At 70.2% G+C, this 115,343-nt stretch carries 93 protein-coding genes and 1 pseudogene (2 of these 94 cut by a window edge); 48 read left to right on the forward strand and 46 right to left on the reverse strand.

Annotation, left to right across the window (positions count from 1 at the left end; all coding sequences use genetic code 11):
• The 5 genes in view from bchL to bchF are tightly spaced (at most 18 nt apart) and all read right to left on the reverse strand, a layout consistent with a single transcriptional unit that may run on beyond the window.
• On the reverse strand, window positions 1-291 hold the 5' portion of the coding sequence (gene bchL, locus ASF44_RS27860; RefSeq protein ID WP_056902525.1) for a ferredoxin:protochlorophyllide reductase (ATP-dependent) iron-sulfur ATP-binding protein. It extends 618 nt beyond the left edge of the window; 291 of the gene's 909 nt are visible here — the first part of the coding sequence; it begins with the start codon at window positions 289-291; the stop codon falls past the left edge of the window.
• A complete protein-coding gene (locus ASF44_RS27865; RefSeq protein ID WP_056902526.1) occupies window positions 288-4,136 on the reverse strand; it encodes a magnesium chelatase subunit H in 3,849 nt (1,282 codons plus the stop codon). Before ASF44_RS27865 ends, bchL begins: the two co-directional genes overlap by 4 nt.
• Window positions 4,111-5,742 carry a ferredoxin:protochlorophyllide reductase (ATP-dependent) subunit B gene (gene bchB, locus ASF44_RS27870; RefSeq protein WP_056902527.1) on the reverse strand — a complete coding sequence of 544 codons (1,632 nt, stop codon included), beginning with the start codon at window positions 5,740-5,742 and terminating at the stop codon, window positions 4,111-4,113. The genes ASF44_RS27865 and bchB overlap by 26 nt, the downstream gene beginning before the upstream one ends.
• 18 nt (window positions 5,743-5,760) lie before the next feature.
• Window positions 5,761-7,041 carry a ferredoxin:protochlorophyllide reductase (ATP-dependent) subunit N gene (locus ASF44_RS27875; RefSeq protein WP_056902528.1) on the reverse strand — a complete coding sequence of 427 codons (1,281 nt, stop codon included), beginning with the start codon at window positions 7,039-7,041 and terminating at the stop codon, window positions 5,761-5,763.
• Window positions 7,038-7,520 (reverse strand): 2-vinyl bacteriochlorophyllide hydratase, encoded by a 483-nt coding sequence (bchF, locus tag ASF44_RS27880; RefSeq protein WP_056902529.1) that lies wholly within the window; start codon window positions 7,518-7,520, stop codon window positions 7,038-7,040. Before bchF ends, ASF44_RS27875 begins: the two co-directional genes overlap by 4 nt.
• Before the next feature lie 485 nt (window positions 7,521-8,005).
• Here bchF and ASF44_RS27885 point away from each other — a divergent pair, with 485 nt between their 5' ends.
• From ASF44_RS27885 to ASF44_RS27935, 11 genes are all read left to right on the forward strand, one after another.
• Window positions 8,006-8,803: a B12-binding domain-containing protein gene (locus tag ASF44_RS27885; RefSeq protein ID WP_056902530.1), complete on the forward strand. Its 798-nt coding sequence runs from the start codon at window positions 8,006-8,008 to the stop codon at window positions 8,801-8,803.
• An 87-nt stretch (window positions 8,804-8,890) separates the two neighbouring features.
• Window positions 8,891-10,318 carry a transcriptional regulator PpsR gene (ppsR, locus tag ASF44_RS27890; protein ID WP_082525092.1) on the forward strand — a complete coding sequence of 476 codons (1,428 nt, stop codon included), beginning with the start codon at window positions 8,891-8,893 and terminating at the stop codon, window positions 10,316-10,318.
• Window positions 10,319-10,391: 73 nt separating this feature from the next.
• Window positions 10,392-11,267, forward strand: coding sequence for a chlorophyll synthase ChlG (chlG, locus tag ASF44_RS27895; RefSeq protein ID WP_056902532.1), 876 nt, complete (start codon window positions 10,392-10,394; stop codon window positions 11,265-11,267).
• Window positions 11,267-12,610: a BCD family MFS transporter gene (locus tag ASF44_RS27900; protein ID WP_056902533.1), complete on the forward strand. Its 1,344-nt coding sequence runs from the start codon at window positions 11,267-11,269 to the stop codon at window positions 12,608-12,610. The genes chlG and ASF44_RS27900 overlap by 1 nt, the downstream gene beginning before the upstream one ends.
• The gene (locus ASF44_RS27905; protein WP_056902534.1) at window positions 12,607-13,797 is read left to right on the forward strand and encodes a geranylgeranyl diphosphate reductase; all 1,191 of its coding nucleotides are present in this window, start codon (window positions 12,607-12,609) and stop codon (window positions 13,795-13,797) included. The genes ASF44_RS27900 and ASF44_RS27905 overlap by 4 nt, the downstream gene beginning before the upstream one ends.
• A gap of 60 nt (window positions 13,798-13,857) precedes the next feature.
• Window positions 13,858-14,349 (forward strand): TspO/MBR family protein, encoded by a 492-nt coding sequence (locus tag ASF44_RS27910; protein ID WP_235579375.1) that lies wholly within the window; start codon window positions 13,858-13,860, stop codon window positions 14,347-14,349.
• Window positions 14,342-14,638 carry a hypothetical protein gene (locus ASF44_RS27915; RefSeq protein WP_056902536.1) on the forward strand — a complete coding sequence of 99 codons (297 nt, stop codon included), beginning with the start codon at window positions 14,342-14,344 and terminating at the stop codon, window positions 14,636-14,638. The genes ASF44_RS27910 and ASF44_RS27915 overlap by 8 nt, the downstream gene beginning before the upstream one ends.
• The gene (locus tag ASF44_RS27920; protein ID WP_056902537.1) at window positions 14,631-14,936 is read left to right on the forward strand and encodes a high-potential iron-sulfur protein; all 306 of its coding nucleotides are present in this window, start codon (window positions 14,631-14,633) and stop codon (window positions 14,934-14,936) included. The genes ASF44_RS27915 and ASF44_RS27920 overlap by 8 nt, the downstream gene beginning before the upstream one ends.
• A gap of 134 nt (window positions 14,937-15,070) precedes the next feature.
• Window positions 15,071-16,375, forward strand: coding sequence for a DUF3422 family protein (locus tag ASF44_RS27925; RefSeq protein WP_235579376.1), 1,305 nt, complete (start codon window positions 15,071-15,073; stop codon window positions 16,373-16,375).
• Window positions 16,375-17,373: a magnesium chelatase ATPase subunit I gene (bchI, locus tag ASF44_RS27930; protein WP_056902538.1), complete on the forward strand. Its 999-nt coding sequence runs from the start codon at window positions 16,375-16,377 to the stop codon at window positions 17,371-17,373. The genes ASF44_RS27925 and bchI overlap by 1 nt, the downstream gene beginning before the upstream one ends.
• 192 nt (window positions 17,374-17,565) lie before the next feature.
• On the forward strand, window positions 17,566-19,338 hold the full coding sequence (locus ASF44_RS27935) for a magnesium chelatase subunit D (protein WP_200930671.1): 1,773 nt from the start codon (window positions 17,566-17,568) through the stop codon (window positions 19,336-19,338).
• A gap of 25 nt (window positions 19,339-19,363) precedes the next feature.
• Here the strand turns inward: ASF44_RS27935 and bchO are convergent, their stop codons facing one another.
• Window positions 19,364-20,227, reverse strand: a complete 864-nt coding sequence (gene bchO / locus ASF44_RS27940; protein WP_056902540.1) for an alpha/beta fold hydrolase BchO — start codon at window positions 20,225-20,227, stop codon at window positions 19,364-19,366.
• Window positions 20,228-20,275: 48 nt separating this feature from the next.
• Here bchO and ASF44_RS27945 point away from each other — a divergent pair, with 48 nt between their 5' ends.
• From ASF44_RS27945 to ASF44_RS27960, 5 genes are all read left to right on the forward strand, one after another.
• A complete protein-coding gene (locus tag ASF44_RS27945; protein WP_235579377.1) occupies window positions 20,276-21,841 on the forward strand; it encodes a phytoene desaturase in 1,566 nt (521 codons plus the stop codon).
• Entirely contained in the window at window positions 21,813-22,889 is a 1,077-nt protein-coding gene (locus tag ASF44_RS27950; RefSeq protein WP_056902541.1) for a phytoene/squalene synthase family protein, read from the forward strand. The genes ASF44_RS27945 and ASF44_RS27950 overlap by 29 nt, the downstream gene beginning before the upstream one ends.
• A gap of 73 nt (window positions 22,890-22,962) precedes the next feature.
• A complete protein-coding gene (hemA, locus tag ASF44_RS27955) occupies window positions 22,963-24,264 on the forward strand; it encodes a glutamyl-tRNA reductase (RefSeq protein WP_056902542.1) in 1,302 nt (433 codons plus the stop codon).
• Between the two features lie 9 nt (window positions 24,265-24,273).
• Window positions 24,274-24,402, forward strand: coding sequence for a hypothetical protein (locus ASF44_RS33135; RefSeq protein WP_255358234.1), 129 nt, complete (start codon window positions 24,274-24,276; stop codon window positions 24,400-24,402).
• Window positions 24,399-25,445, forward strand: coding sequence for an NAD(P)H-binding protein (locus ASF44_RS27960; RefSeq protein ID WP_156374738.1), 1,047 nt, complete (start codon window positions 24,399-24,401; stop codon window positions 25,443-25,445). Before ASF44_RS33135 ends, ASF44_RS27960 begins: the two co-directional genes overlap by 4 nt.
• Window positions 25,446-25,449: 4 nt before the next feature.
• Here ASF44_RS27960 and ASF44_RS27965 read toward each other — a convergent pair whose 3' ends face one another.
• The gene (locus ASF44_RS27965) at window positions 25,450-26,397 is read right to left on the reverse strand and encodes a hypothetical protein (RefSeq protein WP_056902543.1); all 948 of its coding nucleotides are present in this window, start codon (window positions 26,395-26,397) and stop codon (window positions 25,450-25,452) included.
• Window positions 26,355-27,968, reverse strand: coding sequence for a 1-hydroxycarotenoid 3,4-desaturase CrtD (crtD, locus tag ASF44_RS27970; RefSeq protein ID WP_056902544.1), 1,614 nt, complete (start codon window positions 27,966-27,968; stop codon window positions 26,355-26,357). The genes ASF44_RS27965 and crtD overlap by 43 nt, the downstream gene beginning before the upstream one ends.
• Window positions 27,969-28,079: 111 nt before the next feature.
• Here crtD and ASF44_RS27975 point away from each other — a divergent pair, with 111 nt between their 5' ends.
• The 12 genes from ASF44_RS27975 (at window position 28,080) to pufC (ending at window position 39,128) form a co-directional block, all read left to right on the forward strand.
• Window positions 28,080-28,964: a polyprenyl synthetase family protein gene (locus tag ASF44_RS27975; RefSeq protein WP_056902545.1), complete on the forward strand. Its 885-nt coding sequence runs from the start codon at window positions 28,080-28,082 to the stop codon at window positions 28,962-28,964.
• Between the two features lie 103 nt (window positions 28,965-29,067).
• Window positions 29,068-30,255 carry a methyltransferase gene (locus ASF44_RS27980; RefSeq protein ID WP_056902546.1) on the forward strand — a complete coding sequence of 396 codons (1,188 nt, stop codon included), beginning with the start codon at window positions 29,068-29,070 and terminating at the stop codon, window positions 30,253-30,255.
• Between the two features lie 74 nt (window positions 30,256-30,329).
• The gene (bchC, locus tag ASF44_RS27985) at window positions 30,330-31,283 is read left to right on the forward strand and encodes a chlorophyll synthesis pathway protein BchC (protein WP_056902547.1); all 954 of its coding nucleotides are present in this window, start codon (window positions 30,330-30,332) and stop codon (window positions 31,281-31,283) included.
• Window positions 31,284-31,341: 58 nt separating this feature from the next.
• Window positions 31,342-32,370 carry a chlorophyllide a reductase iron protein subunit X gene (locus tag ASF44_RS27990; protein WP_056902548.1) on the forward strand — a complete coding sequence of 343 codons (1,029 nt, stop codon included), beginning with the start codon at window positions 31,342-31,344 and terminating at the stop codon, window positions 32,368-32,370.
• Window positions 32,371-32,384: 14 nt separating this feature from the next.
• A complete protein-coding gene (gene bchY / locus ASF44_RS27995; protein ID WP_082525094.1) occupies window positions 32,385-33,875 on the forward strand; it encodes a chlorophyllide a reductase subunit Y in 1,491 nt (496 codons plus the stop codon).
• Window positions 33,872-35,356, forward strand: coding sequence for a chlorophyllide a reductase subunit Z (bchZ, locus tag ASF44_RS28000; protein WP_056902550.1), 1,485 nt, complete (start codon window positions 33,872-33,874; stop codon window positions 35,354-35,356). The genes bchY and bchZ overlap by 4 nt, the downstream gene beginning before the upstream one ends.
• 120 nt (window positions 35,357-35,476) lie before the next feature.
• On the forward strand, window positions 35,477-35,626 hold the full coding sequence (gene pufB / locus ASF44_RS28005) for a light-harvesting antenna LH1, beta subunit (protein WP_056902551.1): 150 nt from the start codon (window positions 35,477-35,479) through the stop codon (window positions 35,624-35,626).
• A gap of 32 nt (window positions 35,627-35,658) precedes the next feature.
• Window positions 35,659-35,880 carry a hypothetical protein gene (locus ASF44_RS28010; RefSeq protein WP_056902552.1) on the forward strand — a complete coding sequence of 74 codons (222 nt, stop codon included), beginning with the start codon at window positions 35,659-35,661 and terminating at the stop codon, window positions 35,878-35,880.
• Window positions 35,881-35,891: 11 nt separating this feature from the next.
• On the forward strand, window positions 35,892-36,092 hold the full coding sequence (pufA, locus tag ASF44_RS28015) for a light-harvesting antenna LH1, alpha subunit (RefSeq protein ID WP_056902553.1): 201 nt from the start codon (window positions 35,892-35,894) through the stop codon (window positions 36,090-36,092).
• A 109-nt stretch (window positions 36,093-36,201) separates the two neighbouring features.
• Window positions 36,202-37,026: a photosynthetic reaction center subunit L gene (gene pufL / locus ASF44_RS28020; RefSeq protein ID WP_056902554.1), complete on the forward strand. Its 825-nt coding sequence runs from the start codon at window positions 36,202-36,204 to the stop codon at window positions 37,024-37,026.
• Between the two features lie 12 nt (window positions 37,027-37,038).
• On the forward strand, window positions 37,039-38,010 hold the full coding sequence (pufM, locus tag ASF44_RS28025; protein WP_056902555.1) for a photosynthetic reaction center subunit M: 972 nt from the start codon (window positions 37,039-37,041) through the stop codon (window positions 38,008-38,010).
• The gene (gene pufC / locus ASF44_RS28030; RefSeq protein ID WP_082525095.1) at window positions 38,007-39,128 is read left to right on the forward strand and encodes a photosynthetic reaction center cytochrome PufC; all 1,122 of its coding nucleotides are present in this window, start codon (window positions 38,007-38,009) and stop codon (window positions 39,126-39,128) included. Before pufM ends, pufC begins: the two co-directional genes overlap by 4 nt.
• 33 nt (window positions 39,129-39,161) lie before the next feature.
• Here pufC and ASF44_RS28035 read toward each other — a convergent pair whose 3' ends face one another.
• From ASF44_RS28035 to ASF44_RS28055, 5 genes are all read right to left on the reverse strand, one after another.
• Window positions 39,162-39,797 (reverse strand): PEP-CTERM sorting domain-containing protein, encoded by a 636-nt coding sequence (locus ASF44_RS28035; protein WP_056902556.1) that lies wholly within the window; start codon window positions 39,795-39,797, stop codon window positions 39,162-39,164.
• A 20-nt stretch (window positions 39,798-39,817) separates the two neighbouring features.
• Window positions 39,818-42,652 (reverse strand): ExeM/NucH family extracellular endonuclease, encoded by a 2,835-nt coding sequence (locus ASF44_RS28040; RefSeq protein WP_082525097.1) that lies wholly within the window; start codon window positions 42,650-42,652, stop codon window positions 39,818-39,820.
• 176 nt (window positions 42,653-42,828) lie between these two features.
• The gene (locus ASF44_RS28045) at window positions 42,829-45,153 is read right to left on the reverse strand and encodes a response regulator (protein WP_082525098.1); all 2,325 of its coding nucleotides are present in this window, start codon (window positions 45,151-45,153) and stop codon (window positions 42,829-42,831) included.
• Window positions 45,154-45,582: 429 nt separating this feature from the next.
• Complete coding sequence (locus ASF44_RS28050) at window positions 45,583-46,143, reverse strand: lipocalin family protein (protein ID WP_056902558.1); 561 nt, start codon at window positions 46,141-46,143, stop codon at window positions 45,583-45,585.
• Window positions 46,144-46,485: 342 nt separating this feature from the next.
• On the reverse strand, window positions 46,486-47,394 hold the full coding sequence (locus ASF44_RS28055) for a LysR substrate-binding domain-containing protein (protein ID WP_056902559.1): 909 nt from the start codon (window positions 47,392-47,394) through the stop codon (window positions 46,486-46,488).
• A 98-nt stretch (window positions 47,395-47,492) separates the two neighbouring features.
• Here ASF44_RS28055 and ASF44_RS28060 point away from each other — a divergent pair, with 98 nt between their 5' ends.
• Window positions 47,493-48,572, forward strand: a complete 1,080-nt coding sequence (locus ASF44_RS28060) for a tartrate dehydrogenase (protein ID WP_056902560.1) — start codon at window positions 47,493-47,495, stop codon at window positions 48,570-48,572.
• 48 nt (window positions 48,573-48,620) lie between these two features.
• On the opposite strand, the gene ASF44_RS28065 is transcribed toward ASF44_RS28060, so the two are convergent.
• Together ASF44_RS28065 and ASF44_RS33020 are read right to left on the reverse strand one after the other, a co-directional pair.
• The coding region (locus tag ASF44_RS28065; protein ID WP_235579378.1) for a transposase at window positions 48,621-49,100 on the reverse strand (480 nt) is incomplete at its 5' end.
• 1 nt (window position 49,101) lies between these two features.
• Window positions 49,102-49,337 (reverse strand): annotated as a pseudogene (locus ASF44_RS33020) (transposase); the annotation flags it as partial.
• Window positions 49,338-49,565: 228 nt separating this feature from the next.
• Here ASF44_RS33020 and ASF44_RS28070 point away from each other — a divergent pair.
• From ASF44_RS28070 to ASF44_RS28105, 8 genes are all read left to right on the forward strand, one after another.
• Window positions 49,566-50,810: an MBL fold metallo-hydrolase gene (locus ASF44_RS28070; protein ID WP_056902562.1), complete on the forward strand. Its 1,245-nt coding sequence runs from the start codon at window positions 49,566-49,568 to the stop codon at window positions 50,808-50,810.
• An 89-nt stretch (window positions 50,811-50,899) separates the two neighbouring features.
• Window positions 50,900-52,078 carry a hypothetical protein gene (locus tag ASF44_RS28075; RefSeq protein WP_056902563.1) on the forward strand — a complete coding sequence of 393 codons (1,179 nt, stop codon included), beginning with the start codon at window positions 50,900-50,902 and terminating at the stop codon, window positions 52,076-52,078.
• A 22-nt stretch (window positions 52,079-52,100) separates the two neighbouring features.
• Window positions 52,101-53,084: a tripartite tricarboxylate transporter substrate-binding protein gene (locus ASF44_RS28080; RefSeq protein WP_056902564.1), complete on the forward strand. Its 984-nt coding sequence runs from the start codon at window positions 52,101-52,103 to the stop codon at window positions 53,082-53,084.
• 12 nt (window positions 53,085-53,096) lie between these two features.
• The gene (locus ASF44_RS28085) at window positions 53,097-53,579 is read left to right on the forward strand and encodes a hypothetical protein (RefSeq protein ID WP_156374739.1); all 483 of its coding nucleotides are present in this window, start codon (window positions 53,097-53,099) and stop codon (window positions 53,577-53,579) included.
• 597 nt (window positions 53,580-54,176) lie between these two features.
• The gene (locus tag ASF44_RS32230; RefSeq protein ID WP_156374740.1) at window positions 54,177-55,256 is read left to right on the forward strand and encodes a hypothetical protein; all 1,080 of its coding nucleotides are present in this window, start codon (window positions 54,177-54,179) and stop codon (window positions 55,254-55,256) included.
• A 59-nt stretch (window positions 55,257-55,315) separates the two neighbouring features.
• Window positions 55,316-56,554 carry a cyanophycinase gene (locus tag ASF44_RS28095; protein ID WP_082525099.1) on the forward strand — a complete coding sequence of 413 codons (1,239 nt, stop codon included), beginning with the start codon at window positions 55,316-55,318 and terminating at the stop codon, window positions 56,552-56,554.
• Window positions 56,555-56,864: 310 nt separating this feature from the next.
• On the forward strand, window positions 56,865-57,746 hold the full coding sequence (locus tag ASF44_RS28100; protein ID WP_200930672.1) for a DUF421 domain-containing protein: 882 nt from the start codon (window positions 56,865-56,867) through the stop codon (window positions 57,744-57,746).
• 140 nt (window positions 57,747-57,886) lie between these two features.
• Window positions 57,887-60,388, forward strand: coding sequence for an AI-2E family transporter (locus ASF44_RS28105; protein ID WP_156374741.1), 2,502 nt, complete (start codon window positions 57,887-57,889; stop codon window positions 60,386-60,388).
• Window positions 60,389-60,418: 30 nt separating this feature from the next.
• Here the strand turns inward: ASF44_RS28105 and ASF44_RS28110 are convergent, their stop codons facing one another.
• The gene (locus ASF44_RS28110; RefSeq protein WP_056902569.1) at window positions 60,419-61,714 is read right to left on the reverse strand and encodes a sodium:proton antiporter; all 1,296 of its coding nucleotides are present in this window, start codon (window positions 61,712-61,714) and stop codon (window positions 60,419-60,421) included.
• 270 nt (window positions 61,715-61,984) lie between these two features.
• Between ASF44_RS28110 and ASF44_RS28115 the strand changes: the two genes are divergently transcribed.
• Window positions 61,985-62,518, forward strand: coding sequence for an ankyrin repeat domain-containing protein (locus ASF44_RS28115; protein ID WP_056902570.1), 534 nt, complete (start codon window positions 61,985-61,987; stop codon window positions 62,516-62,518).
• 158 nt (window positions 62,519-62,676) lie between these two features.
• On the opposite strand, the gene ASF44_RS32235 is transcribed toward ASF44_RS28115, so the two are convergent.
• Entirely contained in the window at window positions 62,677-62,988 is a 312-nt protein-coding gene (locus tag ASF44_RS32235; protein WP_156374742.1) for a hypothetical protein, read from the reverse strand.
• Between the two features lie 591 nt (window positions 62,989-63,579).
• On the opposite strand from ASF44_RS32235, the gene ASF44_RS28120 reads away from it, so the two are divergent.
• The 3 genes from ASF44_RS28120 to ASF44_RS28130 all read left to right on the forward strand — a co-directional run bounded on the left by ASF44_RS28120 (window position 63,580) and on the right by ASF44_RS28130 (window position 64,942).
• Window positions 63,580-63,948, forward strand: coding sequence for a DOPA 4,5-dioxygenase family protein (locus tag ASF44_RS28120; RefSeq protein WP_056902571.1), 369 nt, complete (start codon window positions 63,580-63,582; stop codon window positions 63,946-63,948).
• 10 nt (window positions 63,949-63,958) lie between these two features.
• Window positions 63,959-64,654, forward strand: a complete 696-nt coding sequence (locus ASF44_RS28125; protein ID WP_056902572.1) for an alpha/beta family hydrolase — start codon at window positions 63,959-63,961, stop codon at window positions 64,652-64,654.
• A 93-nt stretch (window positions 64,655-64,747) separates the two neighbouring features.
• Entirely contained in the window at window positions 64,748-64,942 is a 195-nt protein-coding gene (locus tag ASF44_RS28130; protein ID WP_056902573.1) for a hypothetical protein, read from the forward strand.
• 54 nt (window positions 64,943-64,996) lie between these two features.
• On the opposite strand, the gene ASF44_RS28135 is transcribed toward ASF44_RS28130, so the two are convergent.
• On the reverse strand, window positions 64,997-66,691 hold the full coding sequence (locus ASF44_RS28135) for an ABC transporter ATP-binding protein/permease (protein ID WP_082525153.1): 1,695 nt from the start codon (window positions 66,689-66,691) through the stop codon (window positions 64,997-64,999).
• Window positions 66,692-66,962: 271 nt separating this feature from the next.
• Between ASF44_RS28135 and ASF44_RS28140 the strand changes: the two genes are divergently transcribed.
• A complete protein-coding gene (locus tag ASF44_RS28140; RefSeq protein ID WP_056902575.1) occupies window positions 66,963-68,180 on the forward strand; it encodes a nucleotide disphospho-sugar-binding domain-containing protein in 1,218 nt (405 codons plus the stop codon).
• A 40-nt stretch (window positions 68,181-68,220) separates the two neighbouring features.
• On the opposite strand, the gene ASF44_RS28145 is transcribed toward ASF44_RS28140, so the two are convergent.
• From ASF44_RS28145 to ASF44_RS28155, 3 genes are read right to left on the reverse strand one after another with little or no spacing between them, the layout of a single operon-like run.
• Complete coding sequence (locus ASF44_RS28145; protein ID WP_056902576.1) at window positions 68,221-69,675, reverse strand: serine/threonine-protein kinase; 1,455 nt, start codon at window positions 69,673-69,675, stop codon at window positions 68,221-68,223.
• 7 nt (window positions 69,676-69,682) lie between these two features.
• The gene (locus ASF44_RS28150) at window positions 69,683-70,552 is read right to left on the reverse strand and encodes a DUF3365 domain-containing protein (RefSeq protein ID WP_056902577.1); all 870 of its coding nucleotides are present in this window, start codon (window positions 70,550-70,552) and stop codon (window positions 69,683-69,685) included.
• Between the two features lie 22 nt (window positions 70,553-70,574).
• Complete coding sequence (locus ASF44_RS28155) at window positions 70,575-71,435, reverse strand: hypothetical protein (protein WP_156374743.1); 861 nt, start codon at window positions 71,433-71,435, stop codon at window positions 70,575-70,577.
• A 365-nt stretch (window positions 71,436-71,800) separates the two neighbouring features.
• Between ASF44_RS28155 and ASF44_RS28160 the strand changes: the two genes are divergently transcribed.
• Together ASF44_RS28160 and ASF44_RS28165 are read left to right on the forward strand one after the other, a co-directional pair.
• Window positions 71,801-73,432, forward strand: coding sequence for a hypothetical protein (locus ASF44_RS28160; protein WP_056902579.1), 1,632 nt, complete (start codon window positions 71,801-71,803; stop codon window positions 73,430-73,432).
• 14 nt (window positions 73,433-73,446) lie between these two features.
• A complete protein-coding gene (locus ASF44_RS28165; RefSeq protein ID WP_056902580.1) occupies window positions 73,447-75,528 on the forward strand; it encodes a hypothetical protein in 2,082 nt (693 codons plus the stop codon).
• Between the two features lie 30 nt (window positions 75,529-75,558).
• On the opposite strand, the gene ASF44_RS28170 is transcribed toward ASF44_RS28165, so the two are convergent.
• Complete coding sequence (locus ASF44_RS28170) at window positions 75,559-77,505, reverse strand: serine/threonine-protein kinase (protein WP_056902581.1); 1,947 nt, start codon at window positions 77,503-77,505, stop codon at window positions 75,559-75,561.
• A gap of 152 nt (window positions 77,506-77,657) precedes the next feature.
• On the opposite strand from ASF44_RS28170, the gene ASF44_RS28175 reads away from it, so the two are divergent.
• On the forward strand, window positions 77,658-78,632 hold the full coding sequence (locus ASF44_RS28175; protein WP_156374744.1) for a hypothetical protein: 975 nt from the start codon (window positions 77,658-77,660) through the stop codon (window positions 78,630-78,632).
• 65 nt (window positions 78,633-78,697) lie between these two features.
• On the opposite strand, the gene ASF44_RS28180 is transcribed toward ASF44_RS28175, so the two are convergent.
• Together ASF44_RS28180 and tagF are read right to left on the reverse strand one after the other, a co-directional pair.
• Window positions 78,698-80,581 (reverse strand): type VI secretion system contractile sheath domain-containing protein, encoded by a 1,884-nt coding sequence (locus tag ASF44_RS28180; protein ID WP_056902583.1) that lies wholly within the window; start codon window positions 80,579-80,581, stop codon window positions 78,698-78,700.
• 103 nt (window positions 80,582-80,684) lie between these two features.
• Window positions 80,685-81,356 (reverse strand): type VI secretion system-associated protein TagF, encoded by a 672-nt coding sequence (tagF, locus tag ASF44_RS32240; protein ID WP_156374745.1) that lies wholly within the window; start codon window positions 81,354-81,356, stop codon window positions 80,685-80,687.
• A gap of 29 nt (window positions 81,357-81,385) precedes the next feature.
• Here tagF and ASF44_RS28190 point away from each other — a divergent pair, with 29 nt between their 5' ends.
• Window positions 81,386-82,408, forward strand: a complete 1,023-nt coding sequence (locus ASF44_RS28190; RefSeq protein ID WP_056902585.1) for a hypothetical protein — start codon at window positions 81,386-81,388, stop codon at window positions 82,406-82,408.
• A gap of 100 nt (window positions 82,409-82,508) precedes the next feature.
• On the opposite strand, the gene tssM is transcribed toward ASF44_RS28190, so the two are convergent.
• The 22 genes from tssM to tssA all read right to left on the reverse strand — a co-directional run bounded on the left by tssM (window position 82,509) and on the right by tssA (window position 110,087).
• Window positions 82,509-86,087 carry a type VI secretion system membrane subunit TssM gene (gene tssM / locus ASF44_RS28195; RefSeq protein ID WP_082525102.1) on the reverse strand — a complete coding sequence of 1,193 codons (3,579 nt, stop codon included), beginning with the start codon at window positions 86,085-86,087 and terminating at the stop codon, window positions 82,509-82,511.
• Between the two features lie 10 nt (window positions 86,088-86,097).
• Complete coding sequence (locus ASF44_RS28200) at window positions 86,098-87,471, reverse strand: DotU family type VI secretion system protein (RefSeq protein WP_056902587.1); 1,374 nt, start codon at window positions 87,469-87,471, stop codon at window positions 86,098-86,100.
• Between the two features lie 4 nt (window positions 87,472-87,475).
• A complete protein-coding gene (tssK, locus tag ASF44_RS28205) occupies window positions 87,476-88,813 on the reverse strand; it encodes a type VI secretion system baseplate subunit TssK (protein WP_056902588.1) in 1,338 nt (445 codons plus the stop codon).
• A gap of 22 nt (window positions 88,814-88,835) precedes the next feature.
• Complete coding sequence (locus ASF44_RS28210) at window positions 88,836-89,222, reverse strand: DUF4280 domain-containing protein (protein WP_056902589.1); 387 nt, start codon at window positions 89,220-89,222, stop codon at window positions 88,836-88,838.
• A gap of 119 nt (window positions 89,223-89,341) precedes the next feature.
• Complete coding sequence (locus ASF44_RS28215; protein ID WP_082525103.1) at window positions 89,342-90,163, reverse strand: PP2C family serine/threonine-protein phosphatase; 822 nt, start codon at window positions 90,161-90,163, stop codon at window positions 89,342-89,344.
• Window positions 90,160-91,968 (reverse strand): type VI secretion system-associated FHA domain protein TagH, encoded by a 1,809-nt coding sequence (gene tagH / locus ASF44_RS28220; RefSeq protein WP_056902590.1) that lies wholly within the window; start codon window positions 91,966-91,968, stop codon window positions 90,160-90,162. The genes ASF44_RS28215 and tagH overlap by 4 nt, the downstream gene beginning before the upstream one ends.
• 38 nt (window positions 91,969-92,006) lie before the next feature.
• A complete protein-coding gene (locus ASF44_RS32450) occupies window positions 92,007-92,822 on the reverse strand; it encodes a hypothetical protein (RefSeq protein WP_056902591.1) in 816 nt (271 codons plus the stop codon).
• Window positions 92,822-94,561, reverse strand: coding sequence for a hypothetical protein (locus tag ASF44_RS28230; RefSeq protein ID WP_056902592.1), 1,740 nt, complete (start codon window positions 94,559-94,561; stop codon window positions 92,822-92,824). Before ASF44_RS28230 ends, ASF44_RS32450 begins: the two co-directional genes overlap by 1 nt.
• Window positions 94,562-94,615: 54 nt before the next feature.
• A complete protein-coding gene (locus tag ASF44_RS28235; RefSeq protein ID WP_056902593.1) occupies window positions 94,616-95,194 on the reverse strand; it encodes a DUF4123 domain-containing protein in 579 nt (192 codons plus the stop codon).
• Entirely contained in the window at window positions 95,194-97,341 is a 2,148-nt protein-coding gene (locus ASF44_RS28240) for a type VI secretion system Vgr family protein (protein ID WP_056902594.1), read from the reverse strand. Before ASF44_RS28240 ends, ASF44_RS28235 begins: the two co-directional genes overlap by 1 nt.
• 38 nt (window positions 97,342-97,379) lie before the next feature.
• Window positions 97,380-100,040: a type VI secretion system ATPase TssH gene (gene tssH, locus ASF44_RS28245; RefSeq protein ID WP_056902595.1), complete on the reverse strand. Its 2,661-nt coding sequence runs from the start codon at window positions 100,038-100,040 to the stop codon at window positions 97,380-97,382.
• Window positions 100,037-101,098: a type VI secretion system baseplate subunit TssG gene (tssG, locus tag ASF44_RS28250; RefSeq protein WP_056902596.1), complete on the reverse strand. Its 1,062-nt coding sequence runs from the start codon at window positions 101,096-101,098 to the stop codon at window positions 100,037-100,039. The genes tssH and tssG overlap by 4 nt, the downstream gene beginning before the upstream one ends.
• Window positions 101,095-102,957, reverse strand: a complete 1,863-nt coding sequence (gene tssF, locus ASF44_RS28255; protein WP_056902597.1) for a type VI secretion system baseplate subunit TssF — start codon at window positions 102,955-102,957, stop codon at window positions 101,095-101,097. Before tssF ends, tssG begins: the two co-directional genes overlap by 4 nt.
• A 23-nt stretch (window positions 102,958-102,980) precedes the next feature.
• Complete coding sequence (tssE, locus tag ASF44_RS28260; RefSeq protein WP_056902598.1) at window positions 102,981-103,508, reverse strand: type VI secretion system baseplate subunit TssE; 528 nt, start codon at window positions 103,506-103,508, stop codon at window positions 102,981-102,983.
• On the reverse strand, window positions 103,501-104,346 hold the full coding sequence (locus tag ASF44_RS28265; RefSeq protein ID WP_056902599.1) for a type VI secretion system accessory protein TagJ: 846 nt from the start codon (window positions 104,344-104,346) through the stop codon (window positions 103,501-103,503). Before ASF44_RS28265 ends, tssE begins: the two co-directional genes overlap by 8 nt.
• A 45-nt stretch (window positions 104,347-104,391) precedes the next feature.
• Window positions 104,392-104,973 carry a zinc ribbon domain-containing protein gene (locus ASF44_RS28270; protein WP_056902600.1) on the reverse strand — a complete coding sequence of 194 codons (582 nt, stop codon included), beginning with the start codon at window positions 104,971-104,973 and terminating at the stop codon, window positions 104,392-104,394.
• A gap of 37 nt (window positions 104,974-105,010) precedes the next feature.
• Complete coding sequence (locus tag ASF44_RS28275) at window positions 105,011-105,619, reverse strand: type VI secretion system tube protein Hcp (RefSeq protein WP_056902601.1); 609 nt, start codon at window positions 105,617-105,619, stop codon at window positions 105,011-105,013.
• A 61-nt stretch (window positions 105,620-105,680) separates the two neighbouring features.
• The gene (locus tag ASF44_RS28280) at window positions 105,681-106,253 is read right to left on the reverse strand and encodes a type VI secretion system tube protein Hcp (RefSeq protein WP_056902602.1); all 573 of its coding nucleotides are present in this window, start codon (window positions 106,251-106,253) and stop codon (window positions 105,681-105,683) included.
• Between the two features lie 67 nt (window positions 106,254-106,320).
• Window positions 106,321-106,860, reverse strand: coding sequence for a type VI secretion system tube protein Hcp (locus ASF44_RS28285; RefSeq protein WP_056902603.1), 540 nt, complete (start codon window positions 106,858-106,860; stop codon window positions 106,321-106,323).
• A gap of 98 nt (window positions 106,861-106,958) precedes the next feature.
• Complete coding sequence (gene tssC, locus ASF44_RS28290; RefSeq protein WP_056902604.1) at window positions 106,959-108,449, reverse strand: type VI secretion system contractile sheath large subunit; 1,491 nt, start codon at window positions 108,447-108,449, stop codon at window positions 106,959-106,961.
• A 32-nt stretch (window positions 108,450-108,481) separates the two neighbouring features.
• On the reverse strand, window positions 108,482-108,979 hold the full coding sequence (gene tssB, locus ASF44_RS28295; RefSeq protein ID WP_056902605.1) for a type VI secretion system contractile sheath small subunit: 498 nt from the start codon (window positions 108,977-108,979) through the stop codon (window positions 108,482-108,484).
• An 82-nt stretch (window positions 108,980-109,061) separates the two neighbouring features.
• Complete coding sequence (gene tssA / locus ASF44_RS28300) at window positions 109,062-110,087, reverse strand: type VI secretion system protein TssA (RefSeq protein ID WP_082525105.1); 1,026 nt, start codon at window positions 110,085-110,087, stop codon at window positions 109,062-109,064.
• Between the two features lie 277 nt (window positions 110,088-110,364).
• Between tssA and ASF44_RS28305 the strand changes: the two genes are divergently transcribed.
• Both ASF44_RS28305 and ASF44_RS28310 read left to right on the forward strand, forming a co-directional pair.
• The gene (locus ASF44_RS28305; RefSeq protein ID WP_162243881.1) at window positions 110,365-111,993 is read left to right on the forward strand and encodes a ShlB/FhaC/HecB family hemolysin secretion/activation protein; all 1,629 of its coding nucleotides are present in this window, start codon (window positions 110,365-110,367) and stop codon (window positions 111,991-111,993) included.
• A gap of 41 nt (window positions 111,994-112,034) precedes the next feature.
• Window positions 112,035-115,343, forward strand: the 5' portion of a protein-coding gene (locus tag ASF44_RS28310; protein WP_056902608.1) for a YDG domain-containing protein. Its footprint extends 2,544 nt past the window's final position; the window shows 3,309 of its 5,853 coding nt (coding positions 1-3,309); the start codon lies at window positions 112,035-112,037; its stop codon lies off the right edge, out of view.

Genomic DNA, 115,343 nt, shown 5'->3' on the forward strand with positions numbered 1-115,343 from the left:
CACCGTCTCCAGCACGTCGATCACGGTGGGCAGCATCTTCTTGGTCAGCGTGAAGGTGCTGTCGTGCTTGGGGTCGCAGCCGATCTGCAGCACGCGCTTGCCCAGCCGCGAGAACGCGGCCGAGAGGTTCGACGAGGTGGTGCTCTTGCCGATGCCCCCCTTGCCGTAGATCGCGAACACCTTGGCGGTGCCGATGCTCACGTTCGGGTCCAACTGCACCTGCAGGCTGCCCTCGCCATCGAGCCTGCGCTTGCTGATGGTGCGGATCGGGAATTCTTCGACTGCGTTCATGCCGCGGCCCTTTCGACGAAGACACCTTCGAGGCGGTCTTCCAGTTCATCGCCGGCCTGGCGCAGGGCTTCGAGCGTGTCGGCGTCCGGCTGCCAGTACTGCCTGTCGCAGGCCTCCAGCAGACGGTTCGCCAGCCGCGCCGATGCGGTGGGATTGAGTTGGGCCAGGCGCTCGCGCATGGCCGGGTCGAGCACGAAGGTCTCGCTCAGGCGCTGGTAGACCCAAGGCTGCACCTGGCCGGTGGTGGCCGACCAGCCCAGCGTGTTGGTCAGGTGCACCTCGATCTGGCGCACGCCCTCGTAGCCGTGCTCCAGCATGCCTTCGTACCACTTGGGGTTGAGCATGCGCGTGTGCGTCTCCAGCGAGACCTGCTCGGAGAGGGTGCGCACCACGCCGGCGTCGCCCACGGTCTGGTCGCCGATGTAGACGGGCAGCAGGGCGGCAGCCTCGCCGCCGGGTGCTCGCTTGGCGCGCTGCACCGCGCGGCTGATGCCGCCCAGCGTGTCGAAGTAGGTGTCCACCGTGGTCACGCCGAGCTCCACCGAATCGAGGTTCTGGTAGGCCAGCTCCACGTTCTTGAGCACGCTGGCCAGCAGCGCGGCCTTCTGCACCGGCCGGCCGCTGCGGCCGTAGGCGAAGCCCTTGCGGCGCGTGTAGGTCTCGGCCAGTTCGTCTTCTTCCTGCCAGGCGCCGTTGTCGATCAGGCTGCCGACGTTGGCACCGTAGGCGCCCTCGGCGTTGCCGAACACGCGCAGCGCGGCGGTCTCCAGGTCGCAGCCCTGCTCGCGCTGGTAGGCCAGCGCATGCTTGCGCACGAAGTTCAGGTGCTCGGGCTCGTCGGCCGATGCGGCGAGGAACGCGGCCTCGGCCAGCAGCTTGATCTGCGCGGGCAGCAGGTCGCGGAAGATGCCCGACAGCGTGACCATCACGTCCACGCGCGGGCGGCCGAGTTGGTCCAGCGGCACCAGCTCGGCACCGGCGAGCCGCCCGTAGCTGTCGAAGCGCGGCGTGGCGCCGATCAGGGCCAGTGCCTGGCCGATGGGCGCGCCTTCGCTCTTGAGGTTGTCCGTGCCCCACAGCACCAGCGCGATGGATTCGGGGAAGCCGTGGCCGTCCTGCGCGTGGCGTTCCAGCAGGCGCGTGGCCTGCTGCGCGCCATCGAGCACGGCGAAGCGGCTGGGGATGCGCGTGGGGTCGAAGCCGTGCAGGTTGCGGCCCGTGGGCAGGATGTCGGGGTTGCGCAGCAGGTCGCCGCCGGGCGCGGGGCGCAGGTAGCCGCCGTCCAGCGCGTGGACCACGGCCGCGAGTTCGCTGTCGGTGGCCAGCAGGCGCGCGGTGTTGGCCAGCGACTCCATGTGCAGGCGCCGTTCGGCGTCGGCGCTGCGGCCTTCTTCGAGCAGCAGCTCGGCGGCGCTGGCGCCGGCGACCAGGCGTTCGACCTGGGCCACCGTCGGCGCCTGGCCGGTGGGGAAGCTGGCCTCGGCGCAGGCCAGCAGCATGCCGACGCGTTCGCTGGGCTTGGGCACTTCGCCCAGCACATGCAGGCCGTGCGGGATCAGCGTCTGCTCCAGCTCCTGCAGGGCTTCGGCGAGCCGGTGGACCTGCGCCTCGGCCGTGGCGTCCCATGCGGCGGCGCCGGCCGGCAGCAGGTGCATCGCCTGGCCTTGCGACTGCAGCAGCGGCGCCAGCGCGGCACGTTCGGCCACCGCGTCGGGTGGCAGCGTGCGCCAGCGTTGCAGCGACGCCTGCAGGTCGACCAGGCCGTTGTACAGCCCGGCCTGTGCCACCGGCGGCGTCAGGTAGCTGATCAGCGTGGCGGCGCTGCGGCGCTTGGCCAGCATGCCTTCGGAGGGGTTGTTGGCCGCGTAGAGGTACAGGTTGGGCAGATCGCCGATCAGCCGGTCGGGCCAGCAGTCGCCCGACAGGCCGGCCTGCTTGCCGGGCATGAATTCCAGCGCGCCGTGCGTGCCGAAGTGCAGCACCGCGTGCGCGCCGAAATCCTCGCGCAGCCAGCGGTAGAAGGCCGAGAACGCGTGCGTGGGCGCGAAGCCGCGCTCGAACAGCAGCCGCATCGGGTCGCCCTCGTGGCCGAAGGCGGGCTGGATGCCGACGAACACATTGCCGAAGCGCTCGCCCAGCACCTGGATGCTGTTGCCGTCGCTCTGCTGGCGGCCGGGGGCGGGGCCCCAGGTGCGCTCGATCTCGGCCAGCCAGCGCTCGCGGCGCACATGCTCGTTGGCGGGGATGCGCGCGTGCACGTTGGCCAGCGCCCCATGGCGCGCGGCGTTGCCGACCAGCAGGCGTTCGCGCAGGTCATCGACGCTGGCGGGCATCTCCACCGTGTAGCCCTCGCGCTGCAGCGCCTGCAGCGTGTTGTAGAGCGACGCGAACACGCCCAGGTAGGCGGCGGTGCCGGTGTTGCCCGCGTTGGGCGGGAAGTTGAACAGCACGGCAGCGATGCGGCGCTCGGCCCGTTCGCTGCGCTTGAGGCCCACCAGCCGTGCCACGCGCGCGGCGAGCATCTCGGCGCGGTCGGGGCAGGTGTGCATGTCGTTGTGGCCTTCGCTCTTGTCGAAGGTGCAGTGCCGGCTGCAGCCGGTGCAGGCGGCGCCGGCGGCGTCGCTGCGGCCGCCGTAGACCATGGGGCCGGTCGAGCCGTCCAGCTCGGGGATGGCGACCATCATGGTGCTCTCCAGCGGCAGCAGGCCGCGCTCGGAGCCGCCCCAGGCCTCCAGCGTCTGGAACTCCACCGGCATCACGGAGAGGTAGGGCACGTCGAGCTGTGCGAGCAGCGTCTCGGCCGCCTTGGCATCGTTGTAGGCGGGGCCGCCGACCAGCGAGAAGCCCGTCAACGACACCATCGCATCGACGGTGACGCGGCCGTTGTCGATGAAGAACTTCTCGACCGCGGGCCGCGCGTCCAGCCCGGTGGCGAAGGCCGGCAGCACCTGCAGGCCCTTGGCCTCCAGCGCGGCGATCACGCCGTCGTAGTGGGCGGTGTTGCCGGCCAGCAGGTAGGAGCGCAGCATGAGCAGGCCCACCGTGCCGCCGGGCTGCGTGCCGGCCAGTGCGATGGGGCGCGGCAGGTCGCGCGCGTGTTCGCTGATGCGCTGCGCCATGCGCGGGTGGTAGACGCCCAGCTCGGGGTATTCGGTCGGCTCGGCCGGCCGGGCGCGGCCGCGCAGCGCGGCGCGCGGGCCGGCGGCGTAGCGGTCCACCAGCAGGTGGACCAGCGCGGCGATGTTCTCCTGCGAGCCGGCCAGCCAGTACTGCAGCACCAGGAAGTACACGCGCACGTCCTGCGCGGTGCCGGGGATGAAGCGCAGGATCTTGGGCAGGCGGCGCAGCATCTTCATCTGCTGCGCGCCGGCACTGGCCTTGGCCTTGTCGTCGCCGCTGGTGGCCGACTTGCCGCGCAGGCGCTTGAGCAGCGCCATCGGCGCGCTGACCTTGCCGTCCATCGAGAACTTGCCCATGCGCGTGAGCTTCATCACCTCGCCGGCGGACATGGCGCAGACCATCGCGTCGCAGGCCTCGCGGCGCGCGCGCAGCGCCTCGAGGATGGGCAGGAAGTGGTCTTCCATGAACAGCATGGTGACCAGGATGATGTCGCCGCGGCCGATGTCGGCGATGCAGTGGCGCAGGGCTTCTTCGTCGGTGGCCCAGTCGGCGGCCGCGTGCACCGACAGGCCCACGCCTGGCAGCGCGCGCGCCAGCACGCCGTGCGCGCGCTCGGCCGCGCTGCGCAGGTGGCTGTCCATGGTGATCAGCACCACACGCATCGGCACCGCGGGCGGCGCGCGACCCGCAGCCCGTGTCTCAACGACTGAAATGGGCTTTGGCATCGTAGAGGGTCTCGATGGTGATGGTGGCCACGCCCTGGTCGAGGGCGTAGCGCTCGGTGTTGCGCCGGGCCTTGCCGCGCACGAAGAACGGGATCTTGCCCAGCTCGCGCTCGGCGTCCGGCGCCCAACGCGCGACGACGATGGGCTCGGCGCCCGGCGCGGGCATGGGGGCGGCGGCACTCGCCACGGGGGCGGTGTTCGCCACGGGGTCGGCGAACGGCACGGGGTCGGCACTCGCCGCGGGCGCGGGCGCCGGGTTGTTGCGCGTGAGGTGCGAGGGCGCGGCATCCTCGTGGAACTCGAAGTCGCCCTTGAACATGCCGAGCAGGTGCTCTTCCAGCCCCATCATCAGCGGCTGCACCCAGGTGTCGAAGATCACGTTGGCGCCTTCGAAACCCATCTGCGGTGCGTAGCGCGCCGGGAAGTCCTGCACATGCACGGGCGCGGAGATCACGGCGCAGGGCAGGCCCAGGCGCTTGGCGATGTGGCGTTCCATCTGCGTGCCCAGCACCAGCTCGGGCGCGGCGGTGGCGATGGCGGCTTCGACATCCAGATAGTCGTCGCAGATCAGGGGTTCGACGCCGTAGAGCGCGGCGGCCTCGCGCAGGTCGCGGGCGAACTCGCGGCTGTAGGTGCCCAGGCCCACGACCTGCAGGCCCAGCTCCTGGCTGGCGACGCGGGCGGCGGCAATGGCATGCGTGGCGTCGCCGAACACGAAGACGCGCTTGCCGGTGAGGTAGTTGGCGTCGACCGAGCCCGCGTACCACGGGCTGTGCGAGGCCGTGGCGTCGACGCGGGCCGCTGCCTCTTGCGGGTCGATGCCGGCCAGCCCCGCCACCTCGGCGATGAACGCGCGCGTGGCCTGCACGCCGATGGGCACGGTGCGGGTGTGCGGCTGGCCCAGGGTGCGCTGCAGCCAGCCGGCGGCCAGCTGGCCGGTCTCGGGGTACAGCACCACGTTGAAGTCGGCCTCGCCCAGCCGGGTCAGGTCGTGCGGGCTCGCACCCAGCGGGGCGACCACGTTGACCTCGACGCCGATCTGCGCCAGCAGGCCGCGGATCTCCTTCAGGTCGTCGCGGTGGCGGAAACCCAGGGCCGTGGGGCCGAGGATGTTGCAGCGGGGGGCGGCGCCACCCGCAACACGTTCTTCGCGCGCCACGCGCGTCTTGGGCACCAGGTTGCGGACCAGCTGGTAGAAGGTTTCCGAAGCGCCCCAGTTCTCCTTCTTCTGGTAGGAGGGCAGTTCCAGCGCCACCACGGGGATCGGCAGCGCCAGTGCCTGCGCCAGGCCGCCGGGGTCGTCCTGGATCAGCTCGGCGGTGCACGATGCGCCCACCAGCATGGCCTGCGGCTGGAAGCGCTCGAAGGCGTTGCGCACGGCGTCCTTGAACAGCTGCGCGGTGTCGCTGCCCAGGTCGCGCGCCTGGAAACTGGTGTAGCTGACGGGCGGGCGCGTGCTCTTGCGCTCGATCATCGTGAACAGCAGGTCGGCGTAGGTGTCGCCCTGCGGCGCGTGCAGCACGTAGTGCAGATCGCGCATGCCCGTGGCCACGCGCATGGCCCCCACGTGCGGGGGGCCTTCGTAGGTCCAGAGGGTGAGCTGCATGGCGCGGTGCGGGTCGGTCTATGCGGCCAGCAGCTGGCGGCGGTGCAGCGGGCGGCTGAAGAGCCCGGCCAGGTCGGCCGCCTGCTCGAAGCCCTGGATCGGGCTGAACACCAGCTCGATGGACCACTTGGTGGTGTAGCCCTCGGCCTCCAGCGGGTTGGCCAGGCCTAGGCCGCAGACGATGAGGTCGGGGTCGGCGGCGCGGCAGCGGTCCAGCTGGCGTTCCACGTCCTGGCCTTCGCTGAGCACGGTGCCGGCCGGCAGCCAGGCCAGCTCCTGCGCCAGGTGCTGGCGGTGCAGGTAGGGCGTGCCGACCTCGGTCAGCTGCATGCCCATCTCGCGCGCCAGGAAGCGGGCCAGCGGCAGCTCCAGCTGCGAATCGGGAAAGAAGAAGATGCGCTTGCCGGCGAGCTGGCGGCGGTGCACGGCCAGCGCGGCTTCGGCGCGCTGGCGGGCGGGCGCCATGGCCTGCAGCGCCAGCGCCTGGGGCACGCCCATCGCGTCCGCGGCGGCCAGCAGCCAGGCGGCGCTGCCTTCCACGCCGAGCGGGAAGGGGGCGGCGACACGTTGCGCGCCGCGCGCTTCCAGCAGGCGTGCGGTTTCGGCCAGGAAGGGCTGGGCCAGCAGCATGCGGGTGTGCGGGCCCACGGCCGGCATGCTGCCCGCGCGGCGGGCCGGCAGGAAATCCACGCGCGTGATGCCCATGGCGCCGAGCAGGCGGCGGAACTGGTCCTCCACCACATCGGCCAGCGCGCCGACGATGAGCAGCGAAGGCGTGTCGTCCGTCGCCTCGGCCAGCTGCGGCACGAGCGCGGCGAGGCAGGCGTCCTCGCCCTGCGTGAAGGTGGTCTCGATGCCGCTGCCGGAGTAGTTCAGCACCCGCACGGCGCCGTGCTGCTGCGACAGCCGCTGCGCGGCGCGCGACAGGTCGAGCTTGATGACTTCGGACGGGCAGGAGCCGACCAGGAACAGGAGCTTGATGTCGGGCCGGCGCTGCAGCAGGCGCGAGACGACCTTGTCCAATTCTTCGTTCGCGTCGGCCAGGCCGGCCAGGTCACGCTCGTCGATGATGGCGGTGGCGAAGCGCGGCTCGGCAAAGATCATCACGCCGGCGGCCGACTGGATCAGGTGCGCGCAGGTGCGCGAGCCGACCACGAGGAAGAACGCGTCCTGGATCTTGCGGTGCAGCCAGATGATGCCGGTGAGGCCGCAGAAGACTTCGCGCTGGCCGCGCTCGCGCAGCACTTCGGTGTCGGTGCAGCCGGTCTCCAGCTGGATCGGGATGACCGCCGCGTTCATGCCGCCACCCCTGCCGCCATGTCCAGCCGCGCGGCGCGCAGCTTCAGCACGAATTGCGTGGCGTTGATCGCATAGGCCGCGTAGGCCGCCAGCGCCAGCACCATCTGCCCGGTGGCCGTGCCCCAGCCGTTCCACCACGCCAGCAGGTAGCCCGTGTGCAGCGCCAGCACCAGCATGCTGAACACGTCTTCCCAGTAGAAGGCCGGCGCGAAGAGCCAGCGGTCGAACACCACCTTCTCCCAGATGCAGCCCGTGACCATGATCAGGTAGAGCAGCGCGGTCTTGGCCAGCACGCTCCAGGCGGCCCACTGTTCGCCCTGGCCGGTCGCCAGGAAGCGCAGCACCAGCACCACGCTCACCAGGAACACCAGGAACTGCACCGGGGCCAGCAGGCCCTGCACCAGGGTCCAGCGGGTGGCATCGCGGCGGGCGCGCTCGGTGGGGGTGTAGAGCGGCGCGCGCCCAGTCGGGGGCCTCAATGGCGCTTCGGACAACGAGGCAATCGGGGGCATGGGCCGAATCTAGGCGGCCAGCATCCAGGTGTCAACATTAATTGACGTTAAGCGAAATAGACACTTCCTAGGGTTTGCCCGTGGATGGCGTGTTTCGCCTTGACTATCCCCAATCGGCCCACGATATTGCTGCCCGGGCGACCTAAACCGCAGGATCGGGCGGCACCCAAGCATCCGTTGTCAACCGATGTTGACGCTGCGGGCGCTGTTCGAAAAATGATTGGCAGTGGCACTGTCCTGTGTACCGAACACGGGGCGCCGGTTCCCACGAACGAGGGCGCATCCTGGCAGTGCTGCTGTGAGTCCACCCGAGGAGACACGCGGTGGGTGCAACGAATCCTGATCGGTCCGAGCGTCGCGGCGCCACGTCGCCGGGTTTCAACCGTACCGACACGGAGCCAGATCCCGGTCGGCTGCCGGGCGGCACAGGCGCACGCGCAGGCCCCCAGCTGGTGTCCGACAACTCAGGCCACGCGCAGCAGTTGTCCCGGATCGTCGAGCTGGAGATCATTCCCCGCCTGCTGTTGATGCATTCGCACGCGGCGGCCACCTCCAGACGCAGCGGTGTGAAGATCACATCGGACCATGTGTCCACCTTGGCGGAGCTGGCGGTCGACGACGATCCCTTGAGCGTGCCCCGTTTCGTGCAGGCGCTGACCCAGGCCGGCGCCACGCCGAACCAGGTGCTGCTGGAACTGCTGGCGCCGTGCGCGGCGCTGATGGGCAGTTGGTGGTGCAGCGACGTGTTCAATTTCGCCGACGTGACGATCGGCATCTGCCGTTTGCAGCAGGCGCTGCACGAGCATGTGTTCCTGGCGCGCCCGGTCCTGCGCGGTGGCGCGCCGCGCATCCTGGTGGCGGCGCCGCCCGAGTCCCAGCACACGTTCGGTGCCGCCATCGCGGCCGAATGCTTCGCCCATGCGGGTTGGGATGCGCAGTACGCGCCCGGCCTCGGCTGGGACGCGCTCGGCGAGACGCTGAATGGCGAGCGGTTCGACGTGATGGCCTTGTCGTTGACATGCGATGCGCAGGTGCCAGGTGTCAGTTCTGGTATCGTCAAACTGCGTCAACTTTCCTGTAACCCTGCGATGGGGGTGCTGGTCGGCGGACCCCTGGCACTCTCTGGGGGGGATCTGGATGTCCGATGCGGCGCCGACGGCATGGTGCTCAGCATCGGCGCGGCGGTCGAATGGGCCCAGCGCTGGGTGGCTGGCTCCAGCCGAGAGGGCGATGCGGCGGGCACCGGCTGAGCTGGCGTCCATTTCTAATCTGTGCAGCAAACGTGTTGCTGTTGTTACGAGCACCGAAAACGTTTGATGCACAACCGGAGTCTTGACATGGCGACCCGTCCCGCTTCGCAGGCTCTTCTCCTGACGGATGCGGATGCCGGAATGATGACGGCGGTGGTCTCGGCGGCCTCGGACATCGCCTTGGTCATCGATGCGCAGGGCGTGATCCGGGAAGTGTCGCTGGGCGAAGAGGCTGCGCAGGACCTGGCCGAGACCCACCTGTGGGTCGGCCGGCGCTGGTCCGAGACGGTGACGGTGGAAAGCCGGCCCAAGGTGCTGGCCCTGATCGCCGGCACGCAGGGCGAGGAATCCGAATTCACGGGCCCCGGCGTCACGCGGCAGGTCAACCATCCCATCGGCGGCGGGCTCGACCTGCCCGTGGCCTACCGTGTCGTGCCGCTTCGCAGCGGCGGGCGCATCCTGGCGCTGGGGCGCAACCTGCGCACCTTGGCCGTCGTGCAGCAGCGCCTGGTCGACGCGCAGCAATCGATGGAGCGCGACTACCTGCGGCTGCGCCATGCCGAGGCGCGCTACCGGCTGCTGTTCGAGGCCGTGGAAGAGGCCCTGGTGGTGGTCGATGTCGCGACGCTGAACGTGGTGGAGCACAACGCCGCCGCTGCGCGCATGGTCGGCGACACGGCCCGGCGCATGGTGTCGCGGCCAGCGCCTGACCTGTTCGAACTCGAGTCGCAGCCCGTCGTGCAGGCCTTGTTCTCGCAGACCCGCAACGCGGGCCGCGGCGAGGCGCACGGCCTGCGGCTGGCCGGCGGTGCCGAGGTGCGGCTGGTGGGCTCTCTGTTCAAGCAGGACGGTGTCACGCTGCTGCTGCTGCGCCTGGTGCCGGCCAACGCCGCGCAGGCGCGCGGCCAGGGCGGGCCTTCGCTGCTCGACGTGGTCAACGCCATGCCGGACGCGTTCGTGCTGTCCGACATGCTCGGCCGCGTGTTGAGCGCCAACCAGGCCTTCGTCGACATGCTCCAGCTGCCCGCTGGTGAGCCCGTCATCGGCCAGATGCTGGACCGCTGGCTGGGCCGCTCGACGGTGGACCTGAACGTGCTGATCGGCAACCTGCGCCAGCACGGCGTGCTGCGCCTGTTCCCCACCACGCTGCGCGCGGGCGATGGACAGACCACCGCGGTCGAGATCTCGGCCGTCGCCGTGGTCGATGGCCCGCAGCCCTGCCTGGGCTTCACGATCCGCGACGTGGCCCGGCGTTTGCCCGCGGAAGGCCGCAGCCAGCGGCTCATGCCGCGCTCCACCGAGCAGCTGACCGGCCTGGTGGGGCGGCTGCCGTTGCGCGACATCGTGGGCGAGACGACCGACCTGATCGAGCGCCTGTGCATCGAGGCGGCGCTCGAACTCACGCGCGACAACCGCGCGTCGGCGGCCGAAATGCTGGGCCTGTCGCGGCAGAGCCTGTACGTCAAGCTGCGCCGCTTCGGCATCCACGATCCCTCTGGCGGCGCCGCCGAGTGAGGGGTCTCGGCCGCAGCGCGGACCGAGTGTAAATATTAGTTGACATCGACGGGTGTCAGTCCAGAATGGGCTGATGGCCTTGCCCCGCGCGTCCGCCGTTGCCGAGCTGCTCAAACCCATCACCTGGTTTCCGCCGATGTGGGCCTTCGGCTGCGGTGTGGTGGCATCGGGCATGCCGACCGAAGGGCGCTGGGCGCTGATCGTGGCCGGCGTGCTGCTGGCCGGTCCCTTCGTGTGTGCCAGCAGCCAGGCCGTCAACGACTGGTTCGACCGGCATGTCGACGCGATCAACGAGCCACAGCGGCCGATTCCCTCGGGCCGGCTGCCGGGCCGCTGGGGCCTGTACATCGCCATCATCTGGACCGTGTTGTCGCTGCTGCTGGGCAGCCTGCTGGGGCCGGTGGCCTTGCTGGCGGCCGGCGTCGGCCTGTTGCTCGCCTGGGCCTACAGCGCGCCTCCGCTGCGGCTCAAGCGCAACGGCTGGTGGGGCAACAGCGCCTGCGCGCTGTGCTACGAGGGGCTGGCCTGGATCACGGGCGCGGCGGTGATGGCGGCCGGTGCACTGCCCGATGGCCGGTCGCTGGCGCTGGCCTTGCTCTACAGCCTGGGGGCGCACGGCATCATGACGCTGAACGACTTCAAGTCCATCGAAGGCGACCGGCAGATGGGCATCGCCTCGCTGCCGGTGCAGCTCGGCGTGCAGGGCGCGGCGCGTGCCGCCTGCCTGGCGATGGCGCTGCCGCAGCTGGTCGTCGTGGTGCTGCTGTGGCTGTGGGAAGCCCCCGCGCACGCAACCGGCGTGGCCGCACTTCTGGGCGTGCAGTTGCTGCTGATGCGCCGCTTCCTGGCCGCGCCGCTCGCGCGTGCCACCTGGTACAGCGCGCTGGGCATCAATTTCTTCGTCATCGGCATGCTGGTCAGCGCCTTCGCGCTGCGAGGGGGCCACTGATGCAGGCGGCCCCGTTCGGCTGGAGCGGCATCCTGCGCCTGGGCCTGGTACAGATGGCCCTGGGCGCCGTGGTCGTGCTGACGACCTCCACGCTGAACCGCGTGATGGTGGTCGAACTGGCGCTGCCGGCGCTGTTGCCCGGCGTGTTGCTGGCGCTGCATTACGTGGTCCAGGTCAGCCGGCCGCGCATGGGCCATGGTTCCGACCGGACCCGGCGCCGCACGCCGTGGATCCTGGGCGGCATGGTGGCGCTGTCCGCGGGCGGGTTTGCCGCGGCACTGGCCACGGTCTGGATGGCTTCGGCGCCCGTGGCCGGCATGGTGCTGGCGGCCTGCGCGTTCGTGCTGATCGGCCTGGGCGTGGCGGCGGCCGGCACCGCGCTGCTGGCGCTGCTGGCCAGCCGCGTGCCACCGCAGCGCCGCGCCGCAGCGGCCACCACGGTGTGGACCATGATGATCGCCGGCTTCGCGGTCACGGCCGGCACGGCCGGGGCCTTCCTGGACCCGTACACGCCGCAGCGCCTGGTGGCGGTGGCCGGCGTGGTGGCGCTGCTGGCGCTGGCCTCGACGGTGGCCGCACTGTGGGGCCTGGAGGGGCGCGCAGGCGCACAGCTCGAGCAGGCGCAGGCCGCCGCGGGAGGCTTCCGGCTGGCGCTGCGCGAGGTCTGGCGCGAGGCGGACGCGCGGCGCTTCACCATCTTCGTGTTCGTCGCGATGCTGGCCTTCAGCGCGCAGGACCTGATCGTCGAGCCCTTTGCCGGCACGGTGTTCGGCTACTCGCCAGGCGCCTCGACGCAGCTGTCCGGCGTGCAGCACGGCGGCACGCTGCTGGGCATGGTGCTGGCGACGGTGGCCGGCCGGCGCGGCTTCGGCTCGCTGCGCGGCTGGGTGCTGGGCGGCTGCGTCGCGTCGGCGCTGGCGTTGCTGGGCCTGGCTGCCGGCGGGGTGGCAGGTGCCGGCTGGCCGCTCAAGGCCAACATCTTCCTGCTGGGCGCTGCGACCGGCACGTTCTCGATCGCGGCCATCGGTTCGATGATGCGCCTGGCCGGGCAGGGCAGGGCCGGCACCGAAGGCCTGCGCATGGGCCTGTGGGGCGCTGCGCAGGCGCTGGCGTTCGCGCTCGGTGGCCTGCTGGGCACCGGCGCCAGCGACGTGGCAAGGATGCTGCTGGCCGATGCCGGCCAGGCCTACGCCACCGTGTTCGGCCTGGAGGCGTTGCTGTTCCTCGCCGCAGCGCAACTGGCGGCCAGCGTGGAGCCGCGCGCACGCCCTGCGGCCACGGCGATCGACGAGCTCGGGCTGCGCAACCTGGTGCGGCCTGCCGCGAGAAGGGTGCTTCCATGAACGACATCCAGGATGGCGACGTGGTGGTCGTCGTCGGCGGCGGTCCGGCCGGCGCCACGGCGGCCGACGACCTGGCGCGCGCCGGCCACCGCGTGGTGCTGCTGGACCGCGCCGGCCGCATCAAGCCCTGCGGCGGCGCCATCCCGCCGCGCCTGCTGGCGGACTTCGCGATTCCGCCGTCGCTGCTGGTGGCCCGCGCCGACGCGGCGCGCATGGTCTCGCCGCGTGCGCAGCAGGTCGACATCCCCATCGAAGGCGGCTGCGTCGGCATGGTGGACCGCGAGCACTTCGACGCATGGTTGCGCCAGCGGGCGGTCATGCACGGCGCCGAGCTGGTGGAAGGCCGCTTCGAGCGCATCGAGCGCGACGGCGATGGCAGCGCGGTCGTGGTGTACCTGGATGCCGGCGGTGCAGTGCAGCGCCTGCGCGCGCGTGCCGTGGTGGGCGCCGATGGCGCGCGCTCGCGCGTGGCGCAGCAGGCCGTGCGCGGTGCCGACCAGGGCCGCTGCGTGTTCGCGTACCACGAGATCGTGGCCACGCCCGCCGTCGCGCCGCCGGACTTCCGGCCGAGCCGCTGCGAGGTGCACTACAACGGCGCGCTGTCGCCCGACTTCTACGGCTGGGTCTTCCCGCACGGCGACACCATCAGCATCGGCACCGGCAGCGCCGACAAGGGCTTCTCGCTGCGCCAGGGCGTGCAGGCGCTGCGTGCGCAGGTGGGCCTGCAGCACGCGCGCACGATCCGCCGCGAGGGCGCGCCCATCCCCATGAAGCCGCTGCCGCGTTGGGACAACGGGCGCGACGTGGTGCTGGCCGGCGATGCGGCCGGCGTGGTGGCGCCGGCCTCGGGCGAAGGCATCTACTACGCCATGGTCGGTGGCCGGCTGGCCGCCGAAGCCTGCGCCGAGTTGCTGCGCACCGGCCGGGCCGGCGCACTGGCGCAGGCGCGCAAGCGCTTCATGCGCGAGCACGGCCGCGTGTTCTGGGTGCTGGGCATGATGCAGCGCTTCTGGTACGTGAACGATCGCCGCCGCGAGCGCTTCGTCAGCATCTGCCGCGACCGCGATGTGCAGCAGCTGACCTTCGACGCCTACATGCACAAGCGCCTGGTGCGTGCCCGGCCGATGGCGCATGTGCGCATCTTCTTCAAGGACCTCGCGCACCTGCTGGGGCTGGTTCGTGCATGAGCACCGCCAGGCCGCCCCAAGGTGCTCGGCACCGCAGCGCGCAGCGCGAAGGGACGCTCCGTGAGCCTTGCGGCGCACCGTCCTGCAGGCCGCGCGCGGGCGGTGGCCTGGGCGGCGGGCGCGGCGATCGCCACCGCGCTGCTGGGCGGCCTGGCCACCGACCTGTCGCCCTGGTATTACGCGCTGCGCCAGCCGCCGTGGAAGCCGCCGGACTGGCTGTTCGGCCCGGCCTGGACGCTGATCTACACGCTGGCGGCGACAGCCGCCGTGCTCGCCTGGGAGGCCAGCCCGCCCGGGCCGCAGCGGCGCCGGTTGCTCGTCGCGTTCGCGCTGAACGCGCTGCTCAACATCGGCTGGAGCTGGCTGTTCTTCACGCTGCGCCGCCCCGACTGGGCGCGCATCGAGGCGCTGCTGCTGGTGGCATCGGTGGCGCTGCTGGTCGTGCTGGTCGGCCGGCCGCGGCCACTGGCCGGCTGGCTGCTGTTGCCCTACCTGCTGTGGACCGGGTTCGCCGGCTGGCTCAACCACGCCGTGGTGCTGCTCAATGCCTGAACTGAGCCTGGAACTGCTGGTCGACCTGGTGCTGGCGGTGGGCGCGCTGGAGCTGCTCGTGCTGCTGGTGCTGCGGCGCACCGCGCTGTGGTTCACGCTGCTGGCCGGACTGGCGTTGATGGTGGCGCTTCGTCTGACAGTCGCCGCCATTTCGCCTGCCTATATTTGTCTGGCGCTGGCGGCCAGCGGCCTGCTGCATGTCATCGACCTGCAGCGCCGATGGTCGGCTTCGGCCGGTCGCCGTGCGCTGTTGTCCGTTTCCCTCCCCACGAAAGAAAACCATGAATAACCGTCGTCAATTCATCCGCATCGTGCCGGTGGCCGGTGCCGCCGTGTTCCTCTCACGCACCGCCTGGTCGCAGGCCATGGTGGACGAGAAAGACGCCCAGGCCGCGGCCTTGGGCTACGTCTCGGACGCCGCCAAGGTCGACAAGGCCAAGTACAAGAACTTCGTCGCCGGCAGCCACTGCGGCAACTGCGCGCTGTTCCAGGGCAAGCCTGACGGTGCCAGCGGCCCGTGCCCGCTGTTCCCCGGCAAGCAGGTGTCCACCAAGGGCTGGTGCAGCGCCTACGCCAAGAAGGCCTGAACCTGCCCGTCCATGAGCGCCGCGCCGGGCCGCCCCAGGCCAGCTCGCACCGCAAGCGAAGCTGCAGGTACTTCCATGCGCCTCGCCCGGCCGCCGCTCACGGCTCGCTCCGCAGCCGCTGGCGAAGGAGCCCGGTGAGCCTGCCACGCCTGCTGCCGCCCGACCTGGCCGAGCGCGCGACGTTGGCGGCGGAAGTGCATGCGCGGCCGTCCGAGCCGCTGACGGCGCCTGCGCGGGCCAGCCACGTGGCGGTGCTGGTCGACGCTGACGAGCGCGCCCAGGAACTGGCGCACCTGCGCAAGCTGTGCCGGCACTACCAGATCGCGCAGCCGGCCGAGGGCGACCAGCAGTGGAGCGGCAGCCTGGGCCACCTGCGCCTGACCTGGGAGCGGCATGGCGAGTTCTCTGCCTACACCCTGCTGGTGGCCGGCCGCGCCGCACCCCCCTTTTCCCAGACCGCCGTGGCCCTGTTGCCTGATGGTTGGCTGGCCGACGTGCCCGGGTTCACCGTGCAGGCCTGCCACGCCGAGATCCTGCACGCCGAGGAGGAATTCGACCTGCCCGCGCTGCAGCAGGCCGCGTTCGCAGGCCACGCCGTGATCGGCTCGGCACTCGGCGACGGCGTCGCGCTGGCCTGCTCCGACTTCCGCCTGCATGCCGACGGGTTCGGCCGCTTCCTGTTGGCCGACCGCGGCATGGACCCGCTGCTGGCCGGACGCATGCTGCAGCGGCTGTTCGAGATCGAGAGCTACCGCATGATGGCCTTGCTGGCGTTTCCGGTGGCGCGCCGGCTGGCGCCGCGCATCCAGGCGATCGAGAAGTCGCTGGCCGGCCTGACCGACGACATCGCCCGCGCCGGCAGCGACAGCCGCAGCGACGAGGCTTTGCTGCAGCCGCTCACGCGCCTGGCGGCCGAGGTCGAGAGCGGCCTGTCGGCCAGCCAGTTCCGCTTCGGCGCCTGCCGTGCCTACGCCGAGCTGGTGCGCACGCGCATCGACGAGCTGCGCGAGCAGCGCCTGGCCGGCCTGCAGACCATCGGCGAATTCATGTCCCGGCGCTTCACGCCCGCCGTGGCCACGGCCGCCACCGTGTCCCAACGGCTGCACGACCTTTCGGAGCGGGTGTCGCAGGCCAGCCATCTGCTGAGCACGCGCGTGGACATCGCCCGCGAGCAGCAGAACCACGCGCTGCTGGCCAGCATGGACCGCCGCGCCCGCCAGCAGCTGCGGCTGCAGCAGACCGTCGAAGGCCTGTCGGTCGCCGCCATCGTCTACTACCTGGCCGGTGTCGTCGGCTATGTGGTCAAGGGCGGCGAGGCGATGGGCCTGCCGCTCAACACCCCGCTGTTCGTGGGCGCCAGCGTGCCCGTGCTGGCGCTGTTCGCCCTGTTGGCGGTGCGGCGCGCGCGCCGGCATGCCGAAGAGCCTGGACCCGACTGATGCCCCTGCCTTTCCCCTTCTCCGCCATCGTCGGCCAGGACGAGATGAAGCTCGCGGTGCTGGTCGCCGCGGTCGAGCCGGCCATCGGCGGCGTGCTGGTGCTGGGCGACCGTGGCACCGGCAAGAGCACCGCCGTGCGCGCGCTGGCGGCGCTGCTGCCGCCGATGCGCGCGGTCGAGGGCTGCGCCTACCACTGCGATCCGGCGCATCGCTGCGGCCACTGCGCGCCGGGCGCGAAGTCCACGCTGCTGCCCGTGCCGGTGGTCGACCTGCCGCTGGGCGCGAGCGAGGACCGCATCGTCGGCGCGCTCGACCTGGAGCGCGCCCTGTCCAGCGGCCAGAAGGTGTTCGAGCCCGGCCTGCTGGCACGCGCGCACCGCGGCTTCCTGTACATCGACGAGGTCAACCTGCTGGAGGACCACCTGGTCGACCTGCTGATCGACGTGGCCGCCTCGGGCGAGAACGTGGTCGAGCGCGAGGGCCTGTCGGTGCGGCACCCGGCGCGCTTCGTGCTGATCGGCAGCGGCAACCCGGAAGAGGGCGAACTGCGCCCGCAGCTGCTGGACCGCTTCGGCCTGTCGGTCGAGGTGCGCACGCCCACCGACCTGCTGCAGCGCGTGGAGGTGGTCAAGCGGCGCGATGCCTACGAGCGCGACCCCGAGGCCTTCCACGCGCAGTGGGCCAAGGCCGATGCCAAGGTGCGCAAGCAGCTCGGCCGGGCGCGCGAGCGGCTGCCGGATGTCGTGGTGGATGACACGATGCTGCTGCGCTGCGCCGAGCTGTGCCAGCACCTGGGCAGCGACGGTCTGCGCGGCGAGCTGACGATGGTGCGCGCGGCGCGCGCGCTGGCCGCGTTGCACGGCGACGATGGGGTGCAGCTGTCGCACCTGCGCGAGGTCGCGGCGCCCGCGCTGCGCCACCGCCTGCGCCGCAACCCGCTGGACGACACCGGATCGGCCGAGCGCATCGCGCGCGCCGTGGGCGAGCTCTGGAACTGAGATGAATCCACCCCGTCTGGATGGCTCACGTCACGTAGACATCCCGTACCCCTCCAGTGGCGCCGCCAGCGGCCTGGCAGAGCCAGTTCCGCGGCGTCCGCCGGCATGGCTTGCTCCGCAGCCGTTCGCGCAACGCCGTACGGGCGGATTGCTTGCTCCAACGGTGGCGCGCCAGCGCCATGGATGACTGACATGTCTGCAAGCGCCTGGGCCGCCTGCCTGCTGGCGCTCGACCCGGCGGGCCTGGGTGGCGTCGTGCTGCGCGGTGGCCCCGGCCCGGCGCGCGATGCGCTGGTGGCGCAATGGCAGTCCCTGCGCGCGCCGGGCACGCCCTGGCGGCGCTGTCCGCTGCAGATCGACGATGCGCGGCTGCTCGGAGGCCTGGACCTGGGCTTGAGCGTGGCCGCCGGCCGGCCGGTGGCGCAGGCCGGCCTGCTGGCCGAGGTGCGCGGCGGGGTGCTGGTGCTGCCCATGGCCGAGCGCGTGCCGACCGCGCTGGCCGGCCGGCTGGCGCAGGCGCTCGATGGCGGCGGGTTCAGCGTGCTGGCGCTGGACGAGGGCGCCACGCCGGACGAGCGCGTCGCCACCTGCCTGGGCGAACGGCTGGCGCTGGTGGTGGACTCCCCCCTGGCCAGCTCCGCCGATTGGCCTGCAGCGCCGCCGCCCAGCGCGCTGGCCAAGGCGCTGCACCACCTGCGCGCGCTGCCCTTCGACGCCGAGGGGGCCGAGGCGCTGTGCGCCTGTGCGCAGGCGCTGGGCATCGTGGGCCTGCGCGCGCCCTGGCAGGCCTGGCGCGCGGCCTGTGCCGTGGCGGCTTGGCGCGGCCATGCCGAGGTCATGCAGGACGATGCCGAACTGGCCGCACGGCTGGTGCTGGCCCCGCGCGCGCGCGCGCTGCCGCCTGCGGAACAAGCCACAACAGCGCCGCCCGCTGCCGAACCTCCCGCAGCCGACCCGCCTGTTGACCCCGCCGCGCAGCCCCCCGCCAGCGCCGATGCGCCCGCCGCGCCACCGTCCGAAGCCGCGCCTGCGCACAGCGCCGCGCCAGCCCCGCCGCCGCGCGAGGAGCACGCGCAGCCGCTGCCCGACCGCCTGATCGCCGCGGCCCAGTCGGCGATTCCCCCGGACCTGCTGGCGCTGCTCGCGGCGGGTCTTGCGCCCCAGCGCGGCACGGCCGCCGGCCGCCAGGGCGTGGCCACGCGCAGCGCCAGCAGCGGCCGGCCGATGCCGCCGCGCCGTGGCGCACCCCGCGGCGCGCAGCGGCTGGACCTGCTGGCCACGCTGCGTGCGGCCCTGCCGTGGCAGGCACTGCGCCGCCAGGAACGCGCGCAGCTGGCGCTGCCGCCCACCCGGGCGCGCTGGCTGGTGCGCCGTGACGACTTCCACTGCCGGCGCCATCGCCGGCCCGCCGAGACGACCACGGTCTTCGTGGTCGATGCGTCGGGCTCCCAGGCGCTGCACCGCCTGGCCGAGGCCAAGGGCGCGGTCGAGCTGCTGCTGGCCGACTGCTACGTGCGCCGCGACCGCGTGGCGCTGATCGCGTTCCGCGGCACGGCTGCCGAGCTGCTGCTGCCGCCCACCCGTTCGCTGGTGCGCGCCAAGCGCGCGCTGACGGAACTGCCCGGCGGTGGCGGCACGCCGCTGGCGGCCGGCATCGAGGCCGGCTGGCAGTTGGCGGCCGGCCTGCAGGCGCGCGAGGGCGCGCGGGCGCAGCTGGTGTTCCTGACCGATGGCCGGGCCAATGTCGACCGCCAGGGCCGCGGTGGCCGGCCGGGTGCCATGGCCGACGCGCAGCAGATGGCGCGGCGGCTGGCGGGTGCCGGCATCGCCAGCCTGCTGATCGACACCTCGGTGCGCCCGCAGCCCGAATCGGCCGCGCTGGCCCGGCAGATGGGCGCGCGCTACCTGGCCTTGCCGCAGGGGCGGGCGGAGTTGCTGCACCGGGCGATCGGCGCGGCGTTGTGACCGGCTTTGTGAGCGGCGCGGGCCGTCAAAGCCCCAGTTCCGCCAGCAAGTCCTCCACCACCCGCGGCGACTCCTCATGCGCCAGGTGGCCCAGCCCGGGCAGCAGCCTGAACCGCGCGCCGGGCAGCTGCTGCGCCGCGCGCCGGGACTGTGCGGGCGCCACCGTGGTGTCCGCGCTGGCCGCAGCCAGCAGCAGCGCCATGGGTTGATGCGCCATGCGGTGGCGCAGGGCCGGCACCAGCGGGCCGACCTGCCAGCTGGCCATCATCTGCAGCGCGCCAGCCACATGGCGCGGCTGCTGCAGCAGGTCGCGGTAGTGCGCCACCTCCGGCGCGCCGAGCCGCGAGCCGGTCGAGGCCACCAGGTGCTGCAGCGAGCGCGGCCGTGACGCCGCCTGCGACGCCAGCCAGGGCACGACCGGCAAGGCCGCCATGGCACGCGCCAGCGGCGGGAACACGGCGCCGGCCAGGCCCGGCAGCGGCTGCAGCGCGCCGTTGAGCGACAACAGCCCGCGCGCGGCCGGCAGCGCGCCGTCGAGCCAAAGCTGCAGCATCAGCGCCGCACCGGCCGAGTGGCCGACCACGGCCACCGGCGCCGCCGCCTGCGCGCGCAGCAGGGCGGCCAGCGCCTGGGCCATGCGCGGCAGGCTGGCCACGCCGTCGGCAAAGGCGCCACTGCCGCCGTGGCCCGGCAGGTCGGGCACCAGCAGGCTGAAACGCCCGGCCAGCCGCGCCGCGCTGCCGGCCCACGAGCGGCCGGACGAGCCCGTGCCGTGCAGCAACAGCAGCAGCGGCCGGTCGCCCTGCGGCCCGGCGGAGCGCCACACGTGCCAGCGCAGGCCGCCGGCGGTCGGTCGTGTTTCTTCCAGTGGGGCAGGGTCCAGGAGCATGCCGGTCTATTGTCAACTAAACATGACACTACTACTATTGCCGATATGTTGACACATGCGCGTCCCAGCGACGCCCGTCCCCACGCGGTGGTCATCGGCAGCGGCTTCGGTGGCCTGGCCGCCGCCGTGCGCCTGGGGGCCCGCGGCTACCGGGTGACGGTGCTCGAACGGCTGGACGCCCCGGGCGGGCGCGCCTACGTCCACCGGCAGGACGGCTTCGTGTTCGACGCCGGCCCCACCGTCATCACCGCGCCCTTCCTGTTCGACGAGCTCTGGCAGCTCTGCGGCAAGCGGCTGGGCGACGACGTGGAGCTGCGGCCGGTTAGTCCGTTCTACCGCGTGCGCTTCGACGACGGCACGGTGTTCGACTACAGCGGCGACGCCGAGGCCATGCGCGCCGAGGTGGCCCGCATCGCGCCGGACGACGTGGCCGGCTACGAGCGCTTCCTCGCGGCCAGCAAGGCGATCTACGCGGTCGGCTTCGAGCAGCTGGGCGACCAGCCCTTCGACCGCTTCGCCGACATGGCCGCCGCGCTGCCGCAGCTGCTCAAGCTGCAGGGCTACCGCACGGTGCACGGCCTGGCCTGCCAGCACGTGCAGAACGAAAAGCTGCGCGTGCTGCTGACCTTCCAGTCGCTGCTGGTGGGCGGCAACCCGTTCCAGACGACATCGGTGTATTGCCTCATCGCGCACCTGGAGCGGCGCTTCGGCGTGCACTTCGCCATGGGCGGCACCGGCCGGCTCGTGCAGGGCCTGGTCGGGCTGGTCGAGGGGCAGGGCGGCCGCGTGGTCTGCAACGCCACGGTCGAGGAGATCCTGTCCGAAGACGGCGCCGCCACCGGCGTGCGGCTGGCCGGCGGCGAGCGCATCGATGCCGCCGTGGTCGTCTCCAACGCCGACGCCGCCTGGACCTACGGCAAGCTGATGCCGAACGTGGCCCGCAGGCGCTGGACCGACCGCAAGCTGCGCCGCGCGCGCTACTCGATGAGCCTGTTCGTCTGGTACTTCGGCACGCGCCGCCAGTACCCTGACGTGGCGCACCACAGCATCGTGCTGGGCCCGCGCTACAAGGGTTTGCTGGACGACATCTTCGTGCGCCAGCACCTGGCCGACGACTTCAGCCTCTACCTGCACCGGCCCACCGCCACCGACACCAGCCTGGCGCCGCCCGGCTGCGACACCTTCTACGTGCTGGCCCCGGTGCCGCACCTGGACAGCGGCGTGGACTGGCAGCAGCGCGCCGAGCCCTACCGGCAGGCCATCGCCGCGCGCCTCTCGGCCACCGTGCTGCCGGGGCTGGAGAGCCAGATCGCCAGCTCGCGCCTGCTCACGCCGCAGGACTTCCAGGACCGGCTGCTGTCCGTCAAGGGCGCGGCCTTCTCGTTCGAGCCCGTGCTGCAGCAAAGCGCGTGGTTCCGCCCGCACAACCGCAGCGAAGAGCTGCGCGGCCTGTACCTGGTGGGTGCCGGCACCCACCCGGGCGCAGGCCTGCCGGGGGTGCTGACCTCCGCCAAGGTGCTGGACCGCGTGGTCCCGCATGCCGACACCCTGCGCGGTCCGCGCGCCGCCCCCCTGGAGATGCCGCATGTCCGTCGCGCCCACCGTGCGGCTTGAGCCGCATCTGGCCCGCCACTGGGCGGCCGATGTCGCCGCCTGCCGCGCCAGCCTGCAGCACAACAGCAAGACCTTCCACGCCGCGTCGCTGCTGCTGCCGCAGCGCGTGCGCGAGCCGGCCACCGTGCTCTATGGCTTCTGCCGCCTGGCCGACGATGCCGTGGACGAGCAGGGCGGCCGCGGCGAGGCCATCGCGCGGCTGCGCGAGCGGCTCGACCGCGTCTACGCCGGCCAGCCCCTGACCGTGCCCAGCGACCGCGCACTGGCCGCGGTGGTGGTGGCCTACGCCGTGCCCCGGGCGCTGCCCGACTTCCTGGTCGAGGGCCTTGCATGGGACGTGGAAGGGCGCACGTACGAGACGCTGGAGCAGCTGCATGGCTACGCCGCGCGCGTGGCCGGTGCCGTGGGTGCCATGATGGGCCTGCTGATGGAGACGCGCAGCCCCGCCGCGCTGGCCCGTGCCTGCGACCTGGGCGTGGCCATGCAGCTGTCCAACATCGCGCGCGACGTGGGCGAGGACGCGCGCAACGGCCGCCTCTACCTGCCGCGTGCCTGGCTGCGTGAGGCGGGTGTCGATCCCGACGCATGGCTGGCCTGCCCCGTGCCGGACGCGCGCGTCGATGCCGTGGTGCTGCGCCTTTTGGCCGAGGCCGACCGCCTGTATGCGCGTGCCGCCGCGGGCGTGGGCAGCCTGCCGCTGGACTGCCGGCCCGGCATCAACGCCGCGCGGCTGCTGTATGCCGGCATCGGCCACGAGGTGCGCCGCGTGGGTGGCGACGGCGTGCGCCGCCGCGCCCGCGTGCCCGGCTGGCGCAAGGCCGGCCTGCTGGTGCGCGCCGCCGCCAGCCTGTGGCCGTCGCAAGCGGCGCTGGCCGCGCCGGCGCTGTCGGCCAACCAGCCGCTGCTCGATGCCGTGGCCACCGCGCCGCATCCGCGCCGCCAGGGCTCGGCCGAGTTCGTCGTCGACCTGTTCACGCGGCTGGCCCGCGACGAGCGCCAACCGCACCGCGCGCCAGCCGGCGTGCTGGCGAGAGGAGAGATGCGATGAGCGCCGCCCCGGCCCGCCCCAAGCCAGCGCGCTCCCCCTCGGAGAGACAGGCCGCAGGCCGAAGGAGGTCCCCATGAGCCTCATGGCCCTCGGGCTGAACCATGCCAGCGCACCGCTGGACCTGCGCGGGCGCTTCGCCTTTCCCGTGGAGCGCCTGGCGCCCAGCCTGCAGGCCCTGCGCGGCCACCTGGCGGCCGTGCAGTCGCCGGCCAGCGGGCTCACCATCCTGTCGACCTGCAACCGCACCGAGCTGTACCTGGGCCTGGCGCCCGACGCGCAGCCTTCGACCGAGCTGTTGCAACCCGTCATCCACTGGCTGGCCGAGCAGGGCGGCAGCAGCCCGCAGGCCTTGCGCGACCACAGCTACCTGCTGCAGGGCGAAGACGTGGCGCGGCATGCGTTCCGCGTGGCGTCGGGGCTGGACTCGATGGTGCTCGGCGAGCCGCAGATCCTGGGCCAGCTCAAGCAGGCTGTGCGCGAGGCGGACGACGTGGGCGTGCTCGGGCCGACGCTGCAGCAGCTCTTCCAGCGCAGCTTCTCGGTGGCCAAGGCGGTGCGCACCAGCACCGAGATCGGCGCCCATGCCGTGAGCATGGCGGCGGCGGCGCTGCGCATCGCGCAACAGCTGTACGGCGACCTGTCGGAGCGGCGCGTGCTGTTTATTGGCGCGGGCGAAATGATCGAACTGGTCGCCACGCATTTCGCGGCGCGCTCGCCGCGCCTGATGGCGGTGGCCAACCGCAGCGCCGAACGCGGCGAGGCCCTGGCCAGCCGGCTCGGTGCGCAGCTGCTGCCGCTGGTCGGGCTGGACCGGCGGCTGGCCGAGTTCGACATCGTCATCAGCTGCACCGCCAGCAGTCTGCCGCTGATCGGCCTGGGCGCCGTGCAGCGTGCGCTGGCCGCCCGCAAGCGCGAGCCCATGCTGATGATCGACCTCGCGGTGCCGCGCGACATCGAGGCCGATGTCGGCAAGCTGGAGGATGTGTTCCTCTACACCGTGGACGACCTGGCCCAACGCGTGCAGCAGGGTGGCGAGCGCCGCCAGGCGGCTGTGCAGCAGGCCGAGGCACTGGTCGATGCCGGCGTGCACCGCTTCAGCCGGTGGCTGGAGCAACGCTGCAGCGTGCCGCTGATCCTGGAGCTGCGCCAGCGCAGCGACCACTGGCGCCAGGTCGAGCTGGACCGCGCCCGGCGCGCGCTGGCCCGCGGCGAGGGCGTGGAGCAGGTGCTGGAGCAACTGGCCGGCAGCCTCAGCGCCAAGCTGTTGCACGGCACGCTGGCCGGCCTGAACGCCAGCCGCGGTGCCGAGCACAGCGACTGGGCGGCGGCGGCGCGGCGCTGTTTCCTGCACGAAGCCCCGGACGCGCGCCACTGACCCCGCGCCATGCGCGAGCACATCGGTCTGATCGAGCTGCTGCTGTTCTTCGGCCTGGTGTTCGGCTGGGCGTTCTGGCAGTGGTGGGACTGGCGCCGATGGAAAAAGCGGCAGCGCGAGCAGGAGCCGCCGCCATGAACGCCGCCCGGCCGCCCGTGGGCGCCGGCGGCACAGGCCAGGCCGAAGCGTCTCCATGGCGTGGAGGGCCGCCGAAGCGCGTGCTGCTGCTCGGCGCCAGCGGCAGCATCGGCCGCGCGACCGCCGCCGCGCTGCGCGCGCAAGGCCATGCGGTGGTGTGCGCACTGCGCCCGCGTGCCGACATCCGGCAGGCCGCGCGCCTCTTGCCCGGCGCCATGCTGCGCTTCGGCGACGTGGCCGATGCCAGCTGGCTGGCGCAACAGGTGTTTGCGCCAGGTGAACGCTTCGATGCGGTGCTCTCGTGCATGGCCTCGCGCAGCGGCGTGCCGGCCGATGCCTGGGCGGTGGACCACCGCGCGCACAGCCAGGTGCTGCAGGCCGCGCTGCGCGCCGGCGTGCCGCAGTTCGTGCTGCTGTCGGCCATCTGCGTGCAGAAGCCGCGGCTCGCGTTCCAGCAGGCCAAGCTGGCGTTCGAGCAAGAGCTGATGGCCTCGGGCCTGCGCTACGCCATCGTGCGGCCGACCGCCTTCTTCAAGTCGCTGTCGGGCCAGGTCGAGCGCGTGCGGCGCGGCAAACCCTACCTGCTGTTCGGCGACGGCCAGCTGACCGCCTGCAAGCCCATCGGCGACGCCGACCTGGCCGACTACCTGGCCGGCTGCCTGCACGATCCGGCGCGCTGGAACCGCGTGCTGCCCATCGGCGGTCCGGGCGCGGCCATCACGCCGCGCGAGCAGGGCGAGGCGCTGTTCGCGCTGCTCGGCCAGCCGCCGCGTTTTCGCAGCGTGCCGCTGGGCCTGCTGGACACCATCGTCGGCGGCCTGTCGGTGGCCGCGCGGCTGGCGCCGGCCCTGGCGGCCAAGGCCGAGCTGGCACGCATCGGCCGCTACTACGCCAGCGAATCGATGCTGGTGTGGGATGCGCAGCGCGCCCGTTACGACGCCGAGGCCACGCCCTCGACCGGGCGCGAGACGCTGCTGGCGCACTATGCGGCGCTGTTGCGCGGCGAGCGCGTGCACGCGCGTGGCGAGCACGCGGTGTTTTGAGCGATCAGCGGCTGCGCCGCGGCATGCGGAACGGCAGCATGGCGTGCACCAGCGGCCGGTCGAAGCGGCCCAGGTCCAGGCTTTCGTGCATCCAGGGCGCGCCGCCCTGCGCATCGGCCAGCAGGCTGCGGCAGTAGAAGGGCCCGGATTCCAGCGTGGCGGCCACGGTGGGCGCGGCGGCGGGCAGCGCGCGCGTCTGACGGTGCAGGCCCCAGCCACTGGCGGGCAGCGGGCAGGCCGGCGGCGCGTCGCGCACGGCGATGGCGCCGTCGGCCGCGATCTGCAGGTCCAGCGCCTGCGGGCCGCCCGTGCGCGGCTCCAGCGCATACAGCACCCGGCTGGCATCGCCCGGCAGGCGTTGGCGCGACCAGTGCCACCGGCTGAAGTCGCGCGCCAGCGGGCGCTGGCCCCAGTTGCTGTCCAGGTAGGCCTCGCCCTGCCAGCGGGCAGCGGGTGCGTCCAGCGCCACGTCGATGCGTGCCACGGGGCCGATGGGCTGCCAGTGGTGCAGTCCGCCCGGGTCGAGTGCGAACTGGCGGGCCGGGTGCGCCTGCAGTTGCACCACCAGGCTGCCACGCACGCGCTGCGGCCAGGGCGCGGCCCATTCGTCCAGGTCGATCCGCAGCCGGTCGCCGCCCTCCCACTGCAGGCGGCTCGGGCCGATGGCCAGGCTCTGCCGGTCGCGGTGCAGGTCGCGGTGGCCGCGCTCGGTCATGGTCCACCACTTGGCGTAGCGCGCGCTGCCCGGTGCGCGGCGGTACAGCGAGACGTTGACGGCCACGTGCTCCTCGGCCAGCGCCTGGTCGTCGCCGCCGCGGCGGCGCTGCCAGGCGTAGTAGGGCGAGAACACGCTGCCGATGAAGGCGATCAGCGTCAACGCCCAGGCGCTGCCGTCGGGCTGCGGCGTGCTCAGCGCGTCGAGGTACCACCAGGCATAGCCACCGGGTGCCACCGGAAGGTCGAAGCCAGGTCCGCCTGGATCAGCCGCGCTGCCAGCTGGCCCGACAGCGAGGCCATCGGCACGCCCGGCCCGGGGTGGGCGCTGCCACCGGCCAGGTACAGGCCCGGCACCGCGCTGCGCTGCTGCGGGCGCTGGAAGCTCGCCTGCCAGCCGTGGCTCGCCTGCCCGTACAGCGCACCGGCCGAGCCCGGGTATGCCGCTGCGAACTGCGCCGGCGTCGTGCGCTGCGCCGGCCACGGGCCAGGGCGCAGCACCAGGCCCATGCGGGCCAGCTGCTGTTGGGTCTGCTGTTCGCATCGTTGCAACTCCTCTTCCGTGGGCGGTCGGGTGGGGTCGTGCGCGGGCGCGTTGACGAGCAGCATCAGCCGCTCGGGCCCAGCCTTGGCTGCGGGCCGCAGCGCCGCGCTGCGGTCCTGCGCGCACAGGTAGACGGTGGGCGAGGGCGGCAGGCGGCCCTCTGCCAGCGCGTCGAATTCGCGGCGGTAGCCGTCCCGCGCCGGGTCGCAGAAGAACACGTTGTGGTGCGACAGCGCGAAGCCCTCGGGCGTGGCCACCTGGTGCCAGGTCAACGCCGACAGGGAACGCTGCGCCGGTGCCAGGGCCCGCAGGCCCAGGCCGCGCTGCACCGCGGTGCCGAGCAGCCCCTGGGCCATCGCATCGGCATCGCCGTTGAACAGCACGGCGTCGGCCTGCAGCGTCTCGCCACTGGCCAGCACCACGCCGCTGGCGCGTCCGCGCGCGAGGGTGATCTCGCGCACCGCGCTGCCATGGCGGAGCAGGGCGCCCTGGCGCTCGGCCGCACCGGCCAGCGCCAGCGCCAGCCGGTGCATGCCGCCTTTGACCTGCCAGACCGCATCGCGCTCGACATGGGCCACCAGCATCAGCGTGGCCGGCGCGCTGAACGGCGACGAGCCGCAATAGGTCGCGTAGCGGCCGAACAGCTGGCGCAGCCGCGGGTCGTGGAAGTGCCGGCCCAGCGCCTGCCACAGGCTTTGGAACGGCTGGATGTTGGCCAGCCCGCGCGCACCCGGCAGTCCCTTGCGCAGCAGGCGCGCCATCAGGCTCAGCGGGTTGTCGGGCCGGCTGGCGGTGATGAAGGACGATTCCAGCGTCTGGTAGACCGCCTGCGCCTGCTGGCAGAAGGCGCGGTAGCGCCGGGCCTCGGCCGCACTGCTGAAGGTGCCGATGGCGTCCACGCTGGCCTGCAGGTCGGCCAGCAGATCGAGCCGGTCGGCGGCCTCCGGCCCCCAGGCATGGCGCGCCAGCACGGCGCAAGGCTGCAGCTGCAGTTGCCGTGCGAACGACAGGCCCAGCGTGTCGAACAGCTGCTCGAACACCCAGCGCATGGTCAGCACCGTCGGCCCGGCATCCAGCCGGTGCGGGCCGACCTGCCGGGTGCAGGCCTTGCCGCCGGGACCATCGGCCTGCTCCAGCACGGTGACATCCAGCCCGGCATGGGCCAGCAGCGCCGCGGCACTGAGCCCGCCCACACCGGCGCCCACCACCAGCACGCGCGGTGTGCGCTGGGCGGTGGGCGGCAGGCGGTCGGGGCGGATCTGCATTGACGGCACGGGTGGATGTGTCTAATCTGCGTGACAGTCTCAAATGTATTGCAAAGATGACTAGAGGTGGGGCCCAGCCTGGCCTCTTCATGCCGCAACCAAAGGACCGCCATGCCCGACCGCATCGAAAGCGCACTGCAAGCCAGCCTCGAGGGCTGCCTTGCGCCCGGTCATCCGCCGCGGCTGGCTGCGGCCATGCAGCACGCCGTATTCCCGGGCGGCGCCCGCGTGCGGCCCAAGCTGGTGCTGGCGGTGGCCCATGCCTGCGGCGACGACGATCCGTCACTGGCCGACGCGGCGGCGGCGGCGATCGAGCTGCTGCACTGTGCCTCGCTGGTGCACGACGACCTGCCCTGCTTCGACAACGCCGCCACGCGGCGGGGCCTGCCATCGGTGCACAGCGCCTTCGGCGAGCGGCTGGCGGTGCTGGCGGGCGATGCGCTGATCGTGCTGGCCTTCCAGAGTGTGGGTGCCGCGGCCGGCGGCCATCCGTCTCGGCTGCCGGGCCTGCTGCACACCGTTTGCCAGGGCGTCGGCATGCCGCACGGCATCAGCGCCGGCCAGAGCTGGGAATGCGAACCGCAGGTGGTGCTGGGCGACTACCAGCAGGCCAAGACCGGCGCGCTGTTCGCCGCCGCCACCATGGCCGGCGCACAGGCCGCCGGGGCCGACCCCACGCCCTGGCGCGCGCTGGGCCAGCAGCTCGGCCAGGCCTACCAGGTGGCCGACGACATCCGCGACGTGCTGTGCGATGCGCAGGCGCTCGGCAAGCCGGTGGGCCAGGACCTGCTGCTGGACCGGCCCAGCGTGGCGCGCGAGCTGGGCCTGGAAGGCGCACTGGCCGAGTTCGAACGGCTGGTCACCGCCACGCAGGCGCTGGTGCCCCTGTGCCGCGGTGCCAAGGCCTTCCGCGGGCTGATCGCGCTGGAGGCCGAGCGTCTGTTGCCCGTCGGCCTGTTCGGCACGCGCAGCGGCGGCGCCACGGTCGCCGCATGAGCGCGCAGACGAGGGGCCCCGCTTGCGGGGATCGGCCCAGCGAAGGCGGCTTGGGCGCCGACGGCACACGCGTAGCGCAGGCACGAACGCACGGAGGTGCCGCATGAAGACGCAGGGCGCGGCCGTGGCTGCGCCATTGCACTGGAGCGACACCTGGCTCGCCTGGCGCGACCGGCTGCTGGCCAGCCCGCGCTTTCGGCGCTGGGCCGAAGGCTTTCCCCCCGCGCGCTGGATCGCCCGCCGACGCGCGGGCCAGCTGTTCGATCTGCTGGCCGGCTTCGTCTACAGCCAGGTGCTGCTGGCCTGCGTGCGGCTGGGCCTGTTCGAGCGGCTGGGCCGCGATGGCCCGCAGAGCCTGGCGGCGCTGTCGGCCGTGCTGCCGCTGCCCGAGCCGGCGCTGGACCGGCTGCTGCAGGCCGCCTGCGCGCTGCGCCTGCTGGAGCGCCGGCGGCAAGGCCGCTACGGCCTGGGGCCGCTGGGCGCGCCGCTGGTGGGCAATGCCGGCCTGGCGGCCATGGTCGAGCACCACGAGGCGCTGTACCGCGACCTCGTCGATCCACTGGCGCTGCTGCGCGCAGCGCCGGGGCAGGGCGCGGGCGGCGCGCTGTCGGGCTTTTGGCCCTATGCCCGTGCGGCGGACCCGGCGGCGTTGGATGCGCAGCAGGTGGCCGGCTATTCGCAACTGATGGCCTCGTCCGTGCCCTGGGTGGCCGAGCAGCTGCTGCAGGCCTATCCCGTGCACCGCCACCAGCGGCTGCTGGACGTGGGCGGCGGCGAGGGGGCGCTGGCCGCCTGCCTGGCGCGTGCCGTGCCCGGGCTGCAGGTGCAGGTGTTCGACCTGTCCGAGGTGGCGCGGCGTGCCGAGGCGCGCTTCGCGCGCGAAGGCCTGGCCGGGCGCTGCAGCGCCAGCGGCGGCAACTTTCTGCGCGATGCGCTGCCGTCCGGTTTCGATGCCATCAGCCTGGTGCGCGTGCTGCACGACCACGACGACGCGGCCGTGCTGCGCCTGCTGGCTGCCGTGCGCGTGGCGCTGCCGGCCGGCGGCCGCCTGTTGATCGCCGAGCCGCTGGCCGACGCGCCGGGCGCACCGGCCATGGGCGCGGCCTATTTCGGCCTCTACCTCTGGGCCATGGGCAGCGGCCGGGCACGGACGGTGGCGCAGCTGCGCGATCTGCTGGAGCGCAGCGGCTTCACCGATGTGCAGGCGCGGCCCACGCCCATGCCGCTGCACAGCGGCGTGCTGGTGGCCACCACCGGCGTCTTGGCGACACCAAGTGTAAATTTGAATTGACATTGTGTTGTGTCTTCATAAGATGACTCCATGAACACCGGCCATTCCACCGCGCACCGCCAAGGAGCCATCACATGAACACCCAGGCCGTCGTGCTGGAGGCGCCCGAGCAACTGTGCGTGCGGCCCCTGCACCTGCCGGCCTTGCAGGGCGACGACGTGGTCGTCGAGGTGGAATGGAGCGGCATCAGCACCGGCACCGAGCGCCTGTTGTGGCGTGGCGAGATGCCGATGTTCCCGGGCATGGGCTACCCGCTGGTGCCCGGCTACGAAGCCGTGGGCCGCGTGCTGGAAGTCGGCAAGGAAGGCAGCCGCCGCGTCGGCCAGCGCGTCTTCGTGCCCGGCGCGCGCTGCTACGGCGACGTGCGCGGCCTGTTCGGCGCGTCTGCCTCGCGGCTGGTGGTGCCGGGCGCCAAGGCGCTCCCGGTGGCCGAGCACCTGGGCCCGCAGGCCGTGCTGCTGGCGCTGGCCGCCACGGCCTACCACGCAGTGGCAGATGGCGGCCGCGGCGACCCGCACACGCCGCCGGATCTGATCGTGGGCCACGGCGTGCTGGGCCGCCTGCTGGCGCGCCTGAACATGGCGGCCGGCTACACCGACTTCCGCGTCTGGGAAACCAACCCGCAGCGCAGCCAGGGTGCCCTGGGCTACGAGGTGCTGCACCCCGAGGCCGACACCCGGCGCGACTACCGCGCCATCTACGACGTGAGCGGCGACGCCGGCCTGCTCGACACGCTGGTCGCCCGCCTGGCCCCTGGCGGCGAGGTGGTGCTGGCCGGGTTCTACGCCAAGCCGCTCTCGCTGAACTTCGCGCCGGCCTTCATGCGCGAGGCCCGCATCCGCGTGGCCGCCGAATGGAAGCCGGCCGACCTGGCCGCCGTGAACCTGCTGCTGGACGACGGGCGCCTGTCGCTCGACGGCCTGATCACCCACACCGAACCGGCTGCACTGGCGCGCGAGGCCTACGGCCAGGCGTTCGGCGATGCGGCCTGCCTGAAGATGGTCCTGGACTGGAGAGCCCACCAATGAACGACGCACGGCCGCCCGAAGGCGTTCAGCACCGCAGTGCGCAGCACGGAGGTACTCGATGAACACCGCCACGATTCCCGCCGAGGCGACGGTTCGCTTCCAGTCCCGCACGGACATCCTGCGCGCCGAGGCGGCCATCGAGCCCGACCCCGTGCCGAGTGCGGCCACCAGCCCCGCCGCCAAGACCACGCAGATCATCGCGATCTACGGCAAGGGCGGCATTGGCAAGAGCTTCACGCTGGCCAACCTGAGCTACATGATGGCCCAGCAGGGCAAGAAGGTGCTCTTGATCGGCTGCGACCCCAAGAGCGACACGACCAGCCTGCTGTTCGGCGGCAAGGCCTGCCCCACCATCATCGAGACCAGTTCGAAGAAGAAGCTGGCCGGCGAGGCGGTCGCCATCGGCGACGTCTGCTTCAAGCGCGACGGCGTCTACGCCATGGAGCTCGGCGGCCCCGAGGTCGGCCGCGGCTGCGGCGGGCGCGGCATCATCCACGGCTTCGAGACGCTGGAGAAGCTGGGCTTCCACGACTGGGGCTTCGACTTCGTGCTGCTCGACTTCCTGGGCGACGTGGTCTGCGGCGGCTTCGGCCTGCCGATCGCGCGCGACATGTGCCAGAAGGTCATCGTCGTGGCCAGCAACGACCTGCAGTCGCTCTACGTGGCCAACAACGTGTGCTCGGCAGTCGAGTACTTCCGCAAGCTCGGCGGCAATGTGGGCGTGGCCGGCATGGTGATCAACCGCGACGACGGCACCGGCGAGGCCAAGCAGTTCGCAGGCGCCGCCGGCATTCCGGTGCTGGCAACCATCCCCGCCAACGAAGACATCCGCCGCAAGAGCGCCAGCTACGAAATCATCGGCCGGCCCGGCACGCAGTGGGCGCCGCTGTTCGAAGAGTTGGCGATCAACGTGGCCGAGGCGCCGCCAGTGCGCCCCAAGCCGCAGACCCAGGACCAGCTGCTGGGCCTCTTCAGCGCCGAGGTGACGGGCCGCGACTTCAAGATGGAGCCGGCCACGCTGTTCGACATGGTCGGCAAGACCGACATCGCGAAGCCCACGCTCGAAGTCGTCTACGACGCGGCTTGATCACGAAAGCCCTCATGTCCAGTTGCCACGCGACCCCCGAGCAGGCCCAGGCCCTGGCCTCGGCCATGCCGGAGGCCACGCAGCAGACGCTGGCGACCTACGCCGCGGACTACCCCAAGGGCCCGCACGACCAGCCGCAGAGCATGTGCCCGGCCTTCGGCGCGCTGCGGGTCGGGCTGCGCATGAAGCGCACGGCCACCATCCTGAGCGGCTCGGCCTGCTGCGTGTACGGCCTGACCTTCACCTCGCATTTCTACGGCGCGCGGCGCAGCGTGGGTTACGTGCCCTTCAACAGCGAATCGCTGGTCACCGGCAAGCTGTTCGAGGACATCCGCGAAGCGGTGCACGCGCAGGCCGATCCCGACAAGCTCGACGCGCTGGTCGTCATCAACCTCTGCGTGCCCTCGGCCAGCGGCGTGCCGCTGCAGCTGCTGCCCAAGGCCATCCGCGGCGTGCGCATCATCGGTGTCGACGTGCCCGGCTTCGGCGTGCCGACGCATGCGGAAGCCAAGGACGTGCTGGCCGGCGCGATGCTGAAGTACGCCCGCGCCGAGGCCGAGACCGGCCCCGTCTCCGCCCCGCGCGGCTGGCGCGAGCAGGGCCTGGACAGCGCCAAGACCGTGAGCCTGCTGGGCGAGCTGTTCCCGGCCGATCCGATGGTGATCGGCATGCTGCTGGCGCCGCTGGGCCTGAAGGTCGGCCCCACGGTGCCCACGCGCGAATGGCGCGAGCTGTACGCGGCGCTGGACTGCACGGTGGCCGCCGCCATCCACCCCTTCTACACGGCGAGCGTGCGCGAGCTGCAGGCCGCCGGTCGGCCCGTGGTCGCATCCGCGCCCGTCGGTGCCGAAGGCACGGCCGCCTGGCTGCGCGCCGTCGGCGAAGCGGCCGAGGTGCCCACGGCGCAGGTCGAGGCGGCGATCGCCGGCATCGTGCCCGCCATCCGCGGCGCGCTGGCCAGGTCGCCGATCAACGCCAAGGTCACGGTCAGTGGCTACGAGGGTTCCGAGCTGCTGGTCGCGCGATTGCTGATCGAGAGCGGCGCCACCGTGCCCTACGTCGGCACCGCCTGCCCGCGCACGCCCTGGTCCGAGCCGGACCGCCTCTGGCTGGAAGCACGCGGCGTGGAGATCCAGTACCGCGCCTCGCTGGAGCAGGACCTGGCCGCCGTCGAGCGCCACCGCCCGAACCTGGCCATCGGCACCACGCCCCTGGTGCAGGCCTGCAAGGAACGTGCGATCCCCTCGCTGTACTTCACCAACCTGATCTCCGCCCGCCCGCTGATGGGCCCGGCCGGTGCCGGCTCGCTGGCCCAGGTGGTCAACGGCGCCATCGCCAACCAGGTGCGCTTCGACACCATGCGCGAATTCTTCGGCGAGACCGGCAAGGGCGACCGCGCCGGCATCTGGAGCGAGACGCCCATCCTGCGCCCCGAGTTCCGCGCCGAGACCAAGCGGCAAGTGATCAAGATCATGAAGCGCCGCAAGGCCGAGGAGATGGTGTGAGCTTCGTCCTCGACCACGACCGTGCCGGCGGCTACTGGGGCGCCGTCTACGTCTTCACCGCCATCAAGGGCCTGCAGGTCATCATCGACGGCCCGGTCGGTTGCGAGAACCTGCCCGTCACCTCGGTGCTGCACTACACCGACGCGCTGCCGCCGCACGAACTGCCCATCGTCGTCACGGGCCTGGCCGAAGAACAACTGGGCCGCGAAGGCACCGAGGGCGCCATGAAGCGTGCCCATGCCGTGCTGGACCCCGACCTGCCGTCGGTGGTCGTCACCGGTTCCATCGCCGAGATGATCGGCGGCGGCGTCACGCCCGAGGGCACGACGATCGCGCGCTTTTTGCCGCGCACCATCGACGAAGACCAGTGGCAGTGCGCCAACCGCGCCATCTACTGGCTGTGGAGCGAGCATGGCCTGCGCAAGGTGCCGGCGCGCAAGCCGTTCGCCGAGCGCCCGGCCGGCGAGAAGCCGCGCGTCAACCTCATCGGCCCGAGCTACGGCGTGTTCAACAGCGCCAGCGACGTGCACGAGATCCGCCGCCTGGTCGAAGGCATCGGCGCCGAGATCAACATGGTGTTCCCGCTCGGCAGCCACGTGGCCGATGTGGCGAACCTGGTGGAGGCCGACGTCAACGTCTGCCTGTACCGCGAATTCGGCCGCATGCTGTGCGAGGCGCTGGACCGGCCCTACCTGCAGGCGCCCATCGGGCTGCACAGCACCACCGCCTTCCTGCGCGAACTCGGGCGGCTGCTGCACCTGGACCCGGAACCCTTCATCGAGCGCGAGAAGCACACCACCATCAAGCCGATCTGGGACCTGTGGCGCTCGGTCACGCAGGACTTCTTCGCCACCGCCTCCTTCGGCATCGTGGCCAGCGAGACCTACAGCCGCGGCGTGCGCCACTTCCTCGAGGACGAGCTGGGCCTGCCCTGCCAGTTCGCCGTGGCCCGCAAGCCCGGCGACAAGACCGACAACGCCGCCGTGCGCGACCTGATCAAGGCCAAGGCGCCGCTGGTGATGTTCGGCAGCGTCAACGAACGCATGTACCTGGCCGAGGCCGCGACGCATGGGCCGATGCGGCCCAGCTTCATCGCCGCGAGTTTTCCCGGCGCCATCATCCGGCGCGCCACGGGCACGCCCTTCATGGGCTATGCCGGCGCCACCTGGCTGGTGCAGGAGGTGTGCAACGCGCTGTTCGATGCGCTGTTCCACATCCTGCCGCTGGGCACCGACATGGACCGTGTCGACCCGACGCCGGCCCGCGCGCTGCCCGAACTGGTCTGGAGCATTGACGCGCGCGAGCTGCTCGACGAGTTGCTGGAAGCCCAGCCCGTGCTGGTGCGCATCTCCGCGGCCAAGCGCCTGCGCGACCAGGCCGAGGCGCGCGCCCGCGAGGCCGGCAGCGCCGCGGTCCATCCCGAACACCTGGAAGGGCAGGCACGACAGATCGTCACCGCCGCGCTGGGAGCACTCGCATGACCTGCGCAGCGCGTGCTCCACGCCCCCTGATGACGCCTGCAGGCCTGCCGCCTGGGTGTGCCTTGCCGCGCGGGAGCTGCGCGGTGCTGGCCGAGAGGCCAAAGTTGAGGAGTGATCCAAATGGCTGAAGACAGGAGAGGCTCGTTGTCCGGGCTGACCGAAGGAGAGGCCAGGGAATTCCACGGCATCTTCATGGGCAGTTTCATGGGGTTCACGGCGATTGCCGTGGTGGCCCATGTGCTCGTGTGGATGTGGCGGCCCTGGCTCTGAGCTGAAGTAACCGACGCGCCAGGAGACATGCCATGCATGACAACGCCGCCATTTCAACGGCAGCCCTTGTGCTGCGGAACAAGGGCTATGGAGTCCTGTTCCTGCTCAGCATCGTGTTCCTGCTGCTGGTAGCACTCGTCGGCCAGGTCCTGTTCTTGAACTGGCGCGACTGGTTTCCCGGCGCAGAGAGCGAGACATCGTTGTTCAAGAGTGTGCGGGCGGGGGTTTACACCTTCATGTCGCACCTCAATTAGGAGAAACAAGCATGTGGAAAATCTGGTTGTTGTTCGATCCACGGCGCGCGCTGGTGGCCCTTGCGGCCTTCCTGTTCGTGCTGGCGCTGATCATCCATTTCATCTTGCTGAGCACCAACAAGTTCAACTGGCTCGACGGTCCCCGCACCGCCGTGGTCAGCCAGAACTCGGCCATGCCGGCAGCGGCGCCGGCCGCGGCACCGACGAAATAGCGCCGATGGAGGCGGGCCGGCGCTGCCGGCGCGTCTTCCCGGCGCATCCCCACCCGGGCCCCACGTCAAGCGGGCGCCCTTCTCATTCTGGTCCCCGGAGGTGGCTGCCATGGCCATGCTGAACTTCGAGCGCAAGTACCGCGTACGCGGAGGTACGCTGCTGGGAGGCGATCTGTTCGACTTCTGGGTCGGCCCCTTCTATGTCGGCTTCTTCGGCATCACCACCGCGTTCTTCTCGCTGGTGGGAACGCTGCTCATCGTCTGGGGCGCCTCGCAGGGGCCGACCTGGAACCTCTGGCAGATCAACATCGCGCCGCCCGACCTCAGCTACGGCCTGAGCCTGGCGCCGCTCATGCAGGGCGGGCTGTGGCAGATCGTCACCTTCTGCGCGGTCGGCGCCTTCGTGAGCTGGGCGCTGCGCGAGGTGGAGATCTGCAAGAAGCTGGGCATCGGCTACCACGTGCCCGTGGCCTTCGGCTTCGCCATCCTGGCCTACGTCACGCTGGTGGTGGTCCGCCCGCTGCTGATGGGCGCCTGGGGGCACGGCTTCCCGTACGGGATCATGAGCCACCTGGACTGGGTGTCCAACACCGGCTACCAGTACCTGCACTTCCACTACAACCCGGCGCACATGCTGGCGGTGAGCTTCTTCTTCGCCACCACCTTCGCGCTGTCGCTGCACGGGGCGCTGGTGCTGTCGGCCACCAACCCGGGCAAGGGCGAGGTGGTCAAGACCGCCGAGCACGAGAACACCTTCTTCCGCGATGCCATCGGCTACTCCATCGGCACGCTGGGCATCCACCGCCTGGGCCTGTTCCTGGCGCTGTCGGCCTCCTTCTGGAGCGCCATCTGCATCGTCATCAGCGGGCCGTTCTGGACCAAGGGCTGGCCCGAATGGTGGGGCTGGTGGCTGCGGTTGCCGGTGTGGAATTGAGAAGGATGCGCCATGGCTGAATACCAGAACCTCTTCACCAGCGTGCAGGTCGCCGCGCCTTCTTACCCGGGCGTCTCGCTCGGCCGCAAGGACGGTGAGCGCGTCGGCAAGCCGACCCACATGCACCTGCTGGGCCGCCTGGGCGATGCGCAGATCGGGCCCATCTACCTGGGCTACCTGGGCCTGCTGTCGCTGCTGTGCGGCTTCATCGCCATCGAGATCATCGGGCTGAACATGCTGGCCTCGGTGAACTGGGACCCGATCCAGTTCGTGCGCCAGCTGCCCTGGCTGGCGCTGGAGCCGCCGCCGCCAGGCTACGGCCTGCACCTGCCGCCGCTCAACGAAGGCGGCTGGTGGCTGATGGCGGGGCTGTTCCTCACCAGCTCCATCCTGCTGTGGTGGGTGCGCATGTACCGCCGCGCCCGCAAGCTGGGCATGGGCACGCACGTGGCCTGGGCCTTCGCCGCGGCGATCTGGCTGTACCTGGTGCTGGGCTTCATCCGCCCGCTGCTGATGGGCAGCTGGGGCGAGGCGGTGCCCTTCGGCATCTTCCCGCACCTGGACTGGACGGCCGCGTTCTCGCTGCGCTATGGCAACCTGTTCTACAACCCCTTCCACATGCTCAGCATCGCGTTCCTGTACGGCAGCACGTTGCTGTTCGCGATGCACGGCGCCACCATCCTGGCGGTGAGCCGCTTCGGCGGCGAGCGCGAGATCGAGCAGATCACCGACCGCGGCACGGCCAGCGAGCGCGCCGCGCTGTTCTGGCGCTGGACCATGGGCTTCAACGCCACGATGGAGTCCATCCACCGCTGGGCCTGGTGGTTCGCGGTGCTGTGCCCGCTGACGGGGGGCATCGGCATCCTGCTCACCGGCACGGTGGTGGACAACTGGTTCCTGTGGGCTGTCAAGCACGGCGTGGCGCCCCACTATGCGCCGGTGTTCGCACCGGTGGTCGACCCGCTGATCGGAGGTGTGCGATGAATCGCCGGCTGCCCCTGCGCCGCTGTGCGGCCGTGATCGCTGCCGCACTGGCGCTCGTCGCCTGCGAGAAGCCCCCGCCGGAAAGCGTGCAGCGCGGCCCGCGCGGCACGGGCATGGTGCAGGTCTACAACCCTGCCACGCTGGCCGCGCAGGCGCCGAACAACGTGGCGCCCGAGCCCTTGCCGCCCGCATCGCCCGACGGTCCCAAGGCCGGGCAGGTCTACCAGAACGTCAAGGTGCTGGGCCACCTGAGCGTGGCCGAGTTCGCCCGCACCATGACGGCGATGACCAACTGGGTCGCGCCCGGGCAGGGCTGCGTGGCCTGCCACAACCCGACCAACTTCGCCGACGACTCGCTCTACACCAAGGTCGTGTCGCGCCGCATGCTGCTCATGACGCAGAAGATCAACGAGCAGTGGAAGCCGCACGTGGGCAACACCGGCGTGACCTGCTTCACCTGCCACCGCGGGCAGAACGTGCCGGCCGAGGTGTGGTTCCAGCCGCTGCAGGAGCCGCGGGCCAACACCTTCGCGGGCAACAAGGCCGGGCAGAACAAGCCGGTTGAGACGGTCGGGCTCAGCTCGCTGCCTTTCGACCCGCTCACGCCGTTCCTGCTGGAGGACCACAACATCCGCGTGGCCGGCACCACGGCACTGCCCGCAGGCAACAAGCAGTCGGTCAAGCAGACCGAGTGGACCTATGGGCTGATGATGCACATGAGCAAGTCGCTCGGCGTGAACTGCACCCAGTGCCACAACACGCGCAGCTTCTCCAGCTGGGACGGCGAGGCCTCGCCCCCGCGCCTGACGGCATACCACGGCATCCGCATGACGCGTGCGCTGAACAACGAGTTCCTGGTGCCGCTGACGAAGGACTTCCCGGTCAACCGCCTGGGGCCCGGCGGCGACGTCGCCAAGGTCAACTGCGCCACCTGCCACCAGGGCGCGCACAAGCCGCTCTATGGCACAGAGATGGCCAAGCACTATCCCGAGCTGTTGACGACCACCCCCGGCCCGGCCACCCCTGGCACGGCCACGACCGGGCAGGTGACGGCAGACGAGGTGCAGCTGCTCGCGCCGATGAGGCAGGGCACCGTCGCAGCAGCCGGCGCGAAGTGAGCCGGCAGCCTGCGGGCTGCCGGCCTGTCGAGATCAGGCGCGCCGGCGGCGGGTCGCGCCGGCAAGGCCGGCGATCCCGGCCATCACCAGGGCCCAGGTGCCCGGCTCGGGAACCTCTGCGGCGGAACTGACGTTGAAGCCCGAGATGTCGAGCGTGGAGACGAGGTCGGTGGAATTCACGTCCAGGATGCCGAACGCCAGCGAGTGGTCGCCGGCCCCGAACGTGTGGCTGAACTGCCCATTGACGGCCGTGAGGGCCACGTCGGCCAGGGATTCGAACAGGCTGCCGTCGATCACGACGAAGGCGCGGTCGATGTAATCCGCGTCGAACAGGGCGGTGCTCAGCGACCAGGCGAAGCTGATGGTGGTGCTGGCCAGCGCGCTGAAGCTCAGCTGCAGCCCGGATCCTTCGATGGTGTCTGCCGGCAACACGCCGCCCGCCAGCTTCAGCGCCGGCTCCAGCTCGTAGAACAGCAGGGCGCTGGACGCACCCGAGGGTTGCTCGCCAGATTCGGCGGCGGCGGTCGTGATGCGGGCCGAGGTGCCCGAGGCCACGGTCACGTCGCCGGCCTGGGTCCACTGCGCCAGGTTGGCGGTGACGGGTGCCGCCGCTGCGTGGCCGGCCCACAGGCTGGCGGCCAGTGTGCCGAGGAGGAGATGCTTGATCATGGTGGTGTTCCGGGTCGGGTTCATTGCACGCCGAGATCGCGGCTGGGCACGATGCTGGCGGGGTTCACGTTCTGCAGCGTGGCGAGCGTACGGGCCGCGACGGGGCCGGCGCTGCCATCGGTGTCGATCTGCAGCAGGGTGTCGGCGCCGGAGGCCACGAGCTTGACCACGCCGAAGCCGAAGGCGTCGCGGCCCGCGCCGATCGACGCCAGCAGCGCGCCCAGGTCGATGCGGTCCTTGCCCGGCACGAAGTCGGTGATGACGTCGCCGAGGTCGCGCAGCGACTGGTACACGAACACGTTGCTGCCGCCACCGCCGGTGAGCTGGTCGGGGCCCGCGCCGCCGATGATCACGTCGTTGCCGGCCGTGCCGACGATCACGTCCCGGCCCGCCGTGCCCTGGATGGTCTTCGCGTAGTTCAGGCCGATGACCACCGGATCGTGGTCCGAGGAGCGGTAGGGCGAGACCTGGTAGGGGTCGGCCGGGCAGCTGGCGCCGTTGCAGGCCTGCGGTGCCTTGAACTCCAGGTTGTAGTCCGCGAGCGCCGTCTCGTCGGCATTGATGTGCCAGATCGCAGCGCGGTTCACGCGGGCCGACAGGGTGCCGCTGGCAATCGCATGGTCGAGCCGGCCCGCCGCGCCGTCGAACACATACGAGTAGCCCGAGGCGTCGAAGCGGCCGATCTGGTCGACGAAGCCGCTGCCGGTCAGCTGGACGATCGGGTCTTCCTGGGCATAGGCATTGAAGTCGCCGATCAGCAGGGCATCGTTGCTGCCCGCCGCGGCCTGGCGCTGCGCCACGAACATCCCGAGGCGCCGGGCCTGCTGCACGCGCTGCGCGTTCCAGCAGCCCTGGCCGTCGCCGGTGTCGGTGTTGCCGGCGGCGTCGGCATCGCCAGCGGCCGGGCAGCTGCTCTTGGACTTCAGGTGGTTGACGAACAGTGTGAAGCGCTCGCCGCCGGGCAGGCTGAAGGTCTGGGCCAGCGTCGGCCGGTTGTTGACGGGGTCGGCATCGCTGACCGCCGGACCGACCGCCGTCAGCCTGGCGGGCTTGTAGATCACCGCGACGCGGATGGCATCGGTGCCCGTGCCTTCGGCCGGCACGGACGTGGTGCGGTAGGTGTTGGCGCCCATCCTGGCGTTGAGCGCATCCGCCAGGTTCTGCGCGGCGACGTTGCCGTTGTTCTGGATCTCCATGAGGCCCAGCGCGTCGGCATCGATCGCGGCCATGGCCTCGACGATCTTGGCGCGCTGGCGCTGGAACTCCTCGATGTTGCCCGCACCGCGGCAGTTGGACGCGCTGACCGCGCTGCCCAGCGTGCAGCCCTGGCCGGTCTGGCCCGTGGCGGTCGCGCCGTTGGTGAACGTGGTGAAGTAGTTCAGCACGTTGAAGCTGGCCACCTTGATGGTGCCGCCCACGTCCTGCGGTGCGGCGGTGCGCGGGTTGGCGATGGCGAATGTGGGCGCAACCGTCGGATGGACCTTGTAGTCACCGAAGCCGGTGTTGCTGTTGGTCGCCAGGCCGTAGTCGATCACGCCGGTGATGGCACCCGTGAGGTCGCCTGCGCGCGGCAGGGCGTCGGCACCGAGGTAGGGCGTTGGGTTCGGGTTCTGCAGGCTGCTGCCGTCGTCCAGGATGATGCGGCGGCGCGCGTTCTCGTCGGCCAGCGCGTTGGCCTGCGGGCCCGGCCGGAAGCGGTTGGTCGGCGTCTCGATCCGGCCGCCGACGGCCAGCGTCAACTGGCCGTAGCGGCCCTGGAAGTAGTTCTGCTGTACGGTGAACGGGCCGGTCAGCGTGACCAGCATGCCCTCGTAGCGTTCCAGGTCGCCGTCCACGCTCTCGGGCAGGTTCACGACGGTCGGCGCGATGGCGAAGCCGCTGTTCAGGAAGTTCACGGCGCCCACGCCGCTCAGCTGGGTCACGGTGCGGGCCAGCGTGTCGGCGTTGCTGGCAGCGCCCGTGTTGAACTCGGCCACGTTGGCCGTCACCTCGACCAGGTTGCCGACAGCGGCCGCCGGGAAGGCGGCCTGGTTCGTGAACACGAAGATGCCGTCGGAGGTCAGCGGGTTGTTGTCGCCCGCCTGGTCCTGCATGAAGAAGCCGTTGTTCATCAGCTTGGTGACGACGCCGCGCGTGCGCACCAGCCGGCCGACCAGCGGGCTCTTGGCGCCGTTGCCCTGGATCTCGTAGATGGCCGCGGCGAGCGGCTGCGCCGGCCCGGTGTCGCCGCTGCACACGAGGGCGGCCGTGGCGCTGCTGCGCGGCGCCGGCGCGGCGATGGAGAAGTCGCTGCCGTTGTTGCCGGTGTCGGTGCAGCCGCCCGCGTTGCGCAGGGCCGCGGTGGTGTTGGAAAGGGATGGCGTGGGGCTGCCTTCGGTCGGTGTCGCGCTGCCGAAGCTCACGATGTCCACCAGCGCGCCGCCGGCCGGCGCGGTGCCCGACAGCGCGTTCGCGTTGCTGACCAGCGCGACCTTGCCGTTGGTGCCCGACATCATGATCGTGCCGCTCACGTCGCCGGGCACTTCCACCGTGCCACCGCTGCCCGCGGCCTGGTTGATGAGCAGGTAACGGCCGGGCTGCAGCGCCGTGCCGGCCGGGATCGGCGTGACTTGCCACGAGCTGCCGGCTGCCGATGTGTATTGGACCGACCAGCCGCCGATGTCGGCGGGCGCGCTGCCGTTGTTGAACACCTCGATGAAGTCGTTCTTCAGCGTGGCACCGGAGTTGCCCCCGCCGCCGTAGACCTGGCTGATCACCACCGCAGCGCCGGCAGGCGCAGCCAGCGCCAGCAGGCCGAGCGGAAGTGCAATGGAGAGCGCAGCCGGCAGCCGGCGCAGGGGCGAAGTCTTGGGCATGTCGATGTTCCCGAGGGACCGGGTTGCAGGGTGGGGCCGTCGAAGGCCGATCCGCCCGCATGCTAGGAGCGGTGCATGAACACCGGATGACATCGGCGTGCTGCGCAAACCGGGAACCCCGGCGGCCCGCCCTGCCGGCGGAGCAGATCCCGGGCGCCGTGCAGCGAGGACCCAGCCTAATGCGCGGCTGGCAGCCAGCGCGCCAGCGTCGCGGCCAAGGCCTCCAGCGTCACGGGTTTGGTCAGGTAGGCGGACATGCCCGCTTCGATGCACCGGGCCTCGTCGGCCGACCCGGCATTGGCCGTGAGCGCCACGATGGGCACGGCGCCACCGCGCTCTTGCGGCAGCTGCCGGATGGCGACGGTCGCCTGGAATCCATCCATCACCGGCATCTGGCAGTCCATCAGGATCGCATCGAACGGCTGCGCTGCGAGCATGTCGAGTGCGGCCGCGCCGTTGACGGCCAGTGCGTTCTTCACGCCGAGCATGTCGAGCATGGCCGCCACCACGCACTGGTTCACGGGGTTGTCCTCGACCACCAGCACATGGCCGCGCAAGCTGCTCACCGGCTGCTTCGCCGGCTTGCGCTCGTCGCTCGGGCGGTGCATGCCTTCGCGCGCACGCTTGACGGCACGCCGCACATCGGCCCGGCGCAAGGGTTTGGCGAACTGGCAGGCGATCTGCAGTTGGCGGTAGTGCGCGAGCTCTGCTGGCGACTGTCCGCCGCCCATCAGCACCACCTGGCACGCTCCCAGCGCGGGCCGGCTGCGGATCTCGGCAGCGAGCGCCATGCCGCCCATGCCCGGCATCCGCGCATCCACGAAGACGAGGTCGACGACACGGGCCTGTGCGGCAGCCTCGTCCAGCGCCTGCAGTGCCTGGGCGCCGCCATCGGCACCGGTCGCCACGACGTGGAGCGCCTGCAAGCGCGCGATCAGCACCTGGCGGCTGGTCGCGTTGTCGTCGACGACGAGCGCAGCGAGCCCCTGGCCTGGCCGGTCGGGCGCGCCCGGCGCGGCATCCGCAGCGCCAGCGGCAGGCACCTGCGGCAGCGCCAGATCCACAACGAACCGGGCGCCTTGTCCGGGGCTGCTCACGACGGTGAGCTGGCCCCCCATCCGCTCGGTCAGCTTGCGGCTGATCGGCAGCCCCAGGCCGGTGCCGCCGAATTGCCGCGTGGTGGAACTGTCCGCCTGCGAGAAGAGTTCGAAGATGCGGGCGTGTGCCTCGGGTGCGATGCCGATGCCCGTGTCGCTGACCGCGATCAGCACGCGCGCCGCGCGGTTGCCGGATGCGAACACGGTGGCGTGGAGTTCCACGTGGCCGGTTTCCGTGAACTTGACGGCATTGCCGATCAGGTTGACGAGGATCTGCCGCAGCCGCAGCGGGTCGCCATGCAGGCGGGTCTCTCCATCCTGCGGCGTGAACCGGCCCACCAGCTCGAGCCCCTTGGCCTGGGCAGGTTGAGCGAACATGGTCAGCGCTTCCTCCAGGACGTCGCCCAGGACGAAGTCCACTGTCTCCAGGTCCAGTTGGCCGGCCTCGATCTTGGAGACGTCCAGGACGTCGTTGATCACCCCCAGCAGGTGGCGGCCGGACATCAACGCCGTCTCGGCCCAGCTGCGCTGCTGCGGCAGCAGCTCGCTGCCCATCAACAGCTCGGTCATGCCCAGCACCCCGTTCATCGGCGTCCGGATCTCGTGGCTCATGGCGGCGAGGAACTCGCTTTTCGTCTTGGCGAGAAACTCCGCGGCCCGGCGCGCATCCTCCAGCGCCGTGCGCATGGCGAACTCCTTGCGAAGCGCGTATTCACGCCACCAGCCGATGCCCGCCGGCAGGATGAACAGCGTGGCGACGTGGTACGACCAGTACGCGAACTCGCCGGGGGAATGGCCCAGGTCCACCCCCAGCGCGCCGATGAACAGAAGCAGGATCAGGCAGCCCGACCAGAGCGCCAGGCGGAACTGCAGCCCCAGGATGACGAAGCAATAGAACTCGAGGAACGTGAAGTTGAGGATGCCCACCCAGCTCTTGAGGCCTGCGCCGCCCTGCCGGTCGATCAAGGACAGCAGCCAGAACAGCGCGACGCTCAAGGCGACGATGAAGCCCGCGATGACGGGCTGCCAATGCTTTCGGGCCACCGGCATGCACGTATATGCCAGGCCGGCCAGGACGATGGGCACGGCCACCTGCAGGCGCAGCAGGTTGGCGCTGGCGGCGGGCGCAGCAAGGTGGTCCACCGCAAAGTCGCCGATGATGAGCAAGAGCCCCAGCACCAGGCTGGCTTGCGCGTACCGGAAGTAGAACCTGACGTAGTGCTCGACGAAGCGCCGCTCGTACGCTGGCGACGAGAACGACAGCAGCAGCCGCAGCGGCATGCCCGTGTCGGCGGAGCCGGGCAGCGGATGACCCGCCGATGCCGGCTGCGCGGATGGCGGGTTCACTTCAAGGGCGGCATCCGATCCGGGCACCTGGGCCGGACCAGCTCGCAGTGGGGACATGGGGCACTTCCGCGCAGCATCACGGTCGCGGGACCGGGTGCACTGACATGAGCTGCGGGTCCGTCAGGCATGGCGCGGATTGTCGGCAGCCGCGAGGCCGCGATGGTGGAGAAACTGTGACGGCCCGCGGGCACGCCACCGCTGTCCGGACCGCGAGGCTTGGCCTGCGCACCCGGCTGGTCGCAGGTGCACCGCGTGGCGGCGCGGCTGGAGGCCGCGGGGCATCGTCGTCGACCTGGGCGACTACACCGACTACCTGATCCAGCCGGCCGGCCGGGCGGAGCGCGCGCCGATGCAGCAGTTCAGCGAGTGGTTGCTGGGGGAGTTCGGCACGCAGCCATGTGGGGCACGAAGGCGTGCAGGAAGACGTCTTCTCGCACTGACGGCTGCCTGCATCTCTGGCGCCGATTCATGGGGGCATCATGCATGTCATCGATCGGCCCCAGCAGCGCCCTGCGGCACGCGCTCGAGTCGTGCGGTGTCGTAGCCCATCGCCGCGACCTGCCGGACCATCGCATCGTAGTCGGCCTGCGGCAGCGTCGGCGTGCGCGCCATGATCCACACATGGTCGCGTTTTTCGCGCGCCACGATCACGCGGCTGTAGTCCGGCGCCAGCCATGCGATGCGGTAGTCGGCCCGGATCGGCCAGATGAACTGCACGCCCCAGGTGGCGTTGTCGCCGTTCTCGACGAACCCGCGTGAGCCCAGGGCTTGCTCGGAGCCGCCCGCGCCTCGGCGGTAGCGGAAGTCGATGTCCACGCTGCCGTCCGGACGCAGCGTGTAGTGTTCTGTTGCATCGACCACTCCGCGTTCGAGGAAGGTTGGAATGCTGCTGATCACATACCACCGGCCCATGTAGTGCGGCAGGTCGACAGCGCTGGCTTGGGGCAGGGGCGGTGCGGGCGGGCGCTGGGCCATGCTGCTGCAGGCGACCAGTGCCGCGCCGGATGCTGCGGCGCCCAGCAACAGCGCGAGGGTGCGTGGTTTCATCGGAATGCCTTCGATGCGAAAGCACCCATGCTTTCAAGGCGACCGCACCCTGTGATTCGGCGCCCATGCCGTCTGCAGGTCAGCCGGCGCGCTGCGGGTGCGCTCCTACGCCTTGCGCCAGCGTGCCCGCCCCGAGCACGCCGCCATCCTCCAGCTCCGCGATCTGCTGCGCCGAGTACCCCGGGCCGCCACCTGGGGGTGCTGCCCCACATCGGCATAGCTGGCCACCCGCGCGCACAGGATGGCTCTGCGGATCGCGATCGCCTCGGCCGCTGCCTCCCGACGCGCGCAAAGCTCCACGACTCCCGCATGCATCGGCTCTCAACCCAATCCCGACCTGGATCAAGACTTGTCCATCCTGGACTTCAGGAACTCCTCGAGAAAGCTCACGCAGACGCGCACCTTGGCGGATGTGTTCAGGCGCGAGGGATACACGGCCCAGACGTTCGCTTCCTGGGTGTACTCGGGCAGGATGTGCACGAGCTTGCCTTCCTGGATCAGCGGTCCAACATCCCATGTCGAGCGCAGCGCAACGCCGCGCCCGTCCACCGCCCACTGAACGACCATCTCCCCGTTGTTGGACGACAGGGGCCCGCGCACCTTGATGGTCTCCTCCTGCTTGCCATGCCGCAGGCGCCACACGCCGAAGGGGTGGTCTCGCTCCTTGATGATGAGGCAGTCGTGCATCGCGAGGTCCGCCAGCGTTCTGGGCGTACCGCGCCTCTTGAGGTAGGAGGGCGCTGCGCAGAGAACTCGGTGGTTCGAGGCCAGCCGTTTCGCGATGAGGTGCGGGGCGATCTCGTCGCCAACACGCACGTCGAGATCGAATCCTTCGGTCGCGACATCGACCAGCCGGTCGAACACCTCGAAGCGGACCTGCAGCAGCGGGTACTTGGCCAATAGCTCTGACAAGGCTGGTGCGACAACGCGGCGGCCGAAGCCGAAGCTGCTGCACACGCGCAGCGAGCCTCGGGGCACCTTGCGCGTCACGCCGATCTCCTCGATGAGGTGGTCGACGTCGTCGAGGATCTTCAACGCCCAGTGGTAGACCCGCTCGCCTTCTTCGGTGACGACCACGCGCCGCGTCGTGCGATGGAAGAGCTTGGTGTTGAGGATGGTCTCGAGGATGCGAACCCGCTTGGTCACATAGGCCGGCGAGACACCCAGCTCTTCCGCAGCGCCGGAGAAGCTCGACTTGCGCACCACGGCGCTGAAGACGCGCAGGTCCTCGGGGAGAGGGTCATTGTTCACGAAGTGTGCAAAACGAGTTCACATTCATGGTGATTGTAGAAGGGCATGGCACTCCTACCATGCGCGTGGTCCAAGAAGTCGCAACGAGGAGGAAAGGAATGGGATCCCCATTGAAAATTGCAGTCATCCCGGGAGATGGCATCGGCAAGGAGGTCATGCCGCAAGGCGTGCAGGTCGTGGAAGCCGCAGCCAAGCGCTTTGGCATCGACATCCATTTCAACCACATCGAGTGGGCCAGCTGCGACTACTTCGCGCAGACCGGCGCGATGATGCCCGGCGACTGGAAACAGAGGCTTGGCGGCCACGACGCGCTCTACTTCGGCGCCGTTGGGTGGCCCGACACGGTCCCCGACCATGTCTCGCTCTGGGGCTCGCTGCTCAAATTCCGACGCGAGTTCGACCAGTACGTGAACCTGCGGCCCGTGCGGCTCTTCGAGGGTGTCCCTTGCCCACTGGCAGGCCGCAAACCCGGCGACATCGACTTCTACGTCGTGCGGGAGAACACCGAAGGCGAGTACACCAACCTGGGTGGCCGGATGTTCGAAGGCACAGACCGCGAGGTCGTGATCCAGGAGTCGGTGTTCTCGCGCCACGGGACCGACCGGGTGCTTCGCTACGCCTACGAGCTTGCGCAGTCGCGCCAGCGCAAGCAGCTCACGGTGGCGACCAAGAGCAATGGCATCGCCATCAGCATGCCCTGGTGGGATGAGCGCGCCGATGCCGTCGGCAAGGACTTCCCCGAGGTCAAGGTCGACAAGCAGCACATCGACATCCTGAGCGCGCGCTTCGTGCTGCAGCCCCAGCGCTTTGATGTCGTGGTCGCGTCCAACCTGTTCGGCGACATCCTCTCCGACCTCGGCCCGGCTTGCACGGGAACCATCGGCCTGGCGCCCTCGGCGAACCTCAATCCCGACAGGAAATTTCCCTCGCTGTTCGAGCCCGTCCATGGTTCTGCGCCCGACATCTACGGCAAGGGGATCGCCAACCCCATCGCCATGATCTGGTCCGGCGCACTGATGCTCCAGTTCCTCGGCCACCACGCGGCGCACGACGCCATCGTCCGTGCCATCGAACACACCTTGAAGGAGGGCCCTCGCACAAGCGACCTGGGAGGCACTGCAAGCACTGTGGAGGTCGGCGCCGCCATCGCGCGCCATGTCCTCGATTCATCGTCGTAGTCCACGACAGATTTTCACTACATCAAGCAACCATCTTGAATGACTAAGTCAAACCGCTTCAGCGAGGTCGTTGCGCCAAGGCGACTTGGTGCGTGCGATGGCGTTCAAGATGATCAGCAGCTTGTGCATGCAGGCGACCAGCGCGACCTTCTTGGCCTTGCCTGCCGCAATCAGCTTGGCATAGAAGGCCTTGAGCACGGGATTGAATCGCGTACCGACCAATGCAGCCACGTACAGCACGCGGCGCACGTCGGCGCGCCCGCCGAAGATGTGGCGCTGCCCGCGCAAGGTGCCCGAATCGCGATTGATGGGCGCCAAGCCCACCAGCGAGGTGATTTGCTTGCGGTTGAGCTTGCCCAGCTCGGGCAACTGGGCCAGCAGCGTGCTGGCCGTAGTGGGGCCTACGCCCTTGACCGAGGTCAGCAAGGCCGCCAGATCGGCGTGGTGGGCCAGGACATGCTCCTTGAGCTGCCCGTCCACGTCGTTCAGTTGCTCGGCAATGGCGTCCATGATGCGCAGGATGCTGGGNGGATTGATCACCGACACGCGCAAGCCTGCCGCGGACAAGGCAAGCGCCAGGTCTTGCTCGTAGCCGCCCGTGGCCTCCAGCAGCACCAGACGCGGCGCCAGCGGCACCAGCAGCTGGCACAGCTCGGCATGACCGGCTTCATCGTTGCCAAGGCTCAAGGTTTGTGCCTCACCAGTGGCGGCCACCTCGAAGGTGCTCTTGGCCACGTCGATACCTACGTAAACGGGTTCACTCATAMAAGTCCTGTGGCTCCCAGCCTTATGAATACGAAATGTGTTCGGTCAACCATTCGGGATGCGGCAGAACAAAGAGACCACCACCGTGCGCCCTTGGCTTGTGTTCGAGCTCGGGCTCGCAGGAGACACAGGCTGCGCGGCGGTGAGTCAACCAGTTCAGCARTCAAGGCTGGCAACAACGCCCTGACCACTGAAGTTTGAATGATCTGAAAGATATAAGGAGACCCTATGAGCAAGAAAGAACGCTCGCAAGGCGCGCGCCTGCGCGCACGCCTTGCCAAGATCGCGGCCGCATCGACCGTCGCCCTCGCTTCGTTCGGCGCGAACGCGCAGGCAGCTGCCGGCATCCCGACAGGTGGTCCGACCTCGGCGGCGGCGACCGTCAAGGCACGGCAGCACATGTTCGGCTTCGAGAACGTCAACCCGGCGAACGGAGAGGTGCGCAGGGACCGCGTCATCTTCGCCTGGCTCACCACCACCACCTTTGCGGTGGCCGCCAACGGCAAGGTGTTCCTGCTCGACGGCTACATCGACGATGACCAGGTGGTGGCGGCGCCCGCGCGCAAGCGCACCCCGACCGGCCTGCAGGAACTCGTGGACCTGAACCCGGCCTGGATCTTCATCGGGCATGGCCACAGCGACCATACGGCTTACATCGCCAACATCGCCTACCGCACCGGCGCGACCGTCTTCGGCGCACAGGAGCATTGCGACGGCATGCAGGTCGATGCCGGCCGCCAGTTTGGCACAGGCGCCACGGTCAGTTGCAAGGCAGTGCTTGCCGCGGGTGTGCCCATCGGCACCACCAACATGAATCTGCCGGACCTCAAGCCGGCGCTGTGCCTCAACGTCATGCGCCACCTGCACGGCGCTGCGACGCCCGCAGACACCAGCATTCCGTTCAATGGCATCGGCTTTCGTGACGGCGAAGATCCGCGCGAGTTCGAACTCTGGGGAACCGGTCCGCTCGCGTACCCCCGCGTGACTGCGTCCGGCGGCGGCGGCAGCCTGTCCGTCCTGTACCAGTTCACGGTGCCCGGTCCGCGCGCGTTCTCCTTCTCTGTCTACGACAGCGTCGGGCCGTACAAGGAGCTCGCCCCCGAGCTCATTCCCGCACTCAACGCATGGCCGGCCACGGACGTCCTGGTCGGCGCCGTCAGTGGCGCCAACAACCCTACCAATGGCATGCGCGACGCGGCCATCTACATCCGAGACATCCAGCCCAAGGTGTTCATCCCGAGCCACCACGATGAATCGCAACGTCGCCGCGGCGCGGCGGGCAACTCCGGTGAATGGTGGAAGCGCAACCTGCTGACCTCGATGACCAACATCGGCATCCCGGCCGCGCAGCAGCCGGAAGTGCGCTGGCTCAACGACCCGTACGACTACATCCGCCCCTCGCTGTTGACGTTTGACCCGGCATCGCCGCGCTGGGCCAAGACGGGTGCGCGCACCAACGCCGCCTGCAGCTGAAAACACTCAAGTACGGAGACACCATGAATCAATTTTCGAAGTTCCCTCTGCGCCCGCTGCATCTGGCACTCGTTGGCGCCGGCGTGGCAATGGCCATCGTCGCCTGCGGCGGCAGTGGTGGCGACGACGCGCCTGCGGAGCCCGCCGGCCCCACGCCTCCGGCAGCACCGGCACTGGCTGAACAAATCGCAGCGCGCACGCACTACTTCGGCGCCGAGAACGTCGATGCCACGACCGGCGAAGTGCGCAAGGACCTCGTCATCATGTCCTGGGCATCGAACACCACGTACGCGGCCGCCATCAACGGCAAGGTGGTTCTGCTGGATGCGTCCTTGCTGCGCCGCGAGCAAGCGCCCGGCCGCACGCCCACGACGCTGCCGGAAATGGTCGCGCTGATGCCGTCCTACATCGTGCTTGGCAAGGCGGCACCGGGCTACGCAGACCTGGCGGCGAACATTGCCTTCCGGACCGGCGCGACCGTCGTGGGCGCGGCGGAGCATTGCGATGTCGTGGAGGCGGATGCCAGGCGCCAGCAAAGCTGGACCGGCAGCGCCAAGCTGCTCAAGTGCACCGTGGTGGTTCCCAAGGACCAGGCTGTCGGCCTCTCGGTGAACACGCTCTCGCTGCCGGACCTGCAGGCCTGCGTTCGCGCCGTGAAGCACACGGATGCGGCGGTGACCGTGGCCGACCCGACATTGCCGGCCGCTGCGTTCGACTGGAGCCTTTACAGCGACCCGCGCGATGCCGCGTGGTGGCCCGTCGGCACGGCGGCAACCGATGGCATCACGACGACCGGCGCAGCGACAGGGCCGTCTGTGCTGTACCACCTGACGCTCGGCAGCGGCCAGAGCTTCGGCATGCTGTGGAACGACCGGGTGGGCTCGCTGAAGGAGAACTCGCCGGCCGCTGCAACCCTTGTGCGTTCGCTGCCGAAGACCGATGTGCACATCGGCTCCGTCGATGTCGGGAACGCGAGCTCGAACGGTCTGCGCGATGCGGCTCTGTACATCCAGGCCGCGCAGCCCAAGATCTTCTTCCCGGCTGGACACGATGCTGCTTCGCAACGTGCCGGTGCCTTCAACACGGGCGAGCTGATGAAGCGCGCACTGGAAGAGGCCATCGACAACGTCGGCATCGTCAACCCACCGGAGCTGCGCGTCAACTTCGACCCGACCGACTACGTGAAGCCGCACTACATGACCTTCGACCCCGCTGCCGCTGGCTGGCAACAGGCGGGCGACAAGGCTTCCGCTACGGCCTGCAACTGAACTTCGCCACCGAGAGACAGCCATGAAAATAAAAGCAATCCTGACCGTGATGTGCGCAGTCGCAACCGCGGCGGTGATGCCCACGACCGCGAGCGCGCAAGCCTTCCCCACCAAGCCCGTCACGCTGGTGATTCCGTTCGCCGCTGGCGGCCCGACTGACTTGCTGGGCCGCGCCCTTGCGCAGTCCATGGCCGCGGCCCTCGGCACCTCGGTCATCGTCGAGAACCGCACGGGCGCCGGGGGCACGGTGGCCGGTGGTGTCGTGGCACGGGCCCAGGCCGATGGCCACACGCTGCTGCTGCACCACATCGGCATGTCGACGGCCCCGGGCCTGTACCGCAAGCTCGCCTTCGACCCGATGAAGGACTTCGAGCACATCGGGCAGGTTGCCGATGTGCCGATGACGGTCATCGGTCGTCCTGGACTGCCTGCCAAGACCCCGCAGGAACTCATCGCCTGGATGCAGAAGGAGAAGCAGACGGCCAATCTGGCGCATGCCGGCCTGGGCGCCGCCTCGCAGCTGTGCGGCATGTTGCTCCAACAGTCCATCGGTGCGCAAAGCACCACCGTCCCGTTCCAGGGAACGGCACCTGCGCTGACGGCGCTCCTAGGCGGCCAGGTCGACGTGATGTGCGACCAGACCACGCAGACCATCCCCCACATCAAGGGCGGCAAGGTCCAGCTGTACGCCGTCACGACGCCCGAGCGCCTCAAGCCGCTGCCCGACACGCTGACGCTGCGCGAGGCCGGGCTGAAGAACTTCGAGGTCGTGGTCTGGCATGGCCTGTATGCCCCGAAGGGCACGCCGGCCCCGGTGCTCGCGGCGCTCAACACGGCGTTGCGCAAGTCGCTAAAAGACCCTGCGCTCGTCAAGCGGCTGGACGAAGTCGGCGTGCAGGTGGTTGCAGAGAACCTGCAGACGCCTGACGGTCTTCGCAACCATCTCAAGTCGGAAATCGACCGTTGGGGCGCGCTCATCCGGCAAGCCGGCACGTACGCCGATTGAGTCCGCTACGTGATGCGTTCTCGTACCTACATGGTGCTCGCGGTGGCAACGCTGGGGCATGTGCTCTTCACCGCGCCTTTGGCAGCAACGGCGTGCGGCGTCTGGCCACCCAAGCACGGCGGGCAGATGAACTACGAAGGTGGCGAAGTCGCAGTCGAGCTGGTCGGCCATGGCCGGCAGGTGAGCCTGTACCTGGAGGACCACGGGGTGCCCATTCCAGCGGGGCAGGTGAAGGGGACGCTGGCTGTCAAGCGCGGCGCGACAGGATGGACTGCTCCCGTCAAGGCTGCCGGCGACAACCGGGTCACCGTCCAATTGCCTCGCGCTCTCGCCAAGGGCGATGAGATCGTTGCCGACCTGGCCTTCGCCAACGGGAGCATCACGCAAGGTCGCTTCGTCTACGGCGAAGAGGTGCAGATGCGGACCCAGTTTGGCGCCGGCCGAGCGAACGCCCTTCCAGGCTTCGCGCCACGACCGGCAACCATGTCCCAGTGATCCCCACCCCGTCGCGGCGCAGCCCAGTGCTGCGCCGCGCAGGCCATACTTCGGCAGAGTGACTCCACAGCTGGTCCCCGGCCGGCGTGGCGGTGGCATCACAGTCAGGCTGCTGAACGCCAAGGCTCGGCAGTGCCTCGAAATGCCCGACCTTGGCCGCCTTGGAAGGCTTGGGCAACGTACTGTTGAGGCTGACGCGCCAGTGTGCCGGACCGAGCCCCTCAGGGCGGTCCCCGCACCGCATGCACAGGACAGGACGCGCTCGGTGCGGCTGCGCATGCGGACCATGGGTTGGCCTGGTGACGTCCTGCACGTGCTGGAACCGCCAGTTGCTCCGACGGTGGCGCATTCCGGGCCTTCTCGGTCCCTTCTAGCGCTTTGACCAGGGCAGCGTCTTTGAAGCCCCTTCCGGCGGCGAGCTTCTGCCACTCCTTGGCCGTCAGGTGCTTGTCGCTCATGAGTCGCTCTCCGGAAGGTTTAACCGTTGACGCGTAATGTAATCACTCAGGCTGCGGTGGATGCGGTTTCGTCGCCTTCGCCGGCACCACCCCGGATGCTGCCATCACCGTGCCAGAGGTCGTACCGTACAAGCTACACATGCCGAACCCCGCAGCCCATGTTGTGCGGGGCGCTTGCGAGCGCGACGCGATGCGCTGGATCCGCCATCACACGCGGATGAGCGTGGGCCTGGCAAAGCAGGGTGTGGGCATCGCGGACGATTGGAGTCGCGGGCCCGGCATCGCCATGACCGGCTCGACAGGGCGCCGGCCTCTGCATACCGCCAACGCGGTATTGACGGGTGGCCGTCTGCTCAACACACTGCGCGGCGTGCAGGTCGTTGCGACGCTGGCGATTGAATTCGAGTTCTTCGACCCATCTTGGTGTCACTGTCATGCAGGTCCATCACCGGGCGGCAGGTCATGCCCTCGTCGCGTGCGAACGCGCTATTTCTCACCGGCGTGGTGGCCTTTGCGACAGCGCGCAGGTGGCCACACGCCGGAAGTCGGCGCGTCGTGCGAACGGTGCGCGCCCAATGCTGGAGACACCGATGTACCGATCCCCCATGTTCCAACCGTCTGCAGGAATGCATCCATGACGCTTTTTTCCGCTGTGACGCGCTTCTCGACGATGGCAACGGTTTGTCTCGCAGTACACGTCGGGGCTGCGCATGCCAGTCCGGTGTATGTGACAGTGGACGTTTCGGGCACGTCCGATATGGACGAGAGAGGCGCCGAAAGCAACACCGTCAGAGACCTGTCCATCGGCGCAGGCGCGACCATCGAGAGCTTGAAGTGGGCCATCAATCTCACCAGCTACGATCCCAGCTATCTGTCAGAGATGCAACTGACCTTCAGCGATTCGCTTGGCAATGGCGTCACGTTCACTCCGGGGGGCGGCGACGACTTTGAAGGCACCAACAGCTACGCCGGATTCCAGGACTTGCGCCTGCTCGGCCAGCAGTTTCAACTGGGCGACGACGGATTGCTGCGTTTGGAGTTTCACGACGCTTACAAGGACCTGGCGTTCGACGAGCCGGAGGGCATGTGGAACTTCGGATCCCTCACTTTCGGCGTTTCGACGGTGCCGGAGCCACAGGTTCTCTCATTGATGCTGGTTGCGTTGGTATCGATGCTGGGCGTTGCAAGATGGCGCTCGTCCACGGCGCAACGCGCCTGACGCGCGTCGCGGACGCCGTCATCCCCTGAGCCGCATTTCGAGTTCTTCCAGGCCCCAACATGTCGTCAAGCACCCTCTTTCATGCTTTCGCGCGTCTCTTTCACCGTGTGGCTGGGCCGGCGGCGATAGCCCTTGCCTCCTGGACCGCCGGACCCGGCGTGTTCGCGCAAGCCGTTTTTGAGGTCGCCAAGCCCATCCCGCTCTACTCTTACTACGCTGAGGGCAATGTGAACGCCGTGGTCAACGCGCCCACATCCCGCCCCACGCCTTCGTTCGTGCTGATGGGCGGGGGGCCAGACGTCGATTCCGCCTTTCGATGGCTCATTCAACGAGCGGGCATCACACGCGGCAGCGGCGGGCGGTTGGTCGTGGTTCGAGCAAGCGGAACCGGCGCCTACAACCCCTACATCCTCTACAGCGATGAAACCCTCTCGACGTCCGACAAGGTCGCAGACCAGTGGGTCGGCGGTGCCTCCTTGGGCCTGTCGTCGGTCGAGACGCTCGTGATTCCGAGCGTGAAGGCGGCCAACAGCGCGGCCGTCAACGCCATCGTCGCCAAGGCCAATGTGGTCTTCATTGCCGGTGGCGACCAAGGCCAGTACATCCGGTTCTGGAAAGGGACGGCGCTGGAGCAGACGCTCAAAGGCCTGATGCAAAGGAACGTCCCCATTGGCGGAACGAGTGCGGGCTTGGCGGTGCTCGGGCAGTTCGACTATTCCGGGCTCTACAACTCGGCCACTTCAGAGTTGGCGATGCTCGATCCGTTCTACAGAGACATCACGTTCGACCCCTCTCCCTTGAGCCTGAGCGGTGGCTTCATTGCACCACCTGCCTTGGAGAGTCTCATCTTCGATTCCCACTTCGACAGCCGCGATCGCATGGGGCGACTGGTGGTCTTCACCTCGCGGATCGTCGCGCCCGTCAGCATGTCTGGCAGCGTCTATGGATGCAGCGGTGGTGTGCTCCCTGCGTCGTCCAGCGGCAACAAGACGGCGCGCGGCATCGGCATCGGTGTCGAAACCGCCCTATTGGTGCAAGGCAATGGTGACGGCCGACCGGTCACTGCGACGCGCGTCACCAACCCGTCAACGACGACTGAAAGCGCGGTCTACTTCGTCCGTCCCTCGATCCCGCCAACCGTTTGCAAGCCGCAGACACCTCTGTCCGTGTCGACGGTGGAGGTGAGGAAGTTGGCTGATTCCGTGACCACTTTCAATTTGACCGATTGGACCGGTGCGCCGCTGTACCGGTACGTCGATGTGAACGCCGGCCAATTGTCTCCGGCGGATTGGCATTAGCCCTGCGAACGGCTGGCCACATGGCCGCGGCAGCCGAAGCAGTGATGGGTTCCCCACGCCTTTGAGGTCGACGGCTTGCTGGACCGGCGATTCGCTCTTCACACCACTCGAGATGAGCCTTGATTGCGCGCCAGTGCTTCTGATCTCTTTGAAGCACCAGAGGGGCGACCCCCGGCGATGGCGTTGTGGAGTGAGCCGTCAATGAACCGCGCCCTTGCGCGCGGCGCCAGCTCCAACCCGCGCGCAGCGCTCTACGCCGCGCCGAGCACGATGGTCCGGGGCAGCATGAGGGGCGGTGGGGCAGTTCTGCGTGGAAATCCACAAGCTTTCCCTGGAAGTGACGCACAAGGAATCGCGGCGCCACATGGAGCCGATCACCGAGTTGGGCCTGCCCGCGCTGCAGATCCACCACTTTTTCGGCCTGTACGTGCCGGCCGGAACGCCCGCTGCGGTTGAGGTCCACAATCCGCACGCCCTCCGGATGGTCTCCACGCCTATGCTGACATCGCTCGACCCTGCCCGAATTTTTCTCAAAGACCTCCCATGGACCTTCCTCGGAGAAGTCGCGCTGCGAAGCGTCTTCGCCTACTGCGCCGTCTTCGTGTTCTTGAAGCTCAGCGGGCGCCGTGGCATTCGGCAGTTGTCGCTGTTTGAGCTGGTGGTCATCCTGACGTTGGGGTCGGCCGCAGGCGACGTGTCCTTTTACGAGGACGTGCCGCTTCTGCCGGTGACGATGGTGTTTCTGACACTTCTGGCGCTGTATCGGCTGACGACGTTTGCCACCGCGCACAGCAAGAAGTTCGAGACGTGGATGGACGGCAAGCCGGTGACTGTCATCGAGGACGGTCTGTACAAGCTGGAATCGTTGGAAGGTCTGAACATGTCGTCGTCCGAGCTGTTCATGGAGCTTCGGCAACAAGGCGTGGAGCACCTCGGCCAGGTCAGGTTGGCGATCTTGGAGATCGACGGCGAGGTGAGCTTGTACTTTTTCGAGCCGGAAGACGTGCAGGCCGGCCTGTCGGTGCTGCCGCCCGAGCATCGCCAGGTGGTCACCAGTCCGCCATCGCAAGGGTTGTACTGTTGCGTGCGGTGCGGCATGCCCCGTGAACTGCGTGTGGGCACGACCGCGCGTTGTGCTCGCTGCGACAACGACACCTGGACCAAGGCACTGACAACGCGCAGACCACGGTAGACGGTCGCCTGCTGCACGCCGCGCGCGGCACCGTCTTGTCTGCATTGGAGGCAGCGGACGTTGGTGATGGGCCCTATGCTCCAGCCTTTCCGCCATGATCGGCGCGTGCCATCTGCCGGGTTCGTCAAGAAGGGGAAGCAGTGACCGACAAGTACCAGAGTCCAGAGAATGGCGAGCCCCACGAGAAGGACAGGCAAGGCCGTGCCAGTGAGATGCTGGCGCCGACGTTCGGCGCAGCGGGCGATGCGACCCAGGCCATCGCCGCCTTGCTGCCGGAGCTGAAGTTCACGATCGGCCTGGTCACAGCGGCCTGCATCATCACGGGGCTCTACTTCGGGCGCGACGTGCTCGTGCCGCTGGCACTGGCGATCTTTCTCGGGTTTGTGCTGGACCCGCTCGTCGTCAAGCTCAGGCGGCTTGGTCTGCCAAGAACACCGGCCGTGATCGTCGTGGCCATCGCAACCTTGGCCGTGATTGCCTTGAGCGCCACATTCCTGGCGACCCAGATCGCCACGCTCAGCGCCCGCCTTCCAACCTACCAGAGCAACATCGCGGACAAATTGAAGAGCCTGCGGGAGAACGTCGACCGGCCCGGCATGTTCGAAGGCGCGTTCAAGACCTTGGAAATCGTGCGCCGCGAGATCAATGTGGTCGTGGCGGCGCCGCGCCCTGCGGCAGCCGCATCCCAGGCGCCCGGCGATCTGCCGCCCCGACGGGTCCTGATCGAGGAGACGCCGCAGTCGGTCATCGAACAGGCGGCCGACTGGCTGAAGTTGGGCAGCGGCCCCTTGGCGACGACCGGCATCGTCATGGTGTTCGTCGTGCTGATCCTGCTGGACCGCCTCGACCTGCGCGACCGCATGTTGCGGCTCTGGGGCGGCAGTTTGCAGCGGTCCACGGATGCCATGGACGAAGCCGGCGCGCGGATCAGCAAGTATCTGATCATGCAGTTGGTCGTCAACGCCAGCTTCGGGCTGCCCTTCGCCTTGGGCCTTTGGCTGATCGGCGTGCCGGGTGCACTGCTGTGGGGCGTGGCGGCGGTGATCACCCGGTTCGTGCCATATGTCGGGCCGATGCTCTCGTCGGTGTTCCCACTGGTCTTGGCGTTCGCCATCGACCCTGGCTGGGGCATGGTCCTGTGGACGATCGGCCTGATCTGTGCGCTGCAGTTCATCAGCAGTTACTTCATTGCACCGTGGCTCTATGGTGCCAGCACGGGCCTGTCAGCGATTTCGCTCATGACCTCTGCCATCTTCTGGACAGCCATGTGGGGACCGGTCGGTTTGGTGATGTCGACGCCACTGACCGTGTGCCTGCTCGTGATCGGCCGCTACCTCCCGCGCCTGCAGTTCCTGGACGTGCTGCTGGGAAGCCAACCCGCTCTCGATACGCAGACGCGCATCTACCAGCGCCTGCTGGCGGGCGACGTCGAGGAAGCGACCGAGTTGGCCCACGATCAGACGGCGGGTGGAAAGGTGACCGCGTTCTACGACCAGGTGGGCATGCCGGTCTTGCGCATGGCAAGCCATGACCATGCGATTGCGTCGACGACCCAGCACCGCCACCGCGTGGTGATCGGCATGAACGCTCTCATCGACGATGTCTCCGAACAACATCCGAGCACCGCAAGCTCCGGCCAACTCATGGCAATCTGCTTGGGTGCGAAGTGGGAAGTGGACTCGCTCGCCGCGCGAATGCTCGCCCATGCGCTCTCGCTGGAAGGCATTCCGGCGGCCCACCGCCCCGCTGCGACGGTCAGCGCCGACTACGTCGGCCGCCTCGACATCAAGGGCGCCAAGGTCATTTTGCTGTCGTATTTCAGCGGTGATCCGCGCATCGCTGCGCGTCAGTTCTGTCGCCGGCTTCGCAGACGCTGGCCCGATGCACAAATCATCCTGGGCCTTTGGAACGCGCCCGCCGACCTGCTCGGTGAAGACGCTTGCAAGGATCTCGGTGCCGACGCGGTGGTCACATCGGTCAACGAAGCGGTGGTGCGGATCGTGGCGTTGACGGGCGCCCGCTTGGCGGGGGGCTACGAGCCCGCGCAGGTGCTGCCCGATGACGGCGCCCGGGTCCAGGCATTGCGTGCGAGTGGTGCGCTCGACGCCCGGGCGATTCCCTTGTTCGATGCAGCGTCCAAACGCGCTGCCGACATCTTCGACGTGCCGCTGGCGATGGTCTCGTTGATCGACCATGATCGGCAGATCATCGGCTCTGCACGAGGTCCCCTGACGAACGCCGGTCCGGGCGGGAGCGCGGCCCTGTCTGGCGATGACCTCAGCATGCCGCGGTCACTGTCGATGTGCGGTCACGTCGTGGCCAACTCGCAGACCATGGTCGTTCCGGACGTTGCCCGGGATCTCCGGTTTGCCGGAAATCCGGCCCTGGCCGCCAAGGGTGTGCGCTTCTACGCAGGTGCGCCGTTGCGTAGCGCCAGCGGTCATTTGCTGGGTTCCTTGTGTCTTTTGGACCTGCAGCCCAGGATGATGACCGATCGAGAGGTCAAGCTCCTGGAGGCGATGGCCGACGACCTCGTGGAAAGCCTGCGCCAACACAGCGCCGACTGGGGCGCGAGCGTGCCCCAGGGCGATGTTCAGCTGCCCGCGTCGGCCATCGTCGGGCAGCCCATCGCGATGGGTTGACCGAAGGCCGAGTGCCCGCGCTCGAACCGATCATTGCTTCCGATGCCGGACCGCCGCGCGGTACAACGACATCAGCGGTGTCGCCGAAATGCCATGCAAGAAGACCGACACGGACACGGCCACCAGCACCGCGTCCGCGATCCCGTCGCTGCCGCCGGAATCCGCGCCGTGGGTCACCGCGTAAGCGAGGTAGTAGACCGATCCGACGCCCCTGATGCCGAACCATGCGGCCAGCCTTCGCTGTGAAGGGGCCCATCTGCCCCAGTAGGTGGTGATGTACACCGACAGGGGCCGTGCCACCGCCAACAGCGCAGCGGCCAACAGCAAGTTGCGGCTCGTGAACATGGCGGGCCGAAGCAGACAGCCGATCACAAGCATGGCCGCCAGCTCGACAAACTTCTCGAGCTCCTTCGCAAACCCAAGAACCTCGCGCGTCATGAGGTTGGCGGTCCGCGCAGTGGCCACCAAAGAAGGGTCGGGCTGGGGCTTTTCGTCGCTCTGGCGGCGGGCCTCGGCATCGGCCTCGCGCTGCACGTACCGCATGCTCAGACCCGCGACGAACACCGCCAGGAACCCGTACACATGGGCCTGCACCGCGATCCCATAGGTCACCGCGATGAGACCCAGCGCCAGGAAACTCTCCATCCCCATTGCCTGCTGCTTCTGGCTTTGCAGGTACAGCATCAGGCGGGTCGCAGCCGCGCCGCAACTCCAACCCAGTGCCAGGCCCCCGGTGATCGCCCACACGACGTCGAGGGCGATCCATCGGATGCCGCCGGTGCCAAGGCCGTGCAGGCCCACGAGGCCGAGGGCGAGAAGCACCATCGGAAACGCGGTGCCGTCGTTCAGTCCTCCCTCCGCCGTGAGGCCGAACCGCAGCTCGTCGTTGTCCTTTTCATGCTGGACTTGGACGTCGGACGCCAGGACAGGGTCCGTAGGAGCCAGGATGGCGGCGAGCAACAGGGCACTGGCCGTCGACCATTGCAGCGCCAGTCCGACACCCATGACCACGGCGATCGTGATCACCATCGCCACTGTCGCAAGCGCAACCGGGAGCCGCCAGCTGTTCCAGGACGTGCGCACCTGCAACCGCAGGCCCACGGCAAACAAGGAGATCAGCACCGTGGCTTCGCAGATCAACTCGACCCACCGGGCGTCGGCATGGATCTGCAGTTGCCACCATCCAAGGACGCTGGGGCCGACCATGTAGCCGATCAGCAGATAGAGCGCGGCAGCGCTCATCGGAAGCGTCTTGAGCAGGCTCCCGGACATGGCCATCAGGATCAGCAATGCGCCCACAAAAATATCCCACGTCGCGGCCGTCATCGATGGAATCCTTTGGTGCAAGCGCAGCATGGTCTGAAAGCGGCCTCCCCGAACGAGGGCCGTTCACTGCGAGCGCAAGAGTACGCCCAGCGGACCACGCTGAGCTGTCAGGCAGGTAGTCGCCGATGCCGCGGCATGGTCAGCACGCGCCGCAGTCCAACGAGGAATGCATGCGCATACGCGCTCGTCCGACAGCTTTGACGCGGTTTCCCGGTCAATATCTCTCGTCCCCCCCCGAGCACTCCCTGACCTGCACCACCCGGAACGAACATGACCTCCACCACCACCAGTGCACCCGCGTCGAATGAAGAGTTCATTGCATTCGCTCAGGAAGTGTTCCAGCGCGCGCGAACGGGTGATGCACAGACACTCGCCAAGCTGCTGCAAAAGGGGTTGCCACCCGACATGAGCAACCACAAGGGCGACACGCTGTTGATGCTGGCCTCCTACCACGGGCACGTCGATGCGACGAAAGCCCTGCTGGAAGCCGGCGCGGATCCGGATCGCTACAACGACATGGGGCAGACGCCGCTGGGCGCCTCTACGTACAAGGGATACCTGCCCATCGTGGAGCTGCTGCTGTCGCATGGTGCAAATCCAGGATTCGCTGCACCGGGCGGCAAGACGCCCTTGATGTTCGCCGCCATGTTCAACCGGCTCGAGATCATGCAAGTCTTGTTGGCGCAGGAAATCGACGTCGACGCAAGAAGCACGGAGGGTTTGTCGGCGCTTGATCTGGCGCGCAGCATGGGCGCTGTGGACACGGCGACGTGCCTGGAAGCGCGGACGCGGGCGGCGGACTGAAGCTTCTTCCGATGGAGACATGGAAGGCAGTGCAGCCGACAACGGGCATTCCTGCGGAACAGACGCATTGACAACTGTTGCCTCCTCAGACCGGCGGCAAGGTTGACCCAGCTCCCCGGTCCGGGGATGCGCGCCGGTTGCCGTCGGCAGGGCGATCGTCAGGTGCGCGGGTCGCGGTCCGACTTCGCGTTCGGTGCCGAGTCTGTTTCAGGCGCTCCGCCCGCACCCGGAATGCCTTCGCTGATGTGACGCTCAGCTGGGACTTCAGCCTTGGGCGCTGTGTCTGGTTTCGACGCGGCCCGGCCGGTGGCACCGGTCTTGCCGCCCTCAACCGCCGTCGCATCCTGGCGCGGGTGGTGATCCCCGTCAGCCCGGTACTCATGCGCCTTGCCGCTGATGGGCGTTGCTTCCATCGCCTCGGTGGCCGAGGCCCGTTCACCCGTCGGGTCGAGCTTCCTGATGTTCGCCATTGCATGCCTCCTTGGATTGCCATTGCAGGCTAGGACATCTGCGCGGCCTACATGTCGGATGGCAGCTCGAACACCGATCAGTTGGCGTGCCGAAGACCGCGTTGCCGGGTCTTCGCAGACGCCGCTGGGTGGGACCGACGACCGTCCGTGCACTCAACCCCGTTGGCCGGGCGTGATGGTGCCGCGCGGGCAGCTTTGACGCATTCCGATCCATCAGAGCTTTCGGGCACTGGCCGACACCTACAAGTGCCGGTTGTCGCGACATGCCGTCGCGTTCGAAAGTTGCGCGCACCGCTGTGAATGGTCGCGACTGTGGTGGTGTTTGTGGTGGGTGATCGAGCGCACGTGCTGGTGTACGGCCGCGTCACAGGGCTGCGCTACTGTTCCCATTCGGCTTGGGAGGCACCCGCCGGTATTCATCGCGATGGACCATGAAGCGGTGGTACGACATGCGCAGGGGCAGTCGCAACCGCTTGGGTCGATGGTGAAGAGCGAACTCAGCGCGGACGAAGGCGTGGCGCTGTGGTACGAGGGATCGAAGTTCCTGTACTGCTACGCTACCGTCCTCCCTCCCGTTGCACGTTGCCGACCATGCCATCTGCACTCCGCGATTCCTCCCTGATCCGCAACTGGCATGCCCACGTCTACTTCGACACCGGCTCCCGGCAGGAAGCGCTGCAGCTACGCCAGGCGATCGAGACACAGCTCGCCGGCAAGCTGGAGATGGGCCGTTTCCACGAGAAGCCGGTCGGGCCCCACCCGATGTGGAGCTACCAGCTGGGCATCGGCACGGCGGACTTCGCGCGGGTGGTCGGCTGGCTGGCCTTGAACCACGGGACGCTGGACGTCTTCGTCCACCCCAACACGGGTGATCCGCTGCGGGACCACCGCGACGCGGCCTTGTGGATCGGCGCGTCCCACACGCTGGTCCTGTCGGTGTTCGATGGCGGCGCCAGCTGAGGGGCCGGCCATGGACGAACGCCGGTTCAGGATCGAGGTGCCGGGCAGCGGATCGGTCGGCGCCGTGGCCACGGGCGGGGGCGAGCCCGATGCGGCCTACGTGTTCGCCCATGGCGCTGGCGCGGGCATGGACCATGTGTTCATGCAGCGTGTCGCTGCCGGCCTTGCCGATCGGCGGATCGCCACGCTGCGCTTCCAGTTCCCGTATTCCGAGGCCGGCAGGCACCGGGTGGACGCACCCGCCGTGGCCCAGGCCACCGTGCGGGCGGTCGTCGGGCAGGCCAACCAGTTGTGGCCGCTCACGCCGCTGTTCGCGGGTGGCAAGTCCTTCGGCGGCCGCATGGCATCGCAGGCGCAGGCGCTGGAGCCGCTGGCCGGCGTGCTGGGCCTCGTGTTCCTCGGCTTTCCGCTGCATCCCGCGGGCAAGCCGTCGCTCGACCGCGCGCCGCACCTGTTCGACATCGGCGTTCCCATGCTGTTCGTGCAGGGCACGCGCGACGCCCTGGCCGAGGCGCCGCAGCACGCGGCCTTGCTGCAGCGGCTGGGGGCGGCGGCGACGCGTGCCGACATCGACGGCGCCGACCATTCCTTCTCGGTCCTGCGGCGCAGCGGACGCACCGACGCGCAAGCGCTCGACGAAGCGCTCGACTGGATACTGGTGTGGACCCAGGCCGTCACCTGCGCCGCGCGGGACACCGCGGCATAGGCCAGCCCGCATCGGCCATGACGGCGCCCGCCGACGCGCCGATCAGGGCAGCGCCGACGCGGCACCCGGGGCGCACTGCCGCAGCATGCCCGCATGCAACACGACCGTCTCGACACCGCCGAACCCATCCAGCAGATGGAGTCCCCGACCTGTGCCGCCAAGCGCATGGCCGCAGGCCTGCATGCGGAACTCGGCTTGGCCGCGAACGGCAAGGCCCTGCGCCACGATCGCCTGGGGCCATGGGACACCGACCGGGCCGCGCGCAGGGACGCACGCCCCATGTGGTGACCTGGGGGCGCTGACGGCCACTCGATGGGGCGCCACCGACCGTGGCGCTGCGCGCTATGTGGCGCGGCCCGGCAGGGCAGAGAACTGCCAGCGTGCCTCGCCGGTCAGTTCCAGGTGGTGCGTGTGGAACTTGCGCACGGCGTCCCGGTGGGCCACGCTGATCAGGCAGGCCCCGCTGCGCCGCAGCCGGGCGTAGATCGCCGATTCGTTCTCTGCGTCCAATGCGCTGGTGGCTTCGTCCAGCACCACCACCGCGGGGCGGTGCACCAGCACCCGCGCCAGGGCCAGGCGCTGCTGCTCGCCCATGGAGAGCAGCTTGTCCCACGGCCGATCCGCATCCAGGCCCTGCGGCGCGTGGGCGAGATGGTGCAACTGCACGTCGGCCAGTGCGCTCAGCAGCTCCGCATCGCCGACCTGCGCATCAGGGCAGGGGTAGAGCAACTGGCTGCGCAGGCTGCCCTGGCGGACGTAGGGCCGCTGGGGCAGGAAGAACAGCTGCTCGCCGGGCGGATGGCAGATGCGGCCCGAGCCTTCGCGCCACAGCCCGGCCAGCGCGCGCAGCAATGAACTCTTGCCGCACCCGCTCACGCCCGTGATCAGCAACGCGTCGCCCATCGCCAGCGCGAAGCTGAGCTGCTCGATCAGGATGCGCTGCGAGCCCGGGACCGCCACGCACAGCTGCTGCGCGCCGATGAAGTCGGCCGCGTCGTGCCGGATCCCCGGGCCTTGCGCCGCATGTTCCTGCACGGACGCAGCGCCCTCGCGCCCGCCCTCGTGCCGCGGCTTGAGCAGTTGCTGCGACAGCTCGTGCAGCCGGTCGATCCCCGCGACGAAGCGGCTCAGGCTCTCGAAGTTGTCGACGATCAGCGCGACGGCGCCCAGCACCATGGCGAACGCGCCGGCGGCCTGCACCGCATGCCCCACCTCGAGCCGGCCGGCCAGCACGTCGGCGGCAAGCAGCACCGCCGGCAGCACCAGGGTCAGCTGCGTGAACGCGCGCTGGAAAAGGTTCAGTGCGCATTGCCGGCGGATCAGGCGCGCGCAGTTGCTGAACACGGCCGCGAAGCGCGCGTCGATCTGCGAGCGCTCCTGCGCCTCCCCGCGGTGGAACGCGATCGACTCGGCGCTCTCGCGCACCTGGATCAGGTTGAAGCGCAGGTCGGCCTCCTTGCGCAACTGGGCGAAGTTCAGTGTGATCAGGGGCCGGCCGAACAGGTACATCGCCCCCACCGTTCCTGCAAGCGCGTAGACCACGAGGAAGCCGACCAGCGCCTCCGAGATCGACCACAGCACGGCGCTGAATGCCGCCAGCTGCATGACCGAGCCGATCAGGATCAGCAGGAAGTGCGTCGACCGCGCGGTGAACGTGTTGATGTCTTCGGCGATGCGCTGGTCCGGGTTGTCCAGTTCGTCATGCTGGCCCAGGGTGTAGTAGCGGCGGTCGGCCAGGTAGCCATCGAGGAACCGCCCGGTCAGCCAGCGCCGCCAGTGGTTGGCGAACGTGTCGCGCATGAAGTAGTAGACGGCGTAGCAGGGCGCGGCGAGCCCGACGAGCAGCAAGGTCATCCGCGCCGCATGCCAGAAGCGGTCCGCGTTGCGGCCCGCCAGCGCGGACATCAGCTCGCCCGCCTCGTCGTTCAGGAGCACCGCCAGCCGGGTCTCGCAGAGCATCAGCAAGACCAGGGCGGCCAGCAGGCTCCAGGCCTTGAACCGCTCGTTGCCGAGCCAGAACGGCTTGGCCAATTGCATGAAGCGTTGCCAAGTGCTGCTGCAGGGCAGCGGGAGGCGCGGGGTGCGGTCCGGATCCGGGATCGCTTGCGGCGTGGGCAGCGCCGCGGAGTTGACGTCTGGCATGGTCGGTGGCAAGTGGTTGCAGCGAGGCTAGGCCCCGTGCCTGCCCATCCTTGTGGGACAGCACCGCAGCTTGAAGGGAGCTTCGTTGCCGAGCGCTGCGTGCCGGGCCAGCCGTGGGCACCCGCGGCTTGCGGGACGGGGCAGGCGCTGCACGTATGCTCCCGGCATGTCCAGGGTGCTCATTGCGTGGGAACTGGGTGGCGCGTATGGCCACCTGTCGCGGCTGCTGCCGGTCGCGCTGGCCTTGCGGGCGCGCGGCCACGAGCCCGTGTTCGCCGTGCGCGACCTGATGGAAGTCGAATCCCTGCTGACGCCGCACGGCATCGCGGCCGTGCAGGCGCCGCTGTGGCTGGGACGGCTGCACAACCTGCCGCCGGCGATCCACTATGCCGAGCTGCTGATGCGCTTCGGCTATCTCCACCCGACGGCGCTGACGGGCATCTGCCGCGCCTGGCGGCACCTGCTGTCGCTGCTGCAGCCGGCCCTGGTCGTGATGGACCATGCTCCCACCGCGCTGCTGGCCACGCGCGGGCTGCGGCTCGGGCGGCTGAACCTGGGCGATGGCTTCTGCATTCCGCCGCCGGGACGGCCCATGCCCTCGTTCGTCTGGTGGCAGCCCGGCCAGCCCGCCCGCGTGCAGGATTCCGAGGCCCAGGTCGTGGCGGGCGCCAACGGCGTGCTGCAGGCGCTGGGTGCGCCGCAGCTCGGTGCGCTGTCCGAGCTGGCCGAATGCGATGCGCAGATGCTCTGCACGTTCGCCGAGCTGGACCACTATCCCGGCCGCGACGGGGCCGAGTTCGTCGGCCCCATCTTCTCGCTGGGCCGCGGGGTGGACATGGACTGGCCCGGCGGCGATGGGCCGCGCGTGTTCGTCTACCTGCACGCCGGCTACCCGCAGATCGAATCGGTGCTGGCGGCGCTGCAGCGCACGCCGGCGCGGGTGCTGGCCCATGTTGCCGGCGCGTCCCAGCAGACCATGCTGCGCTTCGGCTCCGCGCGCCTGCGGTTTTCCCCTGCGCCCCTGAACATGGCCGCCATGTGCGCGCAGTGCGACCTGGCCGTCGGCCATGGCGGCGCCGGCACGGTGGCGGCCATGCTGCTGGCGGGCAAGCCCCAGCTGCTGCTGCCCATGCACATGGAGCAGGCCATGGCCGCGCGGCGTGTCGCGGGCCTGCAGGCTGCGGCGGCCGTGCCGCCGGAGTCGGCCGGGCAGGTGCAGGAACTGCTGGCGGCGCTGCTGGCCGAGCCCGCGCTGGCGCAGGGTGCGCGCGCCTTCGCCGCGCGCCATGCCGGCTACGACCAGGCCACGGCCATCGACCGGGTGGCCGACTGCTGCGAGGCGCTCATCGCACAGGCCATACAGGCCTCACAGGCCACGCGCTGAGCGCACGCTAAGCCGACGCGGCCTGCCAGGCCGCGCTTACTCAGCCGCCGTCGCCCAGGTCGCGGGCGAGGGCGGCCCGGTCCGCGGGCGGCGCCGCGTCCAGCAGCGCGGCGACGAACAGCGCCTGGTCGCCCTGGCTGCGCTCGGCCGCGCGCTTGACCATCACCCGCGCGATCGGGCCCATGCGGCGCACCATGAGCTGCATGGCACGGGCCTGGAATTCCTCGCCCAGCGCCACCCTGGCGACCGGTCCCGCAGCGCTGGCCGCAGCCGTGGCGCCCGGGCCCGGCTGCGCGTGGGTGCGGCCCGCTCCGGTGCCGCTGCCCGTGGCCGCCGCCATGACCGTGCCGCCGCTGATGGCGCTGATGAACTTCTGGCGCTGCGCGGCTTCGGGAATGTGGGCCGACACGGCCTCCGCCAGGCTCGTCACGTCGCTGCAGCTGCCCGCGGCCCTGCGCACCATGATCTTGGCCAGTGGCCCGATGTGGCTGGCCAGGGCGCGTTCGACGCGGCTGAGCTGGTCCGCATCCCAGGCGCCAGGCGCGGCGGTGTGCGCCGGGCGGGACGTGCCGTCGGCCGGGCGCGGCTCGCGCACCGCCGTGGCCACCGCGCGCGCCCAGTGCTCCGGCGCGACGATGACCGTGGCATCGCTGCTGGCGGCGGCCGCGGCCGCGCTGGCCGCGTCCAGCAGGGCCTGGCGCATGTCCTTGGCGCTGCCGAAACGGTCGGCCGGCGACTTGGCCATGGCCCGCGCGACGATGCCGTCGTAGGCCGCCGGCCGCATGCCGCCGCTCGCCACGCTGGCGGGCGGCGGCTGCTCGTTGAGGATCTTGTACATGACGACTTCGGCGGAACCGCTGAACGCGGGCCGCCCCGCCAGCAGCCGGAACAGCAGCACCCCGCAGGCGAAGAGGTCGGTGCGGTGGTCGATGCCTTCGCCGATGTACTGCTCCGGCGCCATGTAGCCCGGCGTGCCGATCATCGACGCCGCCTGCGTAAGCCCGGCGTGCTCGATCCGGGCAATGCCGAAGTCGGTCAGCTTCACCTGGCCGGCGGCGGTCAGCAGCAGGTTGGCGGGCTTGATGTCCCGGTGCCAGACGCCGTTGGCGTGCGCCACGGCCAGCGCGTCGAGCAGCTGGTCCATGATGCGCAGCACCTGCGCGTCGGCCAGCATGGCGGTGCCGGCCAGCACGTGGTCCAGGTTGCGGCCTTCGACGAACTCCATGACGATGTAGGCGTCGCCCGCGTCCTCGCCGAACTCGTGGATCGCCACCACGCCCGGATGCGCGATCCGGCCGACGGCCTGCGCCTCGTTGCGAAAGCGCGCGACGACCGAGTCCTTGGCTTCGTGGTCGCGCAGCAGCGCCTGGTGGATGACCTTGATGGCCACCGGCCGGTGGATGTGCGGGTCGAAGCCCTTGTAGACCACGCCCATCGCGCCGGCGCCCAGCACTTCTGAGACGCTGTACTTGCCGATGCGTTCGGGAATGTCCATCGACGTGTCAGGCGTCCAGCATCTTCATGGCCTGGTCCAGGCTCTTGCGCATGCGGCCGAACGATTCGGACAGCACCCCGATCTCGTCCTTGGACTGCAGCTCGAACTGCGGCGCATCCTCGCCGAGCGATACCTTGTCGGCGATGGCGGACAGGCGCGACACCGGCTGGATCACGAGCTTGTACAGCATGAAGTTGAGCGCCGCGCCGATGAGGACGAACACGGCCGCCAGGACGCCGGCCACCACCATCAGCGCCTCGTCGGCGCGGCGCATGGGCACCGACATCGGGACGGACACCACCTGTGCCCCCAGCACTTCGTTGAGCTTCCAGCCGAAGCCGTTGGACGGGCCGTAGTGGTCGACCAGGGTCTTGGGCGCGGCGCTCGGCGTCGAGTGGCAGGACAGGCAGGCGGCGTTGCCGATGCGGATCGGCCTGGCCACGTACAAGGCCGTGCCGGTGGGCGTCTCGCGCTGCCCGACGAATTCCTTCAGGTCGGGCGAGCTGCGGAACTTGTTCACCACGTCCTCTTCCCATTCCACCGCCCTGTCGCGCGGGTTGGTGGGGTTGAGCATGGCGGACTTGAAGCCGTACTCCGGATACGTCTTCTGCAGCGCGGCCAGCACCTCGGCCGACGAATAGGCGGGCACGGACTGCGGCAGGAAGCTGTACTTCATCTGCGTTTCCAGCAACGGCCGGATCTGGTCCGCCGTGTAGGTGCTGACGGCGTTGGCCTTCTCGATCAACAGGCGCGCACGGTCGGCGACTTCCTCCTTCGCGGCCGTCTGCAGCATGTTGCGCGCCACCAGGCTCGCACCCGCGAGGCCGACCAGGAAGACCAGCAGGAAGATCAGGTTGAACTTGAGTAGCAGTTTCATGGTGCTCCGCGGTCGTGGTGGGTCAGTAGGGAGGGCGCCGCGGTTCCGGCGGCGACAGGATCGGGCCCCATTCGGGGTGGTTCTTGAGGCCGGACACGAGGCCGCGGCGGAACTCGGGCTGGCGCGCCAGTGGCCGCCAGCGCGCGAGATAGGCGCGGCGCAGCGCGGGCTCGGCATCGATCCACGGCTGCGCATGGGCATACGACAAGGCCCCGGCCGCCTGCGGCTCGACCGCCTGGTCCCGCCAGCGGGCCAGCCGCGAGGGCAGCTTGTCCATGAACGTGCGCGGCAGCGCGCCCAGGAAGGCGCGGCTGGGCCGGTCGGCGCGCTCGGGCGGCGCCGTGCCCCCGGCCGGAACGCTGAACAGCTCGCCGGGTTGCAGCACCACCGCCTCGCCGCCTGCGGGGCGCTGCACGGTCGCCTCGCCGGCTTCTGCGAACAGGCTGGCACCCGCCGCGTGCAGCCACAGCACCACGGTGCCGCCGGCGGTCGACACATCCAGCCAGGGCGACAGCACGCGGGCCCTGGTGCCGGCCGGTGCACTCAGCTTGAGCCAGCCCGACAGCAGGTACAGGCGCGCGCCGCCGCGGGCACCCGCCAGGCGCGGCGCCAGCAGCGCACGGGTGTCCGGGCCCAGGGCGATGTCCACGCCGTCGTTCTGCTCCAGCCGGGCCAGGCGCGCCTGCGCAGGCACATCGAACAGGTCGTCGGCCTTCAGGGCGACGCCTTCGGCCAGCGCCAGGCGTGCGCTGTCGCGCAGCAGGAAGGCCTCGCCGTCCAGCGTGGTGAGGACGCTGGTGGGCGGCGTGGCAGCGGCGGCAGGCCCGGTGCGCACGCCCATGGCCACGACGGTGCACAACGCGATACGTCGGGTTACAAACATCGGCGCATTGTCGCTCCCGGGTCTGCGGGCGGCAGGCATTCGTGTGTTTCGCAACACTTTTCCAGCGCTGCATCCGTTCAAACCGAGCAGCATTTCCTCGCTCTGGCGGGCGGCGCAGCTTGGCCGCAGCATGTTCGCGAACATCCGTGCACGGGTGTTACCGCTTGTCATTTGCTGCGAGCTATTGCACGATTTCGCGCCCCTATAGAAGGGCTGATAGGAGCGCTATGTGAGCGACATCGACCTGACCGAAGCGCTGGTGCATCCGAGATGGCAGCCCGCCTGGAGCGGCTGGACGTCGACGAGCTGGCTGCCCTGAATCTTTCACCATCACACGCCCTGGACCGGGCGCAGAGGAGCCGAGCATGAGCGACAAGAATCTGACCGAGCTGGAATGGAAGAAGTTCTCCAAGGGCCGCAACCTCAAGGACGCGGCCCTGGTCAAGGCGCTGGCCGACCTGGAGCGCGCCGCCAAGAGCGGCCCCGACGCCGAGCTGGCGGCACTGGCGGACATCGAGAAGCAGGCCGAGGTCCTGCGCAAGGCGGGCAAGGGCGACAAGGAGCTGGGGGCCTACCTGGACGGGCTGGACAAGGCCCTGGACAAGCAGCGCAAGCTCAGCACCGCCCAGGCCAAGAAGGCCGCCGCCCCGGCGCCCAGCGAAGGCGAGGACGAGGATTCGCCGGCGCTGCTGACCAGCAAGATGGTCCCGCTGATCCGCCAGGTCAAGAAGGGCGAGCAGATGCACGCGCTTCTGGCCAACACCGGCAAGGAGGTGGCGGTGATGCTGGCCAGGCGCGCCATCTCGCCGGCCCGGCGCAAGCTCATGACCGACTACCTGGACGGCGCGACCGCCAAGTTCTTCCCCGGCATCTGCATCTGGGAAGAGAACGCCTACACCTTCGTGCTGCAGACGCAGGCCGGCGGCCTGGCCAAGAAGGTCCGGGCCGCGCTGCTCAAGCAGGTCGAGCTGCGGCTGAAGGTGCGGGTGCGCGGCGAGGACCCGAGCGACGTGGACGACGACGGCGAGCCGGCCGAGCAGGAGGGCGAGGGCGCCGGGAACCAGGCCGCCAACGCTCCTTCGCCGGCGCAGGCCGGCACCATCCCCGACGCCCCGCCGCAGCCGCCCGATCCGCTGAAGGCGCAGTACGACACCCGCATGGCCACGCTGGAGCCGCGCGTGCTGGCCGCGCTGAAGGCGCAGGCTGGCGACGTGTCCAAGATCCGCGCCGTGGCCGAGTTCGTGCGTGGCAAGGCGCAGCTGAACGAATACAAGGCCGCGCTGGCCGGCATGGATTCGCTCGAGAAGCTGCTGCCCGGTGCGGCGCCGCAGCCGGCGGGCGACGAGGCCGGCGCCTTCAATGCGCGGCTGGCGGCGCTGCTGCCGCGCGTGAAGACGGCGCTGGCCGCGGGCGGGCCGGACGACATCAAGCTCAAGGTGAGCGAGGCCGGCGTGTTCGCGCGCAAGAAGGACTTCGCCCAGGCCCGTGCGCTGCTGGACGAGGCCGAGCGGCTGATGGCGGCCTCTGGCGGCGGCGGCGAGCCGGCCGCGGCGCCGGTGGCGCCTGAAGGCCAGTCCGCCAAGGCGGTGTCGCAGGTGGCATTCACGCAGTCGCGCCTGGCCTGGGACCAGGTGCGCAAGTTCGTGCAGGGCGAGCTGCGCAAGCTCGAATCGGCCATCCTGGCCGAGAGCACCGAGGAAGAGGACTACGACGCCATCCAGGCCGGCAGCAAGCAGCTGTACGAGGTGCTGGACGTGCTCGACGAGCGCCTGATCGACAAGCTCGACGAGGCCCTCAACGCCGAAGGCGACCAGCGCCGGGCGCTGCACGGCGAGGCCCGCGAGATCATCGACGAGTACCTCGACTACGTGAACAGCGAACCGTTGATGCAGGACATCGACGACAGCGGCTTCGTGGACCTGCAGATCCGTTCCACGCTCACCACCCGTTTGCAGAAGATGGCCGCCGACCTCGGTGCCAGCTTCGACCGTTACTGATCCGGAGACGACCGATGGCACTGTCCTCGAAACAACAGCAATTTCTCGACAACTACGTCCGCAAGCACTCCATCAAGGGCAAGGGCAAGACCAAGCGCGCCTCGGCGTTCTCGCTGGTGCGCCAGCAGACGGTGGAGCTGCTCAAGGCCCAGCCCTGGCTGCTGCCCGAGAACCCGGCGTTCCGCACGCGGCTGGACGACGCCGACGCGCTGGGCGAGCAACTCAAGTTCGACCGTGCATCCGTGGCCATGGGCCAACTGCTGGCCGACCTCAAGCAGGCCGTGCAGAACCGCCCGCAGGCCCCCGATCCGAAGAAGACGCAGGCGGGCGATCCGGCCCGGCGCCTGCAGCTGCGCAACCAGCGCGACGCCATCGTCAATGCGAACGACTGGACAGCGCTCTCGACCGGTGGCAGTGGCGGCGACCTCAAGATCATGCGTGCCCGCCTCACGCCGCTGCTGGACCGCGACCCCTTCACCGCGGCGCAGCTGGAAGAGGCGCGCACCGTGATCGACGAGCTGACCGTCAAGCGCGATTTCCTGCGCCAGCGCAAGGCCGAGATCGACAAGCGCATCCTGCAGCTCAACAAGTACGCGCTGCAGCTGCAGACCGCCAACCAGGCCTACCCCAACGTGGCGGTGCAGCAATTGGCCCAGAAGGCCCAGACGCTGGCCGGCAAGGCCGCCGCCACCTGGACCCGCGCCGACGAGAACGAGGCCACCTCGCTGTACCTGGACATGATGCTGGCGCTGTCCGAGCGCGACAACGTGGACCACAAGAACTTCAAGGAAGGCCAGGGCGGCGAGATCGTGCTGGCCGTGCGGCGCAAGTACAAGACCGACAACAACCAGCAGCCCCTGCCGGACGAGGCCAACTTCAAGATGGTCGTCAAGCCGATGACCGCGGAGATCCCCGTGGACGGCTTCAAGGCCGGCGGTGGCGCATCGCGCGAGATGATGGGCAGCGTCATGGGCGACAAACTGCAGGAGATGCTGGGCATCGACCTGAACGTGGCCAAGACGCGGCTGGTCAAGGTGGATGGCGCCCAGATCGGCCTGCAGGGGGGCGGCCAGACGACGGCGTCGGTGCAGGCCTTCGTCAAGGGCGGCATCTCGCCCATGGACCAGGCGGACCAGAACATCAGGGCGCGCGGCGTCACCGGGAAGATCTGGACCGCCGACGCCGCAAAAGAGGCCCTCTCCATCCTCAACACCAACGTGTCGGATGACGAGATCCAGGGCAAGGCCGTGTTCGACCTGATCGCGCTGCACGCAGACCGGCACATGGGCAACTTCCTGCTCGACGCCAACAACAAGCTCGTGCCCATCGACCACGGCAACATCCTGCCCACGCGCGAAGGCCTGCGCGGCCGCAGGTCCGAAATGGGCCCGCCCCACGCCATCCTGGCCGCCACGGACGCGGCACAGGAGAAGCTGTCACCCGAGATGGCCGACCGCGTGGAGCGGCTGAACATCGACGAACTGATGGCCGGCATGAAGACAGCGCACGAGGAGATGCGCCGTGTCACGCCCGATGCCGACGTGGGCGACCTCGACGAGGGCCTGGCCAATGCGCGCCGCTCGGCCGAGTTCATGAAGTTCGCGGCGCGCCAGCTCACCGTCGCGCAGGTCTATGCGTGCTACTCGAAAAACTTCGAGGACATCTTCTGCACCGAGGAGGACGACAAGCTGGCCGGCTTCACGCGGGCCGTGGTGTCGCAGACCGATGACACGACGGCTCGGGACACGCTCAAGCAACGCGGCAGTGATGAGGAACACCGCAAGACTGTGTGGGACCTGGGCTGGATGCGCTGGGGCAGCAACAACTACAACCCGCTGTTTGTCAGCACCATGCTGCCCAACTACCCGGAGCGTGTGCTGGAAATTCTCGACAAGCAACTGGCCGCACCGGCACTGAAGGCACCGCCCGGCATGGCGCCGTGTCCCAACGACGTCAAGGTGGACCATTGGAACTTCTACTGGGCGCTGGGCGGGGATGCCGCGGCCAAGCGCCTGGGGCTGCTGGGAGAAGACAACATCGGGAACCGCAACCAGGTGATGGCGCTGCGCCTGGCGGTCACGGGCAAGCTGCCCTGAGCCAGGCCGCCGGGCCCGGCCAGGCCCGGCCTACCGGACCACGTCGACGCGGAAGCGCGCCGCGCCGTAGGCGTCGCAGCCATCGCCGATGCAGCTCTGCGGCGCCGTGCCCACCAGCAGCGGCGTGGGGCGTTGCCACTGGGCGAGCAAGGCATCGGCGCGCGCGCCTTCAGGCAGCTTCAGGAACAGGTACTCGCGTTCGGTGCTGAGCGCGGCATAGTCGCGCGGCTGCTCGCTCACCACCACCAGGAAATGCTCGGCGCCCGCGGGCTCGACGGTCTCCAGCGGCCAGCTGGCCTGCGGCAGCCGCAGCGTCTGGCCGGGCTGGATGCGCTGCGGCTTGGCCTGGCTGTTGGGGAACAGCTGCAGCAGCGAGCCATCGGGCCCGAGCACCAGCACCTGCACATAGCCGGCGCGGGCGCTGCTGACCGAAAAGCCCAGGCTGTCCTTGCCGATGCGCAGCTGTGGCTTGGTCGGGCGCGCCTGCACGTCGAAGCCGGGCGTCTGCCCGGCCAGCACGCGTTCGAATTCCTGCTGCGCATCGAAGCGGCGCACGGTGGCGGCAGGCGCGGGCGGCGGTTGCACCGCGGCCACGGCAGGTGCAGGTGCCGGCGCGGGGGCGGGTGCAGCGGGCTGCGCCGCCACCTGCGGTGCGCTGGCCACAGGCGGTGGCGTGCGGCTGCTCAGGAAGTACGCCGCAGCACCGCCGCCGAGCAGCAGCACGGCCAGGCCGCCGATCAGCGGGGCCTTGCTCCTGGGCTTGCTTTCGGCAAGGTGGGTGGCGGGCACCTGTGGCGTGGTCTGCTGCAGCCGCGTGGGCGCGTCGCCCGGCATCGCCGTGTCGCCGAACGCCGATGCGGGCCCCTGGCGGGCCGGCACAGGTGCGTGGCTGGCTTCCCCGAAACCGAGGTCGGCGCGCAGCGCGTCGATGGTCTGCGTGCGCGCCTCGGGCTGCACGATCAGCGCCTTGTCGAGCGCCTGCAGGAAGCGCGCGCTGTAGCGCCCCTCGGCCGCCTGCACCAGCGGAACATAGTGGTCGCTCATGAGCCGGCTCACGGCCGCCGGCGGGGTGCGGCCCATGATGGCGAAGTGCACGGTGGCGGCCAACGCATAGACATCGGTCCAGCCGCCCTGCTTCATGTTGGGCGCCTCGGCGTACTGCTCCACGGGCGCGTAGCCCGGCTTGAGGATCACCGTCAGCGCCTGCGTCATGTCGCCGATCACGCGGCGCGCGGCGCCGAAGTCCAGCAGCAGCGGCTTGCCCGTGGCGGCCAGCAGGATCACGTTGTCGGGCGCGATGTCGCGGTGGAAGCAGCGCTCGGCGTGGATCACCGACAAGGCCTCGGTCAGCGGCCCCAGCATGTCCATCAGCCAGGCCTCGTCGGGCGGGCCGCCCATCTCCTTGAGCCGGTCCTTCAGCGTCGTGCCTTCGTAGAACGGCATGACCATGTAGGCCGTGCCGTTGGCCTCCCAGAAGCGGTAGACCTTGACGAGCGAGGGATGGTCGAACTGCGCCAGCAGCTTGGCCTCGTTGATGAAGCTCTTGCGACCGAGCTCGAAGGTCTCGCGGTGGCGCTCGGACTTCACGTGCACCTGGGTCTGCCCGCTGCGCGCGGCCAGCGACGACGGCATGTACTCCTTCAGCGCGACCTTGCGGTCGAGCGAGTGGTCCCAGGCGTCGTAGACGATGCCGAAGCCGCCTTCGCCCAGCACGTTGCGCAGCTCGAACTCGTTCAGGCGCGTGCCGACCTGCAGCGCGTTGCCGCTGTCGCCCGAGCTGCTGGCCACCGGGCCTGCGGGCGCACCGGATGGCGCTGGCGCGGTGACGGGCACGGGGATGGGTGCGGGGGCTGCCACGGGCCCGGGTGCGGGTGCCGGCGAGGGCGCTGGCGCAGGTGGCGGCGACGGCTGCGGCGCCGCGCGCGGGCCGATGATCTTGGTGCGGTCGTCGTCGTCTTCAGGCGTCGGATGGGTCATGGGTGCTGCGGTGACATGGCGGTCGATTCTGCTGCATGGACCCGGGCCGGACAACGCCGGCGCGGGCACGCGGATGGGGCGTGAAGATCGCGTTGCGAAGCACGGAGTGCGCTTTCATAATCGCGCACTTTCCAAGGAGCACGAACCTGATGATGAATATCTTGAAGCGTTGCGCCGCACCGCTCCTCTCGGCCCTGCTGGTGCTGGCATCGCATGCGGCGCTGGCCGAACCCGGCCAGGTGGTCGCGGGCAGCTATGTGAACAAGATCCAGGATCTCAACTTCAAGGAAAACAAGTACACGCTGGACTTCTTCCTGTGGTTCCGCTGGAAGGCCACGGGTGCGCTGGAAGACTACAAGCCGCTGGAGAGCGTCGAGCTCATCAACGGCAAGATCGAGGACAAGAGCAGCGTGGTGGAGAAGAAGATCGGCGACATCAGCTATGCGTCGGTCCGCGTGCGCGCCACCATGTCGGAGAACTGGGAGCTGGCCAACTTCCCCTTCGATGCCCACACCATGCAGGTCCACATCGAGGACAGCGGCAAGTCCCAGGACGAGCTGGTGTTCGTGCCCGACACCGCCAATTCGCGGCTGGGCGACGAGATCGACATGGCCGGCTGGACCGAGTCGAACTTCACGACCAGCGTCGTGCCCAAGGTCTACCGCACCAACTACGGCGACCCGTCCTTGCCGACCGACGCGCGGTCCGAGTTCTCGCGCTTCGTGATGTCGATGGAGATCCACCGCGAGAGCTACGGCTCGGCCATCAAGCTGCTCAGCACGGTGCTTCTGGCCACGGCCGTGGCCTTCGTGGCGTTCATGGTCAAGCCGTCGGACCTCGATGCGCGCTTCGGCATGGGCGTCGGTTCGCTGTTCGCGGTGGCGGCCAGCGCGTTCATCGCGGCCTCGTCGGTGCCCGACTCGGGCGTGATGACGGTGGCAGACCAGGTGCACATGGTGGCGCTGGCCTTCATCTTCGTGTCGCTGCTGATGTCCTCGCTGTGCCTGAAGTTCGAGGTCACGGGGCGCGAGGAACTGGCCTTCCGCATCGACCGCTGGTGCGTGGTGCTGTTCCCGATCGCGTTCTACGGCTGGGCCACCGTGGCGATCATCAAGGCCATCGGCTGAACCTGGCGCGCCCGCGCGCGGCGACCCGGCGCCGGCGCAGTGCCGGGGGCGGACGCCGCGCATGCTCACTTCAGGGAGGCCAGCAGCGCCTCGAGTTCGGGGTCCATCTCGGGCTCCGCCGCGGGCTCGGCGCCAGGGTCGGCCGCGGGGCTGTCGTCGCCCAAGCTGGCCAGCAGCGCATCGAGTTCATTCTGCGCGGCATCGACGGCGGGGTTCTGGGCTTCCTGGGTCTGTGGCGTTGGCAGCGCATCCTGTGCAGCCGATGCATCCGGCGTGTCCGCTGCCTCGGCCTGGAGGCCGGCACCGCCGTCCTGCGCGCCCGCGTCCGGGGCATCGGGCGTGACGGCCCGCGGCGGCGCATCGGCGACCGGTGGCATGGCCGCACCCACGGCCACGGTGCCGGCGCCGCGCTGCGCGGGCGACCAGTCCACGCCGACCTTGCCTGCCACCTTGCTGCCCACCGCGCCGCGGCTGTCGCTCGGCGCCTTGCGCGGCGCCGCGCCCGGGCCCGCGGCCAGGCCGTCGCCGTTGACGGCCTCCAGCCCGGCCAGGCGCACCAGCGCCTCGCCCTTGTGCGCCATTACCGCGTTGATGCCGTAGTCGCGCAGCAGGCTGGCGGCCTGCGTGCCGATCAGGCGGTCGGTGCAGGGCAGGGCGATGCTGTCGCCGTCGGCGTCCACGTAGAAATGGAAGGGCAGGTCGCCGATGGCCAGCTGCCCGCCGCGCACGCCGAGCACGCACAGCGCCAGCAGCGCGGGATGGCCCCACAGCATGCCGCGCAGGCCGGCCGAGCGGCTGAATTCCTCGAACGCGAAGCTGGAGATCGGATCGCTCTTCTTGCCGTACGGATGGCGCAGCAGGAAGTGCGGCGCCAGCAGCGCCAGGTACGACGCATCGGGCAGCTGCCGCAGCGCCGCGAACGCCTCGCGCACGAGGCGGTGCGGCGGTTCGCGCCGGTCGGTGAAGGCGTCGCTGGCGATGGCCGTGATGAACGGCGCGCCGGCATGCGCGGCGACGCGGGCGGCGCGTCCCAGCAGTTCGGCGTGCGGCGGGCTGGCCTCGAACTGGTAGCAGCCGGCGATGTAGCTGTAGCCGCCGTCGGCGTCCTGCGCGGGCTGCTCGACCAGCAGCTTGTACAGCCCGGACTCGGCCAGGTCGTCCACCGCGCTGAGGTCGGCCGCCAGCTCCTCGGCGCTGATGTCGATCAGGTGCACCTGCAGCGCGTGGCTGGTCTCCAGGCGGCGCAGCAGGAAGTCCACGCCGCGCCACAGCGACTCGGCGTTCTGGAAGTCGCCCTGGCTGAGCACGGCGCGCATGGCATCGGCCAGCGCCGCATCGACCGTCGCCACCAGCGCGTCCTTGTTCGGGCTGGCGGCCGGCTGCACGAATGGGCCGACGATGCGCCGCAGCAGCGCGTCGATGGAATCGTCGGCCTGCGCCGCCACGCCGGGGCGGCCGGTCAGGCGCGCGAAGTCGTCCAGCCGCGCACCGGCCGATGGCGCCGCACCGCGCGCGCGCCCCTGGCGGGCCATGCGCGATGCGCTGGGCGTGGCGTCGCCGCCCCAGCCCTGCACCTCGGCCGCGGCGGCCGCGAAGGTCGACGGGGTGTTGAGCCGCTTGCGCAGCGCGGCCAGCGCCGAGAAGACCTCGACCTCGCGGTACAGCGTGTCGGGGTGGAAGGCATCGAGCTCGGTGATGGCGATCTCCACCGGCGCGCCGTCGGCGCCCAGCGGCAGCGTGAGCCGCAGGTCCAGCCGCGCCAGCGCGTCCTCCAGCGTGTCGAACTCCACCTTGAGCGGCTTGCGCCTGGCCAGCGCGGCGCCCTTGTCCAGGCGGCCGCGCAGCGCGCCGGCGCCGAAGTCGCCGAGGATGGCGATGCGCATGGGCCGCCGGGCGTTCCACTGGGGAGCGCTTGCGTCGATGCCGCCAAAGTTCAGTTCGTCGCTCATGGTGTCTTCCTTGGAGGGGTGGTGGTGGTCACGGCGCAGCGCGGCGCGCCGTCCGTGTCGGTGAAGGTGCCGGTGTTGGGAAGCGGGTGGGCGCGGGCATGGCCTAGCCTTCGCCCGCTGGCGGTACGCGGGCGCCGAGCAGCGCGTCGAAATCGGTGCCGCGCGGCATGCCCTCGCGCGTGTGGGCACGCAGTGCGCCGTGGGCGTCGCCATGCATCCAGCAGGCCTGGCCCGGGGCCAGCCGGCCCAGGCCGGGCGCGTGGGCGGGATCGGTCCACTCGGGCGTGGCCGGTGCCGGGCCGCCCAGGCGCAGCAGCTCGGTCTCCAGGCGTTCCGCGGTCCAGTCCTCGTCCAGCGCATCCAGCGCCAGGTCGTTCAGGCGCTGGAGCCAGGACAGCAGCGCGCCCACCGCGCCCGGCGTGGCGGGCAGGGCGGGCAGGCGCAGCGCGAGCGTGAGCGGAAAGTAGCGGCCCACGCGGTCCACCGAGGGCATCAGCACGCCGGCCCAGCAGCCGCTGCCTGCCGGCAGCGGCAATGCGCTGGGCGCCAGCACGAAACGCCAGCTCGGGCTGGCCAGGTAGCGCTCCAGCCAGGTGGCGGGCTCGCGCCCGCGCCACGCGGCGAGGCCCTCGGCCAGCCACAGGTCCCAGGTCTCGATGAAGCCGGGATCGAGCCGGCGCGAGGCGAAGTCGCCCAGGCTGGGCAGCTTGCCGTACCAGCCGGCTGCGCTGGCGCCGTCATGGGCGGCCACGCTGGTCCATGCGCTCGCTATCATGGCCGCGCCGTTCCTTCCGAGAGCCTGCCATGACCTGCTTCTGCTCTGCCCGACTCGGCAGCCTGGTGGCTTCGCTGACGCTGCTGCCGCCGACACTGCACCTGGTGCCACCGCTGCCGCCCAGCCTGCTCGCGGTGGCCGCCGGCCCGGCGCTCGGCGGCTTCGGGCCGATGCCCGCCGCCCAGGCTGCGCTGACGGCCAACCTCACCGCCATGGCCAGCCTGTCGGCATCCCTGCAGGCGGCGATGGGCATGCGCCTCACGGCGGCCATGGCGCCGGCCGTGCAGGCGTCGCTGCAGGCCAGCCTGGCGGCCACGGTGCAATCGTTCCAGGCCGCCGGCAGCATGCTGGCCCTGCAGGCCGGGCCGCTGGCCAACGTCACGCTGGGCCTCACGGGGCTCACGCAGCTGGCCGCCCTGGTGCTCTCGGTGCAGGCCGCGTTCGGCATCGACCTGCGGGCCAGCGGCGCGCTGCTGGCGCTGCAGGCCAGGCTGGACGCATCGGCCAGCGCTGCCGTGCAGGTCTCCGCCGTGGCGGCGGCCATGGCGGCGCTGGGGCTGCGCATGGACGCGCAGGGCGCACTGGCGGCCAATGCCTCGGCCACGGCGCTGGCCAGCATGGTGGCCAGCCTGCCGTCGCTGAGCCTGAACCTGCCCGCGCTGTTGCAGTTGTCCGGGCTGGTGTCGATGGTGGCGACGGTCCAGGCAGGCCTGGGCGTCAACCTGCTGGCCATGAACGCGATGGCCAGCCTGAAGGCCGCGCTGTCCGGATTGCCGCTGGCCGCATTGGCCAACCTCAACGTGACGGCGAAGGCCGCAGCCACGGCAGCGCTGGCGGCACCGGTGCCCCCCGTGCCGGCGGTGCCGCCGGTGGCCCTCAACCTGCAGGCCGTGGCCAGCGCCAACCTGGCCGGCGTCCCGCCCCTGGCCATGCTGCTGGCCCTGAGCGCCAACGCCAAGCTGGGCCTGCCGGCCGGCAGCTGCGGCCAGCCGTGCCCGCTGGCGTTGCTGGCGGCGCCCGGGCTGTCCGGCAGCGCCAGCGTGGCGGCCTGAGCCGCCGCCCGCGGCCGACTGCGCAGCCTTCACGCGCGGCGCACCGGCCCGGCTTCGGCGCACGGCGCCTCCCGGTGCGCAGTGCAAGCGTTGCCCTGCATCACAGCGCATCGGGACAGCGGAAGGTCTGCATCTCGCGCATGCGCAGCGGGTTGATGGCGCTGGCCGAGATCACCTCCAGCTTGGCCTTCTTGCCCTGCAGGTCCAGCAGCACGGTGAACCGCTCGGGCTGGGCCGAGGGCTGCACCTCGAACCTGTTGATCAGCCGCAGCAGCGCCCAAGGGCCTTCGAACAGCTGCGGTGCGTCGGCGTCGGCATGGATCCGGATCTGCGAGGCGACCTTGCTGCTCGGCCAGGTGACGGTCTGCGCTGCCGTGCTGGCGGCGGAGAACTTCAGCGGCTGGCCATCGATGTCCAGCGTCAGCTCCTTCATGCCCTCGCCCATCTCCAGCACGCGCAGGTCGACCTTGAAGCCCGGCTGCTTGCCGCCGTTGCGGAAGAAGGCCTCCTTGATGCGCGCGGCACGCTGGAAGTCGGCCAGCGCGGCACCGCCGGCGGGCTTGCTGCCATCGGTCAGCGGGCGGTAGGCCCACGGCGTGACGCCGGTGTCGACCACGGCGGCCAGGCGGCGCTGGTAGAACTCGTCCAGCATGCCGCCAACGCCGAACAGCTGGCCGAAGTCGTCCGGCAGCACATCGGACTTGGACCCCAGTGCGAACGGGTAGCGGCCCGCCACCGTCTTGCTGCAGAAGCTGGCGATGGGCTGCAACTCGGCCGACAGCCCCTGGCGCTCGGCCGTGCGGCTCTGGCTGGCGCCGGCGTCGGCCAGCGATTCGAGCATGGACTTGATCGGCTCGGGCTGCAGCGCCGCGGCGGCCTTGGCCGCGCCGCCGCCCGCGCCCGGCGGCGGGGGCGACTTGCTCTTCTGCGCGGCGTCCACCGCGGTCAGCTGCACATAGACCTCGTTGAACAGCTTCATCGTTTCCTCGATCGGCGCAGGCGTGCCGGCCACGAGCCGGTGGATGCGGGCGAAATGGTCGTCGACCATGGCCTCGATCGGGCGGCCCGGCGCACTGCCGCTGTCGGCCTCGGGCTTGCCGCCCGCCAATGCCGCCAGCGCCTGTTGCGCCTTGCTGGCCTGGCCGGCCAGCCCGGTGGCAGCGAGCGCGCCCGCGGCGCCCGGGGCCTTGGCGGCCTCCAGCGCCATCGCCTCCAGCTGGGTCTCGCGCGCCACCGCGCGCAGGTAGGCGGTCAGCGGCGAATCGGGCGCGGCCAGCACGCGCGCCACGGCCAGGCTGCGGTCCAGCCCGCCGAGCTTGACCAGCCGCACATCGGCCAGGTACTGGTCCCACACCTTGATGTATTCCTGCAGGTACAGGCGGCGCACGCGGGTGTCCAGGTCCTCGGCGCCGACGCTGGCCTTGCCCAGCGCGTTGACAGGTGTCTTCACGTCGAGCACCCAGCGCTCTTCCTGTGCCAGTTGCTTGGCCACCGCCGTGACCGAGCCCTTGAAGGTCTTGAAGTAGGCCTCCCGCGTGAACAGCCCCGGCACGCCGCGCGTGATCGGCTGGCCGCTGGCGCGCTCGAACACCTGCGCGGCGTTGGGCCCACCGGCCGATGCCACCGAGAACTCGGGGAAGTCGCTGCCGACGCGGGCGCGCTTGAGGCGGCTGAAGACGCGGTACTCCAGCGGGTAGGCCACCAGCATGTCGCGCACGTTGGCGACCAGCGTCCGGTCGATCGGCGCCAGGGCGGCCGGCGCGCCGCGCGAGAGCGCGGCCTGCAGGTGTGCGCTCAAGGCTTCGCGCTGCTCGGCGCTGAGCGTGGCCGACAGGTTCATGTCCCAGTCCAGCGTGACCCAGTTGGCCAGCGCCTCGGCATCGAAGTGCTCGGGCGTGTACAGCATGAGGTAGCCCTTGAGCGCCTCGTAGGCCAGCTCCAGGTTGTTGCGGTTGACCGCGCGCAGCCGCTCTTCCAGGCGCCGCGCCACGCGCGGCAGCAGCGCATGGTCCAGCAGGTGCTGGTAGCCGATGTTGGCGCCGGCGCCCACATAGTCGCCCTGGTACAGCCCCAGCGTGTTCAGCAGCGGCGGCGCGTCCAGCGCGAAGCCCGTGGGCACGGGCGCGGCAACCACCTGGTTCAGCACCTGCGGCAGGGCCGTGACATCGCCGTTGGCGGCCGGTGGCAGGGCGTCGACCGCGCGCTTGACCTCCGGCAGCCGCGCCTCGATCTCGGCCAGGTAGGCCTTGTTGCGGCTGTAGCTCACGCCCCAGCCCGCCAGCACGCCCAGGCTCACCAGCGCCAGCAGGCCCACGCCGGCCAGGCGCAGCCGGCGGCGGCGCACCTCGGCCTGCCGGTTCTCGCCGACCAGCCCCTGCTCGGCGAAGACCACCTCCTTGAGCAGCCGGCTCAGGAAGAAGCTCTTGCCGCGCGCCGACGCCACCGGCGGCGCCTTGCCGTTCACGCCGAAGGTACGCGCCAGCGTGCCCATCACGCGGTCGATCGGCGTGCCCTCCTGCGTGCCGCTGGTGAAGTACACGCCGCGCAGCAGCGCGCGCTGCTCGAGCGCGGCGCCGCCGTCGAACACCTGCTCCAGGAAGCCGCCCAGCAGGCCCTTGAGGCCGCCGAACTGCTGCGGGAAGGCAAAGATCGCCGCGCGCTTGCGCACATCGCCCTCGGCCTGCATGGCGTCCAGCAGCCGGTCGCGCAGGCGCTTTTCCAGCGCCGCGAACTCGCTGCCGAACTGCTGCATCGGGCTGTCGGTGCCGTGCGGGTCGTAGGTGTAGCTGAAGCCCCAGACCTGGTCGCGCTCTTCCTTGCCCAGGTCGCCGAAGGTCTCGTTGAAGCCGGCCACCAGGTCGGTCTTGGTGACCAGCACATACACCGGCGGGCGCACGCCCAGGCGCTCGTGCAGCTCCTGCAGGCGGGTGCGCAGGCGCATCGCGTGGTCCTTGCGGTCGGCCGGGCTCTGCTGCAGCAGGTCCTGCACGTTGACCGTGAGCATCACGCCGTTGATGGGCCGGCGCGGGCGCGACTTGCGCAGCAGCGCGAGGAAGCTCTCCCAGGCCGATGCATCGGTCTTCTGCTCGGACTGCTGCAGCGTGTAGCGGCCGGCGGTGTCGATCAGCACTGCGTCGTCGGTGAACCACCAGTCGCAGTTGCGCGTGCCGCCCACGCCCTTGACGGAAGCCTGGCCCATCTTGCCGGCCAGCGGGAAGGTCAGGCCGGCGTTCAGGAGCGCGGTGGTCTTGCCCGAGCCCGGCGCGCCGATGAACACGTACCAGGGCAGCTCGTAGAGGTACTGGCCGCGGTTGAACAGGCCGCGCCTGCCGGTCTTGCGCGCACTGTCCTGCAGCACGTTCAGGGCCTCGGCGAAGCGCTGGTCGAGCACCTGGGCTTCGCGGTCGGCGGACGAAGCCCCGCCCTTGATGCCGGCCAGCATCGCGGCGTTGGCGCGGCGGCGCTTGAGCCAGCGCCACAGCCACACCGCGGCGAAGGCGAGCACGATGAGCCCGATGACGAGCAGGCGCGCGCCCTCGCTGCCCAGGGGCGTGTGCCCCTTGAACGTGGCCAGCGGGCCGACCCACCACACCACGGCCGACAGGCACAGCAGGCCCAGCAGGCCGAACACCACGGGATGCAGCAGCGGGCGCAGCAACGCTTGAGGGATCTTTTTCATGCGGGGTACCTCACTCGGCCGGCTTGACGAACAGCGTCAGTTCGACGCGGCGGTTCCTGGCCCGGCCGGCCGCGCTGCCGTTGTCGGCCACGCTCTCGGCATCGGCGCGGCCTTCGGCGCGCACGCGTTCGGGTTTCAGGGTCTTGACCAGTTCGGCCTTGACCGTGTCCGCACGGTCCTGCGACAGGTGCCAGTTGGACGGGTAGCGCACGGTGCGGATCGGCTGGTTGTCGGTGTGGCCGGTGACCAGCACCTGGCCCTGGCCCGGGATCTCGGCCATGGCCTGCGCGATGCGCGGCAGCAGCGGGCGCACGGCGCTGGAGATGGTGGCGCTGCCGGGCTCGAAGAAGCCGTCGCCCTTGACGGTGACGACCGACCGGTCGGCGAAGTCCTGCACCTGCACCAGGCCGGCCAGGATCTCCGGCTGCAGCAGCTGGGCCAGCCGCGGCGCGGCAGCGGGCGGCGGCGGTGGCGGCGGCGCCGAGGGGGCCGCCACCTGGGCGGCCTTGGCATCGAGCGACTGCAGCACCGCGAAGGACGGCTGGGCCAGGTCGGCCAGCTGGAAGCGCAGGCCGATGAACACCAGCGTCAGCAAGAGCGCCGCGACCGAGGCGATGACCCACAGCGGCACGCCGTCGCGCAGGCGCACGCCGCCGGCCGGCTGGCCCTGCCAGCGCGGCGACAGCGCCTTCTCGTAGCTGCCGCGCTGCTGCTTGAGCATCTGGGCCAGGCGGTCGCGCACGCTGTCGAGCTGGGCGCGGCCGTTCTCGATGACCTTGTAGCGGCCCTCGAAGCCGAAGGAGAGCGCCACGTACAGCAGCTCCAGCAAATTGCGGTTGCCGGCCACGTTCTCGGCCAGCTTGGACATCAGCTGGAACACCTTCTCGCCGCCCCAGGTCTCGTTGTGGAACTGCACCAGCAGGCTCTGGGCCGACCATGCGCCGGCCCCGCCCCACGGGGTGCTGGCGGCCGATTCGTCCAGCAGCGTGCACAGGATGTAGCGCGCCGCGATCACCTGCTCGTTGGGCAGACCCTGCGCGCGGGCCTGGGTCTCGAACTTGCGCAGGCCGTCGGCCAGGGCCTCGCGCAGCCCGGCGGGATTGGCATGGTGCGCGGTCGCGCGCATGGTGGGCGCGGCGGTCAGCAGCGGCATCGCGGCGGCGACCAGCGGGTTCAGCCCGGTGGCGCTCAGCGCGTCCAGCGCCAGCGGCGCATCGCGCCCGGCCGGTGCGCCGCCCGCGGGCGGCACCGGCGCGTCGGCGCCGCCACCTTGGGGGCCTGGGGTGGCCGCGGGCCGCACGGCCGCCCGCCCGGCCGACGGCTTGATCACCGTCTTGTCGGAATTGAAGGCCGCGAACGGGTCGTTCCTGTCGTCCTGGGTCATGGCATCAAGCCCTCACTGCCCACAATTGCAATTCGAGCCCGGGGAAATCGCCCGCGATGTGGATCGCCAGGCCGCCCGAGTTTTCCAGCTGCCGCCACATCTCGTTGCCGCGCGTCTCCAGCTCGAAGTAGTTGTAGCCGGCGTGGTAGGGGATCTGGCGCGGCGCGACCGGCAGCGGCCGCAGCAGCACGCCCGGCAGCTGCAGGTTGACCAGGTTGCGGATCTGCTCGACGGTGCCGATCTTGACCTGCGTCGGAAAGCGCGCGCGCAGCGCATCGCCCGGCAGCTGCGCGGCCACGGCCAGCACGAACTGGGCGCTGCGCTGCAGGGCCACGTCGGCGATGATGGCCACGCGGATGCCGTACTTGCGGTCCTGCAGCTCGATCGGGATGGCGGTCTGCTCCATCACCATCGACAGCGACTGGCGCAGGCTGTCCATCAGCGGCTTGAAGCAGCGCGCCGGGTCGTCGTGCAGGTAGGCCGGCAGGTCCGCCGGCCGGCGTCGTTCGCCGAAGGTGGCCAGGTCGCCGGCCAGCGAGACGGCGCCGAAATAGAACTCCTTGGGCGACAGGATCGAAGTCTGGCGCCACTGCGCCAGCAGCGGCTCGTGCCGGTTGATCGCCTCCAGCAGCAGGAAGTCGGCGATCTCGCCGACACCGGCGCGCCCGGGCTGGGCCAGCCGCGCGGCCAGTGCCTCGCCACGCTGGTGCAGCAGGCCGTGCAGCTCGCGCAGGTAGGACGCCAGGATCTCGTTGCCGCCGCTGTGCAGCGTGGGCGGGATGAAGGTGGTGTCCAGCACCAGCTTGTTGTCGGCGCGGCGTTCGACCACGCGGCACAGGCCCAGCGTGGCGTAGCCTTCCTGCGCATCGCGGGCCAGCATGATGCGCAGGTGCAGCCGGCCGATCTGGATCGGCGCCATGCGCTCGCCCGTCACGTTGGTGTCGCCCACCTCGATCTCGGCGGCGGTGTAGCGCGGCGGCATGGAGCCGGCGTCGCCCTCGGCATCGGTCTCGGCCACGCCGGGGCGCTGCAGCGACAGCGCCAGCACCACGAGCTGGTCGCGCACGTCGGCCGGCACGTCCAGGGCGGCCGGCGCGGCGTCCTGGCCCGGGATGTCGAAGGCCACGCCGTCGGGCATCAGGCCCTGGGCCGCGTTCAGCGCGATCTTGCCCAGGTTCAGCGCGGCGTTGTCGATGGACAGGTTCAGGAAGCCCCAGCCATAGGCCTGCTGGGCGGCAGAGCGCTGCAGTTCCTGCGACAGGGTGTAGCGGTCATGCTGCTGGAAATGCTGGGGCTGCAGGAACATGCCCTCCGTCCAGATGACTTTGTTGGTCCACGTCATGGTTGTTTCACGATCCTGTCGGTCAGGGAATCTGGTGGGTGACCTGGCCTGCGAAGCTGATGCTGACGACGCCGGCAAAGGCGCACATCAGCTTGCAGGTGTCGTCCAGGGCGGGGATGTTGGAGAGCAGCACCGTCGGCACGCCCGGCACCCAGGGCGCGGGGAACACCGGCACGCACGGCATGGGCGTGAGCACGCCCAGCGCGGCGGCGGTGGCGCTGGCCACGCTCGGGTTGGCCAGCGAGCTGCACATGCCGAACGGCGGCACGTTGGCGATGGGCTTGTTGTCCATGATGTTGCCGGCATCCATGTTGCTGGTCATGACCATCTTGGGCGTGGCGATGAACGTGGACGGCGCCATGCCGAAGGTGCATTGCAGCAGGGCGCCGGTGCAGACCTGGTTGGGCATGTCAGTGGTCCATGGCGCGGCGCGGCCGCGGCACTGGTTCTGCGAGGCCGGTGGCGGCTGCCCCTGAGGTGTATGGCATGTCTGCACGGAGCGAGACAGCCGAACGGGGTGGGTTCATCTCAATGTCCTTTGCCGATCCACACCGTGATGGCGCTGAAGTTGTCGTGCGTGGCGTTGCCGGCGTGCGCCGCATTGCGCAGCACCAGCTGCTCCAGGGCCGTCAGCCAGGCGTGCGGGTCGGCCGCGCGCGCCAGGCTGGCGCTGAACTCCACCTCGTTGACGTATTCCCACAGGCCATCGGTGCACAGCAGAAACACATCGCCGTCTTGCAGGTGCCAGGGCTTGGTGGCGGTGGTGATGTGCAGGTGCTCGGCCTGCGTGCCCAGCGCCGACAGCAGCTCGCTGCGCCGCGGGTGGGTGCGCATCTGGTGGGGCTGCAGCAGCCCGGCCTCGACCAGCGACTGCACCACGCTGTGGTCGTGCGTGTGCGCCAGCATCTGGCCGCCGCGGAACAGGTACATGCGCGAATCGCCGGCGTGGCCCCACAGCGCCAGGCCTTGCTCCAGGTCGATGAACAGGCTCACCACGGTGGTGTGCATGTTGGCCTGCCCGGGCCCGTCCGCGCGGTGGTGGATGACGGTGGTGTTGGTGTCCAGCAGCAGGTCGTGCACCTCGTCGGGACGCGACAGCGGCGCGGCGGCGAACTGCTCGATGATGTGGCGCACCGCCAGCTTGGAGGCGATGTCGCCGCCGCCATGGCCGCCCGCGCCATCGGCCACCACGCAGCACAGCTGCCGGTCCGAATGCCAGTGGCCGCAGGCGTCCTCGTTGTGGCTGCGCCCGCCCACGCGCGACATGATCGCCAGCGCGATCTGCGGCAGCGTGCCGCTGGCGCCCAGGCGCTCGGCCAGGGGCCCGGCCTCGGGCTCGGGCGCGTTCACGGGCGGGGCTCCTTGAGCTGGTCGATGTGTTCCTCGTAGGCCTTCAGGAAGGCCTTGCCGAACAGGCTGTGGAAGTCGTCCTCGGCCTCTGCGCTGATCTGCGCGTAGTGCTCGGTGAACACTTCCCACATGCGCGCCTTGCGGCTGCCCGGCAGCAGGGACATGAGGCCCGAGCGCTGCGTCAGCCGGCCCTCCAGCTCGGCCGGGTCGAAGCGCTCCAGCATGCCGGCCAGGGCCGCGCGCATGCCGGCCACGAAGCCGAACTGGTGGGCGCGCAGGTCGTCGAAGGCGTCGTCCATGGCCTGCGCGGCCGGCATGAAGCCGCGCGTGGGCGGCGACAGCAGGTGCTGCAGCGCGGCGTCGGCCGTGGGCGAGAACTTCAGCGGGTTGTTCTCGCGCGCGACGATCATCGTGGCCTCGGCGCGGACCTCGCGCTTGAGTGCGGCGCGGGCCACCAGCAGGTCCACCGTGCCCGCTGCGCAGGAGTGCATCAGCTGGCCGACCAGCCGCATGAGCTCGGGCGTGAGCCGGTCGATGCTGAGCCCCGGCACGGCCAGGCCTTCGCGGAACGCGGCCAGCAGCGCAGCCGTGTCGCCGTCCTGCGCGGCCGGCGTGTGTCCGGCGGCAGCGGCAGGCGCCGCGACAGGTGTTGCGGCCGGGCCGGGCGTGGCGGCCGGCGCCGGTTCCGGCCAGGGCTCCGGTGCTGCGGGAGCGGGCGCGGGCGGCGCCAGCGGGTCGGCCGCGGCGCGCCGGGCCGGCACGATCACCGTGTGCGAGGTGTCGGCCTGCTCCTGGCCCCAGGACAGCACGGCCCCGGCGGGCAGGGCAGCGGCGGGGGCCGACGCTGGCATCGGGGCCGGTGCTGGGGCAGGGGATGGGGCAGCGGATGGGGCAGCGGATGGCCCGGCCGGCGCGGCAGAAGGCGCCAGCCGCGAAGAGAACGGCTGGTTCAGCTCCGAGAAATCGTCGCGCGCGGCCGCGGCGCTGGCGCGGGGCGCGGCGTTCAGCGAGGCCATCGGGTCGGCATCGGCCGCCATGTTGGGCAGAGCCGCCGGCGCACTCAGGGCGGAGTTGGCGAAGGGGTCGGCACCGGTGCCGCCGCCCGCCTTGAGGCCGAACAGATCGTCCAGCGAACTCTCGCCGCCGGCGGCGCCGCCCATCCCGGGGATCAGCGGCCCGGCGGACGCGGCGCCAGGGTCCAGGCCCAGCGGGTTGCCCGCGCCGAAGCCCGGCCTGGCGCTGGAGGCCGGGGCCGGCGTTTCCGGCGCGAACGGGTCCCAGTCTTCCGGGATGCCGCCGGCCATGGCCGGTGCGGCGGGCGGCGCCGGCATGGCGCGCTGGCCGCCGGCATTCGGCGCGGCCGGCGGCAAGCCCAGGCCGGCCAGCGGGTCGCGCAGCGGGGTGGCGCCGCCCGCGCGCTCGATGCTGGCGGCCGATGCGGGGCCCAGCAGGTCGGCGAACGGGTCGCTGCCGGACGCCGCCTGCGCGCCCGGCGCGCCGGCCTTCACGGCCAGCACGTAGCCGCCGATCTGGATCTGGTCGCCGGCCTGGATGCGCTGTTCGCGGCCGTTGCCGACCGCCTGGCCATTGACCAGGATCGGGTTGGAGCCACGGTCGACGACGGCAAAGCCGCCATTGCGGAAGACCAGTTGCGCGTGCACGCGGGAGATGGCGCGGTCCGGGTCGGGCAGCACCATCTGGTTGGTGTCCGCGCGCCCGATGGTGCCACCCAGTTCGTCGAAGCTGGCACTCAGGCCGCTGTCGCCGGGCGCGCCGTTGTAGGAGATGACGGTCAGCGTGATCACGGGTTCTTTCCTCTCGGTCTCAGGCCTGCGCGGGTCGGTCAGCGCAGGACATACATCGTGCCTTCGACGGCGGTCAACCGCAGCGGCAGGGCCCAGGTGCGGCCATCCGCGCCGGACGCGCTCTGCAGCGCGGGCGTGCCGTCGGCGCGCAGCGCCTCGAACAGCCGGCCGCCGGCGAGCGGGCGCAGCGCGAAGTCCGCGGCCACGGGGGCGGGCCATGCCAGCCCCTGGGCCGCATGGGCCTGCAGCAGCGCCTCGCGCAGGCGGGCGCGCTCGGTCTCCGCGTCGCGCTGGTAGGCCTGGGCCAGCTCCTCGCTGCGCAGCCTGCATGCGGCCATGAAGCTGTCGGTCTGGCCGCGGCTCAAGTCGTCCGCCAACGTGGTGACGAAGGCCAGCGCCATGGCCAGCAGGGCGGGCGACGCGGGCCCCGGCACGGGCGGCGCGTTGAGCCAGCGCCAGCGCGGAAAACCGATGGGCAGCGTCACGTCCTGCACCAGGCGCAGCGGCGCCACGAACTGCGTGCCGGCGGCGGGGTTCCAGTCCAGCTGCGCCAGGCTGCGCGCCTGCGTTTCGTCGGCCGCGCTGCCGATGCGCGGCAGCAGCACGCGCAGGTGCGCACGCTGGTGGCCGTCGGCCATGCAGGCCAGCGGCGCGGGTGCCAGCGCCGCCGGTTCGGCCGCCGGCCGCGGGAACAGCACCAGCTCCAGGCGGTTCTCGCCGGCCAGCGTGTACTCGTGCACCGGCACGCTGCTGCGCGGCCGGCCGGCGTCCACGCGCGCCACGGGAAAGCCGTTCAGCCAGGCCTCTGCATCGCAGCCCTGCGCCTCCAGTTGCACGACGAGCAGGCGGTCCATCAGTCCAGGCTCCAGTCGACCAGGGTCATGGCCGGCAGCAGCGGGTGCGGCAGCAGGCGCTGCTGGCCCAGCAGCGGATCGTGCAGGTGCAGCGTGGCGACCACCGGCTCCACCGCGATGCGCGCGAACCACTGCAGGCCGGCGCCCGCCGGGTGCGGCCGCAGCCCGGCCGCGCCGACCACCGCGCCGGCCACCGGCTGCAGGGCGTCGAGCATGGCCAGTTCGGGCGTCGCGATGTTCTCCAGGTGCAGCACGAAGGGGTGGCGGAACACGCACTGCGCCGGCTTGAACACCGCCGCCAGGTCGTCGTCCCGCGGACCGCGCTGGGCGTCGAACCGGAGTTCTTCCCGCGCGGCGCAGTGCAGGTGCAGGCGGCTGCGCGTGCCCTGCAGCGCCAGCTCGCCGGACAGGCGCAGGTCGAGCTGGCAGGCCACCAGGTCCAGCAGGCCGGCGACACGGTAGAACGGCGCCGCGGCCAGGCCATCGGGGCTGGCCGCCCAGCCCCAGGTGAGGCCGGCGCCGCCGGCCAGCACGGCGGGCTCGGCCTGCAGCCGGCCGCTCTCCACGCCCGATTCGCGCTCCCAGGCGATGAACAGGCGCGCCAGGCCCTCGGCCAGCTGGGTGTCCAGTTGCGCCAGGCCGGCCTGCAGGGCCTGCACGTCCTGCGCCTTGCCATCGCATTCGCGGCGCCCGCGCGGCGCGGCCGCGGGCGGCGGCGCCTGGGCGGGCAGGTCGAAGCCGGGCGACGGTTCGCGGCGCCACGCCAGCATGTGCTGCTCGGGCGGGTACACGGCCAGCGCCACGTGCTGCTCGCCCATCGGCGCGCCGCTGTCGCGCAGCCCGCAGCCGGCGACGGTCAGTTCGCTGAACGCGGCCGGGCTGCCGGCCGCCATGGCCGCGGGGCCGTCGGCGCGGGGCGGCTCGTGCGGCAGCGTGACCAGCAGGTCCTGCGTCATCGGGCCGCGCCGGTCGTAGTGCCCGTGCACGCCGTTGAAATTGACCAGCGGATGCACCTTGGCATCGCAGACATGGCGGGCCAGGCAGCGCAGCCGCAGGCGTGCCTGGCTGCTGTCGGCGGCACCCAGCAGATGCAGCTGCGCCGGCAGCGGTGCGTTGCCCTGCGTGGACAGCACGCGTTGCAGCTCCGCATCCAGCCCGGTGGGCACGCGTTGCCAGCGGCCCTGCTCCACGGCGTAGTGCTGCCGCACGCCAGATTCGATCTGCGTCACGTCGACCGCGTCGATGTCGCAGGCGCTGCCCAGCACCAGGCGCTCGCGCGGCAGCAGGCTGCCCATCGCGCCATGGCCGGCCAGCTCGGCGTCCAGCAACGCCAGCGCAGCATCGAACACCGCCGGTGCCGGCAGGCCGGTGCCCGGCTTGGCGGCGTGGCGCTGCAGCTCCTCGCGGCTGCGGCGGCCCAGCTGGAAGACGCGCAAGCCTTCGCTGGCCTGGTCCTGCACCAGCGCCTGCTGCGCCCACTCGAAGCCGGGCCTGGTCTCGAACTCCACGCCGAAGACGAACCACGCGGCCAGGTAGCGCGCCAGCGCCAGTGCGTGCGCGAGCCCCAGTGCCTGGGCGCGCCGCCAGCCCAGTTCCAGCAGCGCGGCCTGGCGCTCGCCGATGCGCGCGGCGGCCTCGGGGAAGGCGCGGGCCAGCGCCGCGCCGACCTGGGCCAGGTCGCGCTGCAGCGCCAGCGCTTCCAGCGCCCGCTGCTGTTCCAGGGTGAGCTGCAGCGCCACCTCAGGCCTCCACGGCGCGCAGGCTGGCGCACCCGTGCGCGCGGCTGTGGCCGGTCATGCGGCCGCCATCACGGGTTGCCGCGTCATGGTCAGCCGGCCGAACTGCTGTGCGCACAGCGTCCAGGCGTCGGTGCCCACGACGACCAGGCCCTGCATGGGCGCCAGCATCTCTTCGACCTGGTCGGCGCTGGCCAGCGACAGCAGCGCGCGCAGCACCGGCGGGTCCATCCAGTCCAGCGCGATCTCCTGGCCGCTGCCCAGGCGGGCCTTGCACAGGGCGCGGCAGTGGCTGCGCAGCGCGAGGAAGCTGGCGGACGAGCGCATCAGCACGCCCCATTCGCCGAAATCGGCGGCGGCCTGCTGCAGCAGCCAGTCGGTGAACGGGCTGTCCTGCCGCAGCGCGACCAGGTAGGGCGCCTGGCGCCGCTGCTGCGGCGCCAGCGCACCGGGCCACAGGCAGTCGTAGCTGTCCAGCGCGCGCGCGGCATCGGCCTCGGCCAGCGTCCCGGCCAGCCCGGGCACGTTGCGCCCCAGCACCAGCGCGTAGACCCGCAGCGCGGCGTCGGCCCACAGCGCGGCCTTGAGCTGCGCGGGCGACAGGGCGGCAGGCGTGGCGGCGGCGGGCGTGGACATCAGGCATTGGCTCCGCTGCCGCCATCGGCGGCGGGCAGCGGGTCCTTGTTCTTGGTCGGTTCGGCCGGCGCCACGGGCTTGGGCGGCGCGGCGGCCTTGGCCGCGGTGGCCGCGCCCCCGCCGCCGCCGCAGTTGATCTTGACCATGGGGCCGTCGATGGTGACGCCTGTCGGGCCCAGCGTGATGGTGCCGGCGCCGGCCTTGAGCGTCATCTGCGTGCCGCCGTCGATCACGATGCCCATGCCCTTGAGGCTGACGCTGGACGTGGCCGTCATCGCCAGGGTCTGGCCGACCTTCAGGTCCATCGCCTGGCCGGAGGTGATGGCGATGGCCTGGGCGCCCTTGATGTCGATGGCGTCGCTGACCTCCAGGCCCAGCGCACCGGTGACGGCCATGTGCAGGTCGGCGCCCAGCGTGGCGCTGACGTCCTTGTCCACCTTGAGCTTGGTGGCCTCGGCGATGGCGATGTCCGCCGTGCCGCCGATCTTCAGCGAGTAGTTCTTGGTGACATCGCTCCAGTGGTTGTTGAGCACCGAGGCGAAGCTGTCGTTCTTGACCCAGCTGTGCATGTCCTTCTCGGCCTGGAACCAGACGTACTCGCTGCCCTTCTTGTCGTCGAAGCGCAGCTCGTTGGCATTGCCGAGCGAGCCCTTGGTGCTGGACTGCGTCTTGATGCCGCTGACCGTGGCCTGCGCCGGCAGCGTGTAGGGCGGCAGGTTGTCGGCGTTGTAGACGCGGCCGGTGATCAGCGGCCGGTCGGGATTGCCCTCCAGGAACTCGACCACCACCTCGTCGCCCACGCGGGGCAGGGCGATGATGCCGAACTGCTTGCCGGCCCAGGGGTAGCTGACGCGCACCCAGCACGAGCTCTTCTCGTCCTTGTTGCCCACGCGGTCCCAGCGGAACTGCACCTTGACGCGGCCGTACTTGTCGGTGGCGATCTCGGCACCGCTGGCGCCCACCACGGTGGCCGTCTGCGGGCCATGGACGATGGGCTGCTGGTGGCGCGGCTGCGGCTGGAACGCCACGGTCTTGGGCACGACCTGGATGCGCGCGCTGAAACCGGCCGAGGTGTCTGCGGCGTTGGCCTCGTAGGCGCTGAAGTCCAGCTCGTACGAGGCCGTGGTGATCAGGTACTCGACGTTGGCCGGCTTGTCCGGATGGCCGGCGAACCTGAAGGTGGAGCCGCAGGCCACGCCGCGGTAGGCGGTGAGCGCGGTGCAGACCTGGGCCGACGAGTCCCAGGCGTCCACGCGCAGCTTGGCCAGGCGTGCGGCCTCGGTCTTGGCCGTGCCATTGGCGGCGGACATCTTGGCGTCCGGCAGGCCCGGGTCCACGTAGCGGCCGGGGTAGTCGTAGACCTCCAGCGGGTTGGCCGACTGCGGCGTGGCGTGCGTGACCGAGCGCGAGGACTGCTTGCGCATCGAGGTGGTCGGCGCACCGAAGTCGAAATCGTCGTGCACGAAGGTCAGCGGCTGGATGGTGTGCACCCGGCGCCACTTGAGGATCAGGTCGTCGGCCTGCTGGTCGCCTTCCTGGGCCGGGGCCCAGGTCAGCGTGGACTTGGGCAGGGGCTTGTGCGCGCTGTCGCTGTCGCACAGCACCAGGGTGTGCTGGCCCTGCTCGTGCGTGAAGTAGTAGTAGATGCCTTCCTCTTCCATCAGCCGGCTGACGAACGCGAAGTCGGTCTCGCGGTACTGCACGCAATAGTCGCGCTTGCGGTAGGTGGCGGTCAGCTTGTCGGAGACCTGCTGGGTGGTGTACTCGGCGAACACCGCCTGGATGATCTCCTTGGCGTCCTTCTCCTGGAAGATGCGGCTGTCGGCGCTCAGCGTCAGGTGCCAGAGCCAGGGCCGCAGCTCCATGCGGTAGACGTCGAACCCGTTGGCGACGCCGCCTTGCTCCATTGCCACGACCCAGAAGTTGAAGAAGCGCTCGCTCTTGTCGGCGCTCACCACCTTGACGCTGACGTTGGTGCCCAGGAAATCGTCGACCTGCAGCGGGGGCTTGTCCTGCGGGCGCGCCAGCTCGATCCGGTACTCTGGCAGGCGGCCCAGCTCCTCGCGGCCCTGCATGCGGCGAAACAGCAGGTCCTCCGACGGTTCGGACGAGATGAAGACGGCCTCGAGGGACTGGTTGGTCGCCATGTTGGATTCCTGGAGCCTGCGCGTTCAGCCCGGGTCGGTCAGTCGAAGCGGTAGGTGAACTCGCCGCCCGACGCACCCAGGGTGATGCCCTGGAGCTCCTGGCCCTGCGACATGCGCGAGAGGTACTCGACCGAGATCTTGGGCAGCACGGTGTTGGTGAGGATCGAGTCGATGATGCGGCCCCCCGCCTCGGGGTTGTCGCAGCGCTTGACGATCAGGTCCACCGCCTCCTGTTCGTAGTGGAACGGGATCTTGTGGTTGGCCTCCACCCGCTTCTTGATGCGGTTCAGCTGCAGCCGGATGATCTTGCCCATCATCTCGGGTGACAGCGGGTAGTACGGGATCGTCACCAGACGGCCCAGCAGCGCGGGCGGGAAGATCTTCATCAGCGGCTCCTGCAGCGCGGTGGCCAGCGACTCGGGATCGGGCAGCAGTTCCGGGTCCTTGCACATGTTCATCACCAGCTCGGAGCCGGCGTTGGACGTGAGCAGGATGATGGTGTTCTTGAAGTCGATCATGCGGCCTTCGCCGTCTTCCATGCGGCCCTTGTCGAAGACCTGGAAGAACAGCTCGTGCACGTCCGGGTGCGCCTTCTCGACCTCGTCGAGCAGCACCACGCTGTAGGGCCGGCGGCGCACGGCCTCGGTCAGGATGCCGCCCTCGCCGTAGCCGATGTAGCCCGGTGGCGAGCCCTTGAGCGTGGAGACGGTGTGCGCCTCCTGGAACTCGCTCATGTTGATGGTGATGACGTTCTGCTCGCCGCCGTACAGCGCCTCGGCCAGCGCCAGCGCCGTCTCGGTCTTGCCCACGCCGGAGGTGCCGCACAGCATGAACACGCCGATCGGCTTGTTCGGGTTGTCCAGCCGCGCGCGCGAGGTCTGGATGCGCTTGGCGATCATGTCCAGGCCGTGCTGCTGGCCGATCACGCGCTGGCCCAGCGTCTCGCCCAGGCGCAGGATGTTCTCCAGCTCGTTCTTGACCATGCGGCCCACGGGAATGCCGGTCCAGTCGGACACTACGCTGGCCACGGCCTGGGCGTCCACCGAGGGCATGATCAGCGGCGATTCGCCCTGCAGGGCGGCCAGCTTCTCCTGCGCGCCGCGCAGCTCGGACAGCACGGCCTCGCGGTCGACGGACTTGGCCTCTTCGCCTTCCAGGCGCAGCCTGGCGCGCAGCGCGAGCACCTGGTCGACGACGGCCTTCTCGTCCTTCCACTTCGCCTGCAGGCCGACCAGGCGCTCGCGCTCGCTGGCCAGCTTCTCGGCCACCTCGGTGCCGCGCGTGCCCACCTGCACGCCGACCGCCAGTTCGCGCGCGATGATGCCTTCCTCGATCTCCAGCGCCTCGATGCGGCGCGTGCAGTCCTCCACCTCGGCCGGCGTCGCGTGCTGGCTCACGGCCACGCGGGCGCACGCGGTGTCGAGCAGGCTGACGGCCTTGTCGGGCAGCTGGCGCGCCGGGATGTAGCGGTGGGACAGCCGCACCGCCGCCTCGATGGCCTCGTCCAGCAGCTGCGCGCGGTGGTGCTTCTCCAGCACGGTGGCCACGCCGCGCAGCATCAGCACGGCCTTGGCCTCGTCGGGCTCGGGCACCTGCACGACCTGGAAGCGGCGCGTGAGCGCCGGGTCCTTCTCGATGTACTTCTTGTACTCGGCCCAGGTGGTGGCGCCGATGGTGCGCAGGTTGCCGCGCGCCAACGCCGGCTTGAGCAGGTTGGCCGCATCGCCGGTGCCGGCCGCGCCGCCGGCGCCCACCAGCGTGTGCACCTCGTCGATGAACAGGATGATGGGCTTGGGCGAGGCCTGCACCTCGTCGATCACCTGGCGCAGGCGCTGCTCGAACTCGCCCTTCATGCTGGCGCCGGCCTGCAGCAGGCCCAGGTCCAGGCTCAGCAGCGAGACCTCCTGCAGCTGCGGCGGCACGTCGCCGCGCGCCAGGCGCTGCGCGAAGCCCTCGACCACGGCCGTCTTGCCCACGCCGGCCTCGCCCGTGAGGATGGGGTTGTTCTGGCGCCGGCGCATCAGGATGTCGACGATCTGCCGGATCTCCTCGTCGCGGCCCGTGACCGGGTCCATCTTGCCCTCGCGGGCGCGCTCGGTCATGTCGACGCAGAACTTCTTGAGCGCCTCGCCCTTGCCCATCGCGGCCGGCGCCATGGCGCCGCTGTCGCCGCCGGGCTCGCCCGAGCCGATGCCCGTGCCGTCCTGCGCGCCGAGCTTGCTCTCGGCCGTGCCGCCGCAGATCTTGGCGAAGTTGTCGGCCAGGTCGTCGGCGCGCACCTTGGCGAATTCCTTGGAGATGGCCAGCAGCGCGTTGCGCAGGTGGGTGCTCTTCATCATGCCGATCACCAGCGTGCCGGTGCGCACCTGCGCCTCGCCGAACTGCAGCGTGGCGTAGACCCAGGCGCGCTCGATGGCGTTCTCGATCTGCTCGGAGAAATCGCTGATCGCGGTGGAGCCGCGCGGCAGCCGGTCGAGCGCGGCCGTCATGTCCCGGGCCATGGCCGAGGCGTCGACCTGGTAGTGGCGCAGGATGGCGTCCAGGTCGGTCTCGTTGTTCTGCACCAGCTGCACGAACCAGTGCACGAGCTCCACATACGGGTTGCCGCGCATCTTGCAGAAGACGGTGGCGCTTTCGATGGCCTTGTAGGCCAGCGGGTTCAGTTTGCCGAACAGGGCAACGCGGCTGATTTCGCTCATGGTGAAGGCGTCCTTGCGGGTCGAGTGGTCGTTCTGTGGGTGCGTTCGACATCGATGACGAGGTCGTCCGCGTCGGCCGAGGGCCGGTAGTTGCCGAGCCAGCAGCTGCGGCCGAGCTCGCCGCTGCGGGCCAGTCGCATCGGGCGCACGTCGGCCCGGGCCAGGATCAGTTGCAGGTCCCACTGGAATTCCAGTCCGACCCACTGGCGCACCAGCGCCTGCAGCCGCGCCAGCTCCCGGCCGCCGGGCAGCAGCGCGTGGTAGCGCGCCGCGCGCAGCGGGCCGATGACGATGCGGAACTTGTGCTGCACGTCCCACACCGCGCTGCCCAGCACCGCGCCGCGGCCCAGCTGCTGGCCGGCGCTGCGCTGCAGCGGCGCGAACAGCCGGGTGCGCTCGTCGCGGCCCAGCGCCATCCAGTGGCCGCGCCACTGCTCGATGCGCACGGGCACGCCGAACTCCAGGCGGATCCACTGCAGCAGCCCGTCGGCATCGCGCACCTGGCGCGACAGGCGGCCGGCGAAATGCAGCTTGGCCGCATCGCCGGCGGCATCGCGCTGGTGCAGTGCGGGCTCGCCGATGCCGACCAATGCGCCCAGCCGGGCGCTGAAGTCGTTGCGGCCGGGCCGGTCCAGCGCCACCACGGGCTGCGCCTGGGCCCAGGCGCGGTAGAACAGCAGCGCGAAGCGGTGGGTCAGCAGATCCAGGAAGCGCAGCAGCGTCGCGTCGCCGGCATGCAGGGCGCGCTCGCGCACGTATTCGGTCAGGTGGATCGGCAGGGGCCCGTTGGGGCCGAGCATGCCGAAGATGCGCTGCTGCAGCCGGGCCACGCCGGCGCTGCTGTGCTCCACGCTGTGCAGCGACGCCGGCGCGAAGCTCAGCTCCGGCGGCTGGGCCAGGCGCAGCGGTTCGTCCGCGGGCCGCAGGGCCTCGCCCAGACGCGGCAGGTGCGGGTGCGCGGCCTCGATGTGGCGCAGCGCCTGGTAGAAGTCGTGGCGCCAGGGTTGCGCGGCCAGCGCGCCCAGCCAGGCCTCGAAGCCGTCGGCCGCGGCGGTCACAGCACGGCCCTCTTTCCGTGCGATGGCTTCCAGCGCATGATCTCGCCGCGCGTGAGCGACCGGAGCGAGGTCTCCACGAAGCTGTTCATCGACACGTGGCGCGACAGGTAGTGGTGCATTGCGGCGCCGAACAGGTGGGCGCTGCCGCCCTGGTAGCCCAGTTCGTCCACGGTCAGCTCGACCTCGATGCCGCGCGCGAATGCGATCGGCCCGGGCGCCGGGTGGCGGCGCACCACCGGGCGCGCCGCCACGCTCTGCAACGCCTCGATCTGGCGGCGCACGGTGGCATCGTCGCCCTGCGGGAAGCGGCTCAGCAGGCCGCGCAACGCGGCCACCGCCTCGCCTTCGCCGCTTTCGATGATGGACAGGTAGTTCTGCGACAGCAGGTTGATGAAGCGCCAGGCCACGCCGCCCTCGCGCAGCGAGGTGTGGGGGCGCGAGGGCCCCGCCACGGCGCGCACCGATGCCAGCGGGATGCCGGCGTCGAGCGTGAACTCGCTGAGCCCGCCGGTGCCCAGGAAGATGGGCAGGTCGCGGTTGGTGCAGCGTGTCTGCACCGACAGCTGGCGCAGCGCGCCGGGGTAGGGCGTCTCGCTGGTGTCCACGAGCGAGACGAACACCTCCGAGCCGATGTAGCCCGAGCGCGGCCCGTCGCGGCGGGCCTGCTCGGACGCGAGCCGCGGCTCGCGCCAGCTGGTGTAGTAGGCCGGCTGGCCCGGCAAGGTGGCGTGGCTGGGCGCGTACAGCGGCAGGAAATGGCGCTCGTTGCCCTGGTCGTCGTAGCCGTTCAGGCCCAGCACGTCGTAGACCTCGAAATCCAGCGGCGCGCTGCGGTCGGGCACGACCTGGAACTCGTGGTGCCCCTCGTCGACCTGGATGCGGTCGGCGCGCTTGGGAAACAGGTTGATCGCCGGCGTGCAGTGCAGCAGGAAGTTGCCCGCATCGACCATGCCGTCCAGGCCCTGGCCCTGCGCCGACAGCAGCAGCACGATCTCCAGCTCGTTGCCGGGGCAGGCCTGCAGCGCGGCGCGCAGGCCGGCGATGCGCATGAACAGGAAGCGCTCGGGGAACGCGAAGTACTCCTGCAGCAGGCGCACGCCGGCGAAGCCGCGCGGCGTGGACGGCAGCAGCGCCTCGTCGTCGGCGTAGCCCACCGGCTGCACCGCATCGGCGGGCAGCAGGCGGCGGGCCTGCGGCTGGCCGGGCGGCCCCGCGAGCACTGCCACGGTGTTGCCCAGCAGCAGCGCGTGCAGCCGCATCGCCACGTCGGTCTGGCCACCCAGGTGGATGCACAGCGCGTCCAGGTCAAGCTGCGCCATCGGCATGCCGGGCGGCACCTGCAGGCGCAGCCGCAGGCCCGCACGCGGGCGCACCGGCAGCTGCAGGCCGGCCAGGCCGAGATCGGCCACGTTGAGGAAGTACTCCGCCTTCGCCACGCTGAGCGGCGTCAGGCGCACGGCGTGGGCGGTGCGGAACTCGCAGCGCGTGCGGCTCTTGCCGCTGGCCGGCCCCAGTACCTGGCTGTCGCGCGGCACCGTCGGCGCCTTCAGCAGGTTGGGGTCGGGCACGGGATGCAGCTGGGCCACCATCATCGCCGGCGTCGGCGCCAGGAAGTTCGGGTAGACGATCTCCAGCAGCCGTTGCGAGAAGCGCGGGAACTCGGCGTCCTGCTTGAGCTGCACGCGCGCGGCCAGGAAGGCGCTGCCTTCGAGCAGGCGCTCGACGTAGGGGTCGGCCACCTCCAGGCCGTCCATGCCCAGCCGCGCCGCGATCTTGGGAAATTCGCGCGCGAACTCGCCGCCCAGCTCGCGCAGGTAGCGCAGTTCCTGGTTGTAGTAGCGAAGGAGGCGGGGGTCCATGGCGGTGGCTGGTGACGTCGGCGTCAAGGGCGCAGGTCGCGCACGCGCGTGTTGCCGGTCTCGATGTCCAGGTCGGCCGCGAGCAGCAGCTCCAGCGGCACCGGCTGGTTCCACATCTGGCCGCGGATGGTCAGCTGCAGCGTGTTGTGGTGGTTGTCCGGGTCCATGCGCACCGAGACGGCCAGCGTGTCGGCGGCGATGCGCGGCTCGAAATCCTTGATGACGGCGGCGACCACGCGCTCGATCTGCTGCGTGTCCATCGACGACAGCGTGGTGCCCGCGAACGCCGGCATGCCGTAGTTCAGCACCGAGTGCCGCGCGTGCGGGTTGTGCTGCCACAGCCGCACCTCGTCCTCGCGCGTGGAGGCCGGCTCGGGCTCGGCGCGCGTGGCGTTGAACAGCCAGGAGAGGTCGCGCAGCACGGCATGGCGCAGCTGCTGGCGCGTGAGCACGCGGGCCTCCAGGGCCTCCTGGCTGTCGGACGGGGCGCTGTCGGTCAGGCGGTCCAGCAGCGAGGGTTGCAGGCGGTCGCGCGAATTGAGTTCAGCCATCGGCCTGCGCACCCGCGTTGGCGCCCGGCGCGGCCGCCGCATCGTGGAACTCGATCAGGCGCACGCTCAGCATGTCGTGCTCGCCCGTGTCCGTCACGAGCACGCGCTGGCCCAGGCCAGCATAGCGCTCGTCCCCGATGGCGGCCCACTCGGTCCTGGCGGCCATCAGGATCTGCCCGTCCTCGCTCTTCTCGGAGCCGGGGTAGCGGGTGGGCACCATCGCGATCGCTTCGCCGCCGTTGGCAAAGCCGATGTGGGCCGGCAGCCAGACGCGGTCGCGCAGGTCGCCCGGGTCGTCGATGGAGATGCGCGACAGCCGGCTGAACGGGATCCAGTAGTACTTGCCGTTGACCATGGCCTCCAGCACCGGGCCGAGGCGCGAATCGGCATCGGCGATCCACTCGAACGGCTCGCCGTTGAGCAGGCCGGCCGTGGCCGGCGCGGCATCGAAGGCGGCGGCGGCCAGGTGCGCGCTCTGCGCGGCGTCCTTGCGCTGCAGCATCGACTCGATCAGCAGCGCCAGCCATTCGTCCGGCTGGCCGAACACCATGGGCGTGCGGCGGCCGTCGAACACCGCGGCGCGCAGCAGCTCGCAGCGCAGCGCGTGGCCGACCATCTCGCGCATCGGGCCGGCGGTGCTGTCCATGTCCGCGACGACGTTGAGCTGCGTGTGCGCGCGCTCCCACTGGCCCAGCACGCACAGCAGCTGCGCCATGAAGATGCGCAGCTTGGGATTGGCCGGCGCGGCCTTGACGGCCGTGGTCAGCGCGGCCAGCGCGGCCTTGGGATCGCTGGCACGCACGGCGGCTTCGGCCGCGGCGAGAGCTTCTTGGTTCATGGCGGGTGTCCGATCAGGTTCGCGTCGTGGGCCGTGGCTGCGGCATCAGAATCCGTGGCCGCAGTCGCCGCAGAAGCGGGCGCTGCGTTCGGTCATGGCGCCGCAGCCGGGGCAGCTCTTGTGGGTGCTGGCCATGTCGAACCCGCACTCCGCGCAGAAGCGCCCGCCGTGGCTGGCGGTGCCGCAGTTGGGGCAGTCCGGGCTGCTGCTGCGGGCGGGTGCGGCAGGGGCCTCGCGCATTGCGCCGCCGTGGCCGCGCCGGGCGATGTGGGCGCATTCGTTGCACAGGTGGGCGTCGGCGTCGAAGCAGTCGACGCAGAACGCCTTCTTGCAGTCCTCGCATTCGCCGAAGTGGGCCAAGGCCAGCTGGCGCGCCGCGGCGAGCGCGTCGTCGCGGGCCTGGCCGGCGCCGGACTCCGCCACGCGGCGGCTGGCGGCCTCGGAGGCGCGTGCGCCGCTGACCAGGTAGTTGAGGTTGAACAGCCAGCCCGCCAGCCGGCCGCGCCGGTACGGCTGCAGCGGGCTGCGCCAGCGGTACGCGCAGTTGGTGCAGCGGAACTCGAACTGGAAGCCGGCATCGGTGTCGGTGAACTCCGGGCTGACGTCGGTGTAGTTGGTCAGTGCCATGGCCGTGGTGTCTCGTGCATGCGTTGGCGCGGCGATGTCAGAAGCTGCCCAGCGGCGTCAGGAAGTCGTTGCCGGCAGCCTGGCCGCCCGCCTGGCCGCCGGATGCCCCCGGGGCGCCGGACGTGCCGGACTTGCCCTTGCCGGCGGGCGTCGGCGGCTCGGCCGGCTTCTCGATGGTCACGTTGGCGCCGGCGTTCTTGTGCTTGAAGGTGATGTCGCCGTAGTCGAGCTCCCACTCTTCCTTCATGGTGACGGACTTGTCGTCGCTGTTGGCGGTGAGCTTGTAGCTCTTGATGCGCACGTCCGTCAGCGTGATCGTGAGGTCGAAGATGCCGCCGGTGTCGTCGTCGCTGCCCTCCAGCTCCTCGAACAGGTGGAAGTCGGCGCGCTGGAACAGCAGGTCCTCGACCTGCGCCTGCATCATGCGCGTGGTCGAGCTGTCCGGGGCCTTGCTGAAGTTGAAGGTCTTGGGCTTGGCGTAGTTGGCCGCCTTGCCCGGCACCGCGCCGTGCGGGTCGTCGCGCTGCGACATGTCCCAGCTGCAGCCCTCGAGCTGGATCCAGTGCGCATGGCCCTCGGCCTCGACCTCGCCCTTCACGAGGCTGCCGCCCTTGTCGATCAGTTGGAGAAACAGCAGCGATGCCATGGCGATGCCTCGGGGCTTGACGGAACGGTCGGGCTGGCCAGACGGTACGCGCTGGCAGTCGTCACTTCTTCCTGTCCAGGTCTTGGGTGAAGACGAAATTGGCGCTGCGCGCGGTGCGGTCCTTGCGGCTCGACTTGTAGTAGACGACCTCGATCTGGCGGTAGGACAGCTTGATGGTCTCCATCAGCTTGGCCGACTTGTCGCTGTCCGACAGGCTCAGGTTCACGTCCTTGATCTGGCCGTTCGACAGCGTCACCGTGAAGGCGGGGTTGGCCACCTTGGCGCCGCCGGAGACCAGGTGGTGGTCGACCGTCAGGCGTGCCTGGTCGAAGCGCGCACCGTTGGCCAGGTAGCGGGCCAGGTTGGTCGACGACTTGTCGTAGAACTTGGTGATGCTGAGCGTGTTGCCCGCGGCCGGCGCGGGCTTCTTGGGCGGCGGCTTGTTGTCCCGGGTGGCTTCGTAGACGGCCTGGCGGTAGGACTCCTCGGCCTTCTCCCGGGACGCGGCCGATTCCTCGCCGAGGTCGAACGAGAAGCTCTCGATCTCGATCTCGCCTTCGTAGCCGACGGTCGAGCCTTCGCCGGCAATCGCCCGGCCGTGCACGTCGAGGTAGAGGAAGATTTGGGTGGACATGGCAGGACGGGGCGGCCGGACAGGGGGTCAGCCGCTGGCCCGACCCCCTGCCTGCGCGTGCAGCGACTCAGCCCTTCAGGGCCTTGATGTCCGGTGCGGTGATGCCGTCGGTGGTCATCTTGGCGATGTCCCAGCCGAAGTTCATCTGCACATCGAGTCCGCCGTCCTGCTTCTGCGGGCGGTAGCCCAGCGCGATGTCCTTGAACACGAATTCGACGTCCTGGGTGACCGAGCCGTCCTCGCCGCCCTTGCTCGACACCTTGGTGATGAAGACCGAACGCATCTGCACACCGAAGTAGATCTCGCCCTTGCCGTCCGACGCGCCGGTCTGCTTGAGCATCACCACCTGCACTTCGGCGAAGTGGGTGCCCAGCACGATGCGGTTCATGATCGCGGGCGAGGCCGTGTCATAGGGGTGGGTGATCGAGAAGGTGCCCGGGGTGGGCTTGCCCACGGCCGCGCCGCTGCCCTTGAGGAAGCTGGTCTCCGCCTCGATGTCCCAGCTCCAGTCGGTGATTTCGTTCCAGCCGGATTTGCCGGGGTGGGTTTCCGCTTGCGACTCCCCCTTGTCTACGCCCTTGAACTTGATGAAAGCGTTTCCTGGCATGTCATTTCCTTTGGTTGGCGCCTACGCCCGTGCGGGCCGTGGCAGATTCAGCGATTGGTCTAACGGTCAACACACTTGAGGGCTGTTCAGGGCAGTCCTCAACCCTTCTCGCTCGGCAGCTTGGACACCAGTCGCAGCGAAACGGTCAGGCCTTCGAGCTGGTAGTGGGGCTTGAGGAAGAACTTGGACTGGTAGTAGCCAGGTGCGCCTTCGACTTCCTCCACCACGACCTCGGCCGCCGACAGCGGGCGCTGCGACTTGGTGGTCTCGCTCGAATTGGCCGGGTCGCCGTCGACGTAGGCCATGATCCATTCGTTCAGCCAGCGCTCCATCGCGTCGCGCGACTTGAAGGAGCCGACCTTGTCGCGCACCATGCACTTGAGGTAGTGGGCGAAGCGGTTGCAGGCGAACAGGTAGGGCAGGCGCGCGGCCAGCGAGGCGTTGGCGGTGGCGTCGGGGTCGTCGTACTCGGCGGGCTTTTGCAGCGACTGGCCGCCGATGAAGGCTGCGAAGTCGGAGTTCTTGCGGTGGATCATCGCCAGGAAGCCGGCCTTGCTGAGCTCGGCCTCGCGGCGGTCGGAGATCGCGATCTCGGTCGGGCACTTCATGTCCACGCCGCCGTCGTCGGTCGGGAAGCTGTGGGTGGGCAGGTTCTCGACGGCGCCGCCGGACTCGATGCCGCGGATGCGCGAGCACCAGCCGTAGAGCTTGAACGAGCGGTTGATGTTCGTGGCCATGGCGTAGGCCGCGTTGCACCAGCTGTACTTGTCGTGGTCGGCGCCGACCGTGTCTTCCTCGAAGTTGAAGGCGTCGATGGGCGCGGTCTTGGGGCCGTAGGGCAGGCGGCCCAGGAAGCGCGGCATGCACATCGCCAGATAGCGCGCGTCGTCGCTCTCGCGCAGCGAGCGCCAGGCGGCGTACTCGGGCGTGCTGAAGATCTTGGTCAGGTCGCGCGGGTTGGCCAGCTCGCCCCACGAATCCATCTGCATCACGGTCGGCGCGGCGCCGGTGATGAAGGGTGCGTGCGCGGCCGCGGCGATCTTGGACATCTCGCCCAGCAGCTCCACGTCGGGCGGCGAATGGTCGAAGTGGTAGTCGCCCACCAGCGCGCCGAAAGGCTCGCCGCCGAACTGGCCGTATTCCTCTTCGTACAGCTTCTTGAACAGCGGCGACTGGTCCCAGGCCGTGCCCTTGTAGCGCTTGAGCGTCTTGCCCAGGTCCTGCTTGGAGATGGACATCACGCGGATCTTGAGCTGCTCGTCGGTCTCCGTGTTGTTGACCATGTAGTGCAGGCCGCGCCAGGCCGATTCGAGCTTCTGGAAGTCGGCGTGGTGCAGGATCAGGTTGATCTGCTCGGACAGCTTGCGGTCGATCGCGGCGATCATCGACTCGATGCTGGCGACCGTGTTGCTGCTGATCAGCTTGGCGTTGGTCAGTGCCTGGGCGGCCAGCGTCTGGACGGCGGCCTCGACCGCCGAGCGTGCCTCGTCGGACTTGGGCTTGAATTCCTTGTTCAGCAGCGAGGCAAAGTCGTTGCCCTCGACCGTGACGCCCTCGAACGCGGCGCCGTGTTGTTGCAGTTCAGCCATGAAGGAGCTCCGGATGCCTTGTGGTGATGGGGTCAGGCCTCGCTCGGCTTGGCCGAGGCGGACAGGCTGGCGAGCAGTGCGGGATCGTTCAGCACCTTGGCGATCAGCTCTTCGGCGCCGCCCTTGCCATCCATGTAGGTGACCAGGTTGGACAGCTGCTGGCGTGCTTCCAGCAGCTGCTTGAGGCCTTCGGACTTGGCCGCGATCGCCGCGGGCGAGAAGTCGTCCATGTTCTCGAAGGTCAGGTCGATGGACAGGTTGCCGTCGCCCGTCAGCGTGTTGGGCACGGTGAACGCCACGCGGGGCTTCATGGCCTTCATGCGCGTGTCGAAGTTGTCGACGTCGAACTCCAGAAACTTGCGGTCGGCCACGGGCGGCAGCGGATCCTCCGGCTTGCCCGCCAGGTCGGCCATGACGCCCATGACGAATGGCAGCTGGATTTTCTTCTCCGCTCCATACAGTTCGACATCGTATTCAATCTGTACACGCGGTGCACGATTGCGTGCAATGAATTTCTGGCTACTGCCCATGGTGACTCTCCGCTAGGTTAAACAAGCCCACGCTCGGCTGATGAATGAATAACAGTGTCAAGTGCCATTCATGGCACATTAATCAGTAGGAACCCGAATCCCGGACGGATTCAGGATCGACTCCCAGGATTTTGGCGACCTCGTTCAATGCATCGGGTGCGAGGTCGCGCACGAGCTGCAGAAAATCCTTGTCGATCAATCTCTCTGCGCGGCGCAGGAGTAACTGCGCCGGATTGGTGGGCTCATGGCGGTCCAGATAAGCGCAGACCAATTGGATTGCACGCACGGCATCTTCGCGGCTGTCCACCGCGAATACGCCGGTGCGGCCGGATGCTATGGGGGCCTGCTGCGGCTGCCCGGGCTCTTCGTGCGCTTCCGTCGGCTCCGGAGTGCCGTCGGTCTGTGGCAGGACCGACTGGACGCCCACCAGCATCTCGCGCAGGTTCTTGGTGTCGGCCCCCTGGCCATCGCCGAAGCGCTCGTTCATGAGCGCGTGCAGGGCCCGCAGGTGGCGCAGGGCCTCCTCCACGGCGGTGGCCAGGCGCGCCGCCAGGTCGGGCTGGTCGCGCAGGGTGCCTTCGATCTGGCCGCGCGACAACACGGCTTCGTCCGCGCGGGGGGCCAGCTTGTCGCGGGCGATCTCCACGGTGCGCACGCGCAACGTGGAGACGCGCCGGTCGACGATCAGCTGCGCCTGCCGCACATCGCCGAGCAGCCCGCCGATGGCGTCCAGGCTGGCCAGCACGCTCAGGCGGGCGAATGCGTCGCCGTCGTCGGGGTCGGGCCGGGGGTGCAGGTCGTCCCAGTAGCGGTCGAGCCAGCCGTGCAGCAGCGCCAGGCCGGCGGGCAGGCCCTCCAGGCCCTCCAGGTGGACCACGGCGCGCGTCCAGTGCATCGCCACGCGCAGGTCGCGCGTCTGCCCGAACAGCTGCTCGGCCAGGTCGCGGCCCAGGCGCCAATCGGGCGCCTCGGCCGGCCCGAACTGCGTTTCCGGCTTGCCGGCGACCGCCTGTTCCAGCTCCATGAAACTGGGGTCGTATTCGAGGTCAGGACCGCATGCGTCACCGTCGAGGGGCTCGAGCCAAACGTCGATCACCTGCGTATCCATGCTGCAAATCTGTGAGGGAGATTCTTGTTGAATGAATCAGGCGAAGCGACGCTCAACGCTATTGGGACGGCGAAGTCTTGGAACCTTGAGATTGGGCTAGCCAGTCTAGTCTTTCAATGTAACACTCTGCACACGACGAAACCGAAATTTTTTAAAGCAGTTTGTTGTTGGATGCCGGCGCCCCGTTGAACACTCGGTATTCATTTGAATTTTTGTATGCAATCTCATCAAAAATGCTGAAGCGCATTATCTTTTGGGCAGGCGGGCAATGAGCACCATGATTATTCGACGCGTCGGCTCGGTGGCAGCGCCGGGCCTGTTGGCACTGGCCTGCGCGCTGTCGACGGCGCAGGCCCAGACGGCGGCTGTGGCCGTGCAGCGCGAGGCGCGGCTGGAGGTGACGGCGTTCCGGATCGAGGGCAACACGCTGTTGCCCGAGGCCTCGCTGCAGGCCGTGCTCGCCCCCTTCAAGGGCGAGCGCAGCCTGGCCGACCTGAAGCAGGCCGCGGCCGCGGTGCAGGAGCAATACCGCCAAGCCGGCTATGGCGCGGTGATCGCCTACCTGCCAGAGCAGCGCCGCGCCGACGGGGCGGTCACGATCCGGGTGCTGGAAGGGCGCGTGGGGCGCGTGGTCGTGCTCGGCAACACCGCGTTCAGCGAAGCCAACATCCGGCGCAGCCTGCCGCTGCTGGTGGAGGGCCAGACGCCGCAGGTGCAGCGGCTCGACGCGCAAATCCAGCTGGCCAACGAGAACCCGGCCAAGCAGCTGGCCGTGGTGCTGGAGCCCGGGCAGCAGCAGGGCGAGGTGGACGCGCGCATCAACGTGACCGAGCGCCCGGTGGGTGCCTGGTCGCTCAGTGCCGACAACACGGGCAACCGCGAGACGGGCCGCTACCGCGTCGGCCTGGCCTACCAGAACTTCGCCCTGTGGGACCTGGACCACCAGCTGATGCTGCAGGCCCAGACCTCGCCGGACCACGTGGACCAGGTCAAGATCTTCAGTGGCAGCTACCGCATTCCGTTCTACGGCCAGGGCCTGGCGTGGGACCTGTACGGCGCCTACTCGAGCGTGGACGGCGGCAGCACCAGCACCGCCGCGGGCGCGTTGCAGTTCAACGGCCGCGGCCGCGTGCTGGGCACGCGGCTGACCAAGCTGCTGCCGCGCCAGGGCGAGCGCGACCAGCGCGTGGTGCTGGGCCTGGACCAGCGCGCCTACCTCAACGACTGCGCCATCGCCGGGCTGCCGGCCGGCGTGTGCGGCGGCGCGGGCGAGAGCGTCACGGTCCAGCCGCTGAGCCTGGAATACCAGCTGCAGCAAGGCGGTGCCTTGCCCTATGGCGCCAACATCGCCCTCGTGCACAACCTGGGGCTGGGCGGGCGTAACAGCGGGCAGGCCGATTTCGAGGCCGTGCGCCCCGGTGCCCGGCGCGACTACAGCATCGCGCGGCTCGGCGGCTTCGTGCAGGTGGGGCTGCCGCGGGACTGGCGCGTGCAGGCGCGCGCCAACGGCCAGCTCAGCAACACCGCGCTGGTGCCGGGCGAGCAGTACGGGCTGGCCGGCGCCAGCGCCGTGCGCGGCTACGAGGAACGCGAAGTCAGCGGCGACCAGGGCGTCTCGGGCAGCATCGAGCTGGTGGGCCCGGAGCTCGGTGCGGCGCTTTCCGAATCGATCCAGAGCCTGCGCCTGCTGGCCTTCGTTGATGCGGGCCGCGTCTGGAACCGCGGCGGCGCGCCCTGCCTGGGCAACCGCGATGCCTGTTCGCTGGCCTCGGTGGGGCTGGGCATGCGGCTGGTGGCCGGAGGGCTGCAGCTGCGCGTGGACCTGGCCGATGCCCTGAAGGCCGGCACGCGGACCGACCGCCACGACCTGGGCCTGCACCTGCAGGCCATCTACAGCTTCCACTGAGAAGCTGAAACGCCCCAACCCATGCCCACGCGAGACCTTCCATGAGCAGCAAGCCCCACGCACCTTCCACACGGCCGCGCGGCCCTGCGCCGCGGCCGCACCGGCTGGCCCTGGCGCTGGCGGCCGGCTCCCTGCTGACGCTGCCGCACGCGGGCGCGCAGGTGCTGCCCAGCGGCGCGGTGGTGGCGGCCGGCCAGGCGCAGATCGCCGTCAACGGCGCCAACATGACCGTCACCAACACGGCCAACACCATCCTGAACTGGAACAGCTTCTCGATCGGTGCGCAGAACGCCGTGCGCTTCCAGCAGCCGGGTGCGGCCAGCCAGGTGCTCAACCGCGTCACCGGCAACGATCCATCGCAGATCCTGGGCCAGCTCAGCAGCAACGGCAAGGTCTGGTTGCTCAACCCCAACGGCGTGCTGTTCGGCCAGGGTGCGCGCATCGATGTGGCCGGCCTGGTCACGTCCACGCTGCGCCTGAACGACCAGGACTGGCTGGCCGGGCGCTACGCCTTCGGCGCCGGCAATCCCGGCGCAGCGGTGGTGAACCAGGGCGAGCTGCGCAGCACGCTGGGCGGGCGCGTGGTGCTGCTGGGCGCCACGGTGCGCAACGAAGGGCTGATCGAAGCGCCGGGCGGGCAGGTGCTGCTGGCCGCCGGCGAGAGCCTGGAGCTGGTGGACACCGGTGCGCCGCACCTCAGCGTGCGCATCACCGCCCCGCAGGGCGAGGCGCTGAACCTGGGCACCCTGCGCGCCAGCGGCGGGCGCATCGACGTGCACGCCGCCGTGGTCAACCAGCAGGGCCTGGTGCAGGCCGACGGCCTGAGCGCCGGGCCGGCAGGCGAGATCGTGCTGCAGGCCAGCGGCCGGCTGAACCTGGCCGACGGCAGCAGCACCAGCGCCGCGTCCGCTGGCGGGCAGGGCGGCCAGGTCAAGCTGCTGGGCCGCGAGGTCGGCCTGTTCGGCCACGCGCGCGTGGACGCCTCGGGCGCCAGCGGTGGCGGCGAAGTGCTGGTAGGCGGCGGCCTGCAGGGCAAGGACGCCAGCGTGCCCAATGCCGACGCCGTGTACTTCGGCCGCGATGCGCAGATCAAGGCCGACGCCACCGTGCAAGGCGACGGCGGCCGCATCGTGCTGTGGAGCGACAGCGCCACGCGCGCGTTCGGCAGCCTCAGCGCGCGCGGCGGCGCGCAGGGCGGCGACGGCGGCTTCGTCGAGACCTCGGGCGGCTGGCTCGATGCGCGGCCGCTGGCCATCGACGTGGGCGCGGCGCACGGCAAGGCCGGGCAGTGGCTGCTCGACCCGTACAACATCACCATCGCCAACGGCGTCTCGGGCAGCGGCTACGACGCCAATTTCACCGCGAACGCCGACAACGCGGTGATCGATGCCAATACCCTGACGGCGGCGCTCAACGCCGGCACCAACGTGACGGTCTCGACCGGCGGGCCGGCCGGAACCCAGGCCGGCAACATCAGCATGGGTGGGGCATCGATCGTCACCAACGCCGTGAACCCCGGCAGCCTGACGCTGATCGCCGACGCGGACATCACCTTGACGGGCGCGACCATCGACAGTGCCACCTATGGAGGGCGCATGCCGGTCTCCCTGTTCGCCGGCCGCGGCGGCAGCGGCGGCATCTCCCTGTCCGTCAGCACCATCCGCACCGGTGGCGGCAACGTGATCCTGGGCGGGTATGGCACGGGCACGACCGCGGATGGCAACAGCTTTTCCGGGGCGGCCCCTGGCGGCGTGACGGTCTTCGGCGGCACGCTGGACGCGGCTGGCGGCCGGCTGGAGATCAATGCCACCCGGGCCAGCGGCAATGCGATCGACATGTCCAATTTCGGCGACTACCGCGCAGCCGACATCGTGATGCGTGGGCAGAGCACGGCTGGCGCCGGTGTGTCCATCAACGTCTCCTCGCTTGCGGCCACGCACAGCCTGTCCATCGATGGACGAGGCACCGGCAAGGGCGTCTACATCTACCGCAGCGAGCTGAGCGTGCAGCCCGTTGCCTTGGACAGCACGGCTTCCATGTCCGTGGTCGGCCGCAGCGAAGGTGTCGCCGCGGGGGTGGACTTGCAGTCGTCGACGGCGACGTCTGCGCAGCTGCGGGTGTCCAACGGCGCGTCCATGGCGCTGCGGGGCGCCAACATCTATGACCCGGAAGCCCTGGGCTACCAGGCTGCCGTGAATCTGATCAACGCCTATTCCGACGGCTACGGCGGCTCGGTGCCTTTGCTGTACAGCGATTCCTACGGCGGGCCGATCTCGGTCAGCGCGCTGGGCTTGGACAACGAGATCGCCGGCCGCGGCCTGATCGCGAGGGCCAATGCGGGTTCGTTGGCCATGATCGCCCCCGGCAATCTGTCCCTGGACGCGGCTCGGCTCGATGCGGCGGGCCCCATCGAACTGCGCGCCCGGGAGATCGAATTGGCCAACAACACGGCCATCGTGTCCGGCGCTTCCGGTGACGCGATCGTGCTCAGCGGCAACGGCCCGGTCGCCATGGAGTACTTCTTCAACGACAACCCCGGCGCGCTGTCGACGCCCAACGGCCGCTGGATCGCCTGGGGCAGCGACGTCTTGGCCTCGTCCAGCTTCCAGGATGGCGGCCTGGCCTACGACTTCAAGCGCTATGGCGTGGGCAGCAGCGCCGACTGGGCCGGCGACAGCGGCAACGGCTTCGTCTTCAGCGCCGGGCAGACCGCCGGCGTGAACCTGTTCGCGCTGAACAAGACCTACGACGGCACCACGCAGGCGCAGCTGTCCGGCGGTTCGGCCAGCGGCGTGAACGGCGACACCGGCAGCCTGCGCTCCGGCGCGACGGCGGCCTTTGCCGACAAGAACGCCGGCACCGGCAAGACCGTGAGCCTGACCAGCGCCGACCCGTTCGCGATGTTCGACAGCAATGGCAAACCGGTCTATGGCTACACGTTCAGCGGCACCGGCAGCGCGACCATCACGCCGGCCCGGCTGACGGCCACGCAGGCCGCGGCGCAGAACAAGGTCTATGACGCGAGCACGCAGGCCAGCATCGCCGTGGGTGGCATCACGGGCCTGGTGGGCAGCGAGACGGTGCAGGTGCGCGGGCAGGGCACGTTCGCCGACAAGAACGTGGGCACCGGCAAGGCCGTGGGCAACGCCCAGTTCACGCTGGCCAACGGCAGCAATGGCGGACTGGCGGCCAACTACGTGTTCGACGCGCCCTCGGTGTCGTACACGGCCGACATCACGCGCAGGGCGGTGGCCATCGGCGGCCTGACCGCGGCCAGCAAGGTCTACGACACGACGACCAACGCCACGCTCGTCGGCTCGGCCTTCGTCACGCCGCTGGCGGGCGACCAG

The sequence above is a fragment of the Pseudorhodoferax sp. Leaf274 genome (assembly GCF_001422445.1).
In the GTDB taxonomy this organism is placed as follows: Bacteria; Pseudomonadota; Gammaproteobacteria; order Burkholderiales; family Burkholderiaceae_C; genus Pseudorhodoferax.

Coding starts and splice junctions, on each gene's coding strand:
- ASF44_RS27865 (WP_056902526.1), bottom strand. CDS start 4,136: ATGCCAAAGCCCATTTCAGTCGTTGAGACACGGGCTGCGGGTCGCGCG.
- bchB (WP_056902527.1), bottom strand. CDS start 5,742: ATGCAGCTCACCCTCTGGACCTACGAAGGCCCCCCGCACGTGGGGGCC.
- ASF44_RS27875 (WP_056902528.1), bottom strand. CDS start 7,041: ATGAACGCGGCGGTCATCCCGATCCAGCTGGAGACCGGCTGCACCGAC.
- ppsR (WP_082525092.1), top strand. CDS start 8,891: ATGGCGACCCGTCCCGCTTCGCAGGCTCTTCTCCTGACGGATGCGGAT.
- chlG (WP_056902532.1), top strand. CDS start 10,392: ATGGCCTTGCCCCGCGCGTCCGCCGTTGCCGAGCTGCTCAAACCCATC.
- ASF44_RS27900 (WP_056902533.1), top strand. CDS start 11,267: ATGCAGGCGGCCCCGTTCGGCTGGAGCGGCATCCTGCGCCTGGGCCTG.
- ASF44_RS27905 (WP_056902534.1), top strand. CDS start 12,607: ATGAACGACATCCAGGATGGCGACGTGGTGGTCGTCGTCGGCGGCGGT.
- ASF44_RS27915 (WP_056902536.1), top strand. CDS start 14,342: ATGCCTGAACTGAGCCTGGAACTGCTGGTCGACCTGGTGCTGGCGGTG.
- ASF44_RS27920 (WP_056902537.1), top strand. CDS start 14,631: ATGAATAACCGTCGTCAATTCATCCGCATCGTGCCGGTGGCCGGTGCC.
- bchI (WP_056902538.1), top strand. CDS start 16,375: ATGCCCCTGCCTTTCCCCTTCTCCGCCATCGTCGGCCAGGACGAGATG.
- ASF44_RS27935 (WP_200930671.1), top strand. CDS start 17,566: ATGTCTGCAAGCGCCTGGGCCGCCTGCCTGCTGGCGCTCGACCCGGCG.
- bchO (WP_056902540.1), bottom strand. CDS start 20,227: ATGCTCCTGGACCCTGCCCCACTGGAAGAAACACGACCGACCGCCGGC.
- ASF44_RS27950 (WP_056902541.1), top strand. CDS start 21,813: ATGTCCGTCGCGCCCACCGTGCGGCTTGAGCCGCATCTGGCCCGCCAC.
- hemA (WP_056902542.1), top strand. CDS start 22,963: ATGAGCCTCATGGCCCTCGGGCTGAACCATGCCAGCGCACCGCTGGAC.
- ASF44_RS33135 (WP_255358234.1), top strand. CDS start 24,274: ATGCGCGAGCACATCGGTCTGATCGAGCTGCTGCTGTTCTTCGGCCTG.
- ASF44_RS27960 (WP_156374738.1), top strand. CDS start 24,399: ATGAACGCCGCCCGGCCGCCCGTGGGCGCCGGCGGCACAGGCCAGGCC.
- crtD (WP_056902544.1), bottom strand. CDS start 27,968: ATGCAGATCCGCCCCGACCGCCTGCCGCCCACCGCCCAGCGCACACCG.
- ASF44_RS27975 (WP_056902545.1), top strand. CDS start 28,080: ATGCCCGACCGCATCGAAAGCGCACTGCAAGCCAGCCTCGAGGGCTGC.
- ASF44_RS27980 (WP_056902546.1), top strand. CDS start 29,068: ATGAAGACGCAGGGCGCGGCCGTGGCTGCGCCATTGCACTGGAGCGAC.
- bchC (WP_056902547.1), top strand. CDS start 30,330: ATGAACACCCAGGCCGTCGTGCTGGAGGCGCCCGAGCAACTGTGCGTG.
- ASF44_RS27990 (WP_056902548.1), top strand. CDS start 31,342: ATGAACACCGCCACGATTCCCGCCGAGGCGACGGTTCGCTTCCAGTCC.
- bchY (WP_082525094.1), top strand. CDS start 32,385: ATGTCCAGTTGCCACGCGACCCCCGAGCAGGCCCAGGCCCTGGCCTCG.
- pufB (WP_056902551.1), top strand. CDS start 35,477: ATGGCTGAAGACAGGAGAGGCTCGTTGTCCGGGCTGACCGAAGGAGAG.
- ASF44_RS28010 (WP_056902552.1), top strand. CDS start 35,659: ATGCATGACAACGCCGCCATTTCAACGGCAGCCCTTGTGCTGCGGAAC.
- pufA (WP_056902553.1), top strand. CDS start 35,892: ATGTGGAAAATCTGGTTGTTGTTCGATCCACGGCGCGCGCTGGTGGCC.
- pufL (WP_056902554.1), top strand. CDS start 36,202: ATGGCCATGCTGAACTTCGAGCGCAAGTACCGCGTACGCGGAGGTACG.
- pufM (WP_056902555.1), top strand. CDS start 37,039: ATGGCTGAATACCAGAACCTCTTCACCAGCGTGCAGGTCGCCGCGCCT.
- pufC (WP_082525095.1), top strand. CDS start 38,007: ATGAATCGCCGGCTGCCCCTGCGCCGCTGTGCGGCCGTGATCGCTGCC.
- ASF44_RS28035 (WP_056902556.1), bottom strand. CDS start 39,797: ATGATCAAGCATCTCCTCCTCGGCACACTGGCCGCCAGCCTGTGGGCC.
- ASF44_RS28040 (WP_082525097.1), bottom strand. CDS start 42,652: ATGCCCAAGACTTCGCCCCTGCGCCGGCTGCCGGCTGCGCTCTCCATT.
- ASF44_RS28045 (WP_082525098.1), bottom strand. CDS start 45,153: ATGTCCCCACTGCGAGCTGGTCCGGCCCAGGTGCCCGGATCGGATGCC.
- ASF44_RS28050 (WP_056902558.1), bottom strand. CDS start 46,143: ATGAAACCACGCACCCTCGCGCTGTTGCTGGGCGCCGCAGCATCCGGC.
- ASF44_RS28060 (WP_056902560.1), top strand. CDS start 47,493: ATGGGATCCCCATTGAAAATTGCAGTCATCCCGGGAGATGGCATCGGC.
- ASF44_RS28070 (WP_056902562.1), top strand. CDS start 49,566: ATGAGCAAGAAAGAACGCTCGCAAGGCGCGCGCCTGCGCGCACGCCTT.
- ASF44_RS28075 (WP_056902563.1), top strand. CDS start 50,900: ATGGCCATCGTCGCCTGCGGCGGCAGTGGTGGCGACGACGCGCCTGCG.
- ASF44_RS28080 (WP_056902564.1), top strand. CDS start 52,101: ATGAAAATAAAAGCAATCCTGACCGTGATGTGCGCAGTCGCAACCGCG.
- ASF44_RS28085 (WP_156374739.1), top strand. CDS start 53,097: ATGCGTTCTCGTACCTACATGGTGCTCGCGGTGGCAACGCTGGGGCAT.
- ASF44_RS32230 (WP_156374740.1), top strand. CDS start 54,177: ATGCCGAACCCCGCAGCCCATGTTGTGCGGGGCGCTTGCGAGCGCGAC.
- ASF44_RS28095 (WP_082525099.1), top strand. CDS start 55,316: ATGTCGTCAAGCACCCTCTTTCATGCTTTCGCGCGTCTCTTTCACCGT.
- ASF44_RS28110 (WP_056902569.1), bottom strand. CDS start 61,714: ATGACGGCCGCGACGTGGGATATTTTTGTGGGCGCATTGCTGATCCTG.
- ASF44_RS28115 (WP_056902570.1), top strand. CDS start 61,985: ATGACCTCCACCACCACCAGTGCACCCGCGTCGAATGAAGAGTTCATT.
- ASF44_RS32235 (WP_156374742.1), bottom strand. CDS start 62,988: ATGGCGAACATCAGGAAGCTCGACCCGACGGGTGAACGGGCCTCGGCC.
- ASF44_RS28120 (WP_056902571.1), top strand. CDS start 63,580: ATGCCATCTGCACTCCGCGATTCCTCCCTGATCCGCAACTGGCATGCC.
- ASF44_RS28125 (WP_056902572.1), top strand. CDS start 63,959: ATGGACGAACGCCGGTTCAGGATCGAGGTGCCGGGCAGCGGATCGGTC.
- ASF44_RS28130 (WP_056902573.1), top strand. CDS start 64,748: ATGCAACACGACCGTCTCGACACCGCCGAACCCATCCAGCAGATGGAG.
- ASF44_RS28135 (WP_082525153.1), bottom strand. CDS start 66,691: ATGCAATTGGCCAAGCCGTTCTGGCTCGGCAACGAGCGGTTCAAGGCC.
- ASF44_RS28140 (WP_056902575.1), top strand. CDS start 66,963: ATGTCCAGGGTGCTCATTGCGTGGGAACTGGGTGGCGCGTATGGCCAC.
- ASF44_RS28145 (WP_056902576.1), bottom strand. CDS start 69,675: ATGGACATTCCCGAACGCATCGGCAAGTACAGCGTCTCAGAAGTGCTG.
- ASF44_RS28150 (WP_056902577.1), bottom strand. CDS start 70,552: ATGAAACTGCTACTCAAGTTCAACCTGATCTTCCTGCTGGTCTTCCTG.
- ASF44_RS28155 (WP_156374743.1), bottom strand. CDS start 71,435: ATGTTTGTAACCCGACGTATCGCGTTGTGCACCGTCGTGGCCATGGGC.
- ASF44_RS28160 (WP_056902579.1), top strand. CDS start 71,801: ATGAGCGACAAGAATCTGACCGAGCTGGAATGGAAGAAGTTCTCCAAG.
- ASF44_RS28165 (WP_056902580.1), top strand. CDS start 73,447: ATGGCACTGTCCTCGAAACAACAGCAATTTCTCGACAACTACGTCCGC.
- ASF44_RS28170 (WP_056902581.1), bottom strand. CDS start 77,505: ATGACCCATCCGACGCCTGAAGACGACGACGACCGCACCAAGATCATC.
- ASF44_RS28175 (WP_156374744.1), top strand. CDS start 77,658: ATGAATATCTTGAAGCGTTGCGCCGCACCGCTCCTCTCGGCCCTGCTG.
- ASF44_RS28180 (WP_056902583.1), bottom strand. CDS start 80,581: ATGAGCGACGAACTGAACTTTGGCGGCATCGACGCAAGCGCTCCCCAG.
- tagF (WP_156374745.1), bottom strand. CDS start 81,356: ATGATAGCGAGCGCATGGACCAGCGTGGCCGCCCATGACGGCGCCAGC.
- ASF44_RS28190 (WP_056902585.1), top strand. CDS start 81,386: ATGACCTGCTTCTGCTCTGCCCGACTCGGCAGCCTGGTGGCTTCGCTG.
- tssM (WP_082525102.1), bottom strand. CDS start 86,087: ATGAAAAAGATCCCTCAAGCGTTGCTGCGCCCGCTGCTGCATCCCGTG.
- ASF44_RS28200 (WP_056902587.1), bottom strand. CDS start 87,471: ATGACCCAGGACGACAGGAACGACCCGTTCGCGGCCTTCAATTCCGAC.
- tssK (WP_056902588.1), bottom strand. CDS start 88,813: ATGACGTGGACCAACAAAGTCATCTGGACGGAGGGCATGTTCCTGCAG.
- ASF44_RS28210 (WP_056902589.1), bottom strand. CDS start 89,222: ATGCCCAACCAGGTCTGCACCGGCGCCCTGCTGCAATGCACCTTCGGC.
- ASF44_RS32450 (WP_056902591.1), bottom strand. CDS start 92,822: ATGGACCGCCTGCTCGTCGTGCAACTGGAGGCGCAGGGCTGCGATGCA.
- ASF44_RS28235 (WP_056902593.1), bottom strand. CDS start 95,194: ATGTCCACGCCCGCCGCCGCCACGCCTGCCGCCCTGTCGCCCGCGCAG.
- ASF44_RS28240 (WP_056902594.1), bottom strand. CDS start 97,341: ATGGCGACCAACCAGTCCCTCGAGGCCGTCTTCATCTCGTCCGAACCG.
- tssH (WP_056902595.1), bottom strand. CDS start 100,040: ATGAGCGAAATCAGCCGCGTTGCCCTGTTCGGCAAACTGAACCCGCTG.
- tssF (WP_056902597.1), bottom strand. CDS start 102,957: ATGGACCCCCGCCTCCTTCGCTACTACAACCAGGAACTGCGCTACCTG.
- tssE (WP_056902598.1), bottom strand. CDS start 103,508: ATGGCTGAACTCAATTCGCGCGACCGCCTGCAACCCTCGCTGCTGGAC.
- ASF44_RS28265 (WP_056902599.1), bottom strand. CDS start 104,346: ATGAACCAAGAAGCTCTCGCCGCGGCCGAAGCCGCCGTGCGTGCCAGC.
- ASF44_RS28270 (WP_056902600.1), bottom strand. CDS start 104,973: ATGGCACTGACCAACTACACCGACGTCAGCCCGGAGTTCACCGACACC.
- ASF44_RS28275 (WP_056902601.1), bottom strand. CDS start 105,619: ATGGCATCGCTGCTGTTTCTCCAACTGATCGACAAGGGCGGCAGCCTC.
- ASF44_RS28280 (WP_056902602.1), bottom strand. CDS start 106,253: ATGTCCACCCAAATCTTCCTCTACCTCGACGTGCACGGCCGGGCGATT.
- ASF44_RS28285 (WP_056902603.1), bottom strand. CDS start 106,860: ATGCCAGGAAACGCTTTCATCAAGTTCAAGGGCGTAGACAAGGGGGAG.
- tssC (WP_056902604.1), bottom strand. CDS start 108,449: ATGGCTGAACTGCAACAACACGGCGCCGCGTTCGAGGGCGTCACGGTC.
- tssB (WP_056902605.1), bottom strand. CDS start 108,979: ATGGGCAGTAGCCAGAAATTCATTGCACGCAATCGTGCACCGCGTGTA.
- tssA (WP_082525105.1), bottom strand. CDS start 110,087: ATGGATACGCAGGTGATCGACGTTTGGCTCGAGCCCCTCGACGGTGAC.
- ASF44_RS28305 (WP_162243881.1), top strand. CDS start 110,365: ATGATTATTCGACGCGTCGGCTCGGTGGCAGCGCCGGGCCTGTTGGCA.